At 48.8% G+C, this 115,343-nt stretch carries 104 protein-coding genes, 1 pseudogene and 1 riboswitch (2 of these 106 cut by a window edge); of the genes and pseudogenes, 31 read left to right on the plus strand and 74 right to left on the minus strand.

The window, feature by feature from the left end:
• The 3 genes from AB1L17_RS09535 to AB1L17_RS09545 form a co-directional block, all read left to right on the plus strand.
• Positions 1-510 carry the final stretch of a cell division protein FtsA gene (locus tag AB1L17_RS09535; protein ID WP_412844689.1) on the plus strand. Its footprint begins 1,650 nt before the window's first position, so 510 of the gene's 2,160 nt are visible here — the last part of the coding sequence; the start codon falls outside the window, past its left edge; its stop codon occupies positions 508-510.
• 160 nt (positions 511-670) lie between these two features.
• On the plus strand, positions 671-1,060 hold the full coding sequence (locus tag AB1L17_RS09540; RefSeq protein ID WP_412844688.1) for a MerR family transcriptional regulator: 390 nt from the start codon (positions 671-673) through the stop codon (positions 1,058-1,060).
• Positions 1,057-2,229 carry an MFS transporter gene (locus AB1L17_RS09545; protein WP_412844687.1) on the plus strand — a complete coding sequence of 391 codons (1,173 nt, stop codon included), beginning with the start codon at positions 1,057-1,059 and terminating at the stop codon, positions 2,227-2,229. The genes AB1L17_RS09540 and AB1L17_RS09545 overlap by 4 nt, the downstream gene beginning before the upstream one ends.
• Positions 2,230-2,316: 87 nt before the next feature.
• On the opposite strand, the gene ytxJ is transcribed toward AB1L17_RS09545, so the two are convergent.
• The 3 genes from ytxJ to AB1L17_RS09560 all read right to left on the minus strand — a co-directional run bounded on the left by ytxJ (position 2,317) and on the right by AB1L17_RS09560 (position 3,802).
• On the minus strand, positions 2,317-2,643 hold the full coding sequence (gene ytxJ / locus AB1L17_RS09550) for a bacillithiol system redox-active protein YtxJ (protein ID WP_412844686.1): 327 nt from the start codon (positions 2,641-2,643) through the stop codon (positions 2,317-2,319).
• Positions 2,644-2,765: 122 nt separating this feature from the next.
• The gene (locus AB1L17_RS09555) at positions 2,766-3,164 is read right to left on the minus strand and encodes a hypothetical protein (protein ID WP_412844685.1); all 399 of its coding nucleotides are present in this window, start codon (positions 3,162-3,164) and stop codon (positions 2,766-2,768) included.
• A 404-nt stretch (positions 3,165-3,568) separates the two neighbouring features.
• Positions 3,569-3,802 (minus strand): hypothetical protein, encoded by a 234-nt coding sequence (locus tag AB1L17_RS09560; protein WP_412844684.1) that lies wholly within the window; start codon positions 3,800-3,802, stop codon positions 3,569-3,571.
• Positions 3,803-4,029: 227 nt separating this feature from the next.
• Here AB1L17_RS09560 and AB1L17_RS09565 point away from each other — a divergent pair, with 227 nt between their 5' ends.
• Complete coding sequence (locus AB1L17_RS09565; protein ID WP_412844683.1) at positions 4,030-4,122, plus strand: YjcZ family sporulation protein; 93 nt, start codon at positions 4,030-4,032, stop codon at positions 4,120-4,122.
• 173 nt (positions 4,123-4,295) lie between these two features.
• Positions 4,296-5,408 carry an aminopeptidase gene (locus AB1L17_RS09570; RefSeq protein ID WP_412844682.1) on the plus strand — a complete coding sequence of 371 codons (1,113 nt, stop codon included), beginning with the start codon at positions 4,296-4,298 and terminating at the stop codon, positions 5,406-5,408.
• 77 nt (positions 5,409-5,485) lie between these two features.
• Here the strand turns inward: AB1L17_RS09570 and AB1L17_RS09575 are convergent, their stop codons facing one another.
• Positions 5,486-6,019, minus strand: a complete 534-nt coding sequence (locus AB1L17_RS09575; RefSeq protein ID WP_412844681.1) for a PadR family transcriptional regulator — start codon at positions 6,017-6,019, stop codon at positions 5,486-5,488.
• A 245-nt stretch (positions 6,020-6,264) separates the two neighbouring features.
• Here AB1L17_RS09575 and AB1L17_RS09580 point away from each other — a divergent pair, with 245 nt between their 5' ends.
• Positions 6,265-6,768, plus strand: a complete 504-nt coding sequence (locus AB1L17_RS09580) for a S1C family serine protease (RefSeq protein WP_412844680.1) — start codon at positions 6,265-6,267, stop codon at positions 6,766-6,768.
• On the opposite strand, the gene AB1L17_RS09585 is transcribed toward AB1L17_RS09580, so the two are convergent.
• Complete coding sequence (locus tag AB1L17_RS09585; RefSeq protein ID WP_412844679.1) at positions 6,737-7,831, minus strand: YheC/YheD family endospore coat-associated protein; 1,095 nt, start codon at positions 7,829-7,831, stop codon at positions 6,737-6,739. The two genes, AB1L17_RS09580 and AB1L17_RS09585, sit on opposite strands and share 32 nt — an antisense overlap.
• A 199-nt stretch (positions 7,832-8,030) precedes the next feature.
• Between AB1L17_RS09585 and AB1L17_RS09590 the strand changes: the two genes are divergently transcribed.
• From AB1L17_RS09590 to AB1L17_RS09600, 3 genes are all read left to right on the plus strand, one after another.
• Positions 8,031-8,351: a winged helix-turn-helix transcriptional regulator gene (locus AB1L17_RS09590; RefSeq protein ID WP_106838200.1), complete on the plus strand. Its 321-nt coding sequence runs from the start codon at positions 8,031-8,033 to the stop codon at positions 8,349-8,351.
• Positions 8,352-8,464: 113 nt separating this feature from the next.
• Positions 8,465-9,916: a recombinase family protein gene (locus tag AB1L17_RS09595; protein WP_412844678.1), complete on the plus strand. Its 1,452-nt coding sequence runs from the start codon at positions 8,465-8,467 to the stop codon at positions 9,914-9,916.
• A 15-nt stretch (positions 9,917-9,931) separates the two neighbouring features.
• Positions 9,932-10,210, plus strand: a complete 279-nt coding sequence (locus AB1L17_RS09600) for a S1C family serine protease (protein ID WP_048034008.1) — start codon at positions 9,932-9,934, stop codon at positions 10,208-10,210.
• Positions 10,211-10,241: 31 nt separating this feature from the next.
• On the opposite strand, the gene AB1L17_RS09605 is transcribed toward AB1L17_RS09600, so the two are convergent.
• The gene (locus AB1L17_RS09605; protein WP_412844677.1) at positions 10,242-10,388 is read right to left on the minus strand and encodes a hypothetical protein; all 147 of its coding nucleotides are present in this window, start codon (positions 10,386-10,388) and stop codon (positions 10,242-10,244) included.
• 63 nt (positions 10,389-10,451) lie between these two features.
• Complete coding sequence (locus AB1L17_RS09610; protein ID WP_016742090.1) at positions 10,452-10,733, minus strand: DUF2325 domain-containing protein; 282 nt, start codon at positions 10,731-10,733, stop codon at positions 10,452-10,454.
• 328 nt (positions 10,734-11,061) lie between these two features.
• Here AB1L17_RS09610 and AB1L17_RS09615 point away from each other — a divergent pair, with 328 nt between their 5' ends.
• The 3 genes from AB1L17_RS09615 to AB1L17_RS09625 all read left to right on the plus strand — a co-directional run bounded on the left by AB1L17_RS09615 (position 11,062) and on the right by AB1L17_RS09625 (position 13,477).
• Positions 11,062-11,661 (plus strand): IMEF encapsulin system ferritin-like cargo protein, encoded by a 600-nt coding sequence (locus AB1L17_RS09615; RefSeq protein ID WP_412844676.1) that lies wholly within the window; start codon positions 11,062-11,064, stop codon positions 11,659-11,661.
• 37 nt (positions 11,662-11,698) lie between these two features.
• Positions 11,699-12,547 carry a family 1 encapsulin nanocompartment shell protein gene (locus AB1L17_RS09620; RefSeq protein WP_412844675.1) on the plus strand — a complete coding sequence of 283 codons (849 nt, stop codon included), beginning with the start codon at positions 11,699-11,701 and terminating at the stop codon, positions 12,545-12,547.
• A gap of 114 nt (positions 12,548-12,661) precedes the next feature.
• Entirely contained in the window at positions 12,662-13,477 is an 816-nt protein-coding gene (locus AB1L17_RS09625; protein WP_412844674.1) for an alpha/beta fold hydrolase, read from the plus strand.
• Positions 13,478-13,529: 52 nt separating this feature from the next.
• On the opposite strand, the gene AB1L17_RS09630 is transcribed toward AB1L17_RS09625, so the two are convergent.
• The 5 genes from AB1L17_RS09630 to moaC all read right to left on the minus strand — a co-directional run bounded on the left by AB1L17_RS09630 (position 13,530) and on the right by moaC (position 19,059).
• Positions 13,530-14,738, minus strand: coding sequence for an aminotransferase-like domain-containing protein (locus AB1L17_RS09630; protein ID WP_412844673.1), 1,209 nt, complete (start codon positions 14,736-14,738; stop codon positions 13,530-13,532).
• A gap of 194 nt (positions 14,739-14,932) precedes the next feature.
• Positions 14,933-15,403 carry a hypothetical protein gene (locus AB1L17_RS09635; RefSeq protein WP_412844672.1) on the minus strand — a complete coding sequence of 157 codons (471 nt, stop codon included), beginning with the start codon at positions 15,401-15,403 and terminating at the stop codon, positions 14,933-14,935.
• A 468-nt stretch (positions 15,404-15,871) separates the two neighbouring features.
• On the minus strand, positions 15,872-17,056 hold the full coding sequence (locus AB1L17_RS09640; RefSeq protein WP_412844748.1) for a pyridoxal phosphate-dependent aminotransferase: 1,185 nt from the start codon (positions 17,054-17,056) through the stop codon (positions 15,872-15,874).
• Positions 17,057-17,141: 85 nt separating this feature from the next.
• A riboswitch (SAM riboswitch) is annotated at positions 17,142-17,256 on the minus strand.
• Between the two features lie 60 nt (positions 17,257-17,316).
• Positions 17,317-18,573: an MFS transporter gene (locus AB1L17_RS09645; RefSeq protein WP_412844671.1), complete on the minus strand. Its 1,257-nt coding sequence runs from the start codon at positions 18,571-18,573 to the stop codon at positions 17,317-17,319.
• A gap of 3 nt (positions 18,574-18,576) precedes the next feature.
• Positions 18,577-19,059 carry a cyclic pyranopterin monophosphate synthase MoaC gene (gene moaC, locus AB1L17_RS09650; RefSeq protein ID WP_412844670.1) on the minus strand — a complete coding sequence of 161 codons (483 nt, stop codon included), beginning with the start codon at positions 19,057-19,059 and terminating at the stop codon, positions 18,577-18,579.
• Positions 19,060-19,236: 177 nt separating this feature from the next.
• Here moaC and AB1L17_RS09655 point away from each other — a divergent pair, with 177 nt between their 5' ends.
• The 5 genes from AB1L17_RS09655 (at position 19,237) to AB1L17_RS09675 (ending at position 23,156) form a co-directional block, all read left to right on the plus strand.
• On the plus strand, positions 19,237-19,779 hold the full coding sequence (locus AB1L17_RS09655) for a methylated-DNA--[protein]-cysteine S-methyltransferase (protein WP_412844669.1): 543 nt from the start codon (positions 19,237-19,239) through the stop codon (positions 19,777-19,779).
• Complete coding sequence (locus AB1L17_RS09660) at positions 19,772-20,485, plus strand: 2OG-Fe(II) oxygenase (protein WP_412844668.1); 714 nt, start codon at positions 19,772-19,774, stop codon at positions 20,483-20,485. The genes AB1L17_RS09655 and AB1L17_RS09660 overlap by 8 nt, the downstream gene beginning before the upstream one ends.
• 11 nt (positions 20,486-20,496) lie before the next feature.
• Entirely contained in the window at positions 20,497-21,315 is an 819-nt protein-coding gene (locus AB1L17_RS09665; protein WP_412844667.1) for an SPL family radical SAM protein, read from the plus strand.
• 103 nt (positions 21,316-21,418) lie between these two features.
• Positions 21,419-22,126 (plus strand): molybdenum cofactor biosynthesis protein, encoded by a 708-nt coding sequence (locus AB1L17_RS09670; protein WP_412844666.1) that lies wholly within the window; start codon positions 21,419-21,421, stop codon positions 22,124-22,126.
• Positions 22,127-22,130: 4 nt separating this feature from the next.
• Positions 22,131-23,156 (plus strand): ThiF family adenylyltransferase, encoded by a 1,026-nt coding sequence (locus AB1L17_RS09675; protein ID WP_412844665.1) that lies wholly within the window; start codon positions 22,131-22,133, stop codon positions 23,154-23,156.
• Positions 23,157-23,668: 512 nt separating this feature from the next.
• Here the strand turns inward: AB1L17_RS09675 and AB1L17_RS09680 are convergent.
• From AB1L17_RS09680 to AB1L17_RS09690, 3 genes and pseudogenes are all read right to left on the minus strand, one after another.
• Positions 23,669-24,019, minus strand: coding sequence for a hypothetical protein (locus AB1L17_RS09680; protein WP_412844664.1), 351 nt, complete (start codon positions 24,017-24,019; stop codon positions 23,669-23,671).
• A 41-nt stretch (positions 24,020-24,060) separates the two neighbouring features.
• Positions 24,061-24,486, minus strand: a pseudogene (locus tag AB1L17_RS09685) (response regulator transcription factor); the annotation flags it as partial.
• A gap of 4 nt (positions 24,487-24,490) precedes the next feature.
• On the minus strand, positions 24,491-26,248 hold the full coding sequence (locus tag AB1L17_RS09690) for an ABC transporter ATP-binding protein (RefSeq protein WP_412844663.1): 1,758 nt from the start codon (positions 26,246-26,248) through the stop codon (positions 24,491-24,493).
• Positions 26,249-26,720: 472 nt separating this feature from the next.
• On the opposite strand from AB1L17_RS09690, the gene acnA reads away from it, so the two are divergent.
• The 5 genes from acnA (at position 26,721) to AB1L17_RS09715 (ending at position 33,853) form a co-directional block, all read left to right on the plus strand.
• A complete protein-coding gene (gene acnA, locus AB1L17_RS09695; protein WP_412844662.1) occupies positions 26,721-29,450 on the plus strand; it encodes an aconitate hydratase AcnA in 2,730 nt (909 codons plus the stop codon).
• Between the two features lie 234 nt (positions 29,451-29,684).
• Positions 29,685-30,869 (plus strand): alanine racemase, encoded by a 1,185-nt coding sequence (gene alr / locus AB1L17_RS09700; RefSeq protein ID WP_412844661.1) that lies wholly within the window; start codon positions 29,685-29,687, stop codon positions 30,867-30,869.
• 79 nt (positions 30,870-30,948) lie between these two features.
• Positions 30,949-32,541 (plus strand): alkaline phosphatase family protein, encoded by a 1,593-nt coding sequence (locus AB1L17_RS09705; RefSeq protein ID WP_412844660.1) that lies wholly within the window; start codon positions 30,949-30,951, stop codon positions 32,539-32,541.
• Between the two features lie 111 nt (positions 32,542-32,652).
• Positions 32,653-33,459: a DUF2785 domain-containing protein gene (locus AB1L17_RS09710; protein ID WP_412844659.1), complete on the plus strand. Its 807-nt coding sequence runs from the start codon at positions 32,653-32,655 to the stop codon at positions 33,457-33,459.
• 70 nt (positions 33,460-33,529) lie between these two features.
• A complete protein-coding gene (locus tag AB1L17_RS09715; RefSeq protein WP_412844658.1) occupies positions 33,530-33,853 on the plus strand; it encodes a DUF3892 domain-containing protein in 324 nt (107 codons plus the stop codon).
• Between the two features lie 98 nt (positions 33,854-33,951).
• Here AB1L17_RS09715 and AB1L17_RS09720 read toward each other — a convergent pair whose 3' ends face one another.
• Complete coding sequence (locus AB1L17_RS09720) at positions 33,952-34,455, minus strand: DUF4188 domain-containing protein (protein WP_412844657.1); 504 nt, start codon at positions 34,453-34,455, stop codon at positions 33,952-33,954.
• 9 nt (positions 34,456-34,464) lie between these two features.
• Positions 34,465-35,097: a TetR/AcrR family transcriptional regulator gene (locus tag AB1L17_RS09725; protein ID WP_412844656.1), complete on the minus strand. Its 633-nt coding sequence runs from the start codon at positions 35,095-35,097 to the stop codon at positions 34,465-34,467.
• A gap of 183 nt (positions 35,098-35,280) precedes the next feature.
• Here AB1L17_RS09725 and AB1L17_RS09730 point away from each other — a divergent pair, with 183 nt between their 5' ends.
• The gene (locus tag AB1L17_RS09730) at positions 35,281-36,252 is read left to right on the plus strand and encodes an NAD(P)-dependent alcohol dehydrogenase (RefSeq protein ID WP_412844655.1); all 972 of its coding nucleotides are present in this window, start codon (positions 35,281-35,283) and stop codon (positions 36,250-36,252) included.
• A gap of 77 nt (positions 36,253-36,329) precedes the next feature.
• On the opposite strand, the gene AB1L17_RS09735 is transcribed toward AB1L17_RS09730, so the two are convergent.
• Both AB1L17_RS09735 and AB1L17_RS09740 read right to left on the minus strand, forming a co-directional pair.
• Positions 36,330-37,607, minus strand: coding sequence for an erythromycin esterase family protein (locus tag AB1L17_RS09735; RefSeq protein ID WP_412844654.1), 1,278 nt, complete (start codon positions 37,605-37,607; stop codon positions 36,330-36,332).
• Between the two features lie 154 nt (positions 37,608-37,761).
• The gene (locus AB1L17_RS09740) at positions 37,762-38,508 is read right to left on the minus strand and encodes an IclR family transcriptional regulator (protein ID WP_412844653.1); all 747 of its coding nucleotides are present in this window, start codon (positions 38,506-38,508) and stop codon (positions 37,762-37,764) included.
• Between the two features lie 200 nt (positions 38,509-38,708).
• On the opposite strand from AB1L17_RS09740, the gene AB1L17_RS09745 reads away from it, so the two are divergent.
• Positions 38,709-39,458: a YheC/YheD family protein gene (locus AB1L17_RS09745; RefSeq protein WP_412844652.1), complete on the plus strand. Its 750-nt coding sequence runs from the start codon at positions 38,709-38,711 to the stop codon at positions 39,456-39,458.
• 44 nt (positions 39,459-39,502) lie between these two features.
• On the opposite strand, the gene AB1L17_RS09750 is transcribed toward AB1L17_RS09745, so the two are convergent.
• From AB1L17_RS09750 to AB1L17_RS09840, 19 genes are all read right to left on the minus strand, one after another.
• Positions 39,503-40,327 carry an aldo/keto reductase gene (locus AB1L17_RS09750; protein WP_412844651.1) on the minus strand — a complete coding sequence of 275 codons (825 nt, stop codon included), beginning with the start codon at positions 40,325-40,327 and terminating at the stop codon, positions 39,503-39,505.
• Positions 40,328-40,423: 96 nt separating this feature from the next.
• Positions 40,424-42,043, minus strand: a complete 1,620-nt coding sequence (locus AB1L17_RS09755) for a hypothetical protein (RefSeq protein WP_412844650.1) — start codon at positions 42,041-42,043, stop codon at positions 40,424-40,426.
• 36 nt (positions 42,044-42,079) lie between these two features.
• Entirely contained in the window at positions 42,080-44,179 is a 2,100-nt protein-coding gene (locus AB1L17_RS09760) for a phage tail protein (RefSeq protein WP_412844747.1), read from the minus strand.
• A gap of 33 nt (positions 44,180-44,212) precedes the next feature.
• The gene (locus tag AB1L17_RS09765) at positions 44,213-46,456 is read right to left on the minus strand and encodes a putative baseplate assembly protein (RefSeq protein WP_412844649.1); all 2,244 of its coding nucleotides are present in this window, start codon (positions 46,454-46,456) and stop codon (positions 44,213-44,215) included.
• A 46-nt stretch (positions 46,457-46,502) separates the two neighbouring features.
• Positions 46,503-49,541, minus strand: a complete 3,039-nt coding sequence (locus tag AB1L17_RS09770; protein WP_412844648.1) for a putative baseplate assembly protein — start codon at positions 49,539-49,541, stop codon at positions 46,503-46,505.
• Positions 49,542-49,578: 37 nt separating this feature from the next.
• The gene (locus AB1L17_RS09775; protein ID WP_412844647.1) at positions 49,579-49,980 is read right to left on the minus strand and encodes a gp25 family contractile injection system sheath assembly initiator; all 402 of its coding nucleotides are present in this window, start codon (positions 49,978-49,980) and stop codon (positions 49,579-49,581) included.
• A 16-nt stretch (positions 49,981-49,996) separates the two neighbouring features.
• Positions 49,997-50,722, minus strand: coding sequence for a phage baseplate assembly protein V (locus tag AB1L17_RS09780; protein WP_412844646.1), 726 nt, complete (start codon positions 50,720-50,722; stop codon positions 49,997-49,999).
• On the minus strand, positions 50,719-51,834 hold the full coding sequence (locus AB1L17_RS09785; RefSeq protein ID WP_412844645.1) for a phage late control D family protein: 1,116 nt from the start codon (positions 51,832-51,834) through the stop codon (positions 50,719-50,721). The genes AB1L17_RS09780 and AB1L17_RS09785 overlap by 4 nt, the downstream gene beginning before the upstream one ends.
• A 7-nt stretch (positions 51,835-51,841) precedes the next feature.
• Positions 51,842-52,477: a CIS tube protein gene (locus tag AB1L17_RS09790; protein WP_412844644.1), complete on the minus strand. Its 636-nt coding sequence runs from the start codon at positions 52,475-52,477 to the stop codon at positions 51,842-51,844.
• Positions 52,478-52,525: 48 nt separating this feature from the next.
• The gene (locus tag AB1L17_RS09795) at positions 52,526-56,356 is read right to left on the minus strand and encodes a hypothetical protein (protein ID WP_412844643.1); all 3,831 of its coding nucleotides are present in this window, start codon (positions 56,354-56,356) and stop codon (positions 52,526-52,528) included.
• A gap of 31 nt (positions 56,357-56,387) precedes the next feature.
• The gene (locus AB1L17_RS09800; RefSeq protein ID WP_412844642.1) at positions 56,388-56,852 is read right to left on the minus strand and encodes a phage tail protein; all 465 of its coding nucleotides are present in this window, start codon (positions 56,850-56,852) and stop codon (positions 56,388-56,390) included.
• 5 nt (positions 56,853-56,857) lie between these two features.
• A complete protein-coding gene (locus AB1L17_RS09805; protein WP_007721336.1) occupies positions 56,858-57,049 on the minus strand; it encodes a DUF6760 family protein in 192 nt (63 codons plus the stop codon).
• Entirely contained in the window at positions 57,046-57,423 is a 378-nt protein-coding gene (locus AB1L17_RS09810) for a phage tail assembly protein (protein WP_412844641.1), read from the minus strand. Before AB1L17_RS09810 ends, AB1L17_RS09805 begins: the two co-directional genes overlap by 4 nt.
• Before the next feature lie 87 nt (positions 57,424-57,510).
• The gene (locus AB1L17_RS09815; protein ID WP_144613460.1) at positions 57,511-57,942 is read right to left on the minus strand and encodes a phage tail protein; all 432 of its coding nucleotides are present in this window, start codon (positions 57,940-57,942) and stop codon (positions 57,511-57,513) included.
• 37 nt (positions 57,943-57,979) lie between these two features.
• The gene (locus tag AB1L17_RS09820; protein WP_412844746.1) at positions 57,980-59,740 is read right to left on the minus strand and encodes a phage tail sheath subtilisin-like domain-containing protein; all 1,761 of its coding nucleotides are present in this window, start codon (positions 59,738-59,740) and stop codon (positions 57,980-57,982) included.
• Between the two features lie 183 nt (positions 59,741-59,923).
• The gene (locus AB1L17_RS09825) at positions 59,924-60,730 is read right to left on the minus strand and encodes a hypothetical protein (protein WP_412844640.1); all 807 of its coding nucleotides are present in this window, start codon (positions 60,728-60,730) and stop codon (positions 59,924-59,926) included.
• On the minus strand, positions 60,730-61,305 hold the full coding sequence (locus tag AB1L17_RS09830) for a Pvc16 family protein (RefSeq protein ID WP_412848867.1): 576 nt from the start codon (positions 61,303-61,305) through the stop codon (positions 60,730-60,732). Before AB1L17_RS09830 ends, AB1L17_RS09825 begins: the two co-directional genes overlap by 1 nt.
• Positions 61,306-61,418: 113 nt before the next feature.
• Positions 61,419-63,575 (minus strand): AAA family ATPase, encoded by a 2,157-nt coding sequence (locus AB1L17_RS09835; protein WP_412844744.1) that lies wholly within the window; start codon positions 63,573-63,575, stop codon positions 61,419-61,421.
• A gap of 18 nt (positions 63,576-63,593) precedes the next feature.
• The gene (locus AB1L17_RS09840) at positions 63,594-66,350 is read right to left on the minus strand and encodes an adenylate/guanylate cyclase domain-containing protein (RefSeq protein WP_412844639.1); all 2,757 of its coding nucleotides are present in this window, start codon (positions 66,348-66,350) and stop codon (positions 63,594-63,596) included.
• 169 nt (positions 66,351-66,519) lie between these two features.
• Here AB1L17_RS09840 and AB1L17_RS09845 point away from each other — a divergent pair, with 169 nt between their 5' ends.
• The 3 genes from AB1L17_RS09845 to AB1L17_RS09855 are packed head-to-tail and all read left to right on the plus strand — an operon-like array spanning position 66,520 to position 69,169.
• Positions 66,520-66,906 (plus strand): DUF4280 domain-containing protein, encoded by a 387-nt coding sequence (locus AB1L17_RS09845; RefSeq protein ID WP_412844638.1) that lies wholly within the window; start codon positions 66,520-66,522, stop codon positions 66,904-66,906.
• Positions 66,907-66,925: 19 nt separating this feature from the next.
• Positions 66,926-68,599: an MORN repeat-containing protein gene (locus AB1L17_RS09850; protein ID WP_412844637.1), complete on the plus strand. Its 1,674-nt coding sequence runs from the start codon at positions 66,926-66,928 to the stop codon at positions 68,597-68,599.
• A 3-nt stretch (positions 68,600-68,602) separates the two neighbouring features.
• Positions 68,603-69,169: an eCIS core domain-containing protein gene (locus AB1L17_RS09855; protein ID WP_412844636.1), complete on the plus strand. Its 567-nt coding sequence runs from the start codon at positions 68,603-68,605 to the stop codon at positions 69,167-69,169.
• A 67-nt stretch (positions 69,170-69,236) separates the two neighbouring features.
• On the opposite strand, the gene AB1L17_RS09860 is transcribed toward AB1L17_RS09855, so the two are convergent.
• The 10 genes from AB1L17_RS09860 to dpaL all read right to left on the minus strand — a co-directional run bounded on the left by AB1L17_RS09860 (position 69,237) and on the right by dpaL (position 81,305).
• Positions 69,237-69,875 carry a pyridoxamine 5'-phosphate oxidase family protein gene (locus tag AB1L17_RS09860; protein ID WP_412844635.1) on the minus strand — a complete coding sequence of 213 codons (639 nt, stop codon included), beginning with the start codon at positions 69,873-69,875 and terminating at the stop codon, positions 69,237-69,239.
• 74 nt (positions 69,876-69,949) lie between these two features.
• Positions 69,950-71,290: a YjiH family protein gene (locus AB1L17_RS09865; protein WP_412844634.1), complete on the minus strand. Its 1,341-nt coding sequence runs from the start codon at positions 71,288-71,290 to the stop codon at positions 69,950-69,952.
• Positions 71,291-71,361: 71 nt separating this feature from the next.
• A complete protein-coding gene (gene hutI / locus AB1L17_RS09870) occupies positions 71,362-72,636 on the minus strand; it encodes an imidazolonepropionase (protein ID WP_412844633.1) in 1,275 nt (424 codons plus the stop codon).
• A gap of 5 nt (positions 72,637-72,641) precedes the next feature.
• A complete protein-coding gene (gene hutU, locus AB1L17_RS09875; RefSeq protein ID WP_412844743.1) occupies positions 72,642-74,312 on the minus strand; it encodes a urocanate hydratase in 1,671 nt (556 codons plus the stop codon).
• Positions 74,313-74,475: 163 nt separating this feature from the next.
• Entirely contained in the window at positions 74,476-75,972 is a 1,497-nt protein-coding gene (locus tag AB1L17_RS09880) for a helix-turn-helix domain-containing protein (protein WP_412844632.1), read from the minus strand.
• 95 nt (positions 75,973-76,067) lie between these two features.
• Entirely contained in the window at positions 76,068-76,283 is a 216-nt protein-coding gene (locus tag AB1L17_RS09885; RefSeq protein WP_412844631.1) for a hypothetical protein, read from the minus strand.
• Positions 76,284-76,394: 111 nt separating this feature from the next.
• Positions 76,395-76,952: a signal peptidase I gene (gene lepB, locus AB1L17_RS09890; RefSeq protein WP_412844630.1), complete on the minus strand. Its 558-nt coding sequence runs from the start codon at positions 76,950-76,952 to the stop codon at positions 76,395-76,397.
• Between the two features lie 100 nt (positions 76,953-77,052).
• Positions 77,053-78,834 carry a sigma-54-dependent Fis family transcriptional regulator gene (locus tag AB1L17_RS09895; protein WP_412844629.1) on the minus strand — a complete coding sequence of 594 codons (1,782 nt, stop codon included), beginning with the start codon at positions 78,832-78,834 and terminating at the stop codon, positions 77,053-77,055.
• A 75-nt stretch (positions 78,835-78,909) separates the two neighbouring features.
• Positions 78,910-80,070, minus strand: coding sequence for an ArgE/DapE family deacylase (locus AB1L17_RS09900; RefSeq protein ID WP_412844628.1), 1,161 nt, complete (start codon positions 80,068-80,070; stop codon positions 78,910-78,912).
• Positions 80,067-81,305: a diaminopropionate ammonia-lyase gene (gene dpaL, locus AB1L17_RS09905; protein WP_412844626.1), complete on the minus strand. Its 1,239-nt coding sequence runs from the start codon at positions 81,303-81,305 to the stop codon at positions 80,067-80,069. The genes AB1L17_RS09900 and dpaL overlap by 4 nt, the downstream gene beginning before the upstream one ends.
• A gap of 408 nt (positions 81,306-81,713) precedes the next feature.
• Between dpaL and AB1L17_RS09910 the strand changes: the two genes are divergently transcribed.
• The gene (locus AB1L17_RS09910; protein WP_412844625.1) at positions 81,714-82,115 is read left to right on the plus strand and encodes a hypothetical protein; all 402 of its coding nucleotides are present in this window, start codon (positions 81,714-81,716) and stop codon (positions 82,113-82,115) included.
• An 865-nt stretch (positions 82,116-82,980) separates the two neighbouring features.
• Here AB1L17_RS09910 and AB1L17_RS09915 read toward each other — a convergent pair.
• Together AB1L17_RS09915 and AB1L17_RS09920 are read right to left on the minus strand one after the other, a co-directional pair.
• Complete coding sequence (locus AB1L17_RS09915; RefSeq protein WP_412844624.1) at positions 82,981-83,394, minus strand: VOC family protein; 414 nt, start codon at positions 83,392-83,394, stop codon at positions 82,981-82,983.
• A 79-nt stretch (positions 83,395-83,473) separates the two neighbouring features.
• Positions 83,474-84,229, minus strand: a complete 756-nt coding sequence (locus AB1L17_RS09920) for a sigma-70 family RNA polymerase sigma factor (protein ID WP_412844623.1) — start codon at positions 84,227-84,229, stop codon at positions 83,474-83,476.
• Between the two features lie 250 nt (positions 84,230-84,479).
• Here AB1L17_RS09920 and AB1L17_RS09925 point away from each other — a divergent pair, with 250 nt between their 5' ends.
• Positions 84,480-84,968, plus strand: coding sequence for an NUDIX domain-containing protein (locus AB1L17_RS09925; RefSeq protein ID WP_412844622.1), 489 nt, complete (start codon positions 84,480-84,482; stop codon positions 84,966-84,968).
• Positions 84,969-85,016: 48 nt separating this feature from the next.
• Here the strand turns inward: AB1L17_RS09925 and AB1L17_RS09930 are convergent, their stop codons facing one another.
• From AB1L17_RS09930 to AB1L17_RS10025, 20 genes are all read right to left on the minus strand, one after another.
• Positions 85,017-85,385, minus strand: coding sequence for a class I SAM-dependent methyltransferase (locus tag AB1L17_RS09930; protein WP_412844621.1), 369 nt, complete (start codon positions 85,383-85,385; stop codon positions 85,017-85,019).
• Positions 85,375-85,728 (minus strand): putative RNA methyltransferase, encoded by a 354-nt coding sequence (locus AB1L17_RS09935; RefSeq protein ID WP_412844742.1) that lies wholly within the window; start codon positions 85,726-85,728, stop codon positions 85,375-85,377. Before AB1L17_RS09935 ends, AB1L17_RS09930 begins: the two co-directional genes overlap by 11 nt.
• 187 nt (positions 85,729-85,915) lie before the next feature.
• The gene (locus tag AB1L17_RS09940; protein WP_412844620.1) at positions 85,916-87,388 is read right to left on the minus strand and encodes a right-handed parallel beta-helix repeat-containing protein; all 1,473 of its coding nucleotides are present in this window, start codon (positions 87,386-87,388) and stop codon (positions 85,916-85,918) included.
• A 116-nt stretch (positions 87,389-87,504) separates the two neighbouring features.
• The gene (locus AB1L17_RS09945; protein ID WP_412844619.1) at positions 87,505-88,611 is read right to left on the minus strand and encodes an acyltransferase family protein; all 1,107 of its coding nucleotides are present in this window, start codon (positions 88,609-88,611) and stop codon (positions 87,505-87,507) included.
• Positions 88,612-88,653: 42 nt separating this feature from the next.
• The gene (locus AB1L17_RS09950; RefSeq protein WP_412844618.1) at positions 88,654-90,528 is read right to left on the minus strand and encodes a polysaccharide biosynthesis protein; all 1,875 of its coding nucleotides are present in this window, start codon (positions 90,526-90,528) and stop codon (positions 88,654-88,656) included.
• Complete coding sequence (locus AB1L17_RS09955; RefSeq protein ID WP_412844617.1) at positions 90,519-91,496, minus strand: ATP-grasp domain-containing protein; 978 nt, start codon at positions 91,494-91,496, stop codon at positions 90,519-90,521. The genes AB1L17_RS09950 and AB1L17_RS09955 overlap by 10 nt, the downstream gene beginning before the upstream one ends.
• Positions 91,497-91,538: 42 nt before the next feature.
• Positions 91,539-92,690 carry a DegT/DnrJ/EryC1/StrS family aminotransferase gene (locus tag AB1L17_RS09960; RefSeq protein ID WP_412844616.1) on the minus strand — a complete coding sequence of 384 codons (1,152 nt, stop codon included), beginning with the start codon at positions 92,688-92,690 and terminating at the stop codon, positions 91,539-91,541.
• 18 nt (positions 92,691-92,708) lie between these two features.
• Positions 92,709-93,329, minus strand: coding sequence for a sugar transferase (locus AB1L17_RS09965; protein WP_412844615.1), 621 nt, complete (start codon positions 93,327-93,329; stop codon positions 92,709-92,711).
• A complete protein-coding gene (gene galU, locus AB1L17_RS09970) occupies positions 93,326-94,225 on the minus strand; it encodes a UTP--glucose-1-phosphate uridylyltransferase GalU (protein WP_412844614.1) in 900 nt (299 codons plus the stop codon). The genes AB1L17_RS09965 and galU overlap by 4 nt, the downstream gene beginning before the upstream one ends.
• Entirely contained in the window at positions 94,215-95,492 is a 1,278-nt protein-coding gene (locus AB1L17_RS09975; RefSeq protein ID WP_412844613.1) for a glycosyltransferase family 4 protein, read from the minus strand. Before AB1L17_RS09975 ends, galU begins: the two co-directional genes overlap by 11 nt.
• Positions 95,493-95,587: 95 nt before the next feature.
• Positions 95,588-96,745 (minus strand): glycosyltransferase family 4 protein, encoded by a 1,158-nt coding sequence (locus AB1L17_RS09980; protein WP_412844612.1) that lies wholly within the window; start codon positions 96,743-96,745, stop codon positions 95,588-95,590.
• A 16-nt stretch (positions 96,746-96,761) separates the two neighbouring features.
• The gene (locus AB1L17_RS09985; RefSeq protein WP_412844611.1) at positions 96,762-97,868 is read right to left on the minus strand and encodes a glycosyltransferase; all 1,107 of its coding nucleotides are present in this window, start codon (positions 97,866-97,868) and stop codon (positions 96,762-96,764) included.
• 2 nt (positions 97,869-97,870) lie between these two features.
• The gene (locus AB1L17_RS09990) at positions 97,871-99,067 is read right to left on the minus strand and encodes an O-antigen ligase family protein (RefSeq protein ID WP_412844610.1); all 1,197 of its coding nucleotides are present in this window, start codon (positions 99,065-99,067) and stop codon (positions 97,871-97,873) included.
• A 15-nt stretch (positions 99,068-99,082) separates the two neighbouring features.
• Positions 99,083-100,438, minus strand: coding sequence for a phenylacetate--CoA ligase family protein (locus AB1L17_RS09995; protein ID WP_412844609.1), 1,356 nt, complete (start codon positions 100,436-100,438; stop codon positions 99,083-99,085).
• A gap of 10 nt (positions 100,439-100,448) precedes the next feature.
• Positions 100,449-101,816 (minus strand): phenylacetate--CoA ligase family protein, encoded by a 1,368-nt coding sequence (locus AB1L17_RS10000; protein WP_412844608.1) that lies wholly within the window; start codon positions 101,814-101,816, stop codon positions 100,449-100,451.
• Between the two features lie 32 nt (positions 101,817-101,848).
• Complete coding sequence (locus AB1L17_RS10005) at positions 101,849-103,159, minus strand: lipopolysaccharide biosynthesis protein (protein WP_412844607.1); 1,311 nt, start codon at positions 103,157-103,159, stop codon at positions 101,849-101,851.
• A complete protein-coding gene (locus AB1L17_RS10010; protein ID WP_412844606.1) occupies positions 103,156-105,483 on the minus strand; it encodes a nucleotide sugar dehydrogenase in 2,328 nt (775 codons plus the stop codon). Before AB1L17_RS10010 ends, AB1L17_RS10005 begins: the two co-directional genes overlap by 4 nt.
• Positions 105,484-105,505: 22 nt before the next feature.
• The gene (locus AB1L17_RS10015; RefSeq protein ID WP_412844605.1) at positions 105,506-106,246 is read right to left on the minus strand and encodes a tyrosine-protein phosphatase; all 741 of its coding nucleotides are present in this window, start codon (positions 106,244-106,246) and stop codon (positions 105,506-105,508) included.
• Positions 106,247-106,248: 2 nt separating this feature from the next.
• Positions 106,249-106,944 carry a CpsD/CapB family tyrosine-protein kinase gene (locus AB1L17_RS10020; RefSeq protein ID WP_412844604.1) on the minus strand — a complete coding sequence of 232 codons (696 nt, stop codon included), beginning with the start codon at positions 106,942-106,944 and terminating at the stop codon, positions 106,249-106,251.
• Positions 106,922-107,668 (minus strand): YveK family protein, encoded by a 747-nt coding sequence (locus AB1L17_RS10025; protein ID WP_412844603.1) that lies wholly within the window; start codon positions 107,666-107,668, stop codon positions 106,922-106,924. Before AB1L17_RS10025 ends, AB1L17_RS10020 begins: the two co-directional genes overlap by 23 nt.
• A gap of 216 nt (positions 107,669-107,884) precedes the next feature.
• Between AB1L17_RS10025 and AB1L17_RS10030 the strand changes: the two genes are divergently transcribed.
• Positions 107,885-108,865, plus strand: a complete 981-nt coding sequence (locus AB1L17_RS10030) for an LCP family glycopolymer transferase (RefSeq protein WP_412844602.1) — start codon at positions 107,885-107,887, stop codon at positions 108,863-108,865.
• 6 nt (positions 108,866-108,871) lie between these two features.
• Here AB1L17_RS10030 and AB1L17_RS10035 read toward each other — a convergent pair whose 3' ends face one another.
• Both AB1L17_RS10035 and AB1L17_RS10040 read right to left on the minus strand, forming a co-directional pair.
• On the minus strand, positions 108,872-109,273 hold the full coding sequence (locus AB1L17_RS10035) for a hypothetical protein (protein WP_412844601.1): 402 nt from the start codon (positions 109,271-109,273) through the stop codon (positions 108,872-108,874).
• 113 nt (positions 109,274-109,386) lie between these two features.
• Positions 109,387-112,233, minus strand: coding sequence for a DNA translocase FtsK (locus AB1L17_RS10040; RefSeq protein ID WP_412844600.1), 2,847 nt, complete (start codon positions 112,231-112,233; stop codon positions 109,387-109,389).
• A gap of 168 nt (positions 112,234-112,401) precedes the next feature.
• Here AB1L17_RS10040 and AB1L17_RS10045 point away from each other — a divergent pair, with 168 nt between their 5' ends.
• Positions 112,402-113,676, plus strand: a complete 1,275-nt coding sequence (locus AB1L17_RS10045) for a hypothetical protein (protein WP_412844599.1) — start codon at positions 112,402-112,404, stop codon at positions 113,674-113,676.
• 65 nt (positions 113,677-113,741) lie between these two features.
• Here AB1L17_RS10045 and cysC read toward each other — a convergent pair whose 3' ends face one another.
• Positions 113,742-114,347, minus strand: a complete 606-nt coding sequence (cysC, locus tag AB1L17_RS10050; RefSeq protein WP_412844598.1) for an adenylyl-sulfate kinase — start codon at positions 114,345-114,347, stop codon at positions 113,742-113,744.
• A gap of 64 nt (positions 114,348-114,411) precedes the next feature.
• On the minus strand, positions 114,412-115,343 hold the 3' portion of the coding sequence (sat, locus tag AB1L17_RS10055) for a sulfate adenylyltransferase (protein ID WP_412844597.1). Its footprint extends 208 nt past the window's final position; only the last 932 of its 1,140 coding nucleotides appear in the window; its start codon lies beyond the right edge, outside the window — the gene reads right to left on this strand; the stop codon is at positions 114,412-114,414.

Consider the following 115,343-nt stretch of genomic DNA (forward strand, 5'->3'; position numbering starts at 1 on the left):
AAAGCGCCAAACGACGAAGTAGGCCTGCATTTTACGGTGAATGGACAAGACTATACGCTGCCGTCCCACATCGAGGTGATCGAACTGAATGGCAAGCCGGTAGCCTTGACAGATGTCGTTCGACAAGGCGATGTCCTCGTCTATAGGCTCGATGAAGTCCCCGCCCCTTCCATTCAGGATGTCATCCCCTTGGAAGACTGGGTCCAGGAGACAATGATTGTCCACTTCAATGGCGAACGGGTTGTATTGCCGGTCGCACAGGTAACGATTACCGTTAACGGGAAGGCAGCAAATGCCTCAGACCCTGTGAACGAAGGTGCCGACATCATGGTAAAATCCTCGCCTGCATCTACACCTGTTTTTAGCGACGTCTTCCGATTTGTCGAGGTTTCTTTGGAAAAGCCCGACCGTGAGAGCATCTCTGGATTCGTCATGCTCGTAAACGGCGAACAAGCCAACTTCCAGACAGAACTGAAAAGTGGAGACAAGCTGGAGCTATTTTGGGAGTAGGCTCTAGCTCCTCCCCTGCTTTCCTATAGAAAAGGCCGGTTTCACCTTGCTTGAGGTGTACCGGCTTTTTTACATTTTTTTGCTTTTCTCCTGTTGACCCTCACACCATGTCATACTTTAAGATGGGTTTAACTTACTTTTTTAAGGAGAGGCAAAATACATGCAAATAGGTGAACTTTCACTAAAAACTGGGGTCAGTATCCGATCCATTCGATATTATGAGGAAAAAAAGTTGATTACGCCAAGACGTTTAGAAAATGGGTACCGCGTCTATAGCGAAGAGGATATGGAGCGCGTGAAGGCGGTACAATTATTCCTCGATCTAGGCTTGAAAATCGAGGAGATCTATCCTGTTTTATCTTGTGGATCTCTTCATCCGGTCGATCATGCCTCTGACTGCGCCGCTTCTGCCATTGATCTCTATACGGAAAAACTCGAGACAACACGCGAGCAAATAAAGAGCTTGCAAGCAGTGGAAGCGGAGCTTGCGGCTCTCGTAGCATTCTGGACGAAGGTCAAACAACAGCGGGAAGGGAGCGATCGTCCATGAATTCCCGACTGTTCCTATTCGTCATAGGCACTTTTATCATTGGTACCGATGATTTTGTCATTGCTGGTATCTTGCCAAATATCGCTCGCGACCTGGAAGTGTCCATCGTAGCAGCGGGCCAATTAGTCACAGCCTTTGCGTTCGCTTACGCAATCAGTGCGCCCGTGTTAGGAGCATTGACTTTTCAATACCCACTCAAAAAGCTGCTTGTAATCTCCATGCTGCTCTTCACCTTGTCAAACGGACTATCAGCGATTGTCCCGTCCTTTGAATGGCTATTGGTTACTCGCATCGTTGCAGCAATGTCTGCCGCTCTCTTCACCCCATTGGCGATGGCCGCATCAGCCAGCTTGGTTCCTGAAACGCAACGAGGCAGGGCATTATCCTTTATTACTGCTGGGATTACGGTAGGGTTAATCGCAGGTGCTCCTATCGGCACGTGGATCGGTCATGCTCTTGGTTGGCGCTTTTCCTTCCTTTTTGTAGCAAGTATCGGTCTGTTTACTACGCTTGGAATGATGGCGCTGCTCCCGAAAATGGATCGAGAAGGAACCCTTTCATTGAAAGAGCGATTGACGAGTTTACGACCTCAAGTCTTGTTGACCTTACTCGTTAGCATTATTGGGACCATTGGTGGTTTTGCGACTTATACGTATATTGCACCGATTTTGTCTACCATAACGAGCTTGGACAATATCAGTTGGTTACTCCTGCTAATTGGGTTGGGTAGCTTGTTCGGCAATTTGATTGGGGGATACAGTACGGATCGAATCGGGGCTGCCAAAACGCTACAATTATCACTTGGGGGATTCAGTTTGGTCCTTGTATTCTTTTCATTACTAATGTGGCTTACACCTGGTTATACAACAATCGTACTGGCGTCGATTGTTGCTCTGCTTTGGGGAATTCCTGGCTTCGCTCTTAACCCTGCACTCAATTCCTACCTGATTTCCTTAAATCCGAAGCAGGCTTCCATGATTCTCTCGTTTGGTGCTTCGGCTTTGTACATCGGAATCGGATTAGGCGCTGTCGTAGGCGGAGCCGTCATCCATATCAGTTCCATACACATGGTAGGGATCGCAAGCGCTATTCTGGTGTGCGTCGCACTTGCGGTATTCCGTATTGTACAACAAAAATATGATACTGCGCCAAAACACCACCACCGTTGATACGTTTGTGAGAATCGATACGTTCTAAAGACATGAAAAGAGCTGTCGACTTTTTACGTCCTACAGCTCTTTTTCCTATATCGATGATTACGTGTTGAGCGCCTGGCCAATCGCGTCCTTCGTAATTTTCCAGTGAGAGGTGTGCCATTTTACTTCGCCGTTCTCCAGCAAAAAGATTTGCGGAGATTCGTGCTTGACGGAGAAACGATCCGCTACTGCATTGGATACAGGGCGATCCTCTCGCACCAAAATGACTGCGGATTCCACCTGATTATCTAGCAAATACGCTTGAAACTCCTCGTATGCGGACGTACTGATCGGGCAAATAGTGCTATGTTTGAACAGGAGCTTCTTTCCATTTTTCGCTACGAACTCATCCAGTTCTTCTATTGAGTGAAGTTGCTTTTGTGACATGATCCATCTCTCCTTATCTCATGTGGATATCAGTATACATAAGTCCGACCTGCTACGTCTATATTTGCGGTGCAGGGAGAAATGAAAAAAGAGATACCTAGCTTTCAGGCATCTCTTTATCCTTACACCATTATTTTCGTTAGACGTTCGCGTAACTCCAGCATCCATTTCTCATCACCTAGGGACTGCGCCAACAAAAACAGATCCAATAGCTCGTTGACTTTCTCACCAAGTAATTCTCTTACGGACGAGTTCACCTTCTCATTAGCAATCAATACCAATAAGTTGGATAACTCTGACATTTCTTCGAATTCGATTGCCTGGCGCTGCGGATGTTGGCCCAGTTCCTCCATGAGTGACTTCAAATCATCCTTAATTACATCTACCACTTGGGAATGGTCACAGTTATCGTCCACACAGACGTGTACAGGTACATTCATGATTTTAACCCGTTTCCGGTACACGACGTTGCGCAGCTCGATCTCCATCTCGTTCCCGCAGCGGCTGCATCTCTTTTGCACGGTGTTCACCCCTACCTATCTACATATGTATCTCTCATACTATTCGAGAAGCCTCCTTTCACTCCTGCTAAACGACAGGTGGTACTTGGTGGATACAGTGACAGATATAGACTAAAAAGGCCACTTGAGAGTCAACATGGTGGAGGAGAAGAAAAAGCACAGTTCTCTTCGACTCTGACACGCCGGCGTGGGGGATTCACTGGCCGTCTCCACTTTAAAAAGGGGACCGTCGAGCCAAAGCCACCCTGGGCAGGCGTTGTCAAGGTCTACGAGCCCTGTGCTTTTTCTTCTCACTAGCTTTGTGCGTTCATCGGTATCTTTTAAAACTTGCAACAACTTAAAAATACGAAAAAAGACGATGCTTCTTGCAAGCATCGTCTTTACTTTGCCATCAAGCTTCAACCTTACGCGTAGATGGCGTTTACTTTTTCGCAATGCGGACAAACTGCGACTTTTCCCGCTTTGCCTGCTTCATCTTCCACACGGTAGCCGGTAATTTGCTCGGAAAAACAAAACAGGCATTCTGTATTGAAGTCCATGTCGTACTGAGCTTTCCATACAATGGATTTAAAATCTTCCCCAACATTAATCGTTATTTGGACCAGATCATGCTTCAGACTCGATAATGATCTTTGCATCACGTTAACATCCTTTCATACTTGCAAAGTCTTTTGGTATCCTCTAGCTTTTCCTGCTTTTCAGAATAATAAACATGGTGAATCTGCAAGAGTGTGAAAAACGAGAGATTCTCCAAACTATTTTCTCAAAAATGGGCGGATGCCCGGTTCGGTCCTATACGATCACCCATATGTTGTAGGTGTAAGCACAAGAGGCTTAACACATATATGAGGAGGATGTTTATTCCATGAGCGGCATCTTTAATGGAGAATTCGACGGCTTTACTATTGTTTTGATTCTTTTCATCCTGCTGGTTATTATCGGGTGCAGCTGCGACTGATCTTCCCTCCCCAAGATATAGCCATATTCAGCAAGTCGTTGCATATACATGAAGTACCGAATCCTTAAAAGCGCGTTCCCTCAGCAAGCTACCCTAGCCAGTGGGTAGCTTTTTTCTATTTCGGTTGTGTACAATGGATAAGAATGATATGGAAAGCGAGGGATCCCCTTCCTATGAAAGATCCACGAATTGAACAACTGGCTGACGTCCTTGTCAATTATTCGGTTACTGTCAAGCCGGGTGAAAACGTTTTAATTTACTCCATTGGTGACGTTACCGATCTGACGAAAGCCGTTATTTCCAAGGTATACGAAGCTGGGGGCAATCCTTTTGTCCAACTGATCGACCAATCAGTTCAACGCGAGCTGTTGATGGGTGTCAACGAAACACAATTAAGTATCATGCGTGAAGCAGATGTAGCCTTTATGAAGCAGATGGATTGCTACATTGGCATCCGCGGTGGCGACAACATCAGTGAACTCTCTGACGTCCCTGGGGACAAAATGCAGCTGCATTCCAAACTGCTGGCCCGTCCAGTGATGGATATTCGCGTTCCACACACCAAATGGGTTGTGCTTCGCTATCCAAATGCGTCCATGGCACAGTTGGCTAACATGAGCACCGCCGCTTTTGAAGATTTCTATTTCAAAGTGTGCACGCTCGATTACGGCAAAATGGATAAAGCCATGGACAGCCTGGTTGAGCTGATGGAGAAAACCGATAAAGTACGCATCGTAGGACCAGGAACCGACCTGTCCTTCTCCATCAAAGGCATTCCGGCGATCAAATGTGCAGGCGAAGCCAACATCCCGGATGGAGAAGTGTTCACTGCTCCTGTTCGCGATTCCGTCAACGGTACCATCGCGTACAACACGCCATCTCCATACCAAGGCTTTACTTACGACAATATCAAGCTGACCTTCAAAGATGGCAAAATCGTTGAAGCAACCGCCAACGATACCGAGAAAATCAACGAAATCTTTGATACAGATGAAGGTGCCAGATTCGTTGGAGAGTTTGCGATTGGCGTGAACCCGTACATCCAAAACCCAATGAAAGACATTCTATTCGATGAAAAAATCGATGGAAGCTTCCACTTTACACCTGGCCAAGCTTACGACGAAGCGTTTAACGGCAACAAATCCTCCGTCCACTGGGACTTGGTCATGATTCAACGTCCAGAGTGGGGTGGCGGAGAAATTTGGTTTGACGATCGCCTGATTCGTAAAGACGGACGTTTCGTTGTACCTGAGCTCGAATGCCTCAATCCAGAGAATCTAAAATAAACATTAGATCTACAAAATAAGCGAAGGGCTCAATGTTTTCAGACATGAGCCCTTCGCTTTATGTGGTCCATCAAGACCTAAGCAGAGTAAGCTGGTTGTTTCACCAAGGAAGTCATTTTTTGTTCCATAAAGGAAATCGTTGACTCCAAATGATGAATGGTATACTCCCAGCAAAAACGTTGATATTCGTCGAAATTCACTTCCAGCTTTTTAAAAGAGGCCTTGCTTTGCTGAAGCAGCTGACGTTGCGTATCCAAACAGCCCTCTAACAAATCCTTTTGCTCGTCGATCGTGCGGCTCTTGCCGAAGAAAATTTTAACCAGCATATCGGAACGCAATACTGGCGGCAAGATTGGCGTCTGGATTTCTTGACGGAACGATTGTTTGCCAGCCTCCGTAATCCGATACAAAATTTTGTTCGGTTTGCCAGACTGAATGATTTCTTGCTTCGTTACGAAGCCTTCCTCCTCCAGTTTGCGCAATGCGGGATAAATAGCACCAAAGCTAGCGTCGTAGAAAAAGCCAATGCTGTTTGTAAACGCTTGCTTAATATCGTATCCACTCATTTCACCGTAGCTCAAGAAACCCAGTATGATCGTTTTAACATCCATCTCTTCGCATCCTCCATTACCGTTCTTTTTCTCTCTCTAGCGGCTAGGACTTAGCCTTTATGTTCAAAATATTCTTTAACTACATGTTATTATAAATGGATTCTAATAATTATACCAATGCTATTTCTTTATTATATCAATCAAAATTAATGATATATCATACACGTGACTAGAAATTGGGCGTCCCTTCCCTCTCCACTCCCCATAAGATGATACATACCTATCTGCTGTAGGGGGAGTGATCGGTGAAAAGTAAAAAATGGTCCCAATATACGCGGGTAAAGTACCCTGTGAGCAGCAGCAGTCTGCATCCATTCAATTTCTTCGTTCCCATTGTCGAACGTGTTCAAGAGGGAGTCGTCTCCATCGTTACAGAGGATGCTCCCCATTCCAAAGACGTGGATTCATTAATTCGGAGTCTTATTGATCATGAAGATAATTCTCCACCCACGGAACGAAGCTTTGGCTCAGGATTTCTATTTCATCCCAAAGGGTATATCTTGACGAGCGAGCATGTCATCGGCAAATCCAAAAACATTTTCGTGAAGCTATATAACGGTAGAGTATTTGAAGCCAAACGCATCATAGCTGATCGAATTCGGGATTACGCCGTCATTAAAATTGATGCAGACTGCAAGCTATACCCGCTGCCACTGGGCAACTCCTCTCATACAAAAGTAGGAGAGTGGGTCATCAGCGTCGGTTCCCCACCTGTGATCAAAGAGACAAAAAACGAGCCTGATTCTTAGCTAAATACAACGCAAATTGAACAGGACGAGCTATCGCCATTTTGTATAGCTGCATGTCGCCCATCTGCCGAAAAACCTCTCTCCCCGGCTTGGGATTCACTTCAATTAACCACGCGCGTCCTTGTACATCCACCCCAATGTCCAACCCGAATTCCATCATGCGACCAAAATAATCCTCGAGCGTTTTCGCTACTTCATAAGCTAGCTGGTAGCATTCACTTTTGATGGACTCGGCCTGTTCCACTCCAAATCGATTGGAGAGAAACCATTCAAATGGAATCGCCCTGCCCCCGCCATGCAAATTAGAGGTAGCACTACCGTTTTCCCCGATACGGACACCACAGCCTGTCACTGACCACTCTCCACACTCATCCTTTTGAATCAGCAATCGCACATCGACTACATGCTTGCGAAGCAAGCCGAGCTCCAATCCTTGTTGCACCAGGAAATTACCATCTCGAATCTGCTGCTCCTCCACCCATCGTTTGACCCATTTCTCTACGCCTACTGCGGTATCCAAGCGAGCCGTATGGTGGGCATGCTTTTTGTCACGTCCAGAGAGACAGTACTCCTTGCCCCTTTTCTCCACTCTGAGAATGCTTCTTCCTCCTGTGCCATTTCCAGGCTTCACATAGACAAGAGCATGGCGCGCGAGCATACTTCGGACCATGCCTTGGGCATAAACATGCGTCTCTGGTATCCATCGTCTGACCCGTTCGTCGGAAGCAAGCAGCTTCGTCACTCTCCACTTTTTACTGAACGGGCTGTTTGCAAAGAAAAACAGATCGCTATTTCGCAGCCGGATATACTCCCTTACTCTGCGTCTGTACCGATCGATCACGACTTCTGGCCAAGGAAACCATTTGCTCACCCAGCGCCCATTCGGTTTGGGCAGGAACCCCTTGATCTTTTTATCCTGAACATGGACATCCTGATGCGAAAACAGGTAGACTACTGCCCCTAGCTCTTGCCCTGTTTGAACCAGTTTCCGCAAATAGTCTGGTTCTTCAAAGCGTTCCCCCTCTCGCCAGGTCAAAATGCCGATTACCCGTTTAGGAAGCATCCTAACACCCTCTTCTCCTCTTTTATTTCGCGATTAGTGTATGTGTGTACACCTTATTGGGAAACATTTGTCCATGAAAACGGGCTTGACCTTCTACAGTTGGCAAAGTGCCATTCCAGTTTTCGTTACTTACTTTTTTCAAGCTAATCTGTTACAATAAAGTGCAACAATAACGATAGTAGATAGAGGTGACGCCGATATGAGTCAAGATTACTCTGGCGAACACATGTGTCCAAAGTATGAGTGCGCAATGAATGTCCTGGGAAAACGCTGGACCGGCCTAATTATTCATGTGCTGTTACGCGGTACTGTACGGTTTAAGGATATCCGCGAAATGGTTCCTCATATGAGTGATAAAATGCTCTCTGAAAGGCTGAAGGAGCTCGAGGAGCTGGAGATTTTGGAGCGCAAAGTGTATCCAGAGATCCCGGTTCGCATTGAGTACGAATTGACCGAAAAAGGAAAAGATCTGCGTCCTGTCATTGATTCCATTCACGAATGGGGCCAAAAATGGATGTAGCTTGACCCCACTTGTCCAAGACGGATGAGCGGGGTTTTTTATTTGGCGGCCAGGCATAAGCGCCTCCCTTTCGCTGTACACTCTAGCAACCTGAGGTGAAGGGAGGCCTGGTGATGCGAACAGCTGTCTACATTCGAGTCAGCACGGAGGATCAGGCACGCGAAGGATTTTCGATCCCCGCTCAAAGGGAAAAGCTGCTCTCGTACGTTCACTCCCAAGGTTGGGAAGTCCATGCCGTCTACGCAGATGAAGGCGTAAGTGCCAAAGATACGAATCGACCCGCACTCGGTCAGCTCCTCCAAGATATTAGAAGTGGTGAGATCGAGGTCGTCCTGGTGTATCGACTGGATCGGCTTACCCGCTCTGTCCTTGATCTGTATCAGCTCCTGCAGGAATTCGAACGATATGACGTGCATTTTAAAAGCTGCACGGAGGTTTACGATACAACGACAGCAATCGGCCGATTATTTATCACACTGGTAGCTGCCCTCGCACAATGGGAACGGGAAAATTTAGCGGAACGCGTCAAGCTGGGGATGAGCCAAATGGCAAGAGAACGAAAACGACCAGGGGGACCTGCACCGTATGGGTACGATCTGGTGCACGGAGCTCTGGTCGTGAATCAAGAGGAAGCAGATGGCGTACGCCACATGTTCGCACGCTATGACAAAGGGGAATCTCCGCGGCAAATTGCTGAATGGGCGAGCCAGTCTGGATTGCGTGGCAAAAATGGCGCCTCATGGAGTGCCAGTGCTGTGCTTCGCCTGTTGAAAAATCCTGTCTATCAAGGTGCATTACGCTGGAATTACGCCGACGCCGATCAACAACGAAATGCTCCTGAGGAATGGATCATCGAAGAGGCGACTCACCCGGCCATCATCGATGGGCATTGCTTTTCGCGCGTGCAGGAACGAATGAGCGCTCGCAGCACGAGCCATCCTCGAGTACTTAGCTCCACCTACCTCTTCTCTGGTTTGTTGTACTGCTCACGCTGCGGCTTTCCTATGCGCGGAAAGACAACCACCATCTCTGGTAAAGGCAAAAAGCGCTACTCGCACCGTTACTACGTATGTAAAAACAAGCTGGCTGGTACGTGTGAAGCCTCTGCCATTCGTGAGGACCGCTTGGAAAAAACGATCCTGCAAGAGCTGATGCAGTATCCCAATGAATGCATGGCTGCTATCAAGGAAGTTTTTCTGACGTTACGACAAACGCATTCTCGCGCTCCGGCAAAAGAACTGGAGCAGCAGCTGCAAATAAAAAGGCGACGCTGGGAGCAGGCATACGAAGAAGGACTCCTGACTCTCGCAGCCTTTCGCCAAAAAATCAGCGCGTTGGATCTAGCCGCAAAAGAACAGGAAAAGACATCCCCCCTTTTTTCAAAAGCACCCTCCGATGATCAAAGTGAACTCACCAATTGGAGTCTAATCTGGACGCATGCCAATGAAAAAGAACGCCGCTTGCTCGTGTGCGCTCTCATTAAGCGTGTTGACGCGGAAGCAGCAGGGGCTACTTCCGGTCAGAAAAACCGGGATGTCTGCCTTCATCGACTGTCCTATCACTAAATAATTTTTAGCTCTATGACGACAGGTGGCTCCCCACTTGGTTTGGAAAATTCTGTGACAGCCGGAATCATCAGTGCCAAAAACCGGCGTTTGCAGGTTGCGAAGCGTATGTATGAAGAAATATTTCAGACAGATGCCGCCATCAATCCAGGAAATAGTGGAGGGCCACTCATTAATTTGAATGGGGAAGTCGTTGGTCTCAATGCGTTCATTATTCAATCCAGTCAATGCCTGGGCTTCGCAATTGGGATTGACGCTCTAAAAATGCAGCTGGAGCAATACGTATTCAAGTGAGAAGCACGCGCGCCTCAACAAAAAACCCCGTCTAGGAGGACGGGGATTGCTTCTCTAATGCAATGAGATATATATTTGGACCTTCTGCGTTGATTTGTTCTTCTGCCTGCTTTAATTGTTGCAGCTGAGCGGCCGTAAGCTGTGCGATAGGCAGTTCTCCCAAACGATTCTGTTCCATACGTCATTCCTCCGTTGGTTTCAGACTCACAAACATAGTCTGTCCTACCGAGAGAGTATGTATTTACGCGGTGAGATCAAAAGCTTTGGCAATTGCAGAACACGAGCGTTTGCAGAAAACGATTGGCAACTCGCGATCTTTCGCTTGGTTTTTCACAGTTTTGGCCAAGTTGTGGTTGACGAAATCAGTCAGCACCAGAATCATGTGGATGCCTGCAGGAATTTTCACCCCGGTTTGCGAGCTCTTCCGTCCTGTTACGTGATGAATATCCTTGAATCCTTGACCTTGCAGCAATTCGATAATATTCCCCAGGCGATCTCCGCCAATAACTAAAATGGATGACATAACTTGTTACCTCCTTAAATTTAGGTGAATGTAGGATTTATGTTTTCTTCTCAGTTTGCTAATTGATAATGAATATCACTCTTATTGATAAATATTATCATTCCCAATTAACTTTGACAATACTCTCCATGATAACTTTTTTGTAAAAAAACAAAACTAGAAACTAAGCCGTTCACAAAGCTTCTGCCCTCAAGCGTTCTAGCCTCTTTTCCAAATAGCACCACAACGAATTCTTCGTAATAATAGGAAAATGTACATAGGTGTTGCCCGGTTGTTTTTTCCAACTGTATAATGAGAAAATAGATTGTGAATGAGGAGGTGGCGTAGGGTGCAAGAAATTACACAGCTGCACACCATTTTTGATCGTACCAGAGGTTATATCGACAGCTTCATGGGCGTTATCCAGCCGATTATCGATGCGGCTACGGACGAGCATACCCGGCTTTACTACCATCACATTTTGGAAGAAGAAGAACAGCGCATGGGCCGCCTGCAGGAGTTGGTTCCTTACTTGGAGAAGGTGTCCGCTGAAAAAAGCCTGGATCAGTTGAGTGATCGCGACCTCTCGCAAATGCTGTCCGATGTGAATCTCGAGCGATTTGGACTGCACAATTTCCGCGAGCATCTGGAGCTCTCCCTGTATGAATTCAAGGATGACGAAACACGTCAGCTCCTGGATGGCATGCGTGAAAAGACTCATACAGACTATTTGAAGGTAAAAGAGATCATGGCGAACATGAGCCAACGATTCTCTGATGCGACTCACCCTGATCTCACTGATCACGATGAGGGCCACGATATTCATCAGGTAGACCATTTGAAAGCTTCGGCTTCCGCTCCTCACGGTGTCGCTTCCGTGATCAAGCATTCCGCACCTGAAGTTTCTGGTAAAAAGGGACTGACAGTTGGCAGCTTGAAAGGAATGTAATGAATCGTAAATCCTGAAATGACATGGAGGTTACACAATGGACAAGCTTCGTAAATACCCGGACTCTCCCTTGACGACTGAAGAATGGAACCAGTTGGACGCAACTGTCATTGATATGGCTCGCCGCCAGCTGGTAGGACGCCGTTTTATCGATATTTATGGACCATTGGGTGAAGGTATCCAAACCATTACGAACGATGTATATGAAGAATCTCGTTTTGGTGGTCTCTCCCTTCGCGGAGAATCGTTGGAAATGACACAGCCTAGCCGTCGTGTCAGCATGACAATCCCGATTCTGTATAAGGATTTCATGCTGTACTGGCGCGATGTTGCCCAAGCACGCACACTGGGCATGCCATTGGACATGAGCGCGGCAGCCAATGCTGCTTCTGGCAGTGCACTGATGGAAGACGATCTGATTTTCAACGGTGCTGAGGAGTTTGATCTCCCAGGTCTGATGAACGTAAAAGGCCGCCTCACCCATCTGAAGAGTGATTGGATGGAATCTGGCAACGCATTTGCTGATATCGTGGAAGCGCGCAACAAGCTGTTGAAAATGGGCCATAGCGGTCCATATGCACTGGTCGTTTCTCCTGAGCTCTACTCTCTCTTGCATCGTGTGCACAAAGGCACCAACGTGCTTGAGATCGAGCATGTACGCAATCTCGTAACAGATGGTGTCTTCCAATCCCCTACCATTAAGGGTCGTTCCGGCGTTCTGGTAGCGACTGGCCGCCACAATCTCGACCTGGCTATTGCAGAAGACTTCGACTCTGCATTCCTCGGGGACGAGCAAATGAACAGTCTGTTCCGTGTGTATGAATGCGTTGTACTGCGGATCAAACGTCCTAGCGCCATTTGCACCTTGGAAGAAACAGAAGAATAGAAAGTTATTAAGCACACCCACTGACGATTCTCGTTATGGGTGTGTTTTACAATAAGAACGTACGTTCCGAATCATCGAAACTATCTGACACAAATGATGTTAGGAGGCTTATTTATGCGATGTGAGGTCAATGGCGTCAACCTTTATTATGAGGATATCGGAACTGGCTTCCCTGTTGTGATGATTCACGGATTTTCGCTTGATCACCGTTGCATGACTGGTTGTATGGAACCGATTTTTGAGGAACGCCCTGGATATCGCCGTCTTTACATAGACCTACCGGGAATGGGACAAACGGAAAACTACAAGCATATCAACACTACGGACGATATTTTGGCAGTTGTCCTCGCGTTCATTGATCAGATCATTCCAGGAGAGTCCTTCTTGATTGCTGGGGAATCGTACGGAGGATATCTTGTACGAGCGGTTATCGAGAAGCGCCGGGATCAAGTGAAAGGAGCCCTTTTCATCTGTCCCAATGTTATTCCTGATAAAGAAAAACGCACACTGCCGGATAAACCCGTCCTTGTAGAAGAGTCTTCACTCTGGGAGAAGCTGAGTGAGCAGGAACGAGCGGAGTTTGAATCGATGGCAGTAGTGGCAACCGAATATACGTGGGATCGCTATCAAAAAGAGATTATCGACGGCTATGTGCTGTCTGACCCGTTATTTCTGGCTAAAATCAGACAGGCGTACGGTGTCTCCTTCCCGTTAGATACTGCCCCCTTCCTCCACCCGAGTCTTTTTGTCGTAGGCAAACAAGATCATTCTGTCGGCTATAAAGATATTTGGGATATCATCGAAGGCTATCCCCGCTCTTCATTTGCCGCACTTGATTGTGCTGGCCACAACTTGCAGATTGAGCAGCCGCATCTGTTTACGGAACTCGTGAATGAATGGCTGGATCGTACACAACGGGAGAACAGATGACGCAGAAAAAGACAACCCTCTTCATGAGTGGTTGTCTTTTCACGTCTTGCTTTTATGAATGTGCGACAAGCATTTGGTTGTAGGCGTGGAATGCTTTGCCCAATCTAGAAATCGCCAGTTCTGTGTCTTCCCGGTTCAACAGCGTATAGTTCAAACGCATCGTGTTGACCTGTGGCTCGGCGGCATAAAACGGCTTGCCTGGTACGAATGCAACACCTTCCTGTACGGAACGGGCCAACAGCTTCTCTGCATCCACATGCTCCGGTAGATTCACCCAGAGGAACATCCCGCCTCTTGGTTTTTCCCACTGTACGCCTTCCCAGTTTTGGGCGAGCAAGAGCTCATGCATCCATTCCATCCGCGCCTTGTAGGACTCGCGGATTTTCTCAATATGGTTCTCCAGATCAAAGCAAGACAATAGCTCATACAGGGCGTACTGGTCAATTGTGCTCGATTGCAAATCAACTGCTTGCTTCGCCTTCACCATCATTTGAATCACGCGGGTATCTCCAATGGCCCATCCGGTACGCAAGCCTGGCGCGACAATTTTGGAAAATGTACTGGTGTACACCACACAGGAATCGGTCGGATGCTCATCCAGTGAGAATATGGAGCGGTACGGTGCTTTCCCCTCGAATTGGATTTCGCCATATGGATCGTCTTCCAGGATGAGAATGTCTTGCGCCTTACATTGACGAAGCAAGCCGAGACGGCGTTCCAGACTCCATACCTTTCCTGTCGGATTCGCAAAGGTAGGAATGACATACACCATTTTCGGACGATACTGGGCAATTTTTTTCGCCAGATCTTCCAAATCCATCCCATCAGCATCGCCCTCTACAGGAATGGCCTTAATTCCACGGAATTGGAACAATTGAACCGCAGCCAGATAGGTAGGGTTTTCGACGAGAACGACATCGCCTTCGTCTAAGTATACACGGCACAACAAGTCAACTGCTTGCTGAGATCCTGTTGTGATGATCATATTATCTACGCCAACATTCATATGCTTTTGCTTCATGCGGGAGGCAATCCACTCACGAAGCGGCAAATATCCATCAGTCAAGCCGTACTGAAGGGCTTTTGCCCCTTGATCGAATGCGCGATTAAACGCTTCACGCATTTCTGCGATTGGAAAAGAATCTTCTGCTGGCAGTCCTCCAGCGAGCGAGAGCACTTGATTGCCTTGGGTTAGCTTCAAGATTTCCCGGACAGCCGAGGAGGATAGAGCTTCGACAGATTTTGAGAATGAGTACTCCATGTTCCGTTCCCCCTTGATTTTGCTTATCCTTGTTTTATCACTGTCGATCTGCTATGTCCAATCCTTGCTAGCTATGAGCGGATAGGTTTTGACTATGTCGAGCGGTTGTTCAATCGTTATTCTTGGCGATATGCATGCAAAAAACCCCTCTTCGCCTATGACGAAAAGGGGTCAATATGTATCAGCTATATAACCTAGGCGATGCGGAACACACGCGGTTTTTCTGTGTGTGGCAGGAAAGAGAGATCTACATGAGTAGACGCTTCATCCATTCCGATATCGTTTGCCAAAAGCAATGCTTCTTCCTGGAATGTCGGTGTACAGCTGCCTTCATTCAACTCACAGAGACGCTTCAATCGCTTCAGTCTCTCTGCGGATTTCTCCACTCGCATGCATTCATTCGTCAGCTCACATACATTGACGTGACGTGCATCAGCGATCATGCTGATATCATCCACATGGACAATCAGTCTTTTGCCTTCTTCTGTAACAAAGCCGATCGAGCAAAAATGCGCACCTGACATTTCCAAACGAGTGAGAACAGCATTGGCGAAAACTTCTCCCGTCCGCAAGCGAATCTGGCCTGCTTCAACGGCTCCGCCGATTTTACGCTCGTTGGCGATCACCGTATACATATCCGTGTAACCGTTAATCTGATAGCGCATGGTACCCTCCTGCTCTCGTTGAGACTAATTATCATTAACAATCACATCGTATAATGAAAATCATTATCTGTCAACAATGAGAATGATTTTTATTCTAGAAGAAAAAAGCCACACTCCATTTGTAGGGTAGTGTGGCCAAATTGCCTCGCCTTTAGTTGTTCGATGAAAATATAGAATTAGACTGACGAGTTATTTAGTGAAAAGTTCGTCAATCGCTTGAACAGCTAGTTCTAAAGCTTTCATTCTTCTTTCTAATAGTGTTCTTTGGGGACTACCAGTCTTTGACTTAATAATGCTGGGGGCTTTGATTCCAACTTATCTTGAATGGATACGTTTTCCATGTAAGTAATGCCCTTTCTTCGTTCCTATTCAAAGTAAATTGCCTCCGTAGAAAAAGCGATGGATCGGCTCCATCGCTGCGCCCTTGTAGCTGTTAGCTTAATTCTATTGCGCTTACAATCTAACACTTTATTCGTTTGTTTTCGTAAATAACCCCAACCGCTCAATCCGCTGGACCGCTTCTGCGAGACGATCTTCATTCGACAACAACGCCGCTCGGACGTAGCCCTCCCCTGTCGGCCCGAAGCCATTTCCTGGCGCTACGACGACATGCGCTTTTTCCAAGAGCAAATCAGAGAATTCGATCGACGTGAAGCCGCTTGGTACAGGAAGCCACGCAAAAAAAGAGCCTTGAGACGGCGGTGCCTGCCAGCCAATTCGATGCAGATGGGAGTACAAGGCGTTGCGGCGGCTTTCGTAGACTGCGACGAGATCGCGAACGCACTGCTGAGAATCAGTCATGGCCTTGGCTGCAGCCATTTGTACCGCTCCAAACAGACTGACGAAATAATGATCCTGAATGAGGTTGATCAGACGAACCAGCTCGCGATTCCCTACCATGGCTCCGACCCGCCAGCCTGCCATGTTGTACGTTTTGGACAAGGTGTAAAACTCTACGCCCACCTCTTTTGCTCCCGGAACCTGCATGAAGCTGACTGGTTTTTTCCCATCATAGCTGATCGCACCATAGGCAAAGTCATGGCAGACCACAATTTCATTTTTACGTGCAAAACGAATCGTTTCCTCATAAAACTCGATCGGTGCATTAACCGCTGTCGGATTGTTCGGATAGTTAAGAAACATCAGTTTCGCCCGATCCAAATCAGCTTGAGAGAGCTGGCTGTAGTCTGGCAAGAAATCATTTTCTGCCTTCAGCGGCATCATGACCATGCGTCCGTTTACGACGGCAACCCCTGACCAATAGTCTGGATAGCCTGGATCTGGAACCAGTGCCACATCGCCTGCGTTCATCAGTACTTGACAAATCTCCACGAGCCCGGTTTTGCTGCCAAACAAAATCGCTACTTCTTCCTCGGGGTCGAGGTCCACATCAAATTCTTGTTTATACCAATGAGCCACCGCCTGCTTCAGTTCTACACGTCCCTGAAACGGCGGGTATTTGTGATGGAGTGGTTGCGTTGCTTGCAACTGTAATTCTTCAATAATATGTGGTGGAGTCGGCAAATCGGGATTGCCCTGCCCCAGGTTAATGACGTCATGGCCTTGTGCAATGACCTTGTTTACTTTTGCCACCAAGGTCGCAAAAAACTGGGTAGGAAGTCGATCAATCATGTCGGAGGGTTGGATGCGCATCTGTCTCTTCAGTTCCTTTCTTCGGCCCAATACAGTAAAACCCCCTTTTTCCATACAGAAAAAGGGGGAGATCAGCTGGGTCACGTCCTTATCTGTCAGGAAAATATCCTGCTGGAATTGGCACAGCATCTGTCCATCGTATGGAACAGATCCGCTGCCGGGCTTCATAGGGCCAGTCCCTCCACCTCTCTCAATAAGTCAAACACACGGAATATACTGTTTTTTCATCTATATCATACTACTTGAGCACGTAAACCGTGTCAAGATGCTTGATTCTGTACCGGCGCTTGATGACTTCTTTTTTGAAAAGAAGTGTGGAAGGCAAAGAATGCGACAGACAACAGACACAAGCCTGCCATCACGAACAGCAGTCCCTGCGCATGAAACGACTGGAAGATGAATGCGCCTAGCAATGGTCCGAGCATACGTCCTGCTGATCCAGTCCCTGCAATCAGCCCTTGAATGAAGCCTTCTCGTCCCGCTGGCGTAAACTGTGCAGCTACTGCTGGCACCGCTGGCCAAACGAGCATTTCCCCCAACGTCATGATGAACATGCCAGCCACAAAGCCCGCATAAACCGTTGACTGCGACAGGATCAGCATGGACAAGGCAAAAATGTAAGCGCCCAAGAGCATTTGTGCTTTAAGCGTGCGGGCAAAGCGTCGAATGACCCACGCAATCAACGGCTGACCAAACAGGATCAACCCGCCGTTTAGTGTCCACAACAAACTGTATTGGCGAAGGGAAATCCCCAAGGTTTGCATGTAGGTTGACAGTACTGTCGTCCATTGTACATAGACAATCCAGCTAATCAATAGCCCTCCGCATAATAACAGCAAGGCTCCCCATACTACCTTGGTCTCTTGCTGTGGTTGTTGTAACACATCGCCCGTTGCCTGCTCAGCTGTACTTTGTCCAGTCGTCGCGTTCTGCCGTTGTTGTTCCGCCATTTGTATCTGACGAGGCAAGATGAGCATGAACATGGTCAGGACGATCACTTGTGAGATCGCATTTCCGAAAAACGTCCAAGCAAACGAAACACTTGCCAGGAAACCGCCTAAAGCAGAACCTGCAGCCACACCCACATTGAGGGAGACATAAATCAAATTGATTCCTTTGCGCCCGCCCTCAGGCCATAGGACAACTGCCAATGCATTCATGACAGGAGAAAGTGATCCGTAGAACAGTCCATTCAACAGCAAAAGTACAACATAAGTTGTAAAATCTTGCGTAAGCCCTAAACCGATCGATATTAGAATAACGCCGATGGAACCGACAATGATCGTACGCATTTTGCCCCAGCGGTCAAACATCATCCCGCCGATAATACTACCGATCAGGAATGAGCCTTGGTTTAAAAGCAACAAGAAGCCGGCTACGGTCAGCGGCTTTCCGAGATGATTGTGAATATAAATCGTGACAAGCGGCCAAATACATGCCATTCCGGTAGAAAAAATGACAGCAGCAATCGCCAGTAGACGAATGCTGCTTGGATAAGATTCCCACTTTTGCTTCATAGCCTACTTCTCTCCCCGACGGAAATCGCCGCTTTTTCCGCCTGTTTTCAATTGCAGGCTGGTCGGACCAATAATCATTTCTTTATCCATAGCCTTGCACATGTCATAAACCGTCAATGCAGCTACGCTGACCGCTGTCAACGCCTCCATCTCGACGCCTGTTTTCCCGGTCGTCTTCACGGTTCCCGAAATCATTAGCGTCGTTTCATCCACAAAAGCAAACTGTATATCGATGCCAGTCAATGGCAGCGGATGACACATCGGAATAATCTCCCACGTCTTTTTGGCAGCCATGACACCTGCTACCTGAGCAACTGCGAGCACATCGCCCTTTTCGATTCTTCCTTCTCTAATACGGGCGAGAGTTTCGGGTTTCATGCTAATTTGGCTCTCTGCTACAGCCTCCCGTTTTGTGACGTCCTTCTCAGATACGTCCACCATGCGCGCTCGATTTTGTTCATTAAAATGCGTTAATTGATCAGTCATACTAGCATCGTTCCTCCTCTGTCTTCTCCTACCTTACTCCCGCCGCTGGATAAAAGCAATGGGAATGTAGAGGATAGAGGACATTGTTTCGTTATCTTGCTCATCCACTCCCAAAAACGTACGAAGAAGAGACGCTGGAGGTATACTGTGCGTACATAGTTCGAAGGAGGCGTTTGGGTGAAAAATCAAACCGTGTATTGGGCAAAGCTGACCTATGGTGATTGGGGCATTTATTTGGCGGCAACGGCTGCCGGCCTTTGTTATGTCGGCTCTGTCAATCAGCCATTTGAGGAATTGGAAGCGTGGGTAATGAAGCATCGCCCCCATAGTAGTTTGGGGCATGACGAAGAACGGTTACAGCCTTTTATGAATGAAGTGATCGAGTATTTGCAAGGAACACGTGAGCAGTTTTCTATCGATTGTGATCTGTCTGGAACGCCTTTTCAGCTCGCTGTCTGGGAAGCACTGCGCCAAATCCCGTATGGGCAAACTGCCTCATACACCGATATTGCATCCATCATGAAAAAACCCGCAGCTGTTCGAGCTGTTGGTGCTGCAATCGGTGCCAATCCGGTACTTATTACAGTCCCCTGTCACAGGGTTATCGGTAAAAACGGCTCGCTGACTGGCTATCGGGGAGGATTGCCAATGAAAACAACACTGCTGGACCTGGAGAAAAAGAGTAGTGACGACGCAAAACGGAGTGTGAAGCATGTCTAAGCCACTGACAAAAAGGATTGCTGCACTGGACTGGAATTCGCTTCATCAGGAGCTGGACGAACAAGGGTATGCAGTATTTCCTTCCTTATTAAGCTCGTCCGCCTGCGAGGAAATAATTGAGACATACGGACAGGATCACTTTTTTCGCAATACGATTCAGATGGCGCGGTACCGCTTTGGTGAAGGGGAGTATCGCTATTATCAGGCTCCTCTTCCCTCGGTTTTACAAGAGCTTCGCGAAGGCTTTTATCCGATGCTCGCCCAGACTGCGAATCGTTGGCTCGAGTTGCTTGGACAAGAGCCGATATATCCTGCTACTCTCGCTGCATTTTTGACGCAATGTCACGAACAGGGTCAGCTTCGCTCCACTCCATTGATATTGAAATACGAAGCAGGCGGCTACAATTGTATGCATCAGGATATGTACGGCGAGGTGTTCTTTCCGTTTCAAGTGGTTTTCGCCTTAAATCAGAAGGAAAAGGACTACACAGGCGGAGAATTTCTGCTGATGGAGCAACGCCCGCGGGCACAGAGCCGAGGACATGTGATAACCTTGGAGCAAGGCGCTGGACTTATTTTCCCAACGTCCTATCGTCCTGTAAAAGGAACACGCGGCCACTATAAAAACACGCTTCGGCACGGTGTCAGCACGATTACGTCTGGCACACGCTATAGCTTGGGGATCATTTTTCATGATGCAAAGTGAGGGAACACAGCTTGAATTGTATTCTTTCCTATAAGAACCCGAAAACACTGCTCAATAAAGGAAGCGGATTTCTTGCGGATTACAGCCATTCGCTCAATCCATATACAGGCTGTTCTTTCGCCTGTTCTTATTGCTATGTTCGGCAAATGCCCGTGTCTTTGTTTCGCAACGAGGAATGGGGCACGTGGGTCGACATTAAGCAGCAAGCCGCTGATCTATTGCGGAAGGAATTAGCACGGGCAAAGAAAAAAGGAAAGGTAACCATCTTCATGTCGTCGAGCACAGACCCGTACCAGCCTATCGAACACACAGAAAAGGTAACGCGGTCTATGCTCGAGGTCATGGTAGAGAATCCACCAGATTTTTTGTTGGTCCAGACGAGAAGTCCATTGGTTTGGCGGGATGCTGATCTGCTTCTTCGGCTTGGAGATCGTGTGCGCGTCAGCATGACCATCGAGACCGATCTGGAGGAGATTCGCAAGCAGTTTAGCCCGCAAGCTCCTCCCATCCAAGCCAGGTTAAAAGCACTTCAGCGATTGGCTGAAGCTGGCATCCCTACTCAAGCAACGATTGCCCCTGTTTTGCCAAGCAGTGAATCTTTCCCGGAGATATTGCGTCCATTGGTAACACGTGTCTGTGTGGACGATTTTTATATGGGAGATGGCAGCGGCGGTAAGCGAACAAAAAGAAACGGCATTCCCGCTCTCTATGAACAGCTTGGTCTACAGCAATGGTATGATCCTTCCGCCTATCAGATCGTCTATGAACGGCTGCTACGTGTTTTCCCTCCGGATCAGATCTATGTGAGTCAGGAAGGGTTCGCCCCGTAGTAATGGCAGCAGATTGGAGCGCCCTATTCATTGGCAACTTTTATCGGTTTATGATATCGTCTAGCCTAGAGAATAGTTTATCCATGTGAAATGAGGTATTGTCTTGACTATTACGATCTTGTTATTTGCCGGACTCGCCGAGCGTGCGAATGCCCGGGAAGTACAGTTGACCCTATCCGAAGGCGCGACCGTTAGCGATCTTCTGCAAGCAGTGGAAAAAGAATATCCTGCGCTCTCTGCGCTCTTGGGCAGTTGCTTTGTCTCGATCAATCATGAATATGCGGCGAAAAATCAGGTCATTGCAGCAAGTGATGAAATTGCCCTTTTGCCACCTGTAAGCGGCGGAGAAGAAGACCCGCGCTTTGCCATTACGGAAGAGCCTATTTCTGCAGACAAGCTCGTTCGCTTGGTGAGCAATCCCCACGCAGGAGCTATCCTTACCTTTGTCGGAACCGTTCGGGAATTTACGCATGGGCAGCGCACGGTGTACTTGTCCTATGAAGCATACGCCCCCATGGCTGTTGAAAAAATGAAGCAGGTCGCAGCAGAGATCGAGGAACGCTGGCCCGGTGCTCAAGTTGCGATGCATCATCGTATCGGGAATTTGGCTGTGGAAGAGATTGCTGTTGTTTGTGCCGTTGCCACAGCGCATCGCAATGAATCGTTCGAAGCTGGCCGCTATGCAATCGAGCGACTAAAGCAAATCGTTCCCATCTGGAAAAAAGAAATGTGGGAAGACGGCAGCGAATGGAAAGGACATCAGCAAGGACCTTGGAATCCTCTCGCGATGCCAGAAGGAAAGGTGGAGTAACGCCTTGGATACTCGCTATTCCCGTCAGATATTGTTTCATCCGATCGGGCGCAGTGGACAGGACAAGCTGGGACAAAGCCGTGTCGCTATCGTCGGAATGGGCGCTCTCGGAACGGTGCTCTCCAATCATATGGTCCGTGCCGGCGTAGGCTTTGTCCGCATCATTGACCGTGACTTCGTGGAGCCGAGCAACCTGCAGCGTCAAATGCTCTACGACGAATCCGATGCAGCCGAGCATTTGCCAAAAGCAATCGCTGCTCACGCCAAGCTGTCGAAAATCAACTCGGCCGTCACGATCGAACCGATTGTTGCAGACCTCACTGCTTACAATGCAGAGGAGTTGCTCGCAGACGTAGATCTCGTTCTGGATGCAACTGATAATTTTCAAGTCAGATATCTCGTGAACGATGTTTGCGTCAAGCATGGCGTCCCGTGGGTGTACGGTGGCGCAGTGAGTGCGACCGGGACGTTCACGGCTATTCGACCGGGGATCACGCCTTGCTTGCGCTGTCTTTTCCCTGAAGCGCCAAACCCAGGGGAGATGCCGACATGCGATACGGCTGGCGTCATTGGGCCGATCATTCACATCGTCGCCTCCTATCAGGCAACCGAAGCCTTCAAGCTGTTAGTGGGCGCCACCGACGAGCTCAATCCGAATTTGGAGCACTTTGAGATTTGGCATAACCGCCATCAACAAATCAGGGTAGTGAATGCTCGCCGGGACGACTGTCCAACATGCGGGCAGCAGCAGTTTTCGTTTTTGCAGCCGGATACCCAAGACGGACAAGCGGTTTCGCTTTGCGGTCGGGACACGGTGCAAATCTCGCCTGCTGCTTCACTCTCACTTAATCTGGATGCTTTGGCTGGCAGGCTTTCCCCATTAGGGCAAGTTGAGCAAAATAAATTTTTGCTGCGCTTTCGTGTAGATACGTACACGCTCGTCATTTTCCCTGATGGTCGTGTGCTTGTGCAAGGAACAGATGACATCAGCCTCGCTCGTACGCTACATGCCAAATATATCGGTGCGTGAAATCATTGGTAGTTTTCGTTAGCTACGTAGAATCTGCATGTAGCACCATTCGTGCTTCAAAAGAAACAAAAAACGGAGGCTCCTGACAATAGGGGCCTCCGTTTTTTATTAAAACTATCCTCCGAACTGAAAGTGAATCCTGACACAAAAAGGACGTCAGTCCGTTCTCCTATCACTCTTATGCAAATAACTTCTTGTAATTAAAATATACCAAATCACGATCTCCACGAATGCGCTACCAACAAATAATGCCCAGATTTCTCCTGAAGCAAGTTCTAGCCAAAAGAAATCTAGTTCAGTAACATATCCCCGTAATAAGGAGTTAAAGAAGAAAACAAGAGGAGCAACTATAGCAACGACAAGCGTGACGATACTCATTCGAAGAAGTTTTCTCTTTACCAGACAGAAAATTGCGAGACTGATCGTTACAATCATGAACAGAAAATAAATAGACACTAACCATGAAGGAACGGTTCCCATAGCACTCACTCCTTTGGCTATATGTAGTCATATTATATGTTTTTAACTTTTTTTGAGCACATTACTATTAATTGTTTTATCATGTGATCTAGTTTATCTGGGTTCATACTACTATCAACAAAACTCCTTTGCAAATTATATCCATCCAGTATTGCCACGATAGAACAAGCCATTTCCTTCACATTCGAATCTTTAGGAAGTTCATTCATTTCTACTCCTCTCTGAAGAACGACACTGACCATATCAATCCACCCGTCCTGAGCGCTTAAGGTGTAAAAAATCTGAATACCTTTCGTGATCAAGGTTTCCATAGGTTCAGATGAATGTAACAACGGGGAAAAATGAGTTTTGAAATCTTCCAACTTGGTTTCGATGAAAGTCAAAAAGAACTCCTCTTTGTTATTAAAATGCAAGTAAAAAGTCTGGCGATTTCGAACGTTTTTCTGTCCAATCGCAGCAATCCCGCTTGAACCTGATGAGAAGTAGCTATCCGGTATCGCTTGAGTAGCGCTTTTACCCGGACGACCAGCTCTTGCGGCTCAAAAGGCTTCACCAAATAATCGTCGGTTCCGAGCTCGAAGCCTTTGATTTTTTGTGATGTCTCTCCCTTCGCGGTCAACATGAGCAATGGAAGATCATAATGCTTGCGAAGCTGTCGGCACAGCTCCCAGCCATCCATGTTCGGCATCATGATGTCGAGTATCACTAGCTGCACTTGAACCGACTCCAGTGTATCCATTGCCTCCTGTCCGTCAGCAGCCTCTACGATATCAAAGCCTTCATTTCGCAAAAAGACGCTGACCAGCTCGCGAATATGCGGATCGTCATCCACGATCATAATGGTTGTCAAGTTATTACGCCCTCTCTTTCACGAGCAATTGCTGACTAGCCAACTCCCGGTACAACTCATGGCTATGGAAAAGCTCTTCATGTGTCCCAATACCCGTGATTTTTCCTTTTTCCAGGAAGATAATTTGGTCTGCTTCCACTACTGTCGACAAGCGATGGGCAATGACGAGGGTCGTACGTCCCTTCATTAGATTTTGCAGAGCCTTCTGCACAATCATCTCGGAATTGCTGTCCAGGCTGGAGGTCGCTTCATCGAGCATCAAGATTTGGGGGTCCCGGAGCAGAGCACGAGCGATGCCGATTCGTTGGCGCTGTCCGCCTGATAGCTTCATGCCTCTCTCCCCGACCTCTGTGTCATAGCCATTTGGCAATTCTTCAATGAATTGATCCGCATAGGCCATTTCTGCCGCCTGCTTCAGCTCCTCATCACGAATGGTCCGTGAAATACCGTAGCAAATATTTTCTCGAATGGTCCCGGCGATCAATGGACTTTCCTGAGACACATAGCCGATTTTACTTCTCCATGACTTCAAGGAAAAATCCGCGATAGGATCACTCCCCAGCCTGATTTCTCCACTCAGTGGCTGGTAGTACCTCTCGACCAGCGAAAACAATGTCGTCTTGCCGCTGCCGCTCGGTCCGACGATCGCATTTACTTTTCCGGCCCCAATCGTAAAGCTGACATCCTCAAGAATCATTTCCCCGTTCTCATAGGCGAAGCTCACATTTTCCACATGAATTGGCATGCCTGCGTTTTCGAGCACCCGTCCTGTCAGGAGGTCTTCTTCCTCGGCTTCCAATGTCGCAATGATTCTTTCCGTTGCTCCCATGGCTTTTTGCAAGGAGGTAAAAAACTGCGTGAATTGTCCCATCGGTATCACAATTTGCACCAAATACAAAATAAACGCGACCAGCTCACCTGCTGTCAATGCACCTGTGGACACGCGCATGCCACCGTAGCCGATCACTACCACGAGCAGCACCATCAGGATAAAGGACATCAACGGGCCAATGATGGCCTGCACTCTTCCTTCTTTCAGCCCAAATCGGAACAAGTTCCCGATTGCTCTCGTCCCCATACCCAGTTCGTACGACTCTGCATTGGATGATTTTACGAGCCGCATCTCTTGAAGTACCTGATTCATAATCGTTGTAAAGCTGGCCGTCTCGTCTTGCAATCCTTTTGAAATTTTGTACATTTGACTACCGAGGGGCATGAGAATCGCCATAGACAGCGGAACAGCTATCAGCATCGTCAGGGTCATTTGCCAATCGAGATATAACAACGTCACAACGGAACCAATAATGGTGATCAATCCTGTGAAAAAGCTGGACAATTGATCGCTGATCAGACTCTTCACGACGCCAGTATCGTTGGTCATTCGACTGATCGTCTCACCTGTCCGGTTGTTGTCGTAGTAAGAGACGGGCAGGACGAGCAGCTTTTTCCATAGACGCTCACGAAGCGAAGCGACAACACTCTCACCAACATGATTCAATAAATAGATAGACAGTCCTCCTGCAATGGCTTGTGCGATAAAAGCGATGACCAACAGCACTATTTGTCCACTCGTAATTGTAGATAAGGAGAAGCTGTCGACCAAATCTTTCGTAAACAGCGGAATCACTAGGCTAACCAGCGTTGTAGCAATGCTCATGAACAGTGCGACGCCGATCTTCAGCTTGGAAGGCTTCGTTTCCATGATTAAGCGAAAGAAAGGTCGCCAGTTTCCCAATTTCGATAGATGATTGGTTTGTTCCATTCGTTTATTTCTCCCCTTTTATTCAGCTCGTTTCCTCTTTGCAAGAGAAAAGATACTGCATGAATGTAAACGAAATATAAACGGGATAATACTTGGAGTGCGTGTTCAAAAAGTCGTCTTTTCAGCACCGAGAAAGTGGCGAGAACCTGAAAAAGGAGGAGCGGAGTGTAGGAACCTACATGAGCACCGCACTTCGAAGGTGAACGCCTCTTTCGATGTCGCAGTAACCCTCAGAACTTCTTCGTGATCAAAAGACGACTTTTTGAACAACCTCTTGGAGTCTGTGGATTTTTTCTTATATATGAAAGAAGACGTTTTTGATCCAATTTTCTTTACCTATGATTTTTGTATATAAATGATGAATTTGGGGTAGAAGCCGGGAAACAAATCGTATATAATAGGTTCGTAATGAAGAAACGAAACAACGTTTCACCAGATGAAACTCCAAGTTATTATAGGGAGGTTGTATACATTGGCTAACAAAGATGCTTACAAAGTAAAGTCTTCCCTGCAAGTAGGCGACAAGTCTTTTGCTTACTATCGCTTGCAAGGGTTGGAAGAACAAGGATTGGGCGATGTTTCCAAACTGCCGTTCTCCATTAAAGTTCTGCTCGAGGCTGCTGTACGTCAGTTCGATGGCCGCGCGATCACCAAAGAACACGTACAACAATTGGCGACCTGGACAAAAGGCCGCGACGAAAACCAAGAAGTACCTCTCATGCCAGCTCGTATCGTACTGCAAGACTTCACCGGTGTACCGGCTGTAGTTGACTTGGCAGCGATGCGCATCGCGATGAAGCGCGCTGGTGGAGATCCAAAACGAATCAACCCATTGGTTCCAGTTGATCTCGTTATCGACCACTCCGTCATGGTTGACGATTTCGGTAACGCATCCGCTCTGGACAACAATATGAAATTGGAATTCGAACGCAACCAAGAGCGCTACCGCTTCCTGCGTTGGGCACAAACTGCGTTTGACAACTTCCGTGCGGTTCCTCCAGCTACTGGTATCGTTCACCAAGTAAACTTGGAGTACCTCGCAACTGTAATCGCTACTCGCGAAGTAGATGGCGAACTGGTTGCTTTCCCTGACTCTCTCGTAGGTACTGACTCCCACACCACTATGATCAACGGTCTTGGTGTTCTTGGATGGGGTGTTGGTGGTATCGAGGCAGAAGCAGGAATGCTCGGCCAACCTCTGTATTTCGTAACGCCAGAAGTAGTTGGTTTCAAACTGACTGGCACACTGAATGCTGGTGCAACTGCAACTGACCTCGCTCTTACTGTTACGCAAATGCTGCGTAAAAAAGGCGTTGTAGGTAAATTCGTGGAATTCTACGGACCAGGCCTGTCCAACATCTCGCTGGCTGACCGCGCTACCGTAGCAAACATGGCACCTGAGTACGGCGCTACTATGGGCTTCTTCCCAGTAGATGCTGAGACACTCAACTACATGCGTCAAACGGGTCGTGAAGAAGATCTCATCTCCTTGGTTGAAACTTACACAAAAGCACAAGGTCTCTTCCGTACTGACGAGACTCCAGACCCAGTATTCTCCGAAACATTGGAACTGGATCTGTCCACTGTTGTACCTAGCTTGGCTGGTCCAAAACGTCCTCAAGACCGCGTAGAACTGACTGCTATGAAGGAATCCTTCAATAACAGCTTGCGTACGCCGATCGACAAAGGCGGATTTGGTCTCTCCGAAGAGAAAATCGCAGCTAGCGCACCAGTTGCTTATGCAAACGGTGAAACAGCTACGCTGAAAACAGGTGCAGTTGTTATCGCAGCGATCACTTCCTGTACCAATACATCAAATCCTAGCGTAATGCTGGGTGCAGGTATCCTGGCGAAAAAAGCTGTGGAAAAAGGCCTGAAAAAGCCTGCTTTCGTAAAAAGCTCCCTGGCTCCAGGTTCCCGCGTAGTTACGCAATACCTGACTGACGCTGGTCTGATCGACTCCTTGGATGCTATCGGATTCAACGTAGTAGGTTATGGTTGCACCACTTGCATCGGTAACTCCGGTCCATTGCCAGAGGAAACCAGCAAAGCTATCGCAGACGAAGATCTGACAGTTGCAGCGGTACTCTCCGGTAACCGTAACTTCGAAGGCCGTATCCATGCACAGGTAAAAGCGAACTACCTCGCTTCTCCTCCATTGGTTATCGCCTATGCACTGGCAGGTACTGTAGATATCGACCTGACTACAGAGCCAATCGGCACTGGCAAAGACGGTCAACCTGTATTCTTGAAAGACATCTGGCCTTCTCCACAAGAGATCGCAGCTGCTATGGACAAAGCTATGAATCCTGCTCTGTTCCGCGCTGAGTACGGCCAAGTGTTCACGCAAAACGAAGCTTGGAACAAAATCGACGTTCCAACTGGCGACCTGTACGAGTGGGATGAAAAATCCACGTACATCCAAGAGCCGCCATTCTTCCAAAACTTGGCTGGAGAAATTGCTAAGATCGCAGACATTAAAGCAGCGAACACCATCGCACTCTTCGGTGATTCTGTGACAACGGACCACATCTCCCCAGCTGGTAACATCTCGCCAACTAGCCCAGCAGGTCTGTATCTGCAAGCTAACGGCGTAGAGCGCAAAGACTTCAACTCCTACGGTGCTCGTCGTGGTAGCCACGATGTAATGATGCGCGGTACATTCGCGAACATCCGCATCCGCAACCAAGTAGCTCCTGGAACTGAGGGCGGCGTAACCAAATACTTGCCAACTGACGAAGTAATGTCCATCTATGATGCTTCCATGAAGTATCAAGCTGACGGTACTCCACTCGTTGTATTGGCTGGTAAAGAGTACGGTACTGGTTCTTCCCGTGACTGGGCAGCAAAAGGTACATTCCTCTTGGGCATCAAAGCGGTTATCGCTGAGAGCTTCGAGCGTATCCACCGTGCTAACCTGGTTGGTATGGGCGTTCTGCCTCTGCAATTTGCTGATGACCAAAGCTGGAAGTCCCTCGGCATCGACGGTACTGAGTCCTTCAGCATTGTGGGTCTCTCCGATGATGTTCAACCTGGCCAACGCGTAAAAGTAGAAGCTACCAAGAAAGACGGCAGCACCTTCGAATTCGAAGCAATCGTGCGCCTCGATTCCATGGTAGACGTAGACTACTACCGCAATGGTGGTATCCTGCAAACGGTTCTGCGTCAATTGCTGGATGAAGGCAAACCAGTAACTGCATAAGCAAACGAATAAAAATAAGTTCGTATCAGCACCCACCCAACGAAAAGGGCAGACTCCGAGCAGTTCGGCAGTCTGCTCTTTTTTGCGTTTCCAGCCAGACTTATAGTTGTCGCTTGTAGGCCACCGATGGCCTGCTTTTTGTGATCTCTTCCTGATGGGCCACGCTTAAGAGGAAGGTACGGTGAATACGCATGAAAGAGGGAACTGTTTCCCAGAAAAAGGGAGGGATTCGTGATGAAAAAGCTGTTTCGCGAAACCTGGATTGAGGTAAATCTCGATGCCATAAAGAAAAACATTCGGGCGATACGCCGTCATATTCCTGCACAGACGAAAATCATGGCTGTTGTTAAAGCGAATGCCTATGGCCATGGTTCTGTCGGAGTAGCACGCCATGCCCTCGAGTACGGGGCTACTTCCCTCGCTGTTGCCATCCTGGAAGAAGGCATCGTCTTACGCAAAGCGGGAATTGTAGCACCTATACTCGTGCTGGGATTCACTCCTCTTTCACGTATCAAAGAGGCGGTCGCCTGGAATATAGAGCTGTCCGCGTTTCAGACTGATTGGCTCAAAAAAGCCGATAAAATCGTCAAATCAACGGCTTTCTCCAATCGTCTGAACATCCATATCAACGTAGATACCGGGATGGGGCGATTGGGCGTACGGACAAAATCCGGGTTACTTTCAGTCGTGAAGGCCTTAACGTCAAGCTCTTCCCTTGCATGGACCGGAATCTTCACTCATTTTTCCACTGCAGATGAACCTGATCACACATTGACCAAAGCGCAACACGAGTTATTTATTCAGTATCTTCGTTATCTGAAGGAAAAAGGGTTCGAGCTTCCGACCGTACACATGAACAACACCGCCGCTACTATTGCATTTCCCGAATACAGCGCCGATATGATCCGCCTCGGAATCGGCATGTACGGGCTATATCCTTCCTCCTACATCCGACAACTCAATCGCGTCAAGCTCGTTCCGGCTCTCAGCTTGAAATCGCGTTTCTCCTATGTAAAGACAATGCTGACGCCGCCGTTTACCATCAGTTACGGCGCTACATACATAGCAAAGCGTGGCGAGGTCATCGGGACGATCCCAATCGGTTATGCCGACGGTTATTCGCGAGCACTCTCTAACCGGGGATTTGTTCTGTATCGAGGCAGACGGTTGCCGATCGCAGGTCGAGTGACGATGGATCAGCTGATGGTCAGCTTGGGAGAGGGCGGTAGTGGAAAGCAAGGCGATGAGGTCGTTATTTACGGCAAGCAAGGAAACCGTGAGATCACTGTCGATGAAATTGCTGAAATGCTCGGAACGATCAACTATGAAGTCGTTGCCACCCTCAGTAATCGCATCCCTCGATTGTTTTTGGAAAAAGGAGTGGTTGTAGAGATTTCTCATCTGTTGCCGGAAAATTAAATGAGGTAGCATTGGTGAATAATTTTTCCGTGAAAACAAAAAATAGAGAAAACCAAATTCGCAAAAAAGGAATGGAAACATGAAGTCGCGATTCACATACGCCATCCTTCTCCTGTTGGCGCTGAGTCTGACTGTGATTGGCTGCAAACCAGACTCAGCTTCCCAAATTCGTCAGCAAAGCATCAAGGCTCAGCCCTCAGCCGAGAGAAATGAATCGCAAAAGCCTGTCCTGCTCATTCTCATTGATTCGTTAATGGACAAATCATTGAAAGAAGCGATCCGGCAAGGTCGCGTCCCTGCTTTGGCTTATTTGCTAGCAAACGGACGCTATTACCCACAAGTTGTGAGCTCATTTCCCACCATGTCTGTAACCATCGACAGCACCCTCCTTACCGGGACGTATGCCGATCAGCATCATGTGCCAGGATTATCTTGGTTTAACGACAAAGAAAAACGGATGATTTATTACGGCTACGGTCCTAAAGAGGGTCTGAAGATCGATCAGCCACAAGTGCTTCTGGATATCCTTCATCAATTAAACCTGGTCCAGCTCAATCCGCATACGAAAACCATTCATGAGGAACTGGCGGAAAAAGGAAAGGATACAGCGTCGATCAATGGTATTATTTGGCGAGGCAAAACAGCGCACACCTTGCAGATTCCACGTCTCGTTGAATTCAGTACGCGTTTGCCTGGCGAGGTGAATGTGAACGGTCCAAAACTGCTGTCGTATGCAACATTTGCCCAGCTCGATCCGAATCAAAAAAGCGAAAAGCGCATTTGGCGAAAGTATGGAATGAACGATGAGTTCTCTGCGCAGGAGATCAATTATCTCATCACCAACAAGAAGCTCCCCCCTCTTACCATCGTATACTTGCCGGAAAACGACATGGAGGTGCATATGAAGGGAGCAACTACAATCGAAGGGCTTGAAAAAGCAGATAAGGCGCTGCAAACCGTGCTCGATACTTTTGGTTCGTGGGACAAAGCAATCAAAGAAGCGCGGTGGATTGTTATGGGAGACAGTGCCCAGAGCGCTGTTCTCGATGATCGCCAAGCCGCTACCATTGATTTACGTGACTTGTTGAACCACTATCAAATCGCCAAAATCAGTCAACCAGTCACCCCCAATGACCAAATTGTCATTTCTACCAATGAACGGATGGCCTATATATATGCGCTTGACTCGCGTATCCCGATATCCAATATCGTAAGACTTTTGCAGCGTGAACCGAAGCTGGACATCATTGCGATGAAGGACAACAAAAAGGTTATCGTAACAGCAGGCAAGGTCAACAGACAGTTTGCCTATCAACCAAAAGGTCCCTTTACCGATCCATATGGTCAATCATGGAGCTTCGACGGTGATCCGCGTCTGCTCGATATTACAATCCAGAACAAGCAGATTACATATGGTAAATATCCGGACGTATTGGCGAGACTTTACGGCGCGATGAATTCACATGAAGGAAGATACGTAATCGCTACGGTGCGGCCTGGATATGAGCTCATTACCGAAAGCTCTCCAACTCATATCGGTGGGGCTGCACACGGATCATTGCACGAGTTAGACTCACTCGTTCCCCTGCTAGTAACGGGGACAACCACACGCCCCCGAACCTTGCGCATCGTCGACATCAAAGACTGGCTGATGCGCCTGACAAACGAATGAGTGAAGCAGCTTTTAGAGAAGGGGCAGGCTCCGGCAAATCTGCCCTCTTCTCTTTTTGTTACTTCACCCTGATTATTATTGTAAAATTAGGGAAATAAAGGAGCTGAGAAGATGTCATTAAAAGATACCCTGCTCGCTATCCAGGCTAATAGCTTTTTGGCACCAACAAATGCTTTTGACGTGGCGCTTGAAATGGTTGCACACATCGGTTCGCCCGATCCAGAGCTGCGTGATGAGCTGATTTATTCTACGTTCTCTCATTGGATCGAGGAAGGTGTGCTTTCCCCTGAACAGCTGCAAGAGCTGCTCGCGATTGCACTAGATGACCAGCATTTGTTTTATCGCATAGGTGAAAATGGAACAGACTCCGTGTTTACCCGTTCTTTTTCCGTGCTACTGCTGCCTCTTATCCTGATCCTGCATCGGAACCACCCATTTCTCGCCAAAGAAGCGATTCAATACGTAAAAGACAAACTGTTCACGTACATACGACAAGAAGCAGACTTGCGCGGCTATGTAGAAGAAAAAGGCTGGGCCCATGCTACCGCTCATGCCGCAGACGCACTTGATGACCTGGCCCAATGCCGTGAACTGGATAAGACGGACTTGAAGCAAATTCTCGGAGTCATCCGCGAGACAATTGCCGGGGCCAAATCGGTTTACGCTTACGAAGAAGATGAGCGCTTGGTGACCGCCGTCCTTTCGGTATGGAATCGAGATGAGCTATCCTTGGATGAAATCGATGCGTGGGTTCGGAGTTTTCTTAATCGCCAGGATAATAGCCATGCAATCGAAGCATATACGGGGCGAATCAATGTAAAAAACTTTTTGCGTAGCCTGTACTATCGCGTCCACGACCAGGAAAAGTATAAGCGGATCGCAGCGACCTTACTTCCGCTGAGTGCGCAGCGAGCATAGTTCCCAAATACAAAACGAATGCATGTTCTCCCCTTTTTTAGACACCCTACTTATAGAGGAGGGATCATGTATGGATCAACGAAGCTTTGAACAAATTTATGAACAATATAAAAATGCCGGTGAACAACAGGCGATACAGGCAAATGAGACGAACCCTCAGCTGACGAATTCGGGGAAAGAGCAAATTGTGGCTGTCAGAAAAAACGACGATGGGGACTTGATCGCTTTTAAAACAGACGCAGGTCGAGAGCTCGACTATATCACCGCGCTCAACGATGCAAAAGCCGGTAAACTGGCCCATGTCGACGTTTTTCACAAGTATGGCAGAGACATCCTGCGAAGTGAACCAGACGGGATTAAGGAAAACAATTTGGATCGTTTGCCTGACTTTTGAGAGTGAAAAAGGTCGCCTGGTAGTAGCTGGGCGACCTTTTTATGGAGCTTTTGGGCGTCAATCGAATGAAGTCCTGGAGAAGGCTCATTGTCACCCTCTCATTGTGTAGGTGTAGGAACGGCTGGTTCATTGTCTCCGCCCAATCGTCGTCGCGCTGTCTCCCGCTTTCCTACTGCCGGTAGATGCTCTCCCGCCTTGGCCAATCCCCAGACAGGCATATTTCCGTAAAGGCATTCGTATTTTCCCGCTTCTACCAGATACGTCTCGTGAAAAATCCCGACGGTTCCATCCGTCCCTACCGCCTGATTGAACTTCCTCCACGCGCTTAGATGATTGTGACTTTTTCTCGCGTAATTTTCCAGATGCTCATAGGATCGCCAGTACTGAATTTGTGTGACTTCACGCAGGTTGAAATGCGAAGTGTGACCCAATAGTCCGAGCTCAGGATGTTCATACAATTCCCGCATCATGCCACCCATGGCGTTTGCTACTGGCATCCATTTGTGCACTGCAAGGAGACGATTGATTCGCATCCCGATGATGAACACGACGAAAGGTCCTTCGATTTGTGCTGTAAAACGCCCCGGAATTACTTTTGCCATCTGACTCCCCTACCTTATCAAGGATTTGAGATGCAGCTCATAACAAACCATAAAATCAGACACATGAAACAAATGTGCGGTCAGGTACGCTCCGTAAAACATGGAGAACAGCAAAATAACGGCTTCCTCTTCCGACAGGTGAAGCGCAAGCTGACCGTCTTCAGCAGCTTCTTGTACGCACTTTTGGAAAATTTGATGAAGATCTGTGGCTTTAATGGCTTCTCGCTCCTTATGCTCAAAGAAGCGTAAAAACAGTTCGGCATCAGATAAAAGCGGGATACATGGGTGCATTTTTTGCTCCGCCAAAAAACTGACAAGGCTCAGCATAATCCCTGGATGCTTCTCGCCATCTTGCGTGACCTTGGCAAAAATATGACGAACCGCTTCCCATCCTCTCTTGCCAGTAGTCTCCAGCTCAACGAAGCACTCTGCCTGCCATATGCTCATGTAATAAATCAAGAGCTCTTCCTTTTGCGGGAAAAATTTAAAAAAAGTGACCTTCGACACCTCTGCACGCTCGCAAATGTCTTCTACCAGAACATTTCGGAAGCTGCCGTTTCCAATCAGCTCTAAGGCTGCGTCCAGAAGGGCAAATTTGGTTTTGGCTTTCTTTTTCTCACGTAACGTTATTGATGCTGTCATCTTGTACTCCTTTTCCATATTTCTCCTTAGATTGATAATAGTATATAAATTAACTTAAGTAAAGTTTTTTATTCAAGTAAACAAAACAATTGCTTCCTCCATCCGGAAGGTGCGCTGTATCATGAAACCAACAGAACAGTGAATAAAATGGAAAAATAGCGAAGGATGAGTGGAGGGGAAAGGATGAAAGCGATCGTATATGAGCGGTACGGGCCGCCAAATGTACTACAGCTTCAGGATGTCGCGAAGCCGGTACCGAAGGACAACGAGATATTGATTAAGGTCTATGCTGCAACCGCGTCTGCAGGGGATTGGCGCTTACGCAAGGCAGATCCTTTCCTAGGGCGGCTATTCAACGGTTTGTGGAGACCGAGGCGAATCAAAATTCTCGGATTTGAATTGGCAGGCGTAGTCGAATCAACGGGAAGCGGCGTTACTCAATTTAAGCCGGGAGATACTGTTTATGCCGCCTGTGGAATCGGATTCGGTGCGTATGCTGAATACAAATGCTTACCTGAGAACGGCAGCGTCGCGCTGAAGCCGACGAACATGACGTTCGAGGAGGCGGCTGCGGTTCCGGTCGGCGCCTATACTGCCTTGCAGTTTCTCCGAAAGGGCAATATCCAACCGGGCAGGCGCGTTCTCGTCTATGGCGCCTCCGGCAGCGTCGGGACGTATGCGGTACAGCTCGCCAAGCATTTCGGCGCGGAAGTAACTGGAGTGTGCAGCACAACGAATGTGGAGTTGGTAAGATCGCTAGGCGCTGACCGAGTCATTGATTATACAAAAGAGAACTTCGTGGATGACGGCGTGGCCTACGATATCATTTTCGATACGGTCGGAAAGAGTCCGTTCAAGGATTGCATCCAGCATCTAACGCCGAACGGTTTTTACCTGCGAGCGGTCCATTTTAGTCCTCTGCCGGTCCTCCGGGGGTTATGGATCAACTTGACGAGCGGTAAGAAGGTGATCGGCGGAGCAGCGAAGGAAAACGCGGAGGACTTGCTGTATCTTAAGGAACTGATTGAGGCCGGCAAGCTGCGTTCGATCATTGACCGCATATATCCACTAGAGCAAGCGGCGGAGGCCCACCGCTATGTGGAGCAGGGCCACAAGAAAGGCAACGTGGTGTTAACCGTCCGACAAAGATCGTAGAAATCACCGCATAACAAAAAAACCGGATACATCAGTACCCGGTTCTTTCTGCTGGATCGGCCACGCTGGGGATTCTTTTAATCCGTAATCATGACCGAAGGAGTAGCGGTCCTAACGAAAATGAGCGCATCAAAAGCTTTTGCTGGAATCATCTGCAGCGTATACATCTTCTCCATTTTTCCATACAAGCCGCTGAAAGCGTCACCGATTGCGCTGATGGGCTGGGCTCTATTCAAGTAAGCCGTGAAATTTACATCCTGCCTTGTCTTTGAAAAGTCCAGGAATCCATCCTTCATGTTTGTCTGCGCAAACAAAACAGCTAGCCGATCGCTCCCACTATTTTTTACCGTAAACTCTTTTCGCTCATTCGTCATGGCGTCCTTCGCAAGGAAGGTGCTCTCGTAGAATTCACTTCCGATGGCGTAATATTGATCCCCTAAGGTTTTTGCAAGATGTGCACCCATGCAGGTTGTCATTCCCATGGAGGTAGAGGTTTTTTCAATGTGTCCATTATGTCCTGTTATGAACATGTTTTCGCGGCCGTAATATTTCTTTTCAAAGGATAAGATCCACATCACTTTTTCGGCCATATAGCGATCACGGGTATTGCTATAGTTCGCGTTTGTTCCGCGTAGTGTAGCGTTTTGTTTGATCGCCTCCGCAAAAGCTAGAGCCAACTCATATTCTTTCTCAGAGCTTTTTGCGAGATAAACGGATTTGTTTGCTTTCATCCGTTCCATCAAGTCTTTCATATGGGCGAGCCCCTCCTGTACGAGGGCCTGTTTTTGATCGTACACCGTTTTATCATTCAGATTCACAAGTTCACTTGCATACTTGGAGGCAAGTGCCGGATCAACCTTTTTTAAGTAGGAGAATAACCCGTTTTTGTTATAGTCGTAGCGTTGCATGTCAAAGCCATAAAAATGAATTTTGTCTTTTGCAGCCTGCTTCTCATTATAGGAGCGCATCCAAGAGAGAAGCTCAGCCATTTCTTGCGTATTGTAAATCGCAAATCCGATTGCTTTTGCCGCATCTTGTGCTGTTCCGCTGCCTCCTAAAATATATTCATTGACCTTTTGTCCTCCGCCGAAATCGCCTTCTATGGCAAAAACGCGATATCCTTGCTTTTCCACCAGATGTTTAAAAATGTCCAACCTTAGCGTAGTAAATTGTTTGTTACCATGCGTGGCTTCACCAAATCCGATGATGGTTTTTGCAGGAAGCTCCATATTTGAAACAGGAACTATGTTAGCATTCAATGACTGTTGCAGCGTGCTGGTTGATTTAGAATCGAAGCCCGTCAATACACTCATCATGATGAACACGCTAATGGCGATTAGAATAATTTTTTTCATACCGTTCTCTCTTTCTTGTGCTTTTGTGGTTTATCTTCCCATTTATGATAGTATACTCCTTCCCCATGTCGTTTACCTGCATTGAATTTAATGATTCGATTCAAAAAAACAAAGCCAGTCAAACACTTTGCTTGTGTTTTGACTGGCTACCTTGTTATTTCATCATTTTTCCCATCCGATATGCTGCCTCCATGATGTACGGAGCATATTGGCTCATTTTCTCAGGAGTCAAGCGGTTGGATGGGCCCGACGCGGCAATGGACGCGACCAATTGTCCGTTGCGGTTGAATATCGGGACGGCTACGGCTGCTGTACCCAGCTCCCGCTCCTCCACACTGGTCGCGAAGCCTTGCTTCCTGATTTGATCCAGTTGCTCGATAAAAGACTCCTTGCTCACATAGTCAGGCCAATTCGGATCGCTGATGACCTCCTGCAAAATGTAAGGCTCTGCGTATGCAACAAGCACCTTGCTGGAAGCACCTACCGCAAGTGGCATTCTCGCCCCGATTGGTGCCACCCTGCGAATCGGTTGCTTGCTTTGAACAGCTTGTACGCGTATCCGCTCATTACCATCCCGCACGTACAGACTGATCGTTTCCTCCACCAAATCCCGCAAGCGCTCCATCTCCGGCAACAGCAGTGTAGCTGGATCGTCGTTTTGCGATAAGTTGGCGGACAACTCCCACACCCGAAACCCGAGTCGATACTTCTCTGTCTGAACATCTCGAATGAGAAAGCCCTTGTTCTCCAATGTTGCCAGCAAACGATGCACGGTACTCTTATGCAGGGAAAGTCGACTCGATATCTCACTCAGACCTAGATCCGTAGCCTCCGTAAAACAGAGCAGGATATCCAAAGCCCGGTCGACCGCCCGAACGTTTGCTTTTTGTTCTTCTTCCATATACGTTTGACACCTGCTTCCTACATAGTTCCGATCGTTTCGTCTGATGAAACGAATATGCTACTTTTCAGTATACGAAAAAATAAAACATAGTAAAGAGCGAATCCATGAGGACATTCCCACAAGCGCTGAAACAACATAGGACATACACTGACAGCAGAATCGAATCGTTTCATATCTCGATTGGGGGAATGACCTCATTGGGCAAAAAAAGTGAGACAAAACTGACAAAGTATAGCGTGCTGCGGGCAAGCCCTTCGCTTGTTTCCGCATTACCCAAGACACGTCGGTTTTCCAAACAGTCTCTGTATGCTTTTCTTGATCAATACAAAAAGGTGATTGCCAAACCAGCATCGGGAAGTGGTGGGGCTGGAGTCATATTAGTCACTCGACAAACCAAGGGCAGATATCGCGTTCAACGGGGACCCACACGCCGCACAGTGCGTGGCAAGCAGGAAACGTATCAGTATCTTCGCAAAAAAATGACAACCCCGTATCTGATCCAGCGTTGTATACCGTTAGCCCGCGCCAATGGTTCTTTGTTCGATGTTAGAGTGATGGCACAAAGACGACCAGGCTCTCCCTGGACCGTCACAGGTATCCTCGCAAAAGTAGCTGGCAAAGGCTACATCATCACCAATATCAAAAGAAGCAAAGGGAAGGTACTACCAATCCGTACCGCTATTCAACGCGCGACGATCCGCGGTGCTTCCGACTCTACTATTATTGCCCGCTTGCGAAGAATCGCCATACTCGCTGCGAATCGTCTGGCCCGCTATTATACGCACCAGCAGGTCTTCGGGTTTGATATGGGCATTGATTCAAACGGTCGGGTGTGGATTATCGAAGCCAATCTGCGTCCTGACATTACACTGTTTCTCAAGCTTGCCGACAAATCGATGTACAGCAAAATAAAAGCCTATCAAAGGCACGTACGCAAAAAAGGGTAGCCGATCTCTGTCACGGCTTCCCTTTTTGCTGTATGGTTATTCGTTTAGAAATTGAAATTGTCTGGATCTGGCCCAAATCGCTTGTTCTCATTCAACGCATTTAGTCTTTCTACATCCTCTGCACTGAGTGAGAAGTTAAAAACATCTGCATTTTGGCGAATGCGCTCTGGCGTAATCGATTTCGGAATCGAGACTACCTGGTTTTCCAAATCCCAGCGGATCACAATTTGTGCGGGAGACTTGCCATATTTTTGTCCCAATTCAACCAGTAGAGGATGGTCGAGGTTTCCTTGCATCAGCGGGCTCCATGCCTCCAGTTGAATATGGTGCTCTTTGCAATACGCATGCAATTCTTTTTGGGTCAGCAATGGATGATACTCGACTTGGTTAACAACCGGGACAATCTCGCTATGTTGGCGCAAATCATCGAGGTGGTGACTGTGAAAATTACTGACTCCAATCGCTCGTACATAGCCATCTCGGTACAGCTTCTCCAAGGCTCTCCACGTATCTACATACTTGCCTTGTACCGGCCAGTGAATCAAATACAAATCCAGCGTGTCGATGCCTAATTTTTTCATGCTTTCATCAAAAGCCTTCAGCGTTGACTCGTAGCCTTGATCCGAATTCCATACCTTGGTCGTGATGAACAATTGATCGCGATCAATCCCGGCTTGACGGATTCCTTCGCCTACACCAGCTTCGTTGCCGTAGATAGCTGCTGTGTCAATACTGCGATAGCCTGCCTCAATCGCGGAACGGACGGCCAACGTTTCGTTTCCGTCTTTTGCCTTCCAGACACCCAGACCCAGCCAGGGCATCTTCACCCCGTTGTTCAAAACGGAATGATCTGAAATATGTGTTGCCATTGGATCTCCTCCCGTCTTACGCTGTTATGTACTTACTATATGAAAGTTTAGCATAAATCCAAATGGTAGCAAACCTTGCGACTCGTGCGAATATGATTACGCATCGTCCTCTGTCCCAGCTGCCAATGGCTTGATCGCCCACCATCTGATCCGCGCCCGATCCACTTCCACGGGCCCCTTGACCTGGACACCAATCCGAAAGGTGCCTTTCTGTGGATAGACAATCACCCCGATGGCAAAATGAGCGGCATCTGTCGTATACTCCGAATCGTCAAATACACCTGTTTGCCCATACATCACCTGCTCGTTTTGGGAGAGCAGCTCATCGATCACATCTGTATGGAAATCCTCGATTCCTGCACTTACATACACGTTTCCTTTTCCCAAGGAGTGCTTCAGCTCCTCCGAAAAATAACGATTGTCGCCCTTGACGCCAAACGGCCAATTGGACGAGTAAGGCTCAATCGGTATTTCCACCACACCAGTGGCTACTTGCTCATTTGCTTTTCCTGAGCGAGGCAGTTCAAGCTCAAACTGATACACAGATGCCAAATCATCGTAGCTCACATCAAACCGCGGCTTATCCCCTGCCGCTATTTCTTTTACGCGCGTGGTCACGCGAAAGGAATCCGCAGGAGCCCCCTGCTCAGCCTGCTTCCCCACCTGTGCACGCAACGCAAGCTTTTTCAAAAGCGCTGGGGTATACACATACTCACCAAACGGAACAGGAACAACCTTCTCGATCACATAGGTCGCATTCATTTGCAGCAGGCATACTTTTGCCAAATACAGAAAGGGCTGTTCGTTGGCATGTGTTACCTGATCCAGCTTGCGATTGTAGTAATCCGACACAAGCCTCTCTACCAGATCGTCTGTCGTGATTTCGATTTTTCCTACTGAGACGAGCTCGGTATACACCAAACGATCGCCAAGTTGTACTTCAGCCTTGCCGCCCACCACAGACAGCTCTACTGATCCGCGATCCCTGCCAGCCTTGATCGGAATAGAGATGACGTAATCCGTTTCTTTCGAGTCAACAGGCTCCAAAAAGGAGACCTGGCCTTCACTTCTTTCCAAGACAGTCAGTCCTGGTGCATCCAGCTTGTATTGGAAATGCACGCGCGAGGTTTGAACGGTCTTCTCGATGTGCAGCTGTAGTGAAAATACTTCACCTGGGCTGACGTAACGTGGGGTAGCCTGCCATATCCGCACCTGTGGATCTGCGTACAGCAGCACTCTCTGCTCCACCAATTGCACTCCTTCGATGGAAGCAGGATGTGGAGCCTCCTCTCTGATAAAAAGCCGATATCCTTCAGCGACCCGGTTGTATTCAGCCATTTCCTGCTCGACGGATTCGGAAACAGAGAAGACCTGCTCCTTGCCTTTTTCATCATAAGCCAAGCAGACGTACACGTTTTTCGCGTAATCGTTGTTGCTAAAGCCTTCCATCATGGACAGCTTCAGCTTCACCGGCTCAGGAAGCACGATTTCCCTCCCGAGATAATCGAGAGCGACCCCAGCCTCGACCGAGATCTGCTTTTCGTCCACAGCGACAACCTGTAGCCCGCAGACGACTCCACCTCCGTGAAGCAACCGATTGATGAGTCGACGCTTGTCATTGAAATAACGCTGTTCTGATTCGAAATCTCTGACGGTCAACAGCTTCCCTTTGAAATACACATTTCGCTCATGGGGAAAATAGCGCAGATTCTTCATCCCAAACACCTCACTTTGCATAAAATCTTGGCGTGCCTACTCCAGCTCAGAATCCAGGCCGATCCTCGTGTCATAGTCGATTCGTCTACTGCGATCCCTGCCGCTCAGCACTGTGTTGTATGGCATGGATAAATTTTGATCGAGTGTAAGGAAGGATGGCTCAGTCAAGTAAGAATTAATGCCCACGTAGCTATGGATATCGGCGTAGATGCCTGGCCGCAGAACGATGAGCTTCGCCTCTGTAAAAGCAGGCTTTTGATCCTCCAAAATCTTTTGCAGAACCGATTGCTCCTGCTCTGTTCTCGCGCATTCCTGCGAGACGATCAGGCAAAATTGGTACGGATGATCCATATACAGCGAAGAGATCAGCTCGTGCAGCTCCGGGATCGCTTTCATGTCCCTGATCTGAAAATATTCAACGATCATTGGACGCTCCCCGGTGTACAGCTCCACCATCTTTTCCAAGCCAGCCCGAGTGCCTCGTTCTGCGTACAGCACGGGCGCGCGACGAATCAGCTCTCGGCGCTGTGCCTCTGTCCAATGATCTTCTTTTCCCGCCCCTAACCAGGAAGCCAGCCAGGGAACAAACTCGCCAGGCGTCGTATCTGGATCGAATAAACGAGAGATGGTATCAATCTGTTCCTCCAGCTCCAAGTAAAACGTCCCGAAGAGTGAGAGGAAGCGCTCCAAAAAATCAGCACTCGCAGGTTCACTTTGATAAACAGCCGGAAGATAACGCAAAAACGTATCGCGTGGGGAGTAAATCCGCATTTGCTTGAGCAACGGGGAATGACGATCAGTACAGAGCCATTCGATTTTGAGCCATAAATAGCGTCCTTTCGTAGAAAGAAACAGCGCATCAGTGGCATTGATTATCGGCTCCGACCAGAGATTGGCCGTTCCCTGCAGCTTCGTTTGCCAGTCTACATCGGGCGCCAACAAAAAATCATCCAGATTACGTACGGCTCCATTGATCACATGTTCTTTTCGGTCGGAAGAAAACGTCGAGACGAGTAATTGTGTTTCTTCCGGCATGTCTGCATCCATCGTGTATTTGTGCCAAACCGTTTCATACTCCGTACTGTCCAATGCGCGAGAGAAGTACAAGCCCATCGGTATTCCGGTCGTATCCAGGCTGGACGTGCGCGAAACGAGCTTCAGCATGGTCAGGACATTTTTGGGGGCGTCCCAAACATACAGCCGTTGCTGGCTGTCAAAAACGAGCTTGTCTGCTCTCCCTCGATAGCTGGTCAATGGCGCAAGCGCTTCTCCTGTCGGTTGAAAACGCAAAATGAATCGGGTATTGTCATGAGCCGAATTGATGGAACGACTATCCCCCACGTACAGAATGGGACCTGGACCAACTGCAAATCCAGCAGGCTTGGCTCCTTCCGGTATCGCCAGGGTGCACATACGGGAGTCTTCCGCTGTAAACTGAAACACCTGATTCGACTGCAACATAAATAAATAGGTACTGCCTGCGTCGGCGACTGACAAGCGAAACAGCCTTCTTCGCCTGATCTCACGCAGTCTGGTTGTCTCTGATACTTTCAAGTCTGCATGCACGTATGTAGACTCTACTTTCCCTGCCCGGTTCAACCGAAGAATGACGATTTGGGTTCCCTCCGCTATTTCCTCCTGCAAGCTATCTCGCCCATCGACCACTGGTGTCGCAATATAAAGATGCCCTTCTTCATCCAGCCCTGCATCCAATGGATACAGCCGCTGCTCTCCCCCATCTTCCCAGCTCCACACACACTGGCCGTTGGCTATGGAATAGGCACCGACTTTTCGCTTCGCTTCGGGGTTGATGATGTATAGGTACTCTTCGTTAGCAACGAGAACCGACTCTTTTGAAAACAACCCGTGTCCAGCGCGAAATACGGTCTCCTTGAAGTTGTTCCCATCATCGTATTTCGTGATATGCCCGCCATCATCCAGCCAAAGCAGCGACCCCACGCGTGCAACGGCAAAATCCAAGAGTCGCGAATGATGCGTCGTCCCAGCCTGATTCACATGATCGATCACATATTCGGGCGTCTTTTTCAGCGTGATCCCCTCATGGGCGACCTGAAGGTTATACCAGGCCCCTCGCTGCCAATCGGTCGGATTGTTCAGGGAAAAGAACCGATTCATAGCATCCACTCCCACTCCTCCCTTCGCTCCGGTCTACCTTTCTCTATCCATAACAAGCTCCAGCACATGCTCTCCTGAGTACACCAACGCATGAGGCGGAATTTGAATATCTCCCCCTTCATCCCTGATGATGCCCGTGCCCTCCGCTGCAATCCACAAATCCGTCACATACAGCACACCCTCGATCTGATTCAACACCTCGTAGAGATCACTTTTATAAACAGGGCGTCCGAACTCCCATCCTTTGCCCTGATGAGTCGAAGGATTGTGTACATCCAGCGGTGTCAAATACTGCTTCAGTGCCTGTAGCACGATCTGCTTTTTGTCTGCGAACGCGGGGTCCACGACAATTGTGGCGAATACAGTCACTTTGATATAGGCTGGTGCAACTACATGGACTTCTGTCGTCAGCAGCCTTCGTTGTTCCAATTGGTGGCGAACGGTCCGCAGGAAGCCTTCACTTGGCAGTGGTGTCGGCTGATCGCTGAACGGGACGATGACGACAGTCATTTGAGCTGCAGCATTTTGCTCCGAAGCTCCCAGCTCCCCTACTCTATACAGTGGGATTGCCTTGGCGCGGGCCACACGCAATCCGGGTACCGCAAGCGCGATGGCCTCATAATCTTCAGCTGTAACGGCCCGCTGCGGTTTTTTCCATTCCATTCTCATCCTGCGTTTGGCTTGATCGATCGTTTCGCGATCACTTCCCCCGCTGGCCGGACGGGGATTGGTCACTTCCACAGCGGTTCGCTGTCGATTACGTGGTAGGAAGCGGGTAATTTGATCTCCTTGTACATTTCCCTTCGCACCTTCGCCTGACTGGCAGGAAATAATCCGAATGCCTGCCATGCCTTCCACCCTTTCAGGAATGGCTCCGTGCTCATTGTTGCCAAACACCACTTCAGACCCGTCCGAATCAACCAGCATAAAATGGCGATCCTGTGGACCCGATCGGTCAAAATCAGTGACCAGCGTCCAGTCCTCCCAAAATGGAAACGGACTGTCCTCGACCTGACGAGCCACCTGAATAACCAACGATTCAGGCAAGATCGACTGAGTATTCAGGCGAAATACTTGATTCGGCAAACCGTTGCTCTCCCCAACTAACCGTTGCCCTGCCCAGTCACTTTGATAGGCGATGACCCGAATATTTCTACTGCCCACAGGCATTTCGCTCCCAAAGCGAATGGTTGTCGTTCCATGACCTGGATCACGAAAAACGCGATACGAAAAAACACCCGTATCAGCTTGGTCTGGCTCATCCTCATCCCATCCACTGTACCAGCCACGCCCCTCCTTCCATTGAACCTCTACTGTACCGTCTAACGGCAACGAGCTTGTGAGGACGAGCGACTGCTCCGCTTGACCCGTACCATCAAACTCCCACACTTCACTGAAGGTCTCTTTTTGGACGACGCTCACGGTGTTCAGCTCGATTTTTTCCATGCGAGGAGCCAATTCGAATCGACCTGCACGCATTGTCACACAGAGCCAAAACCTCGGCTGATCATTGGCCGGGTAAAGCATGAGCGGCTTCATTTCCCCTTCCAGCTCTATCAGCACTCGTCCCGAAAAGGAGAAATTCATCGTTTCATCCGAGACTCGGGATATCGGGCTCCATCCCATTTGTTGGGTACGATCGTTCTGTCCGTAATACTCCCAAACCAGACTTGCAGATGGTACGAAAAAAGAAGTAGGCGTTAGTGGAACGATGGGAACTGGGTAGTCCTCAAACAATCGCAAACCGATGGAGACTGCCTTCCCTACTGGCAGCGGCTGATCAAAGCCCAGGTAGATCCGGTTGCCTGTCTTCGGTTCCTGCCCAAACGCATAGTAGGAAACACCGTTATGCGCATTGGATGAACTCACATCCGTCGTTTGGCTCTCTGTATGAACCAGAACACGGTCCAGGCTGGCCGGTACCAGAACAAGCGAATGTTCCGTCTCGAAAGGAAGATTCCCCGCGAACAATCTCGTCTTCTCCGGAAGAATCGCTTCTTCTGACACGCCAAAAAACGTCACATCAGTCGTCGCACATTTCTGGTTCTCTGGGCGTACACCCATCAGCTGCAAAAATTTCCGCTCGTTCTTTTCCGTTATCCTGTTGAGATAGTATTGCTGCATTTCCATCAACCAAGCGAACATCTCCAATAGCGTAATGCCTGGATCGTGATGTCGGTGATCGCCCCACTCTGGTTGCAGCTTGGTGATACCGTTTTTCGCTTGTTCTACGATCTCTTCAAAGTAGCGATCATCCAGATTCTTGGATGGAAGCATAGCGCACACTTCCTTTTTCAATGTTAGTGAGGGACAATAGCTCCATTCAGTGAACGCGTACGCTTATACGATGCGCACCTTCTGTGACGATGCCGTGTATGATTGTTTCGAATTCAGAAGCCAGAACTTCCCTCTTCTGCCCATTCTCCGTCCGAAATACAGCAAGCGTCAGGTGATCCACAAAGCGAACTCCCTTTACAGATTTCAACAAGGCGAAAAGGAGCGAGGGGTGCACACGCTGACCGATTTCCCAGCCTCCACCATGCAAATTTCCCGAGATCGGGTCGAGGAATCGCGCGAGTTTGTCCAAGGTCGCAAGCTCAACCTCCACGATCTCTTCCAAAGACCCCACTACCAGCTCTGCGGTCACAGCTATCTCCAAATAGACAGGCTCCACGACATGTATTCGCTCGAGGGATGCGACTGTCGCGGCTGCATGGGTAAGCAAGTAGTTCGTAACTGAACGCCTAAGCTCCAAAAAGTGCGTACCGAAGCTTCCTGCTGCGGGTAGTACGATCACGGTGACATGCCCTGCTTCTCTTTGCAGGAGGCTGTTCCGATTCGGAAGACACTTCACCTTGGCAATCCCCGGATGCGCTTCACGGACCAGCCATTCGAAATCTTCCTCCGTCACTGCCCGGGAGCGATGCTTGATCGTTTGTGGGCCACGCTGCAAAGCCTCCGCCAGAGACTCCCTGTCACTTCCCCCGATCGCTGCCACCGGGTTGCTGACTGCTTGGACGAAAGGAATGGATTGTTCCAGCCGATTCAACTTCCCTGCTGGCAAATTCCCTGCTTTTCCTCCTCCAACCTTATACGTAACTCTCACGGAACCGAGCCCGGTTTGCGGCAGCTCTCTACCATGTCGCCCATCACCAAACAAGATTTTTCCCGTAGCGCTCTCCAGACAGTAATGGCGATCATCCGGGCCAGAATCGTGCAAATGCCCAACACGCTTCCACAGCACCCAGCATTTGTGTTCATTTCCGTCAGAATCATAGACGATGTCGACCCGATTTTCTGGATTTGACAGCCAGCTCTTCCGTTCACTCGACAAAAAGAAGCCTGTCTCATCTACCCATACCTCTTCCCAAATGACTGGATGACGAATGAGTCTGTACTCGGCTTGTGGGCCCTCGGAGATCCGATCCGCCATTTCATTACGGATGGTCTCCTGTTGAACTGCACGTACCGTATTCGGAGAAAAGCCGTTTAGCACAGGATACAGAGCATCTGTAGCCCGTCCCCCCAGACGATTGTCGACGTTCACTGCGCGAATCCAATATCGCTCGCGATTAAACATGTTGCTTTTTTCCATATCAAAAGGACCAGCAAAACGGACTGTCCCACTTTCCGTATAACCAGCGGTCTGATCAATCGTTTGTAGCTTAGCCCAGCTTATCGTCCCAATGCCTCCGCGCACGTATTCCCATTGCACAACGGGAGCGGACGCTTGACTGGCTTCCATCGGCAGAAAAGAAAAGTAGAAGGAGAGCGGTCCTTGTAATGGCGGCTGTTCAAAGCCGAAGTAAACAGCCGGATGCTGGCATTCGGTCTGCAAAAACGGTTGGAAGCTAGCCTGATTGCCCGTGATGATAGGCTGCTGCCAGTCCAAGTCGTTATGTGTTAGACTCGCTTCCGGTTCATGCATCGGCTCTCGGTACGAGTAGCTGAGTCGAATGTCTTCCAGCCACGGGGCCATGTATACAGGGTTCGGGCCATATAAGCCTTCCACCTGGAGGATTCTCACACGAATCCAATATCCCGGCTGTGATTGGACCGTTGTTGGTTGCAAATCATCTGGACAAGTAAATACGACGACTACCTCCTCCGAATCGGAACCAGCAAAAAGCTTCTCTCGTTCCTCTCCCGACAGGAGAACCATCCATCCACTGCCATTCCAGTATTCCCATACCACCTTGCTGACGGTTACCGGTGTCGTCGCAGGTGGGTCAAAGGCAGACTCCTTCATGATCCATTTCCATTTCGGTTCCGGCTCCACCTGATGGGTAGCTGCATAAGGCACAATCTTCTTTCGAAATCGTAGCTCAACCGTACTTCCAGGCTTCGTCAGTGCCTCCTCACAGGACAAAAAAAACATGCCGTATGGCGCAAGCTGCTCGCCAAACGCAAGGTAGCCACTTCCAGAGACCTGCACATCATTGGAGAATAGCATGTCAGGTGTAAGTCCGGCGGGATCAGCTGAAGGCAAATAATCCGTCTTCACCTGAATTCGGGTCAGGGAAAGGTTCCCGCCTTTATCCATCCATTCATGGATCATGCCTGGCTTCACTCGGCAGCGGAGCCAACGATTTTCTATACCTTGCACCTCGCTATGCTCCCATTTTTTCAGCTGCTTTTTTTCCAAGCGCAGCCGATTTTGATCTGCCTCGATGTTGTCGAACATCATCCATTCTTCCGCTGACCAGTACGCCCACTCGACCAGCTCCGGATTCGCCAGCTTCTCTGTCAAGAGCGATTCCAGGTAGCGCTCCTGATCTGAAACCATCGTGAGCTGAACCGATGCTCTATCTCCCAGGCAAAACAAGTCTTTGTGCCCCAAATACCAGCAATGCTCCTGGTGATTTGGCAAAGCCTCGCAGTCTAGGAGAGGGAGCGGTGCATTTCCACCAAGCCAGCTCGTCACATCTGTCAAAAAGTCTCGACTTCCATTGGAAAACAACAGGTCTGTCGGAAGGGAGGGGGTAGCCAAGATAGGCTGATCTGTTTCGAAAACAACTTCATGGCCTTCGTCAGACTGTCCCGAAACTTTTGTGCCTGCCGGAATCCACACAGGCTTTGGCACGCCCGTACTCAGCTCGAATGTCAAAAAGGTTTCTGCCGGCCTCGCCTGGGCCATTCCGACACCCAGCATATTGAGAAAAGCAATAAAATTACGATGAGGCACCTGATTCAAACGTTCGCGATTATTCATCAGCATGTCCGCAAAAAGAAGAAATAAAGCCGTTCCCGGATCAGGATCGTCAGGAGTGAATCTCCACTCAGGAGTATAGAACGGCACCATTTCACGCAATTTTCGGATCACTGCCTGCTTGTCCCGCGGATCGACCAAAGGCTGTTTCACACAACCCACCTCCTTCCTTTTTCATGTAACACCTGCGCTATCCACCTGAACCGAGGCGTTGGACAGGATACAACAGTTGATAGCCTTTATTGGTCGCTCGTACCGTATAGCTGATCGTCACATTGACCATTTCTGAATGAGCCTTGTCTATCTTAGCTTCCACCTGTACATCTCGCACACGCGGTTCCCAGATCATGATGGCTTCAGCGATGTCCGACTGGAGCAGTGCCAGACTCGTTCCGTCCGTGCCGTCAAACATGAACCCCTGCAATCCACTTCCGAATTGCGGTCGCATCACACGCTCACCCTTTGCCGTGGAGAGGATGATCCGAATCCCTTCTGCGATGTCCTCCTCGTAGTCGGACAAGCGAATACGCCCTGTTGCTTTATCCACCTGAATAGGGAACTTCCATCCTTTTTCACCGAATGGCTGCTGCATGGAATCCCCCCATGAATTAATTCATCTTGATCACCGAACCGTTGATTCCCACCATTCCGTCAGACTTGATATTCAAGGACGCTCCTGCTTTAATCGTCATGGCTCCCTGCGCCTCCAGATTCAGCTGGGTGGACTTGATCGTAATCGATGTGTCTGACTGAATGGTTACTTGCCCTTTGGCATTCAACGTGATCGTACTTGATCCGCTCTTCACCGTAACCTCGTTGGCACTGCCGCCTTTGATGGAGATTTGGTGGTTTCCGCTGCTCTCCTTGAGTACGATGCTCTCATCCTTATCTGACAGCTCCACCTGCTGTCCTTTTTTCGTGGCAATCGTGATCTTCCCGTCATTCGGATCATCGCCAAAAATGACTTCGTGGCCTGCCCTCGTCCTGATTTTTCGAATGTTGTTTTTTTCTGCCATTTCCGGGCCTTTGTTTTCCTGATTCCAGAGCATCCCGATTACAAATGGCTCGCGTACATCCCCCCAGTGAAAAGCGACCAGCACCTCGTCGCCTACCTCTGGAATAAACAGACTTCCGCGATCCTTGCCTGCAAAAAGCGTGGCAATTCGCACCCAATCCGTTTCCCGCTCGTTGTCAACCAAAGGCAGCTTCAGCTTCACTCGCGAGAGCTTTTCCGGGTCTTCATTGTTCGTCACAATGCCGACGATTACGCCATGGATTTTCGCCCGTTCTTCTTCGGTAATTTCATCCTGGTAGAACCAATGATCAAAGCTCATATCGTATTTCCCTTCACATGAAACGTCGTGACGTAGCCGGCTGCTACATCGATAGTGTGTGTGACCGATGTGATGTAATAAGGCTGACTCAGCTTTTTCCCCATACCCTCCAGCGCGATATACCGACCTGCACGAATTTCTGGCAGACCGATGGCCTCGCAGCTGCCGTCAAGCAGGTTCATGGCGAGTTGATTCAGGCGGGCCTTGGCAACCGCTTTTATCTCCTCTGGTGAGTCCAGCTTTTTCGTGGACTCGTATTTATCAAAGTAATCTCCGATGGCACGCAGCAGATCAGCACTCGTCTTCGAATTGGACCCGAGCTTTCCGATATCTGAACTCGTTGCTTTGGCTTCCTGGAGCACCGTCTTCTTTTCATTATCTAGCCAGCGCACGGTATAAGAGGAAGCTTGGGAAGCAATGTTGACATCGACCGAAAAGCTGCGCAAGGAAACTCCCCAGATCAAGGTGAGGACTGGCGCCATGTTGCTAAGCGGCTTACGGAAATACAAGTTCTTCCCGACAATAAAAAAATCGTAATTGCAAATTTTAGCGAGGCGATTTAAAAACTGAAAGTCAGTCTCGGACACGGTTTTTGTAATCGTCTCGATCGTTTGAACTGTGTCGTCCACATGCGTCGACAATCCGTATTTTTGTCCCAGCTCTTTCACGACATCACTGTATTTCTTTTTATTCCACGAGGTAGACTTGTTATCGACCATGAGCAGAAACGATTTGTCCATCCCTTTTACCGTGATGGTAGCTGTCTCCTCGCATGCAAACGTAACGGCCGTAATATGTCCGTAGAAGAGACTGGACAGCTCCGTTCCATACCCCATCTGGATTTCAATTTCGTTGCCTGGAACCAAATAATCATCCACCCAACGAAACTCCCATTTTGCCGTGTCAAAAGCGTTTGTAACCGAAAACGAAAACGTATCCGCTTTTCCCTCCAGACTGGAGTTGATCGTTAGTTTGGTAATAGCGACACCTGCCTGGCTGATCAGCTTTTTCCCTCCAACGAGTATTTCCAATGCTGGTGAATGAAAGTTGTTATACTTTTGGCGTAGCTCTTCAAAGGAATGACGGTCTGTCGTCAATTTCAATTCGCTCATTCCTGTATCACCTCAAAAAAGGAACAGTCAAGGTGGAAGACGGCTTCAATAGTCTGGGATTGTCGATCCGATTGGCATTCGCAATGTTTCGCCACTTTGCAGCATCTCTGTACAAACGATAAGCCATCAGATACAGCTGATCCCCTTGATTGACCGTTTGTTGCATGAGCTTTTCTGCTGCACCAGTGATATTGTCCATGGACTTTTTCACGCTCGTGCCTTTAAATGTGACGCTTAGCGTGGCGCGTACCGGTGTACCTTGGTCAAGAAACATCGTAAACCGCTGCGAAACCTTGTCGATCACGCCTGTAAATTGAAAGCTATCCCAAACGAATTTGCAGATCGGAGGCGTACTGATCTTCTTTTCTACAGCCATGAGACCTAGCACCTGATTGGTGAAACGACGCACATCTACTCCGGCTTCGTATGTATCAAAAAACAAATCAACCGACAATGTCTCAATATCGCCGCTCGTGAACATCCCGACTGGTACCGATTGACCCAAAATTTTTTGCCATGAGTAGTTATTGGCAGCATCCACCTTGTATTCCGAAGGGTTAAAGAGAACAGAGATACTCTCCTTGAAATCTCCTTGCCCGCTGCGATCCACTAAAATTTTTGCTTTTTTCTCCTGACCCATCATTGGTTTCTGCCTCTCTTTTGCGATGAAATGGCCGGTCTACGTTGCGGCTTATAACCCTCGTCGTTGCCGCTCTTGGGTGAGGCGCTTATCCAGCTCCTTCATCATTTTATCCATCAGTCGATCCACCTCTTGTGTGGATAAGGATGTCGGATTGCTTGACCTCTCTTTCACTTGCAGGTCGACTTGTCGTTGAAGTGAATGGGTTGTACTCTGCTGCACTGCGGCTTCTTGAGATGAGTTGCTTTTACGCAGGTACTCCATGAACGGCGGCGACTGAACGGGAGCAGTAGGACGAGCACGGCTGTCCTCTGCGCGTGGAATCCGCCGATGAATATTGGATGCATTTTCGGGTAAGGAAAGCCGCTGAGAAGCTTCGTTCGGTCTCGGGCTCTGTTGCAGAAGTGGCAAGAGTGATAGGAGTGCAGGCTGCATCGCAAGCCTTTGCGAAAGTGCTAGGGATGCCGATTTTTCCGCCTTTTTCGCTGGAATAGATGCTGATGAAAGGCTGCGTCGTTGCCTTACTCTTTGCTGGATTGTGAGCGGAGCATCCCGATTCTCGGCTTCCTCTATTTCATGGCGACCTAGCCGCTTGACCAGTTGCACCTGCTGCACCTGCTGCACCTGCTGCACCTTCTGCATCTGCTGATTGACCGCTTGCATTTCCCTACGACTATGTTTTTGTTGAAAGCGTCTGTGACTGCTAAGCTGGCTGGAATGCGTTCGATCGGTGACAAAATCAAAGGATATTTTTCTCGCGAATTGTACCGCTCTACTAGTGTGTTGGCTGGACAATGTCCGTGTCTCGCGTACTGGAATATCAGTCGTCCATTTCGCTTTTTGGCCTTGTGCAAGGCTTGGGAGTCGTGCACTTTCTTTTTGAACAACGATTTGTGCATCGTGTCGATTGTGAACAGTCGAGAGTGAATGATGGTTATGGAAATGCGTTTCCGTCCGGGAATCTGTCTGGGTTGTCTTCCTGATTTGCTCCAAGGCTTGAAGATATAGCCGAGCACGTAGGGCAACGGATTTTGTCCAGGAGCTGGATACCTGCTGCAATAAGCGGGAGTGACGACTTTCACGGGAATCACCGCTTTCGCCCCAGCCAGACTTTGGCTTATCATTCGTTTGCTTTTCATTGCTCGTGGGAGCTATCCCGCTTGTTGAACCTAGCTTGGCAAACTCGCTCATTGCTGCTGGCTTCGCGCTTTTTTGCAACAGTATCGTGAGTCCTAGTTCCGAGCTCCATCTGGCCGCTATTCGTCGCCATCGGTTCCGATCAGAGACGTCCTCTTCGGGAGAATACGGTAAGGCAGGCGGGCTATCCAATCGCTGACGATCTGTTCTTCCAAGTCCAATCTGCTCTGTTGCACGAAGCATTGCAACACGAAAGCGGCTCAACCTGAGGAAAAGTGCTTCCCGATCATGGTTATGGACGTGCAATAATGCTCGACGTATGCTCCGTTCATTTTTTAGGGAGAGCGTATGCCAAGTTGACCTCTGTTCATGCTCGTGCGCCATCGAGTTTGTCACTTGTCGTTCGTGACGGATGAACTTGTCTTGATCTTTGAAGAAGACGACATCTGCACGCATGTTCTTGCTGCTATGAAACGGCAGTAGCTGACGTGCTATCTCGTATGACATCTGAAAAACATGCCTATCCTGCTGGAGCATCGCCCCTCTGCTAGGCACACTCGTACGTGCGACAGGAAACGAAGATTGATGTCCCAGTTCGTCAGCAAGGTTCCATGGCGCGTGGTTTTTAGCTGCAAGAAGCTCCCTTGCTATGATGTGTTTTGCCACCATCTGTTGGGTCACTGACTTCCTGTTCGTCTCCTTGCTACCGAAACGCTCGTTCTTTTTATAGGTAGAACTGACGATACGATCCCGTAACGACTGCCAGCGTTGAAGATTCACATGAACGATGGGCGCGAAGCGATTCCACACAAGCCGTGCAGTACTCGCTCTACCAGCTGCCTCACGCTCGATTTCAGCAGTAGCTTCCAGATACTCCCTGATCCAGGGCTGATTGAACCATCCTCGTTTTTCAAAGAAAAAAGGATCGTTGGCGTACTGTAAGCTCTGGATCCAATCAGCAGCGATTGACTTCCTGACAACTGACTGCGCTAGAAGCGGAAAGGTTCGGGAGCTATCTGTCACCTGTGTATTTTGCGAATAAAAAGGAAGCCCTTGCTTGAGATGCAAAACGTTCAAGGCTAGATCGGTCCACGACTCATGCTGGAGCAAGTCAATCTGCTGATAAGAAGCAACCGGAATAACCGGGTTCAAGCTCGTTTTGCCAAAAAGCATTTGCTCATGGGCTGATTGCAAGCGAATGGACTGCTCCTGCTCCACACGGAATGCCAGCATGGTTGCTTGTTTCTCTCGATTTATGGCAAGCTGGCGTAACCAATGCGTCAAGGCGCTCTGCTGTTGTTCCCGCCCTCTTCCTACCTGCCTCAACCTCTGTCGAGAAGCATGCCTTTCTTGCCCACCTTCTATATCTGCCTGCGGAAACTGTTGTTGAGCCAAAACAACCAGCTGTTTTAACCGTGCCCATACAGCCTGCTGTTTGGTACTACCGGTATCAACTAGCTGAAGCATGCTTGGCAATACAGACTGAAACATCCTCGAAAGCCTTTTGCTCTCTAGTATCTTCAGTTCCACTGGGATAGAAGGAACTTCAGACACTGTTTCTCGCATCCACCTGCTTTTTGTTGGCAGATGCTGACGGCTGCTCGCGAAAACAATCGGCTGTAAAACACGTAGGCGTGGATGCGCAGTCATTGTCCTTGACGGCCTTGACGGCAATGTTACTCGACTTTGCAGCCAGTCCTGACTCTGGTTTTCCCACCACCGCCACCAAAGTTCGGTCTGCTTGTAAGCTACCAACCAACTTGTACTTTCATGAGCTGTTCTCCTAACTAGATGCCCACCGTCAGCTCGAGCTCGCTCTGTCCCTTCCGAACGATCCAAGGATAGGCTCGCAGTCCGCTCATCTGCTCTTTTCAGCGAATTAAGGAAAGACCACGTCCCACTCCTTGGCTCCATCCCGCTACCAATCAATTGTGAAAAGTAGCGAACCCCAGACTGTCCTAATCGGACTGCTTCCGAACGCGGCGCTCTGGCACGTGCATCCGCGTCCACGCTTGTTGCTGCTTCGAGCCATATCCGTTCAAGTGCATGCTGCATGCTCTTTAAGTCGCCAGGATCACTCCTTCGCGTTGTGTGTATCAAAACTTCCGGCGGAACATAGCGAGCTTCAGGCTTCTGAAATCTATCGCTCACGGTTTTCTTGCTGTCTGAAACAAGCGCCTTCAAAAGAGTCTGGGCAAAACCGTCCTGGTGTATCTGCTCTTGAAACCGCTCCTGAAGCAGTAGATTTTCAAGTGAGCTTCCGCGTTGAACAGAAGACTGTACGTAGCTGGACCAGCGATTTCTCTTACTTCCATCTGAAAGAGCCGTGATCCAAGGCAGGTAGCCCTTCCGAATCATGCCTGACGACTTCTCCCACTTCCGAAAAAGCTCATACAGTAACGTAGCCGCTTGTACTTTTCGTCCTGATCCCGATGCTTGCGTGATCACCACACGCTCTTTTGACCCCTGGTAGCCTGTTTGTTCACTAGGCAAAGTTTCTCGATTCAATCCGAGGTAGGAGTCCACTTTTACTTGCATGCGTACATGAATAAAGGTCTGATGAAAGTGGGTTTCCTGCCCTCCGATACTCGGCGAAAAATCACGATGGATCAATGTGAGGTAGCCAGGATCGCGAGCTTCCCCGTGCCGATACTTTTGCAGGATGCCCTGTGCAAAGCCTTGGCTGGAAGCACTAGACAGCAGAGCTGGACGTCGCGAAGATGGGAGCGCCTTGATCGTTCTCATCGTCTTTTGCTCCTTGCTGGCGTATTGATTGTTAAAAATATGACTTTAAGCCGTGATGCACGATTTCCAATGTCTCGACAGCTACTTCTCCATGTGCCGCCCGAAACTCCGGTCCAACCCATTTAACAGGATAAGCTCCTTCAAAAGCCCAAGCCCCCACATCATTTCCGTTTGAATCCAGAAGAATGATCGCCCCCTGCTTTCGCTTCCGTTTTTCGGGGGGACCAAAGTGGAAGTCCTCATACCATCTCCACAGCTCGTTTGATCTGACAAACCCTCGTTTGAAGACGAGATTAGGGTACTTGCTGCGCTTTGGCATCTTGTGGACAAAGTGATTCATGCCACCCTCTTGGTACTCCTCCAGCTCTGTTTCCACAGCCAGTCCGGACACTTCACTAAATCCGGCGACCCAGATACCATCCATCTCCAACCCAAACCGAAGAAATTCCACACGAAATCGGAGGTTGCTGTAATACGGATTCTCATTTGTGAACAACAGACTCACCTCCGTTTGAACACATCGAAGACATTTTCAGGCTCATCATTTTGCTTGCGGTTGATCGCGGATATCTCCTCGCACCAGCGCCGTCGTTCCTTGTGTTCCATCGACATGATCTCATCATGAGGCCAGTGAAAATAGTAGGCGATGAAGGCGGCTTCCTCATAAATCTTGTCGACGGGATATCCACTCATACTCCCTCCAGCGCCCCTGAAAAAGCCATGTCTACCTGATATTCATGCTCGCATTTCGGGCATGAGGTCGTAAACATCGAGCTGTCCAATTCGTTGATCTGTCTGTACAGGTTTTGCAGGTACGCGAGATCGGCGGTAAACAGTCTTTCCACCACTCTGGTGTCAATTCCCCGTACATCTCCCAGCTTGGTAATGACTCTGGTCAGCAAAATAATCGTCAAGTAGCCGGGATTTTGCTGGACGCGCGGATCACGCATCGGCAAAATTTCGTCGGCAGCCGTCGCCAAGCGCATGATCCCCCGCTTGTGCAAGTTTCCTTCTTCATCCACATAGCCGCGTGGGAGCTCAAATTCGTATTCCGTTTTAAATGCCATGGTGTTATCCTCCTCTTTCCCTAGGCCAGCAAGAGTGACAAAAAAATGCAAATTTCTTGCCACTCTTTGGCGTCGAGACTTCCTCTATTATTTCGTGCGTGTCATTCCTTCGTGCGCGATTTCCAGCTGCTCAATCGCAACCTCTGAGGACGTTCCGTTAAAATCTGGAGCCGTGTATTTCGTCGGCCACGCTTCAATGACTTTCCACGTTGCCACATCTTCCCCAGCTTCATTGATGGCAATGATCGTTACCGTTTTGCGTGCGACCTTGCCCTGGATGGTGTCCTGCATCCAGTTGTACAAATCCATGGAATCAGTCACGCCCCATTTCAGCGTGATATTCCCGTACTTCGCCAAGCCCGGGAGCTTGCGCGGTGTAATCACCTCATTGCCTTCCCGATACTCGACTACGTCCACGGACGCATCAAAACCGGACACCTCACTGAAGCCTGCCTGCTGAATCCCGTCCATCTCTACCCGATACCGAAACTTGCGGTATGGATCCTTGCGATCTGCCATACTGTACCCCTTTCCTCACATCGTTTTCCGTCGTGAATTATTGCTGATCAGATGTTTTTTGCGTAATACGGAAGATGACGAACTCTGCCGGCTTCACAGGAGCTACGCCAATCACGCAGATCAATCTGCCATTGTCGATATCATCCTGCGTCATCGTACTCCGGCCGATTTGAATGTAAAAGGCTTCCTGTGGACTAGAACCCATCAACGCGCCATCTCGCCAAACACGCGTCAGGAAGGAATCAATCGTGCGTTGCACGCGAGCCCATAGCCTCTCGTCATTTGGCTCAAAAACAACCCAGTTGGTCCCGTTTTTGATCGATTCTTCAAGGAAAATGAACAGTCGACGCACGTTTATATACTTCCACAGCCCATTGGATGACATCGTCCGTGCACCCCAAACGCGAATCCCTTGACCTGTAAACGCCCGGATCAGGTTGACTCCCTTCGGATTCAAAATATCCTGTTCGCCCGTGTTGTACTGGCAATCCAGTCCAGTGCAACCGCGTACGACCTCGTTTGCAGGAGCCTTGTGCACGCCGCGGGTATTGTCCGAGCGGGCGTAAATACCGGCCATGGAGCCAGATGGAGGAATGTAAATGTTACGCTTGTCCATCGGATCGAACACTTGCAGCCAAGGATTGTAGAGGGCAGCGTATTGCGTATCGAAAATATTGCGATGCGTCAAAACATCACTTACTTTTTTCTTGTCACGTGGAATATCCAGAATGGCGAAGCGGCTTTTCAGGTTTTCACAATGGGCCACAAGAGCGAGCTGGACATTCGGATCTGTCACCCCAGGAATGGCCATAATGCTCACTTCGTCATTATCGATGAAGGCTTGGATTCCGGTACGTTTTCCAGGTCCATGGTCCTCCCCCATGTATTCGCCCGCAGACAGATTGGCGACTGAGCCGTCGCTGCCTCCTGCCAAAGAGATTTGATACAGACCGAATTCTGTCTTCCCACCCTCGGTTTGAGTTTCTTCAGCCTGACCTGAAATGACAGTAAACGGAGGAATAACTTCTGGACTTGCAGGAGCACCGCCCGCTTCGACCTCTACGATATTGCTCTTGGACAGCAGTTTGCTGACATGGTTGGCAGCAGATACATTGAGCGAGCATTTGTCGAACTCTTCTGCCTCATCGTTATAGAAGACCTGCATCGTGAATTCACACGTCGAAACAATTTTGACAGGAAGCAGATTGTTATCAATGACGTCTCCTGTAAGCGCTGCTGACAGCTCAATGACATTGTCTTGGGAAGCTACCACTTCCCTGTACTGTTTCGTTTCACCATCATAGAAAGAAACGACATCACCTGGTTGAAAGCCTGCATTGTTTTTCACACGATACTTGGGAGCCTCGCCTAGCTGCTCATAAATTTGCGTTTTTGCCTTGCTCGATGGGATCAAATTCACTCTGATCTGATTTCCCCATGCTCCCGGGTTTTTGGCGGTGATCCGAAGGACAGATTCTTCGCTGTTCCCCTCATTGGAAGCCGGCTTCGCATCTGCTGGCGCTACCCGCATCACATAGCAGCGGGAGCCTCCATTCAGAAAGAAGTGATCCACCGCATAGGCGAGATAACGGTACTCCCCAAACGCATTCTCAGACAAATAGGAGCCGAATAACTTGCGGAAATCATTCACGCCTGTAATCAGCTCAGGCAATCCCGCAACGGGTCCTTTTTGGGCCAGCCCGATAAATCCGGCCGTGCTTGTGCTCGCTCCCTCCATGGGAACGGGCCCACTATCAAATTCCTCGACATACACCCCTGGTGATAAGTACTCTGGCATCGTTACCTGATTGGAGAGTTCCGCAATCATCCGCAGCAGAAACCTGCAATCAGTCCCTCCCTCCGATTAATTTCATCAATGGCTTTACTACTTACGGATAAATCCGTTTTGATACTTGTTTCTTGTTCTATAATCAGGCAGCAGGATGTAATAGACCTACGGGCAGACAGCTGCCGGATCACCCTAATCAGATAGCTTCATTTGGATAACACCTACAGATTGTGTCGTACCGGCTTGAATAGAAAGCTCGGCAAAACCAGTGGCTTCTTTCAGCCACACTTCGATTTTCATACGGGCATGAGTTTTTTCCAGAAATAACGGAAGGGCAACTACGAATTCTCCTCTGTCGTCGCAGTACGTTTCGAGTAGAGGGAGCAAGACAGTGCCTCTTGGGTAGGCAATAGAAAGAGGTTCGGTCAAGGGATAAACCCGACCTTTTGGGGGACCTGCAAAACGAATGATCGTCCCTTTGCATGCGGGTGTTTCGAGAAGAAAAGCATCGGTTGGGTCAATCTGACCCTTTTTACTGGCTACGATCAGCTCTGTCGCTTCTTTGCCAGCGTCTTCGGCCAATCTCACTGGGGCATCTCGTTCATAGTAGATAACAGCCTTCACATAAGCACTGCCAGCTGGGGACCCATCCTCGCCACAAGCTCTCCCCCTGATAAGGGAGTCTCCTGCTCGGAACGGATATTGTGGACTCGGATGTAAGCAGATGATTTTTTCAGAGCAAGTCTTGCGCTCAGATGTCACAGTGAAGGAAACGGCGCAGTCCATATACTCCCTGCTGTTAATGATGAGCGTGTAATTCCCATCGGGCAAGTCAGTGAAGACATACCATCCGTCCCCTTTGCGTACGGGAGCCTGCCGATGATTCTCCAAGCGAACGGACAAGCTCGAGCGAAAGGGGTCTCCTCTTGTATACATATCGACCAGACGGAAGGCATACGAGAAGATGGAGCGAATGCGCACCTGAAAATGCTGGTCCATTATCCTTGATCTCCTTCCCCTCGTATTCGGATATCCCGCTCCAGTACACGCTTCGTTGAACGAACTCGGGTTGAATCGATATGAACCGGCCCTACCGAGTAGCCGATGGATAGCTTGTACGGAACATGAGGAAAGAGTTGGATGAGTTTATCAACGGGAGGCTGTTCCACGACGACACGCAGCTCCGTATCCATTCCTGCAAGGGAGCCTTGAAGCTGATCGCCACGCAAAATGGCGTTGTCGTAGAGAACCTGCATGGCACGACCGAGGATGCGGTGCTCATCCAGCATGCGGGTATGCTGTTCTGCTGGGGAATGGGCGGTCAACAGGTAGGATAGATTGACCGTCATAGGGGGATATCGCAACTGATCAGTACCTTCACTGATCATCATGTGCTGCCTCTCCTGACTTTCCCGGATTTCGTATAAAAACAAGGCTAGTGCCAACTCTCCTGGCTGAGCAGGCGAGCTTAAGCCAATTAACTCTGGCTGGCTAATCGGCTCTGGTGTCATCTCTTTGCGCAAAAGAGCCAGTAGAGTCTCTCCTACTTCAGCAATGGCGGTGTACTGGCTGATACCCGTTCACCTCGACATTATTTGACAGAATATACTTATCATAACATTGAAATAAGTGGTTTTGCATGAATTTTTTATATATTTTTGTAAAATTGTTCATTTTTCGACAAGCCTTACAGCTTCGCATACTCCCCCAAATCCTCTTTCAATAACAGCTTGCCCGTCTTTTTCAACTCCTGCTTGGCTGCCATGATCAAATGGCTCATCGAAACAGGCTTACCTTCCGATGCAGCTAAGAAGCAAGCAGCGAGAACCACATTTTTGATCCCGCCTCCCGCAATATGCAGCTTGGACGCCAGAAACTCAAAATCGATGTCAGCAGCCCGCGGCGTATCGATCGGGAACATGCTGCGCCATATTTCTTCTCGATAGGATGGGTCAGGGAAAGGAAACTTCACCACGTAATTGATTCTGCGCATGAAGGCTTCGTCAAAATTTTGCAGGAGATTCGTCGCCAAGATCGAGACCCCCTCGTACTCCTCCATTTTTTGCAGCAAATAGGCCGTTTCCACATTCGCGTATTTGTCATGCGAATCTTTCACTTCTGAGCGCTTGCCAAAGAGAGCATCTGCTTCATCGAAGAAAAGAATGGCGTTGCCGATTCTCGCCTCCGAGAATATCTGATGGAGGTTTTTCTCGGTCTCCCCAATGTACTTGCTGATCACCTGCGACAAGTCAATCTTGTAAATTTCCAGCCCCAGTTCATTGGCAACGACTTCCGCCGACATCGTTTTACCCGTGCCGGGAGGGCCAGCAAACAGCATACTGACACCTTTTCCATAGGAGAGCCTTCGACCGAACCCCCACTCTCCCAAAACGACATTTCGATAGGTCACCTGATTGCAGGCGTTCCGCAGCAAGACCAGCTGCTCATCAGGCAAAACCAGGTCCTGCCAGCTGTATTTTGGCGTCAAGCGAACAGCGTGTTTTTCCAGCGAATGTCTCATTTGCACGAAGCAAGCTTCATGGAGCTGATCGAGGGAAACGATCTTTTCTTTCGTCTGCATCGCCATTTCGTTTGCTCTATGAAGCGCTTGCTTGATCTGCCCGGCATTCAGCCTGAATTTTCCTGCCAATATCCCCAGGTCAATTTCCTCGGAAAGACCCAAGCCTGCGCTACCTGTCTCCCATAATCGCCTCCTTTCAGTGTCGTCCGGACTTGGCACCTCCATTTCCAGCCAAATCCGCTTACTCAAAACGTTCCCTGGCTTCCATTGACTGGTCGCCACAATGGCAACGCAGCCTGAAAAGCTTTCGAGTTCATCGATCAACAGCTGTTTGCGACCAACCGTCTGTATTTCCTCTGTCAGACAAGCTTCGAACTGATGCAAGCAAAGCACCCCGCGCCGCAGCTTCACCTCCCGCATGACCTGCTGTAATTTGCGTGCAAATGCTTCCTCCCGGATCAAGCGCTCCACATCGACCAGCAGTATCGGACGCTCGACTCCATGAAACAAATGCCGGAGCAGATGCCTTTTGCCAACGCCAGTCGGACCATGCAAATGAAGGAGAAGTCGCTCTGAATCTGAACCTGCCGTTTCCCACACCATTTCAAAGCGTTCCTGCAAACGAATCCCGCTCTCTCCTGCCAACGGTTCCAACTCTTGACCTGGCAAGCTCCAGGAAAGCCAAGGCGGAAGACTATCATCACCTCCATCCTGTGTCGTCAAAAAGTGGAGCATTCGCTCATCCAGCTTTAGTGGCCGAGAGAGCCAGGAGCCACTACCGCTCAAGTCAGCCTCGGTAAAAAGCAGCAGACGACCTAGCTTGCTTTTTAGCGTAAAAGCTGTCCATGCTTCGATTCTTTCGCCCGCTGTCCGGCAAAATAGCTGCATCGCCAATTCTGGCGTCGGCGACTTGCACGTAATGTCATCCAAGAGATAGCCAAACAGCTTTTCGTATTTCCGGTCTAGTTCAACTGCCAGGCAAAGAAACAAACATCCCAGCTCAAAACGGTTGAGAGAAAAAGCATCTGCCACTGCCAGAAGCGGTACGCTCCTCTCGTCTCGCATGTGCAGAGCATGAAGTCTTTCTTCGCATGCAGTCACCCGCTCTTCGAAAGCATCCCACAGCTGCGTTGCTTGCGGAGCTGCTTCGAGCAGTCGCACGACTTCTTCCTCTGTGACAATCACCCCCCTCATTTGATCAAGTGGATAATCATCTCCCTGCTGTGCTCGCACCGCCAGCAATCGCAGCAGATGCGTATCCAGCCATCGAAGCATCTCCTCGTAATAGTTCCACTGGCTGTCATTCGATTCGCGACTATTCATCAAGCTTATTCACCGCTCCTATGATATTTTCAATTCTCCAGACCAGTCTCGCTCGGCCCCTTTTTGCGCGTACTCGTCACATAAATAGAAGTACTGTCGCGCAGCCTGATCCCATCGGTTTTGCTTGATGACGGCCAGAAAAGCAGAACGCGCATCGTGAAATCTTCCGTTTTGATACATAGCTATCGCTTGTTCAAACAATTGTTTCGTTTCATCCTTGTGCGCACGAATCTGGGCAGAATCCCCCTCGTATACGTCGTACAAATGCATCGGTTGGGCTTCTCCCTCGATATGAACCCATCCCAAATCACGATAGCGGTATGTCGTACTCTCTCCCATCTCGGCAAACAGCGAATCGGACATCAGAATGCAGGCTCCAAGTGTTTCCGCCAGCTTTTCCATTTTTTCCACCAGTCGAACGTGATCTGAAATAATCGCAGCCTCGAGTCGCGTCGCCTCACCAATAATCCCGAGCATTAAAGGACCGTGATGCAGAGCAACCCGCAGTTCGATCGGATCATATCCTTTTGCTGCTCTTTGTTCGTTATAGACCTCTAACGTGCGGCGCATTTGCACGGCTGCATCCAGTGCACCTGTCGCCTCTTTCGGATAAACCGCGAGAACGCCGGGATCGAGATATTCGGTAATCATTCCTTGATTCTCATTGACGATCGGAGCAAAACGTTTGAGAAACGCATTGATGACACGGAAAGTCGCCTCTGGCTGCAATTGATGGGAGATGGCATGAAACGATTGCAGACTCATGCGCATGATTGCCATTTCCCGTTCAACCTGATCACCAAGCTCCACGTCCAATATGCTTTCCTTCCCGAGGAAATGGATAAACTGCTGCGGCACAAAGCGATTATTCGCCTCGTTCATCCTCGTGATGTTGGAAATGTACTGACGGATGCGCTTCGCCATTTGGTTGAAGCTTTCTGCCAGCTTTTGAATTTCATCCATAGAGCGGACTCTTGCAATCACACTGTAGTCACCTTTCCCCATTTCGGAGACGTTCGTCTGTAGATTGCGGATGTTTTTGTATGTCAGCCACGAGAAAAGGAAGAAAAGACTGGCACAGATCGACCAGACGAGCGCCGCACCTTGGCCAAGCTCACGGGACATTTGATTATGCTGCATCCGAACCCCGTTCATTTCTCTTCCCAGCTCCAAAACACCGGATAACTTGCCGGAAGAATTGTAAATGGGAGCCATGGCATACATCCAATAGCCCGTCCGATCCTGGGCTTTTCCTGAGACGACCTCCCGCTTCATGACGACACTGCGGAACTCGTCATCAATTGGTACATTCTCAAACACATCTGCACTGTCGTTATCATCCATCATGAGAAACAATTCGCCATCTTGGTATTTGTAGATTGTTTTGTAGAGTCCCCGGTTCACATGCGCATCATCTGGGACCTCCAGTTTTTTCAGATCGGAGAGTATCGCTTGATAATCTTCATTCATGTAATCAACCGCCCCGTTAACTCCATCCAGCTTATCTCCTGGGATCAAGGTAGAAATGACATATGCTTGGAGGCGCAGATCCGTCTGATTTTCCTGCTCCATAAAAGCAAAGGTCAGCTTCGTTCCCTCCAGCTGGAGGAATACCGGCACGACAACTAGCGGCGCTATCACGATTGTTTGCTTGATAATCAACGGAATGCGGAAGAGGCGAATCAGAAGGAACTGAATGGCGCAAAAAAGGAGAATTTCTACGCCCAAGCCTGTCCACCAAGTCCACCCCTTCAATTGGTCTGTTCCTGACACAGAAGGGGAAGCAAGCTTGGTCATGACATTTCCCTGTTGATCCAGGAAAGCGAGCTGACTGTCTGTGGCGACGACGATCTCATAGCTGGGGGTTACAGCAAAAGCAGTTAAGGCACTACTATCGCTCGATTTGATCTGCTCGAATGTTTTGGAAGGAACGATCAAGGCAATCTCATTCGGATGTGCGGGATCGAAGCGTTCAATGACGTTTTGATCGGAGTTGTAGAAAAGGAGACGACCTTGTGGACCTACTCTCACATGGTTGGGGATGGTACGATTTTTATCGGATCGTTCGGAATGAATGTAGAGTGGACCATTCACCTGTGCTTCTACGTTGGCAGGGGCAATGGCAACCTGATAAACCTCTCCGCGCTTGGTAGTAAGATAGGTATGCTCCGGGTCTACACCGGCAATTTCATTGACATATACGTCTTTTGGCAATTGGATTTGATAGAGCTCTGTGGGGGTTGAATCAGAGGGTACAAATTGATAGGCAATGACTTCAGGGTGTTGATAAACATAGAAAGTAAGACGATTTTCCGCTACTTGCAGGGAGCGCACCTTGCCAATTCGCTTGTACGAGCTGTCCCTGCCGTATGAATCTTCATACACCACTTGCACCATTTCACCATCCGGCGACATTCGCACGATTTTCTCGGATACTGTACGCAAACCAAAGCTGTCAAGCTTTGTGATCAGTACGTAAGCATATCCTTCTTCGTCGATAGCCACCTCTGTGAAATTCTCCAAGCCTTCTTCCGGATTTTGCTCAAGCACTTGTTGATAGCGAAGCGTCCGATCGGGGTGCAGGCTTGTCAGCTTTTGATGTCCGTCCGTGATGATGACAGCATCTTTTTGGCTATTGACCGCGATGCTGTCTATTCCTTGAAACGGCACGTCCAGCCTCTCACTGCTGTCCAAGTTCAAAACGAGCAACAAACCGATTCCAACGAACAAAACCAGCAGTCCGGTCAGCCAGGAATACTTCTTGTTATTTCCCATCGTTCGGGTTCTCCCATCTTGCAAAAAGTATATGGAAAATGATGACACTATTCAATATTATACTAAAAATTACAATTTTCGCTATACATCTCCTCTCTTAGACATTTATACTACTATACAGATTCCTTATCAAATATTTTTGAGATGACCTAGTAAAGGAGTTGGCTTCATGGGACAACTCGTCTGCGGAGGAGCCATGCTACAATGCAGCTTCGGCGCCGCTCCCAGTTCATTCATGGTGCTCCCGGTAAACCGCGTCACAACCAGTATGCCGATCGCGAACATTATGGACAATAAACCGATGGTAAATATCCTTCCGTTCGGGATGTGCAATACGATGTCAAATCCTCAGGTCGCTGCAGCTACCGCGGCGAAGCTGGGTGTTTTTACTCCTGTCCCCTGCGTTCCTGTTACGGCTGCCCCGTGGATTCCTGGCTCCCCTACTGTTCTCGTCGCCAACATGCCTGCCCTTAACCAAACCTCCAAGCTCATGTGCAGCTGGGGAGGCGTCATTCAGATCACGAATCCCGGTCAGACGACGATTCAGGTTCCCTGACAGGTAGGGAGGAAACGAGATGGATAAACAACTCCAAAAGCTCACGGAACAAACGATTGTCGACCCGCTCACCAATCCGCTCAAAAAATGGGTACAGGATTGGCTAAAAAAAGGAGCTGCCCTCCCCAAGAAAGCCCTCGACTGGATCAAGAACGGCATAGCCGGACTGTTCACAAAAAAAGAAACCTCACTCCACGATTATGTACACATCGGCCGTTTTTACATAGCCAAGCGCTTTCTCATTTTGATGGGACTTTTCCTTCTTGTCCTTGCCTACTTCCTGTTCATCAATCCTCCCGATGCACTCAACCGCTATTTGCAACGCCCTATCGTCATTCATCTAAAAAACCCGAATCAACAGATTTCCGATACGGGTCTTGCGATCATTTACAACCCGGAAGGCACGATGATCTATTCCGGTCAACTCGTGGATGGTTTGTATGACGGAAAAGGCGAGCTCTATGACGAGAATGGGAAGCTGCTCTATAGCGGCGAGTTCAAAACTGGCACACTACAAGGTTTAGGCAAAGGGTACCGGAATGGTGTTCTCGTGTATCATGGCGGGTTCGAAAGTGGCGTATACGCTGGTCAAGGAACTTTGTACAACGAAAACCAGCAAGTCGTTTTGCAGGGGATTTTCAAAAACGGAAAGCTCGATGGAGCCGGTCAGGAAATGCACACAAATGGCGCTATCAAATACGAGGGAGCTTTCCAAAACGGCGTCTACAATGGGTCTGGCAGGCTTTTTACACAGAATGGACAGCTTCTGTATGACGGAATGTTTGACAATGGATTCTACGGCGGTGAAGGCACTGATTACTACGGAAACGGACTCGTTCAGTATAAGGGGCAATTTCTGGACGGCAGGTACAATGGAGCCGGGAGTCTTTTTGATCGGGATGGCAAAACCGTGTATGAGGGCCATTTTCGAAACGGGCACTTCAATGGTGCTGGAACTAAATTCTCCCCGAACGGCAGCATCGTTTATCAAGGTGATTTTTTTCTCGGCGTCTATCACGGGCAGGGCGAGCTGCGTGATGCAAGTGGCGTAACGCTGTATAAAGGCGGCTTTGCTGAAGGGCATTATCACGGAGCGGGAGAGCTGCGTTCTGCCGAAGATGCGCTGTTGTATCAAGGGCAATTTCGGGCAGGTGCGTACGACGGCATCGGGGTTCTCTACGACAAGGAAGGCTTGCCGCTGTACAAAGGGTATTTCCGCGAGGGACGGATTTATTTGCCAGGTTTCATTGGCACCTCCAAAAGCAAGCTGGAAGAGATTATGGGCAAGCCCGACGACGACGCGCCAAAGCAAGCAGAAGGAGCTGTCACTCCTCCTTCCGAACCGCAAGCTCTGGAAGCTCAAAAAGCAGCAGAGACCACTTCATCGCCACAGAAGATTACCTATCGCGAAATGAACATGGCTTTTACGCTCGACCCAGCGCCTGGACACCCGGGCAAACAGCTTGTCACTGCCGTCCATGTCTATCATCCGCAGATCATCTCCATCGTCAAAGAAGATCGGGATGAGCTCGACAGCAAAGCTGCTTTTGTACCCAAGACCTCTACGTCATCTGTTAATCGCACCCAATCTATCACGAGCTATCTGGTCGATCCGTATTTGTATCTTTATTTCTATCAGGCCGAGCAAAATAAACCCGTTCAGTTGGACGTGAAAAAAGCGGAAGGGCTGTGAAGTATGCGCCACTACGATTCTAGCAGACCGTCTAGTGAAGCTGCTCAGGAAAAAACAAGCGAAACCGTTATCAAGCCTAAGCTCCAGCCTAGCATGATCCAAAGAAAGGCAAGCCATTCGGATCACATCCTCTCCCTGCAAAAGACTCTTGGCAATCAGGCAGTTCAACGGATGTTGTCTCGTGCTCCTGTACAAAAATCAGAAGATCTCTCCTCCGGCAGCGGTCGCTCGCTCCCTGATTCCGTGCAAGCAAAGATGGAGCAGGCCTTTCAAACCGATTTTTCAAGTGTTCAGGTTCATCCGGAATCTTCTGTTGCAACGCAAATTGGAGCCGTTGCCTTCGCCCAAGGGAATGACATTCACTTTGCTCCCGGCACGTATCAGCCTGAGACGCAAAGTGGTCAACAGCTGCTGGGCCATGAACTGACACATGTCGTCCAGCAGAGACAAGGACGGGTCAAAGCGAACTCTCCTGATGCCAGCCTACCTATCAATGATGACCCCGCTCTGGAAGCGGAAGCCGATCACTACGGAGCTTTGGCAGCAGCCGAAACCAGTATGGAGAAATAAACTCTCCCCTATAGAAAACGGCAGCCCCGCAATCAGAGCGGATGGCTGCCGTTTTACTTTTCCATGCTTAGTACAAGCGTTTCGTATAGCTGTCTTGCAAGCCCTCCGCCACTTCTTTTGCTGTCACACCCGGAAGCTTCACATGATCTGCCAGCATTTTCGCGACATTAGGGGTCGTCCCTTCTGCCGGCCAGGACTCCGGCTTCCATAATCCAGAGCGCATAAATGCCTTTGCACAGTGGACAAAGCACTCCTCCACCTTTACGCCGATCCCGAGTGTAGGTACCTTCCCGTTTACCGCCATCTTCACCAGGATTTCTTCATCGCGAATAATGCAAGCCTTGCCATTCACGCGGAACGTCTCTTCCAGCGTTGGGATCAAAAAGATAAGCCCAATGTGCGGGTTGACCAAAATGTTCGTGATCGAGTCCATTCGCTTGTTTCCTGGTCGCTCGGGAATCACCAGGTGATGATCGTCGATAACATGCACAAAGCCGGGTGCATCTCCACGTGGTGAAGCATCACATTGGCCATCTTTGTCTGCTGTGGCAATGATGACAAATGGCGCTTGGGCAATAAAATTACGGCTATGGTCATCCAGCTGGGAGATCGCCTTGTTTTGCACGAGACGACTTGGCTCTCCGACCATTTCGCGCAGCTGCTGCTCTGACGTCACAACATCACGGAATATTCCGAATCCTGACATGACTAGCCCCTCTTTCCTCTGCTTGTTCGAACCTGCCACCATCATACCATATTTGTCCATTCTCTTTTCATGATTTATGGCAAAAGCAGGAAAGCAAGCGGGGTCACAAACAACAGAGTGATAATGGTACGCTCCACCCAAATCACCAATAGCTTTGGAATGCTAATGGGAATCTCGGTGGACAAAATGCAAGGTATCGTCGCTGAAAAGAACAGGATGGAAGAAACCGAAACAACTGCAATCACAAACTTGGTTACCAGCGGTGCTTTTACCACAAGAAGCGCGGGCAAAAACATCTCGGCAATTTCTATCGCGGATGCTTTTGCGGCCAGCATTGGTTCTGGAATTTGCAATAGCCACGTAATCGGATAAAACAAGTACCCCAGCCAGTCAAACAAAGGGGTAAATTCGGCCAACACCAACCCAAGCAGACCGACCGACATGATGGACGGAAGGATACTCATGGTCATGATGAAGCCATCCCGCAAATTCTCCCAAATGTTTCGCGTAAGCGGCAGCGCTTTTCCCGCCGCATCCATTGCCTCCGTCCATGCTTGGCTCACACGTTTTTCCTTAATCACTTTCTCTGGATCGCCGTTGTCCTGATAATACGCATCGCTCATTTTGGAAAGCGGCCAAATACGCACCGTCACTGCTGTTACGAGAAACGTCACCACGAGTGAGACCCAGAAGTATAGGTTCCAGTAATTCATCAAATCCAATGTTTTAGCGATGACGATCATAAAAGTCGCTGACACGGTGGAAAAGCCTGTTGCGATAATAGCTGCTTCTTTAATCGTATATTTGCCTTCTTTAAATACCCGGTTCGTGATCAAAAGACCGATCGAATAGCTACCTACAAAAGAAGCCACCGCATCTACCGCAGAGCGGCCAGGGGTTTTCCAAATCGGGCGCATGATTGGCTGCACCAGTACACCGATAAATTCCAAAAGGCCGTAGCCGACCAGTAATGCCAGGAACACGGAGCCGATCGGGACCACCATGCCCACTGGAATCACCAGCTTTTCAAAAAGAAATGGCCCCATACTCTTGTCCAGCAGCCAGGCAGGACCCGCCTGAAAATAGATTAACAGAGCGATAGGTACACCGAGTACTTTTAGCGCAGAGAAGACGAGGTTTACCTTACTCTGCTTCCAAGTGCCCGTAACGAACGGATAAATCGCACCAAGAACAATCACAAGCAAAGCGTATACAGGGATCGCACCCGGCATGATTTGCCGAACCCATGTCACAATATGATCCAGCATAATCGAGCTTGTGTTATGAATGGTAACAGGGATAAAAAAGACGAAAATACCAATGAGGCTAAATACAAAGAACTTCCAAGCATGTGTGGTGGATACGGCTTGCTGACCAGGACGAGGTGCGAGATTGCTGTTCGACATATTGCCCATACATGTCCCCCCATTTTAAAAACAAGCCGGTCTCCTCCACTTCTATCCGTTTTTCATTTGTCTCTATTGTATTACGCCAGTCTGCCCCCACTAACGACAATCGTTCCGCTTTTGATCACGGTGTCTACATGGTTGATTCCGTAGCGATATTGCAAGGTCATGAAATCAGGAACGTCAAAAATCGTGACATCTGCTTTTTTCCCAGCCTCAAGGCTGCCGACTTCATGCGCGCAGCGGATTGCGTGAGCAGCATTGATTGTAGCGGCCGTCAGCACCTCGGCTGGCGTCATCCCCATTTTCAGGCACCCCAGATTCATGATGAGCGGGAGAGAAACCGTTGGAGACGAGCCCGGATTGCAATCGGTCGAAATCGCTACAGCTACGCCACGATCAATCATTTTCCTGCCATTGGCTGACTCTGCCATCAGGAAGAACGCCGTACCTGGCAGCAGAACAGCGATGACACCCGCATCTGCCATCTGTTCAATCCCCTTGTCAGAGGCACGCAGCAAATGATCCGCAGATACCGCCCCAACCGCAGCAGCCAGCTCTGCTCCCTCGTACGGTTCTATTTCATCCGCATGAATCTTCGGCAGCAGACCGTGACGGATTCCGGCTTCGAGAATGCGCCGGGATTGCTCAGGGGTGAACACTCCTCTTTCGCAAAACACATCGTTAAAAACAGCGAGCTTGCGTCGAGCGACCTCCGGGATCATTTCCTCAATGACTAGGTCTACAAACGCATCGGGATTTTCCTTGTATTCACGCGGCACTGCATGTGCACCCATAAAGGTACTGACGATATCAATAGGATGTGCCTCATGCAGCTGTTTGGCGACCTCCAGCTGCTTCAGCTCCGCTTCCAATGTCAGACCGTAGCCGCTTTTCGCCTCAACCGTTGTTACCCCATGCAACAGGAACTGGTCAAGACGTCGCTTGCTCTGGGCAAACAGCTCCTCGTGGGTAGCTGCCCTCGTAGCCGCAGTCGTCGAGTGAATTCCACCGCCATTGTTCATAATCTCCATATACGTAGCGCCATTTAGCCGCATATTAAACTCGTTTTGCCGACTACCCGCGTGCACCAGATGGGTATGCGGATCGATCAGGCCCGGAGTGACCAGCTTGCCCGAAGCATCAATGATATTCGCCTCATGTGCGCGTTCTCGATAGTGAAGCTCCAGCTCTTCATCTGTTCCCACACGCTGGATAACGCCGTCTTCCAGCCATATGCTTCCGTCCTCGATGATCGACAGCTCATTCATTTGCGCTCCTGTTACCGGGGAAGAGGAGCCGCCAGCCAGCGTGGCGAGCTGACTGGCATGGCGAATCCATACAGGTTTTGTCATGGCTCTTACTCCTTCATCATCGGGATGTTGACGCCTTTTTCCTTGGCTGTTTGAATCGCGAGGTCATACCCTGCATCCACATGTCGAACAATGCCCATACCCGGATCTGTTGTGAGGACGCGCTCCAGACGACGTGCTGCTTCTGGCGTGCCATCTGCCACGATGACCATTCCTGCGTGGAGAGAGTACCCCATACCAACGCCGCCACCATGGTGTACAGACACCCAGCTCGCTCCGCCTACCGCATTGATCATGGCATTGAGAATCGGCCAGTCTGCAACCGCATCGCTGCCATCCTTCATTGCTTCTGTCTCGCGGTTTGGCGATGCGACAGAACCGGAGTCCAGATGGTCTCGCCCGATGACGATTGGGGCCGAAAGCTCACCGCGCGCAACCATTTCATTAATGATTTGACCAAAGCGCGCACGCTCACCGTAGCCTAACCAGCAAATACGGGATGGAAGTCCCTGGAACTGGATGCGCTCCTGCGCCATGCGGATCCAGTTGCACAGATGCGTGTTGTAGGAAAACTCGCGGAGGATGACTTCGTCTGTCTTGTAAATATCCTCAGGATCGCCGGATAGTGCTACCCAACGGAATGGACCCTTACCTTCACAAAATTGCGGACGGATGTAGGCTGGAACAAAGCCAGGGAAACGAAATGCATCCTCCACACCTTCGTTTTTTGCCACCTGCCTGATGTTATTGCCATAGTCGAAAGTGACTGCTCCTTTTTCCTGCATCGCGAGCATGGCGCGAACGTGTTCAGCGATGCTTGCTTTTGTGCGAGATTCGTACGCTTTCGGATCGCGTGTCCGCAGTTCGGCTGCTTCCTCCAGTGACATGCCGATGGGAATGTAGCCGTTGAGTGGATCATGCGAGGAGGTCTGGTCCGTCAGCACATCCGGGATAAAGTCACGAGCCAGCATGGCATTCAGCACTTCGGGTGCATTGCCCAACAGACCGATGGAAATGCCTTTTTTGTCGCGTTTCGCTTCTTCCGCCAAACGGATCGCTTCGTCCAGACTCTCTGTCATCACATCCAGGTATTTCGTGTCCAATCTGCGTTGAATACGGGTCGGGTCCACCTCGATATTGATGCTCACACCGCCATTGAGCGATACGGCCAGCGGTTGCGCACCACCCATGCCGCCCAAGCCTGCTGTCACGGTAATCGTTCCGGTCAACGTGCCTTCAAAATGCTGGCGTGCCAGTTCTGCAAACGTCTCGTACGTCCCTTGCACGATGCCCTGGCTGCCAATGTAAATCCAGCTTCCCGCTGTCATTTGTCCGTACATCATCAAACCCTTTTTGTCCAGCTCGTGGAAATGCTCCCAATTCGCCCAGGCAGGCACCAGGTTCGAGTTTGCCAGCAGCACACGCGGCGCATCGGTATGCGATTTGAATACGGCAACCGGCTTCCCAGACTGGATGAGGAGTGTTTCATCGCTCTCTAACGTTTGCAATGTTTTGACAATTACATCGAAGCATTCCCAGTTCCGTGCCGCCTTGCCAATTCCGCCGTATACGACCAGATCCTCTGTACGCTCAGCTACATCAGGATTGAGGTTGTTCAAAAGCATGCGCAGCGCAGCTTCCTGTACCCATCCCTTTGTATGTAATTGGGTACCTGAAAAGGCTTGGATCAATTGCTCAACGGATTGTGTCGTCGTCATCATTTCCACCTGCTTTTCTAAAAGGATGTACTTCTTAGCTCCATTGTAAAAGAGCAAGGGAAAACAAAAAAGGCACCGCGCTTTCGATTTGGTGCCTCTACTTTCGATTCACTTGCAACCGCATTCATGGTTTGACGAAAAAATCTGTCTTTTTTTTCGATTTCTATCTTTTCTTTTGATTTCGTAACAAACGTGGAGTTGTCCCTGTCTTTTCCTTAAAAATTTTACTGAAATAATTGGCGTTTATGAATCCACATCGCTCTGCTACCTCTTGGACAGACAGGGAGGTCTCAAGAAGCAATCGGCGTGCTTCTTTTACCCGCAACGATGTGAGTATTTGGCGAAAAGAGCTTCCTTGCTTTTGCGCGAGCAGCGTACTGAAATAGGAAGGACTGCGGTCGATATACCGTGCAACCTCCTCCAGGCGTAGTGCAGGATCGGTGTAACGCCCTTCTATATAGCGAATCGCCTGTTCCACGACATCTACACGGGACTCGTCGATGGGATGATGTGCCTCATCGAGCAGCTGATTGATAAATAGCAGCAGTTCCACTACGATCCGATACAAGATCGGCGAGTACAGAATCGTTTCGAAAACCCGGTGATACTCCTCTTCCAAAGGGGCGGAGTCAAGACCTCGTGATATCATGTAGCGCCTGACTTGGGCCAAAATACTCGTCAGCCGGATACGCAACAGTCCCGGCTCCGGGTAAGGTTCTTCCTTGTAAAAGAAATGTGTATACAGCCACTGCTTCAGCTCTTCCCGATTGCCCTCATCCAGCATTTCCACCCACGTGCGCTGTTCGGCGGGCGTCAAAAATGGGTCAATCATCGTCCAATTCACACGATGATCCACGACCGTCACTTGCCGATATCCTTTGAAAAAACGAATTTGCAGGGCTTGGCTCGCTTCCGCAAACGTTTCATTCAAGCTCTGCTCATGGTTGCTTGCGTCATACATGACCAAAAAGAGCGGCGCATCACTGTTTGCTTCCCAGTCCATCAGCAAACGCTTGCCCATTTGGTGGAGCGAAGAAGGCAAGCCCGAAGCATCCATTGGAAAAACACCCACAATGGTCTCCCCTAGCGGCAATAGAACCGGTTTGTCGCGAAACGGATATTCCTCAAAAAAGCGCAGCAGCTCCGGATGCCGCTTCGGATCTTCCAATTGAGCCAGCATGAGCGAATAAGACTTGGCTTGTGCATGCCCTGGGAAAAACAGGTCAAGATACGAGACATCCCTGCTATTACCGGATCCCGTTCCCTTCTCTTCGTTCATTGGCTTCCGATCCAAGCGCTCCTGACAGCATCTCGTCAGGATTCTCCTGATGTATTCCGGTGTCTGTGGCTTCAGCCATAGATCGCGTGCAAAAAGTCCGATCCCCTGCATCGCCCGCTCAAACGTCGCCTCTGAGGTAGTCACCACAACGGTCGGACGATACTGATCCACGAGAAGCTTCAGCCGGTCCCACTGCCCACGCCCGATCATGTCCAATTCAATACAGATCACTTCCGGTGTATGCGCTTCCATCATTTCAAATACGTCTTCCATAGTCCCGGCACTATGCACCTTGTCATACGGAATGGCATAGCTGCTGACGAGCCAGCCGATCCCGATTCGTTCGTTCTGGTCCCGATCCGCTATCAAAATGCTGGGCATATGCCGTCCTCCTCGACCATTACCTAATTAACTAGCAAAAGAAATACCAGCCTAAAGAGAATGGGGCTGGTATTAGTTTACCATACTGACCACTATCATTGCGTCTGTAAGAGCTTTACATGACTCTTCCACTCATCAGGATCTGGAAGTGGCATCTTCTTGGCGTCTTGCCAGTCGGTTGGTTTCGCATTCGGGATGAAATGATGGTGGGACCCCGCATTTGAGTTGCTTGAAGAGTGCGCACTTACAGTAGTTGCCCAAGCAAGCATCGCTATCAGTAAAAGCTTGGTGAAAATAAGCTGTTTTTTCAAGGACTACACCTCTTCCTCCTCGTATTCATTACCCTTAAGACGTGGAAGGAAGAGTTTTGTTTCATCGAAAAAAGGTCGTCCGCAATGGACAACCTTTCTGCTTGTCGTTCCTTATTTCTTGAGAGGATTTTCGATCATGGTTCCCATCACATGATCCAGCGGGATAAAACCAATATCGCGGGAATCCGTACTATGATTCCGGTTATCTCCCATGACATAAACATGATCGGCTGGAACGGTGATAGTCCCTTCCGCTGCATAATCCATCGTTTCTTTGATGTACGGCTCGTTCAATGCCTGACCGTTTCGATATACCTTGTTGTCTTTGAACTCCAATACGTCGCCTGGCCTTCCGATGACCCGCTTGACGTACATCGAGTGATCATCGCCCTGGCCCGTGACTAGCGACACCAGGGGGTGCCCCAGGATATCGTCCTTCCATGTACGGTCTCGCTCTACCCGACTGTCGATTACGACGATCTCTCCGTAATCTGGCAAATAAGAAAACGTGTGTGATAGCTTCGAAACATATATGCGCTGTTCGTCTTGTAAGGTAGGGTCCATGGAATGCCCATCAACCTTGAACGGCTGAAATACAAAAATTCCGAGGACAAGGGCGAAAACGACAGCAAAGGTTATCGAGCGAATCCATCCAAAAACTTCTCTCATTTTCTTTTGGCACTCCTTCCTTCGAGCATTCTCTCCTACTGTTTCTCAACCATCATACCACATTCTCCGCGTAAATCCCAAAAACGGGCCAACAGTCAAATTAGGTGAGACCGTACTCGCGCAGCTTCCGAAACAGTGTCGCCCGACTGATGCCTAATAGTGTAGCTGCTTCTTCCTTTCGTCCATTTCTTTCCCGGATTTGCTGCATCGCGGAATCGATTGCTGCTCGTTCCAGTTCTTTTAGCGTAAGCCCGTGCTTCTGCCATTCTGTAGGCGCCAGAGTTTGTTTACCAGGAATGGAAGCAGGATCACGAAGCATTTCCGTTCGAATGGGCAAGCTCGAAGCCTGCACCCAAGAGGTTGTTTCCATATTGATCGCGTACTCGATGACATTTTCAAGCTCTCGGACATTTCCTCTCCAGTCATGATGAAACAGTACGTTTTGCGTCTCTTGGGAAAAGCCGTTCATCTTCTTACCCAGGCGATTCGCATGTGCCAAAAGGATATCATTCGCCAGAGGCAGTATATCTTCTCTACGTTCTCGCAGCGAAGGCAAGTGAATTGGAATGACGTGCAATCGATAGTACAGGTCCAAACGAAACAGCCCCTTGGCTACCCGCTCCTGCAAATCCAGATGTGTCGCAGCAACGATTCGTGCTGCTATCGGTATCGGCTTGCCATCTCCCCCGATTCGGTATAGTTCCTTTTCTTGCAGCACGCGCAACAGCTTACTTTGCAAATGCATAGGCAAATCGCCGATTTCATCGAGAAACAGCGTGCCTTTTCCTGCCACCTCGAACAAGCCCGGCTTTCCACCTTTTCGCGCTCCTGTAAATGAGCCTTCTTCGTAACCGAACAATTCACTTTCCATCAAATGCTCAGGGATCGCTGCGCAATTGATCGAGATGAATGGCTGATCATGGCGCGGGCTGGCCTGATGGATGGCCCTGGCAAAAAGCTCCTTTCCTGTTCCACTTTCACCTTGAAGCAGCACAGTCGAATCAGTGGCTGCCACACGTCTTGCTACTTCTTTTGCCTGTACAATCGCCGTGCTGTTGCCGCCGATCATCCAAAAAGGATCGAGCTGGGAGTATCCACTCACCTGTCTTGCGATTTGCACGACCTCCTGCACATCATCAAGCGTAATGACCCATTCTCTGATCGTACCCGCCAGCAGAATCGGCTTGATCCCGAACAAAAATGTCTTGTCTTCCCGCCCGATGGACAAAACGACCTGCTTTGGCGCAGTCTGCGAGGCATCTGCTCGGCGAATCGCAGCGATCCACTCAGCCGTTTGGCTGTCATCGTGATCGAGCTGCAAGTATTGTCGGGCCCGTTGGTTCGCCTGAATAATCCGATTGTCTTGATCGACGAGAAGCATGGCTTTGTCCATTTCATCCATGATGACACGCAGCTTTTCTACTGTAAGCTGCTGCTCGACGTACAAGTAATGCTCTTTTAGCTTGATCGCTACCAGCTCTGCCATCTTTTGCAAATAAGTTAGAATTGCATCCACATCTGCAAACAGCCGCTCCCGCTGCTCCTCATCGAAAGCAAGCAGTCCGATCACACCAACATTTTCATTGTCTAATTGAATCGGGCAACAAATCTCTCCCGTCTCCGCGCAATTTCCATAATGCATACAGGGACGACACCGTTCATCCTGCCCTGGATGCATGATCACGACAGGCTGCCCAGCTAAGAGCGACTCCCGGTATATATGGTCCTCTCCTGCCATCGTCCGCAAAACACCCGCCTCGGTTTTCCCCGTCCCTGCGATTCGCAAAAACTGATTGTCCGCGATTTCTACCTCGACGTGCAAAACGGATGCAACAGCAGAAGCAATCTGTTGTACGCTTTCCTGAATCTCTCGCAAGGGCATCTGACTTCCCCCTTCCCCGTCTATCTCTTGCCTACATTATAGCGCATCCAGGAGAAGCCAAGCCTTATGGAGCTTTTACCTACAAAAATCGCAGATCGTTTCCACCAAGATGGTACTCATGTCTACCAAGCTCTCGACCTCTACATATTCCACTGCTGAATGAAGACCCGCTCCTGTTGGCCCGAACAAGACGGTAGGGATTCCTGCCTCCTGCAATAATGCTGCATCCGTCCAGCCCGAGAATCCGCATACTTCCGGTGTTTTTCGCATCACACGCTCACACGCTGTCTGAAGAGCTACATAAACAGGCTCATCAAGTGCGACTTCAAACGGCTCTCGCAAAAATGACAGCTCGGCGCTCGCTTGGAACGTTTCGTCTTCTGCGCGCAGCTTTTGTAGCAACGATTCGATTTCAGCTGCTACGTCTGCCTCTGTCTCACCTGGCAACGTCCTTCTCTCCCAATCGATTCGGCAGTAGTCTGGGTAGGTGGATAGCTCTGTCCCACCCTGAATGAGCGAAGCATGGACAGATGCCGCACCGAGAATCGGATGAACTGCACCCTCCGCCAATCTGTCCGATAGACGTTCCAGCTCCTGCAGAACCCTACCCGCCCGAACGATTGCGTCAATTCCTTCTGCTGGACGACTTCCGTGAGCAGCCTTGCCCAGCACCTCGCATTTTACCCAAGCAAACCCTCTATGAACGACACCAATCGCCAAATCGGAGGGCTCACAGCATATCGCCGCGTCTGCTTTGTACGCTTTTACCAGCTCCTCCGTTCCGATGCTTTTATACTCCTCGTCAGCGACAAAAGTCAAAATGACGTCTCCTGTCAAAGGAGCCTTCGCTTGGGCGATTGCCTCTACAGCCGCAATCATTGCGCCCAGACTGCCTTTCATGTCCTGACTGCCCCGGCCGTAAATTTTATTGTCCGTAAGTGTAGGCTCAAACGGGGGAATCTCCATGCGTTTGGCGCTGACCGTATCCATGTGTCCGTTTAGCATCAAGGATTTGCCGCCGCCTGTTCCCCGCAAAATGCCAACGACGTTGACCGCTTTATTGTTGATGGGCATGACATGAACCTCCAGTCCTGCCGCCTCCAAACGCTCTCGGATAAAAGCAGCAATCGCTTTTTCTCCGGGGCCGTCCTCATCGAGATATGGATTCACTGAGTCAATTCGGATCAAATCCTGCACCAACGAAATTAGTTCATTTCGATTGATCGTCACGTTCATTTTGTCATTTCCCCCTCTTCTCGGCATGCGCCTTCCCAGACAATACGTCTGTAGCTGTCTTGGTCCGTGTCACCTTCTGTACTGAAGCAAAGAACAATCGATTTTTCATTCAAGCCCAGCTGCTCTCGCTGTTGATGATACGCTGGCTTCTTCATCAGGGAAGCGAGAAGCCCTACCCCGACCGCACCGCTTTCACCGCTGACAATGGAAGGATCATCTCCTGTTGGAGCCGCGAGTATGCGCATGCCGTTTGCTGCCACGTAATCTGCACAGCTAACGAAGAAATCTGCATGCTCCTGCATGAGTTCCCATGCCATTGGATTCGGCTCTCCACATGCCAAGCCCGCCATGATGGTACGCAGCTCTCCCGTGGCTGCATGCGGTTGTCCGTCGCTCTTCTCTGCCGAGAGGACCATGCAATTGGCGCTATGCGGCTCGACAATGATGGTCGTAAAGTCTTTGTTTGCTGACTCTGCAACGAAATGTCCCAAGACAGCCGCCGCCATGGAACCGACACCTGCCTGCAAAAATAGATGCGTCGGCTGTTTGGAATCGATGAGGGCTGAGAGCTGCTCCATGGCCTCTGCTGCCATCGTCGTGTAGCCTTGCATGATCCACGTCGGGATGGTCGTGTAGCCTTCCCACGCTGTATCCTGAATGACCTGCCATCCGCGTTCCTTCGCCATTTGTTCAGAGAGACGCACGGCTTCGTCGTAGTTTCCATTGATGACGTGGGCTTGTGCACCTGCCTCGCGTATGGCATCGATCCGTTGCTGGGCTGAGCCTTTTGGCAAATAAACGACTGCATGCTGTCCGAGTGCCTTAGCTGCCCAGGCAACCGCACGACCGTGATTGCCATCTGTTGCGGTGACGAAGGTGACCTCTCCGATCTGCTCTCTCATCTCATGGGAGCACAGTGCTTCAAAGCTCAGCTCCTCCATCGATTGCCCCAGCTTCTCACACAAGAAACGAGCCATCGCGTAGGATGCTCCTAGTACCTTGAAGGCATTGAGGCCAAATCGCTTGGACTCATCCTTAACAAGCAACTGCCCGACACCTAATTCGCGGGCTAATGCTGGTAAGGAAACGAGCGGAGTCGGCTCATAGTTTGCAAGAGATTGGTGAAAAGCTTTTGCATAACGGGTTTCTTTTGCCGACAAATAGGTGGGTATGGTAGAAGTTTCGCTATTTTTTCTCTTGTTTTTCACGACGTAGATTGGTGGGCGGTTCTCCATCAATGAGTTCCTCCTTGTGGTGGTTTCTTCTCATTTGATAAAGCAAGGATCGTGCCAAGGATGTAAGGCATTAATTAAGTGTCAGCCGTCTCATATTGAGATTATTTCGTATCAAATTGATATTCAGAGTCTTATTTTGAGATTCTTTGTTCCAGCTGCTGTGGTGGGAGGAAACAGGAGAAAACGCTCCAGCTTCTTGGGTCACCAGCTAGGGGGCTTAGACTGCACGGCTCCATGGAAAAAGCGAAACCGCGTCCAAAGTAGAGGTTCAGGGATGCTTTTCAGAGGTGGACGCTTAAAGGCGTGTTTCGCTTTTTCCATTGCGCCTCGGTCGGTGCCCCAAAGATCTTTCGCTTATTTCTCCTGTTTCCTTACTAGCTGTTGGTGTTTCATTGAGTCTTTTAAAGAGTGATAGTACTTACAAGACCCACGCCAGAGAAGAATATTTCCAGTCCTAGCGACTTTCGAAGTCCAACCCAGCTTCGCGGCGATTCGCGGGTAAAAGAAACGCAACGTGCCTACGCGACGAAGCGGCTACCGCTTTTGCGTTTCCCCGCGAATCGCTGCGGAGCGGACAGTCCACACTTCCTCGCAGGACGTAGCCCGGAGCGTAGACTGGAAATATTCTTCGCTCCACTGCGGCCACTTGGTAAAATCCGCTTTCCAGCTGCTGTGGCGGGAGGAAACAGGAGAAAACGCTCCAGCTTCTTGAGTCACCAGCTAGGGGGATTGACTGCACGGCTCCATGGAAAAAGCGAAACCGCGTCCAAAGTAGAGGTTCAGGATGCCATCTCAGAGGTGGACGCTTAAAGGCGTGTTTCGCTTTTTCCATTGCGCCTCGGTCGGTGCCCCAAAGATCTTTCGCTTATTTCTCCTGTTTCCTTACTAGCTGTTGGATTTATCGGAGCTTTTAAAGAATCGAAGTGCTTGCTACGGAGAATTTACATCAGCCACGCCAGAGAAGAATATTTCCAGTCCTAGCGACTTTCGAAGTCCAACCCAGCTTCGCGGCGATTCGCGGATAAAAGAAACGCAACGTGCCTATGCGACGTAGCGGCTACCGCTTTTGCGTTTCCCCGCGAATCGCTGCGGAGCGGACAGTCCACACTTCCTCGCAGGACGTAGCCCGGAGCGTAGACTGGAATCCGCTTTCCAGCTGCTGTGGCGGGAGGAAACAGGAGAAAACGCTCCAGCTTCTTGGGTCACCAGCTGGGGGGATTGACTGCACGGCTCCATGGAAAAAGCGAAACCGCGTCCAAAGTAGAGGTTCAGGGAGGCCAACTCAGGGGTGGACGCTTAAAGGCGTGTTTCGCTTTTTCCATTGCGCCTCGGTCGGTGCCCCAAAGATCTTTCGCTTATTTCTCCTGTTTCCTTACTAGCTGTTGGATTTATCGGAGCTTTTAAAGAATCGAAGTGCTTGCTACGGAGAATTTACATCAGCCACGCCAGAGAAGAATATTTCCAGTCCTAGCGACTTTCGAAGTCCAGCCCAGCTTCGCGGCGATTCGCGGGTAAAAGAAACGCAACGTGCCTATGCGACGTAGCGGCTACCGCTTTTGCGTTTCCCCGCGAATCGCTGCGGAGCGGACAGTCCACACTTCCTCGCAGGACGTAGCCCGGAGCGTAGACTGGAAATATTCTTCGCTCCACTGCGGCCACTTGTGAAAAATTAACTCTAAGCGTTTCTCTCTTCATCCTCGGCAGATGGCCATCCACCCCACAAGTGGTTCAAATGCCCGTCAGGATCACGGAATGTAAAGCTGTAGCCTCCGCTTCGCTTGTACGTCATTTCTCCTACTTCGATTCCTTTGCTTTTGAGTTCTTCGTAAACCTCATGGATTTGATCTACTTGCAAGGAGATGATCGGTTGGGCTTGTCCAGTCATATCCGTAAAGTCCAATCGCGGGACTTCAGGGCAACGAATTAGCCCTAGACCCACCCCGCCTACGTTTAACCAAGCTTCATTGTCCTCCGGTGAATATTCAAAGGAAAAAGGAATGCCGAGCACATCTCGATACCACTTTACAGATACCTCCAAATCTTTGACAGGTAGCTGCACGACCGCAAAATTACGCACTTGGATACTCATTTGTGTTTCGCTCCTTTCTTTCAAATAGGTACGTTCACCTTCATTAACGAGGAGTAAGAACAAAAAGAAATGGGGTCCTCTACCATTTCTGAAAAAAATGCAGCAAATGTCCATCCGGGTCTCGAACGGAAAAGAAAAGCCGTTCTCCTGCTACTGAAACCTTCTCCACACTCACGCCCTGTTTGGCGAGACGCAGGTACGTTTCACAAATGGCATACGCATCTCCTGCACGAAAGGCCGCCAAAAATTGCTCGAACCCTTCTTTTGATACAAATCCAGACGAATCACGGTGACCAGTTTTGTCGGTTTTCTTTGTGATGGACCGGCTTTCATCCAGCTTAGATTGCTCAGCCAAGGTTAACAACCGCAGGCGAGCTCTCTTCACACCTTCCTTCACAGCGCCTACCGTCGTATGCAACAATGTGGCCGTTTCTTGGGCAGTAAATGAAAAAATGTCCATTAGTAGGATCAGCACCATCTGTCTGGCATTCAAGCGATCAGCCAGCTGCTCGAACACCTCTCGCTGCACAAATGCATCAGCTACAGTGGATGGATGCAGATACTCCGCTATATCGAATAGGGCTGTCTGCTGCATCGTCGCCTTTACTTTCCGACAATGATCGATCCAGGCATTGGTTGCAATTTGCTTCAAATACGCCTTGGTCAGTTCTCTCTCTGGGGCCTTCTGCAAGGAACGATACACCTTCGTCAATGTTTCTTGCAGGAGGTCCTGCGCATCCCATTCGTTTTTCGTGAGGGACATGCAGTGCTTTTTGATATCATCCAAAAAAGGCCTTACACGTAAAAAGGAAGCCTCATCCTGATCCAAGCCCATACTACCCCTCCGAAAATTCCCGACTATTCACACTTATTTTCAAAAAAAATATGGACGGTGTCAAACAGGAACCATGTAAAATATACCCAGGATGATTTAGGAAGGGAGTTGTTTCGGTTGCCGATTATTTTCTTTTGTATTACTGATCGAGTGTCTTCCATTCATCAGCCTGTCAGCCATACGTATTCACTCACTTTGTTTGAGAGCAGCATGGATTGGTTAATGACTACTGAGCCTTGAGGTGAGAAAAATGAGCATTCGTTATGAAGACTCTTATGTAGGGCAATTACGAAATGTAGTAGGACACGCCCCGCTCATCGTTCCATCCGTTCGCGCCATCATTTCGAATGCGGAAGGACAGGTGTTATTTCTCAAACATAATGAAAGATGGACAATGCCAGCAGGGTCGATTGAACTCGGTGAATCCATCTATGACACCTTGAAAAGAGAGGTGCTGGAAGAAACGGGGCTCGAAGTCGTGCAAGCGACATTAATCGCGATCTATACGGGGAAATCCGTCGTGGCCAATTCGTTCTCTGACGAATACCAGTTGTTTGAGTTTTTGTTTACCGTAGACCAATGGGTTGGCGATCTCGTCAAGCAAACCGACGAAACAACAGACGCGAAGTTTTTTGAGATAAAGGAACGCCCTGTAGCCAGAGATGGTTTTTGGGGCGCACACTACACGGAAGTATTCGAGGATTACAAACAATACGGCGGAACAGTAATCTTGAAATAAAAAAACGACCGCCCTAACCGGATTTACCCGCTCAGGACAGTCGCTGCTTTATTTCCTCCCGATCAACACAGTCAAATCAATGGTAATGTCTACTCCAGCCAAGTCTGACACCCGCTCCAACTGCTCTGGTGCCGCCGCCCATGCCAACGGAGTCATTTGAAGAAGGGAAGGAAGACTCCCCTCTTCCAGTCGGAACTGGTACTGGACCCGTTCCTTGCCGACTAGCTGGAAGCTGGCTTCGAAGTGATCGATCATGCGATGGTTCGCATATTGTTTTTTCGGTGTCTCTTGATACAAAACTTCCCGTAGCTCTCGCAAATAATTGGCTTCTGGAATAATCTTGATCATCAATCCGTCATCAGCCAGCAGTCTATGAAATTCATCTGTATTGGAAGGGGATAACAAATCACCCTGCATCCAGGATATACAGCTGGCTTCGCTCGGGATCTATTGTCTTCAGAATGACTTCGCTCAATACGCCATTCAGCGGATCAAAAAAGCCTTGCTCGCAAATTGCTCTTCTCGCTGCGAACATTTGCTTGTCATATTTTGATGGATAGGTACGCGCAGCCAAGTGAACGTAGCCGTACTTGGAAATGTCAAAGCAATGGGCATTGTTGCATACCAAGCTAGTCGCAGGTACATTGTGCATGGAAGCCTGGCAGACAGGACAACGAAAAATCTCCTCATGCCGGGAGATAGCAGTAGAAATCAAAATGAGCACCCCATTCATTCGTATTCGGTGAATGAAAAAAGGCACAGTCAAATAAACCCCCGGCATTTCCAGAAAAATGAAGGGATTACAGTGAACTGTACCTCAAATTACCGATAACGAATCCATTGGATGATCATGGTAAATGACACTCCTGCTGCTTAATCAAGTGGGCATGCTACGCCCCACTATTATCATAACGTATGGATTCCAGAATGTCTTACGATTCCATTATTTAGATCGGGAGCCATTGACGTGGTGTCACTGATCGGCAATACATCATTCTACCAACTGTCGTGTCAAAATATACTTGGCCTAGGTAAGGGTATGGAGGACGCTTGGAGGTGGGGCCGGCATAGGGGTAATTCCATGAATTGTCATGTTCAATGTGGGGAGTAGACGTACTGTTGACAAGAGGAGCACCGCTTACTTCAGATTTGTTTCCGCTGACCACGACCTCAGCGATTGCGCTTAGGGTCGTGATTCGGACAGCTTCTGGTCCATTGATAAAGCGATTGTTTTTAATATTGACCGATCCCTTGTTGATCTGGACTTGAATAGCACGGCCTGTCATTCCATCAAACAGGTTTCCTTCTACATCGATCATTCGATTTGCGGTGGAGTCACTTTTTCCGATGGCAACAAGAGCAGGAGGTGTATTGTTGCGGAATCTGTTTCCTTGAATCAGGCAATACAAATTCATTCCTTCGCCAACCTGTTCAAGTGACAATATCCCTGTTCTGGTCTTGTTATCCAGAAAATCATTGTCAATAAACCGGATATCCTCTGCGCTTTCACTAACCAGGATCATGTGAGAGTATTGCGTTCCCGTCGTTGAATCGATACCGTTATTTTTGAAAATATTTCCTTGCACCAAAATACTTTTTCCATTCGCAAGTCCGAGACCAAGTGCGTTATTCTCCACTCGATTGTTGATAAACCAAGCTTTATACGCACTCGCTGTGTTGACCCCCTCTCCCGACAGCTTCAGATTGGCTGGATAGCTACGAATGTCGTGAAAGTAGTTGTCATTAATGTGTAAATAGCGACCAGAACCGTACATATCAACACCGTCATCGACCATATGACAAATTTCATTGTGCATAATGTACAAGTTCTCGCAGTCGCCACCGTTGAACTTAATACCGTCACCCGTCCCTTTTTCGAAATAACATTGCTCGATGACCACATGGTTCGCTTTTTGGATCATCACGATGTTATCGACAAGAAAGCCACCGGAAGCTGAACAACGTTCCAGCCGAATATGCTCATTCCAAAAGGTCTTGTCATTGTAGTCAATGGGGGTTCCATCATAGGAAGATAGAAAATACGCTAAAGCGCCGTTAATCATGTGACAGTCACTCAATGTCACATACGACGTTTTAATGCCGCGATAAAAGCGAGCTACCCCCGTTGTTGCAGGTGTATCAAATGTTAGGTTGCTCACCTGAAAATGAGAGGTATCCCGTACGCGGAACAAATCGTTCCTGTTTCCCTTGATGACTGATCCTTGTCCCTCGACGTATATGTGACTGCCACCTGTGACCGTGATTGCAGCTGTGATCCGGTAGGTTCCTGCCGGGAAAATCAGAACATTTCCAACGCCGCTTACACAATCATTCATGGCCGCTTGAATGGCTGTTGTATCATTAGCCACCCCATTCCCTATTGCTCCATAGTCCATCACATTAATTTGTTTATAAACCACACTTGTCTCCTCCTCAACTGCTTGAACAACGATTATAATTAAATCTATTTCGAATTCGTAAGAGAAGTGACGAGACAAGCGTGGAATTTGAAGCACAATCTATGATTCATCCGGGGCTAGGAAATGTTTTTCGCACGAGGTGGTATAGATGCGTGTGCCGACTTTGTTTGCCTGCCTTCTTTACCGATACCGATCCGACCGATGACATACGCCCCAAAAGGCATCCGATTGACCAAATAAACTGTCAGCATGGACAACGGCAGCCCCATTGCAAATAACACGATGACGCCAACCGGATTTTCCAATAGCCAAGGGACACGCTTGAGAAATACGTAGAGAACCAGAAACACGAGCTGGTGCACCAAATAAATTCCAAAAGAGTATTGGCTTATTTTGATGAAAATGGACGGAATGCTTTTCAAACGAGAAGCAACATACAGCAGCCACAGAACTGCTACAGAGGTGAACAAGACCATGTCCACACGCTTAGACGATATGGCTTCGATGACGTTGAAGTAGTTATTGACTGCGAGCAATCCTGCTGATGCGAGGAGTGCACCAGTCAATCCCCAGCGATACTTTCGCAGCATCCCGTACAACTTCTCCAATCGGGTACCACAGTAGTACGCCAGCACGAAATAGAAGATCCATCCTAAAAACGGCAGTCGGTAAAAACGATCCCAGATGTATTCGCCAACAGCTGTAGGCACCGGATCGGTAAAGTTGAAAAAAGCAAGGTAGATCGTATTGATGAGAAAGGCTGCCATCAATACCAAGAATGGTTTGAACCTCGGAAATACGTATTTTTGGAAGAACAGATGGAGCAAGTAGAATTGGAAAATAACCAAGATGAAATATCCGGGCACTTCACCTAAAAGCAAGTAAAAGGCGGCTGTTTCAACAAAGGCGAGCCAATCTCCGCTCATCACGGGTTTAACAGAATCAATGGCTGCCTCCAGCAGTCCAAAGCACAAATAGGGGATCAGAATAAATTGCATACGTTTTAGCAAAAAGCCTTGCGGTGTCGTGCGTGGATAAGCGTAGGCGAGTAACAGCTCGGATATAAACACAAAAGAAGGTGTTCCGTAAGCCAGAAACAATTTCCAGTAGCTGATCACACCACTCTCATCTGTGTACATTCTGGTGATACTGTGCAAGAGTACAATACATAGGCAAGCAATACTGCGTAACAAAAACACTTCATTTAAGACCTTTTTACCCACGACCTCCCCCCTCACAATACGACTTAAGACAACTTCCGTCCGTTACGTCTGAAGAGCCTCTTGCGGTTCTGGCACTGGAGATTGGTAAGTAGGAACCATTTGATGCAGGTAGTTCAGCAATTCATTTTTCGTCGAGGATGAATATTTCTTCTGCACAGTCTGCTCCAATTTGCGGAGGAAAAATGTGAAGTCCTCGTAGGAAAACTCACTTGGATTCCCGATAAAAATTCGATTGTGCTTGGAAGCAGTCGCGCTTTCCTCACTGGTAAAAATTTCTTCGTATAGCTTTTCCCCGGGACGCATGCCAGTATAAACGATCTTGATGTCTACGTTAGGTTCCAAACCTGAGAGTCGGATCAAATCGTTGGCCAGGTCTGAGATGCGAACTGGCTTACCCATATCCAAAATGAATACTTCTCCTCCTGTTGTTAATGCTCCGGCTTGTATCACCAGTTGAACCGCTTCGGAGATCGTCATGAAAAATCGCAGCATTTCGGGGTGAGTGATGGTAACTGGGCCACCTTCGTTGATTTGCTGCTTAAACAAGGGAATGACGCTTCCCCGACTGCCTAAGACATTCCCAAAGCGAACAGCTGCAAATTTGGTCGTACTTATCTCTCCCAAGCTCTGAACCATCATCTCGGCAATACGCTTCGTAACCCCCATGACACTCGTGGGATTGACTGCTTTATCCGTCGAGATGCATACAAATCGTTCTGCCCCGTATTTATGGGCGCACTCCGCTAAATTTTTGGTTCCAAAAATATTGTTTTTAATCGCTTCTTCTATGTTGTTTTCCATAAGAGGGACGTGTTTGTGAGCGGCTGCGTGGAAGACGATCGCAGGAGAATACTTTTGAAAGATCGCGTCAATTCTCACGCGGTCCTGTATATCTGCAATGATCGAGCAATAGTGTACGTGCGGGTATTTTCGCCGCAATTCGTTTTCGATGGAATAAATACTGTTCTCGCCATGCCCCAATAGAAGGAGCATCCCTGGTTCGAACGCTGAGATTTGGCGGCACAGCTCCGACCCGATTGACCCGCCCGCACCTGTAACGAGAACGGTTTTACCTCTCAGGTACAGCGAGATTTCCTCCAAATTCACATCGACAGAATCTCTCCCTAGCAAGTCTTCCAAATTCACATCACGAATCGAATTCACGGTTACTTTCCCATTAATGACGTCTCTCACAAGAGGCAGGATCTTAATATTGACCCGTGTCTCCTTGCAAATGGAAATGATTTTGGCAACCTCTTCTTTTGCTATGGAAGGCATTGCAATGATAATCGTATCGATCTCTTCCTGCTGTACGATTGTCTGTATGTCATTTCGGGTTCCCACGATCGTAATACCCAGTACTGCCATACGCTGCTTTTTCGGATCATCGTCAATAAAGGCAACGGGATACAAGTCGGTATCCTTGCATTGCAGCAATTCTTCCACCACAAGCTTACCTGCCGAGCCTGCCCCCACTACCAGTGCCTTTTTATGATGGGGCTGCATTTTTACCGTATTTCGCCCAAACACAGCGAGAATCAATCGGGAACCACTGATCCCAACAGTTGCCGTCATCCACGTGAGAATCAATACAGAAGTAGGTATCAAGGCAGGAACATTCAATATTCGCAGTACATAGCTGACCCCCAAGGAAGTGAGGAGTGCAAGGGTAGTCCCTTTGAAAACGAGCATCAGCTCCCGAATGCCTGCATGTCTCCATGAGCAGAGGTACACTTTTTGCAAATAGAAGTAAAAATAGGTGAAGCCCCCCAGCAAAAGAAGAGAAAGAGGCAAGCTCTCCCAAAAAGTTTCGTGCACATGACCGTCGAAGCGAATCAAGTGACTCATGAGAACTGCGATCAACAAGAGCAGTGCGTCCAATCCGACATACTTGTACAGTCTGCTTCTTACGACCATCTCGAATCAATCCCCACCATCATGACGTCATCGTACTTTATCATCATGCTTCCTTCCCGATACAAACCGAGGCGAGGGCGATTCGCTTTTCCGCCCAGATTATGCTGGAGATAGGACATGAAATTTTCCCCGCACTCATAGGCATGAGGGAATCCTCCTCCAAAACGGGGGTTGATTTCAGAGATGACATACGCATCTCCCATTTGAAAGCAATCTATATCAATGGGACCCGACAGAGGCAAGACCGAGAGAAGATCCATAGCTAACGAGGACAGCTTTGTCTCTTTGACAGCCAATGACTTATCCGTTTCTCCTGCTCTCATGCGTAGTTTTTGTCGGGTAAAAACAGAGACAGGCCGCCCTGTGACCAGATCAACATAAGCATCCACACCGTACTCTTTGCCCGTGAGAAAAGGCTGCACGACGACCTCCTCGCCCTGGAAAAAGGCTAGGTGAAGCTCTTCCCTATTCTCTACTTTTCTGATCCCCAGACTTGCACTTCCCTTTCTTGGTTTGACCATCAGGGGAAAAGCCAGCTGTCCAGATTCAAGAGCGTCTATGATGAATTCCCATTCCGTATAGGTCGGAATACAAGGGATGTGCTTACTCGTGAGAAAATCATACGTCGCTTTTTTATCCATGCACAGCTTCACCGTCTCAGCAGGAGAAACGATCACCTGGACATGATTTTTCTGAAACAAATCATTATACTCTGCCAATAGTGAGAGCTCTGTATCGATAAGCGAAAGGACAGCTTGCACATCAAAACGGCTACATAGCGCAAGCAAGGTAGGAATGTATTGCGGATCATCGATTCGAGGAACTTGTTCGTAAGCATCTGCTGCATACAGTGCCGGGGCTGTCAGATCACAATCCACTGCTATGACCCTGCCTACGCCTTCCCATTCCCGCTTAAAATAATCGACGACTTTTACCCGTCTCCCCACACTCGTCAGCAAAAGGTTCATACCACGCTTCCTCCATTCTTTCCGCCATCAACGTAAATCCGTTCATTTCCACAGACGTTTTTTGATACTGTCGATTACTCGATCTATATCTTCATCGGTCATACTCGAACCGGAGGGCAGACAGATTCCTTGCGAGAATAGCTGGTCAGAGACGCTCACACTCCGTTCATGCGAATAGTAAGGCTGTCCGGCATACAGGGGCTGAAGATGCATCGGCTTCCACGTCCGACGCGCCTCGATATTTTCCTCTTCCAGCGACTCGACCATCTCTCGTGCAGAGACTCCACATACATCCTCATCCATCGTCATGACAGTCAGCCATCGTGTAGATCGTCCCTCTGGAATCTCTGGCATAAACGCAATACCCGCGTATTCTTTCAATGCCTGTTGATAGTGAGCAAAAATTTGTCTGCGTCTTGCTACTCGCTCATCCAGTATTTGTAGCTGTCCCCTGCCTATTGCGGCCAAAAGGTTACTCAACCGGTAGTTATAACCGATTTCGCTATGCTGATAATGCCGGGCTTGATCACGAGCCTGCGTCGCTAGAAAGCGTGCTTTTTCCAGTCCTTCGAGGTTGTCTGAGACGAGCATCCCCCCGCCTGATGTCGTAATGATCTTGTTGCCGTTAAAGGAAAATACCCCGTACTCACCAAATGAACCGCTTGCTTTCCCTTGATAAGTGGCTCCCAGTGATTCTGCTGCGTCCTCTATCACGGGCACTTCGTATTGGGTGCACAACCGCAGGATAGCTTCCATATCAGAACTTTGGCCGTATAAGTTGACGACGATCACTGCTTTTGGCAGCTTGTTTTGAATCGCTGCATCCTGCAACGCTCGCTGTAATGCTTGTGCAGACATGTTCCACGATCCCGGATCTGAATCGATGAACACCGGAGCTGCTCCTGTGTAAAGAATCGGGTTTGCACTGGCAACGAAAGTAAAGGTGGAACAAAATACAGTCTCGTTCGGTTTCACTCCCAGCAAGCACAGTGCGAGATGAATAGCCGCTGTTCCAGAAGAGACAGCGACAGCCCCTCTGGAACCGACATACTGCGCTACTTCCCGTTCAAATTCATCAACATGTTCTCCTAAAGGCGCGATCCAATTGGACTCGAATGCCTCTCTCAGGTAAACCTGCTCCCACTCCCCCATATGAGGCGGGGAGAGATAGATCCGCTTTTTTGTTGGGCTCATTGGCTATCCCTTCTCCACTTAGACCATGGTCATTTTATCTGTAGATGAAGCTTGTGATCCCATAAAATCTTCCATGAACACATTTTCTTGTTGGTTTGCTGCCCCGTGATGAAATACTTTTCGTACCGTCATCAGTATGATCTTCATATCTAGCCAAAAAGACCGATTGTCTACATACCAAACGTCAAGCTCAAACTTCTCTTCCCACGTAATCGCATTTCGTCCGTTTACTTGCGCCCATCCAGTTATGCCGGGCTTGACATCATGGCGCCTTGCTTGTTCGTTATTGTAACGAGGCAAGTACTCCATACGGAGCGGGCGCGGACCGACCAAGCTGAGCTCACCGCGTAGCACATTTACGAGTTGAGGGAGTTCGTCCAAGCTATACTTTCGCAGGAAGCTCCCAAATCTCGTCACTCTCGCTTCATTTGGTAGCAGGTGTCCATGTTCGTCCTTCTGGTCCGTCATCGTCCGAAATTTGAGGATATGAAATGGTTTTCCCTCTAACCCTGGCCGTTCTTGGGTAAAAAAGACGGGAGCTCCCAGCTTCAGACGAATCAAAATCATCAGGACAATGAAAACAGGAGAGAGTACGATCAGCAAAGCGAGCGAGAAAATCCAGTCAAAGATAAATTTCATCTGCTCACCTGTTCCACCGTTTCATACTTGGCAAGACGATCTGCTAAAATTTCGATCATGTCTTCGCGTAAATCATTTCGTTTTAGCGCAAAGTCAATGGTCGCTTCGATGAACCCGAGCTTGCTTCCGACGTCATAACGCTTGCCAAGGAATTCGTGTGCCATAACTGCCTGCGTCTTTGAAAGGGTGCGTAATGCATCAGTTAGCTGGATTTCCCCTCCTGCTCCAGCGTGCTGATGCTCCAATACGTCGAATATTTCAGGCCTCAAAATATATCTACCCATGATGGCCAGCTGAGACGGCGCTTGATGGATAGGGGGTTTTTCTATCAGATCCCGAACGTGGTATACACGGTTCGATCCTACCAGCAGGTCTGCTAGAATGATCCCGTATCTCTCAACCTCTTCTTTTCGAACTTTCTGAACACCAATGACCGTCGAATGAAACCGCTCATACAGCTCCATTAATTCCTTCAAGCACGGCTTTTCCGAGACGACGATGTCATCACCCAACAACACGGCAAACGGCTCATCACCGATAAACTTGCGTGCACACCAGACTGCGTGTCCCAAGCCTAACGCTTCTTTTTGCCGTATATAATGAATGTCTACCAGATTGGTGATTCGCTCTATTTCCTCTAACTCCGCGTGCTTTTGCTTGGCAGATAGCGTCGCTTCCAGCTCGTAAGATTTGTCAAAATGGTCCTCGATCGCACGCTTCCCCCGGCCAGTGACGATGATGATATCTTGAATGCCGGCAGCGATGGCCTCTTCGATGATGTATTGAATCGTGGGCTTATCCACGATCGGGAGCATTTCTTTTGGCTGAGCCTTTGTCGCGGGTAAAAAGCGCGTCCCCAGACCAGCTGCCGGAATAATCGCTTTTTTAACCTTCATTACTCGATACCCTCCTCTTGGACTCTACGAATTGGGATGAGTGCGCTGCTTGGACAAGTACGGCTTCCATCTGAGCTGCCAGCTTGATTCGTTCGTATTTATCCTCCGCCAATTTCCGGGCACGCTCTCCCATTTCTACCAGATCATGCGATTGGTTTTTGAGCTCAACCAGTAAGTTAGCCAATTGCTCTGGATGATCAGGATCAACGTAGAAACCAATGTTATGTTTTTCGACGATATCTTTTGTCCATCCGGCAGAGTTTACAATGACCGGTTTGGCAGCAGCGAGTGAATCAAAAAACTTGTTCGGGGAGTTGGTGGCTAGAATCGGAATGTTTTTAAAAGAGGTCATCGTAATGTCAGAGAGGGCGAGCAAGATTGGCACTTCTTTACGAGGAACAGAGCCCGTGATGATAACGTTTTTCAAGTTATTTTCCATGCAGAACTTTTCCAGCTGCGGTCTGGTCTTACCCTCACCAGCAAGTACGAGCAAGATATCGTGTTCCGCTCGGTCATGCAGGATTTTGGCAGCATCCGTCATATACTCAAGTCCATTCGCCACCCCCATCGCTCCGCCGTGAATCACGATCAGCTTGTCAGTAGCTAGCCCGTATTTCCTTCGGCAAGCTTCCAAGTCTTCGGGATCCATGTTATCTGCACAGAACATATCGAGATCAGAGCAATTGGGGATCAATGTAACATTGGGCCTTCCCACACCTTCCTCCATACCTGGTGAGAGAGCAACGATGTGAGCTGCTTCCTTATACGTCTTCCGTTCCAGAGATCGCAGCATGGAAATCAAAAAGGGTGAGCGAATCGCGCCCAACTGAATGGGAGCTTCCGGCCATAAGTCACGAACTTCAAAAACAAACGGCGTTCTGCGCAGCTTCTTGATGAAAAGTGCCGGGATCGCAACTGTCAGAGGCGTCGACGTAGCGAGTACGACATCATGTCTTTTCACAAAAAGCCCAATGAGGATCGAGAGGAAGACAAAGCTGAAAAAAGCGAATGCCCTGCGAAAAAAGCCCATGTAGTTGGAGTACCTATTTCTCACCGCAATCACTTGAATGCCGTCGATGGCAAAGCGGTGATAAAAGCCCTTGATTTGATCTCGATGGACTTTAGGAAGAGAGGAGTCCCCAGTCAGAAGAGTAACCTCATGCCCTTGTTTAACCAAATACTTTGCGAATTCATAGGACCTCGTCCCCGTTGCACCATCTCGCGTGGTAAAGTACTGGTGAATGTACAGGATCTTGATCTTTGACACCTCCTGCCTAGCAGAAAACTCGGCTACGCCAAGCATCCTGATGTGGCCTTCATTATTGGTGATAGGACTATGGAAATGGACTAGGAATCACGTTACTAATGATCTATTCTTTTTGTCCCAAGATTAGAACTCCATGCAGGCTGATTTGCTTTGCTGATAAACGGCTGCAGACGTGGCAATAAAATATCTCCGATCACTCGTTCTTCTGTGTATTGAAATGCTGTTTGACGAGAATTGGCACGCATTCGCTCGTACTGCACACGATCCTTGCGAATCATCCCGATGCTCTCCACAATTTGTTCCGGCGTATTTATCTCTACGAGAAATCCATTTTCCTGGTGGTGCACCAGCTCAGGAATCATACGCCATCTGCTGGCGATTACGGGAATCGACGAGAAGAAGGCCTCCATGATTACTGCTGGATACCCTTCCCCTGGATGAAACGAGGGCAGAATGAGGACTTCGTAGGAGGACATCACCTCTTGGACCTGCTGCGCCTGAAGTACTCCTCCATATTGGGCATTGGGCAAATGTTCGACCTCGCGAAAGAAGGCTTCTCCATCCCGATCAAAAACAGTCCCGTAAAAGGTACACGTCATCTCCGGGTCCCGCCGCAGCGCCTCGAGAATATCAAAAACCCCTTTCCCCTTGCGAATCTGACCAACAAACACCGCTTTTACTTGTTCGGTGTATGTTTTATGCGTCAGGTCTACAGGATGGGCTGGCATGAAGTTAGGAAAATGAACCACTTTTTCAGCCGTCATCTCGAATTCTTGCTCAAAAAACAGGCACATCCCCTTCGTCTGCGGCAAAATCGTATCAGCCTTATTGAAAATCCGCTTGATGATGCCTTGATACCAGCGCGGCAAATGGCGATATTCCGATTCAAACGCTGCTCCAAACAGCTTCAGAATCACCTGCTTGCCGGCCCATTTGTACAACAAGATTAATAGCAGCCCGAGCGTATAGGAAAAGCGGGTATTGGCCCAGATCAGCATACCATCGACGTTCTTTCTTTTCCCCCACGCTTGAAAGAACAAGGTGACCGCTCGCCCAAGATCCTTTCCATCCAGCTTCCGCCCGAATTTGCTTTCCTTTTCTTTGCGAGAGGTATCCAAAATCTCCAGTTCGACCTGTGCTTCTTTTAGCACCCGACTATTCACCAACCGGGAAAATGAGATCGTATCTCCCCCAATTGGTGGAGGTAGTGGCCCTATCGCTACGTATCTGTAGCAACCTGAATGATTGCCCACCCCCATCCTCCTCCTTTTATGACAGTGTCATAAACACTTTTTCGTACTCTTCTGTAATCACTTTCGCTTCAAACATCCGTGCGCGTTCTTCCCCAGACATAAATCGATGCTCCCCGTTCAGTACTGCAATGATCCCATCTGCCAGTCTTTCTACATCTCCATCTGGAATGAGTAACCCGTACTTATTTTTTGCAAGAATCTCTTGCGGACCACTCGGACACTCCATCGCTACAACTGGTCTGCCACACGCAAGAGCTTCCAGCAAAATATTCGGGAAACCCTCCCATCTGGATGACAAAATGAACAAATCAGCATGCTTCATGTACGGATAGGGATTCGTTTGAAATCCTCTAAATGTTACCCGCTCCCCGACTCCCAGCGAGATAGCCAAATTCGCTAAGTCTTCACGCAACGGGCCCTCACCCATAATTTGCAATTGAACATCTTCACATGCCTTCACCACTTTTTGAAAGGCATGTAGCAAAAGGTCAAATCCCTTCTGATAGGTGAGTCTACCCGCCGCTATGATTTGCCTGCTCGTTTCCTTTTGGAACGGATTGTGCGTATTCGCATCTTGAATCACCTTATCCACGTCCAGTGGATTGTAGATTCTGACGACCTTATGGGGTGATAGCTGCGGAAGAAAGGAAAGCAGATCGTTGCGCATGCCATCTGACTGGGTGATGATGGCATCGGCTTGTGGGTACTGCCATTGATACAAACGGGTAAAAATTTTCTTTTTGAGAGGGGAATGAAATTGCATTGCTTTGGTAGGTGTATTTGCCTCGCGGACGATTAATTTGGGGTTGCTTTTCAAAAATGGTTTCACTGACAACAGCGCCATATTCATATAGTTCAGCGTAGACATGACCACATCTGGCTTCAGTCGATTGATCTCGCTCACCATCTTGGGAAGCGCATATCTCACGCGGCTGACCTGTAAATCAATCACGGGAATATCGGGAGGAAGTGCTGTCACATAAGGCCCCTTCAACTCCGTAACCATCAGGATCGGTTCGATATGTTGCCGATTGAAATGTCGAAGCAGGGTGACAACGACACGCTCCGCTCCTCCCCCAGACAGATTGGGAACAACGAATAGCACGCGGATTTTCCGGGGCATCGTCATTCTCCCTCCTTCATAGGACCAGCCTCTTGTTTTTGTTGTTTCACCTGCCAAATCAAGTAAAAGGAGAAAGCCATGAGTAGCCAGCTGCTTTTTTCGTAGTAGCTGACCAGAGCGAAATCCCACACCAGTGTCGTAATGGAAATGAGTAGCACCAAATGGTATTGCCGATGGGGAGAAAACAAGTTTGCCAAGCCAATCCAGAGAAACATACCGAGTATCAAATAATACAAGGTCGCACCGATCAAGCCGAAGTCAGCAAGCATTTCCGCATAATTGTTGTGTGAATACGTACCGTGTGAGCCAAGCACTCTCACTTGATCGATCCCATTCCCAAACAGCGGGCTTCTCTCCCACAAATCAAGCGCTTCATGAAACATTTCCATACGAGAGTTCCCACTGTTGTTCTCGCCAGAGAGAAGCAAGACAAATCGCTTGGTCACCGTCAAATGTTCGAAATTTTCCACCAACACATTACCAACATAAAGCGGAATGGCGATAACCATGAGCGCAATCACATAGAGCATGGATTGATGCAAATACGATTTCGTCGACCATTTGAACAGCCGTGACGTGACGAAGCATAGAAAAATAGCCCAGAACAACAGCATCTTGATGCTTCCTGAAACAATCGTGGCAAAGACGATAAAGCCGATCCCTGTTAAGGTGAACAATAGCTTTCGCTTGGTCGCTGTAAACAAGACAAGCGCGGTAACCGTTAAATTGATGGCAAGGCCGTTCGGATTACCCAGAATGCCACTGAGTCTCGTATTCGTTTCTAACGTTGCCAGCTCTGGTACGGTTGTGAGGACAAGTGTCAGGCCACTGAAAAAGCATGCATAGACGACAGCATTCCATGATGCTCCTGATAGAAGAGCGATCAAAAGGAAAAGGCCACCGCCAGCTGCTGAAAGGAGAATGAAAGCAGAGAGGAGAGCCCCAGCAGGATCAGCAGCCCACCATACAGAAGTGACAGCATAGAGCAGGAATAGGAGCGGGAGCAAAATCCATTTTGGAATCAAAATGTCGCCTGAATGGATGTATTGAAGCAAGAGACAGATGCCCATTGTCATAGCCAGTAACAGACTCGTCCTCGAAATGACGGGCACAGCAGTCAGCACGAGCGAACTGAAAATATATAAAAACACGAGCAGATTGAGAGTACGTGAGCTTCTGCGTTCACAGCTCGTATTCATCAGAATCTTCCTCTCTCACCTATTCACATGTGATAGCAAATAACGATATTTTCCGGATGGACTTGGCGGGATGTCCTCACAGTATTCGAAGCGCACATGACACTCCATGATTTTTTGAATGTCATGGGTGATGCTATCGATTTTCGGTTCGAGAGACTTAACGGCATCTACATGATTTTGCATGGGAACGATCAATACCCTGATCAGGTCCTTTTGCTCTTGAATCACCTGAAACTTTCGAATGAACGGATGACGAAAGAGAAGCTGGGCGATCCCTCTTCCATCAATCCATTTCCCTCTTTTGTCGATAAATACGTCGGTTACTCGTCCCGTCACCTCTCGCAGGAGTGGCAGCCCACGCCCGCAATCGCAGGGATTTTCACTCCACACCCCCATATCTCCAATTCGATATCGAATAAATGGCATGGCGTAGTTAACCAGCAAGGTAGCGACTATTTCACCAACCTCCCCAGGCTTTGCAGGAGTTCCATCCGGCTTGAGTACTTCAATGTAATGGGTTAATGCAGATACATGCAAACCGTGATGGCGCTCACATTCACAAGCAATATCACCTAGCTCTCTTGATCCATAACGGTTAAACACCTTCGTCTGGAAAACACGCTCAATCGTATCTCTCATTTCCAGAGAAAGTGTTCCTGCTGAGGTCATAATGGCTTTTGGTATATGCACCTTCAGCTTTTCTTGTTCGCAAAACCTGGCTAACTCATAAATGCTCTCCACGTAGGCGAGAATTTGGACGGGTTGAAAAAAATTGATTTGATCCACGTACTGCCGCATTCGCTCCGGAGTCATTTTCATCGAATTTAGCCATCGTTCATTGCGCAACCAGCGTCCCAATAAAACGCGCTTCGTCTCTTTCCCAACCATTAAATCTCGTTCTGAGCCCCATAGTCGCACCTGTCTGTCAACGAGACCTCTACTCGACCATTCGTCATCCAGTGCCTTGATGGCCTGATTCCATGCGAAATACTCCTTATCCTGAATAAATGTGACCGGCACGCCAGTTGAACCGCCAGAGGACTTTTCGTACCATTTTCTTTGATGAAGATCATCTGATTTCAATTCCTCAAAATGTGTCTGCAAACGCTCCCTGGGTAGCAAAGGCAGCTGGTGGAATCGATCCATGTGTATCGTCCCATCCTCTTCGGCCACTCCACTCTCCAGCATCATGTTCCGATAATAGGGGATATGCTGATAGGCATGTGACAGCAAGGCGAGTATTCTTTGCTGTTGCAGCTTCTGTATCTCCCGCTCATCCAGCCACTGCCATTTTCGCAGGAGGTCCAAGTATTGCAGAGTCTTGCCTTGTATGGATATTCTCTTTTCCCAAACGAATCGTTTCCACCCCATAATTGCTCCTTTATGATCGTTTGACGTTACAGATCGTAAAACGAAACTTGCCAGAAGCAGTAGTCGGTATCTCCTCTACGAAATGAATATGAACGTCGACCGAGTCTCCCATGAGGAACTTCGTTTTATCGATGATTGTTGTTACCTGCTCCTGATAGGTGGCATGCGGATTCATACCGGGTTGATGCGGGATTATCGAAATGTGGATCTGATCCACTTCATTTTGAACCACCTGATATTTTTTAACGAACGGATTGGTCGCAAGCAAAATGACGAACAGACGGCCATCTACCAAATCACCATTTTGTTTCACAAAGCTGTCGTTTACTCTTCCTGAGATTTCTTTTAATAGGGGCCACGTTCTGCCACAGGTGCACATTCGATCGGACCACTGTGCCATATCCCCAATTCGGTAACGAATCATCGGCATCGCATAGTTGTTCAGAGTAGTGATTACCAGCTCCCCCCGCTCACCTGGCTGAACGGGAAGGCCAGTCGGTGAGATGATTTCCACATAATGCGTTAAGGCTGAGACATGCAGACCGCCGTGATGATCACACTCACTCGCGATCGCTCCAATTTCCCGCGAGCCGTAGCGGTTAAATACCGGGGACTGGAAAACCTCCTCTATCGTTTGGCGCATATGCGGATGCAACACACTCGCTGTTGTCATGATCGATTTCGGTGAATAGACAGGTAAGCTGCTTCTCTGGGCAAATCTCGCCAATTCATAAATACTTTCCACGTAGCCGAGTATTTGTGAAGGACGAAACTGTTGCAATTCTTCTAAATAGGTCCGCATACTTTTCTCCGACATCAAGCGGGTATTAAACCATCGTTCGTTTCGTATCCAGCGCCCCATACGTGTCTTCCATGTTTCCCGCCCGACCATCAAGTCGCGTTCAGATGCCCACAGCACGACTTGCTTGTCTACCAGCTCACGCCCACACCATTGATAAAACAGGATTTTCACAGCCTGATTCCAGTCAAAATAATTTCTTTCCTGAAGCAGCCTGACTGGTTCACCCGTCGATCCTCCTGACCAATTCTCATACCAGTTTCGGATGGCGATGTCATCTGACTTTAACGCTTCGTAATTTGTTTGTAATGCTTCTCGTCCCAGTAAAGGGATCTGCGAGAAATTGTTCAGCTGCACAGTCCCATTGGCGGAAACCACATCTACTTCACGAAGAATGGAGCGATAATAGGGCACATGTTTAAAGGCATGCAGCAAAAGTCCACGCAGCTTCTCCTGTTGCAATTGCAAGATCTTATCGGACGATAGCCATTGCCATTGCTGGAGACGGTCTAAATAGTACAACGTATTGCCATTCAGAGAAAACTGCTTTTTCCAAGCGATTTCCTTAAAGTTGATCATGTCCCTCTCCCCTTGCTGTACGCTGCGTAAGGTTACATCGATTGCGCATCTTTTTGTAATTGGCGCCTGACAAATGTCAAAACGGATAAAACCAACGCGAGATTAAAACACGCCCCAATGATGCTGTACAACGCAATGCTACTCACGGCATCCAAATAGGCAACCCCAACGTACAATGCACTGGTGCGTGTGAGGAATAACAGCACTTCGTAACCCAGAAGGAATCGTTGCATGGCGTATACCTGTGCAGTCGCTACAGCTGGTGAATTAAGAAAGCCGAAGAACAACCACACGACGATCCATCTGGCATACACCCCTGCCTCCCTCCACTCCTCGCCCAATACCAAGGCAAAGATAGCTGGTCCCAGAACGATAATGGTTGCGGCAGGAAACAAACCCATCACAGCTAGAATGAGCGTCGTTTTCCGCAGATGAACGTACAGATTCACACCTTGATGATAAGCTTGCGAGATTCTTTGAAAATAAACTTGAGAGAGAGACTTTCCCATGAGGCTAAGCGGCATTTCGATCAGTCTGACAGCTAGTGCATACCAGCCTACAACCGCAGCCCCGTATGCTTTCATGAGAAGGATGGCAGGAATATTTTGCGAGATCGCGTTCAGCAAATTTTGCGGTGTGTTATAGAGAGGAAAACGGACGTAGCTTTTGGCTAATTGCTTGATACGAGCCCAATTGCAAGAAGTCTTGAAAAGGTTTTTGTCTTCCTTCCATACTTGGGCACCCATATACGTTGAGATCAACACTTGACCCAAGATTTGTCCGCCAATTAAGCCAGAGGCACCAGCATTCAGCACGCCTCCCGTAATTTGTGTCGCTGTTACGCCTGTTGAGCGAAGTACTTGCGAGGTGGATATTCGCATAAACGCCTGTCGTCTCGTGCACCAGTACGATAAGGTTTGGTAGACGCCCATGGCGAGTACGCTCAGCGGAATCCACCACAGCCATTGAGTCATATCGGTTGTGGAAAGCGGTAGAAGCTCAGTGACACTGATTCCCCACAGGATCAGAAATACTGCACCTGACATCCCCAACACGATGAGCAGGGACAAAATAAACAGGCTGCCTGCCTCTTCATTCGTTTTCGGCAAAACAATCGCCAGCTCATAACGCAATGTCATGATTCCCGCCAATACACTTACGATCGAGGTATACAAAGCGAAGAGACCAAAAGACGAAGGCTCATACAAACGACTCAATAGAGGAGCAGCCACAACGGTGAGGATTTGGGCAATCCCTGTTCCCGCCATGATGATTGCCACCTGCTTCAGGAAACGGTTGCCGGTAAATCTGGATGCAAATGACAGCCTCGACTCTCTGCTCATTTTTGTTCCCTGTACCAGCCCACATACTTTTTCAAACCAGCTTCCAACGGTGTTACTGGATTGTAGCCAAGCAATCCTCTACTCTTCGCCAGATCAGCCTGTGTCGTCGGCACATCCCCTGTTTGCATAGGCAGCCATTCGATCTCTGCTTTTCTTTCCAGTACACCCTCTAGCATACGAACCAGTTCCAACAAGCTCGTCGGACGATCATTGCCCAGATTAAACACCTCAAATCGATCAGACTGATACTCCATCGCTTTCCTGATACCAGATACGATATCGTCTATATAGGTATAATCTCTGCTTGTCGTCCCATCACCAAACAGTTGGATCGGCTCTTGATTCATCATTTTTCGCGTAAAAGTTTGAATTGCCAAGTCTGGCCGCTGTCTTGGCCCATACACCGTAAAGAAGCGCAGCGCAATCGTTGGTAGTCCGTAGCAATTTTGATAGCTTTGGCAAAGCGCTTCCCCTGTAATCTTCGTCGCAGCGTATGGGGACGCCGGACTTATGAGGGGGTCTGTTTCTGCAAACGGGACTTTGTCATTTTTGCCGTATACAGAGCTGGATGAGCCAAAAATGAACTTCTTGACACCATAAGCGACACTCAAATCCAGCAAAGTGGTTGTACCCACTACATTTGTTTGTACGTAGGCAGACGGATTTTCAACAGATGGCCGCACACCCGCTTTAGCAGCGAGGTGAATGACCATATCAGGTTTATGCTCCGCAAAGATACGCTGCATCGCTTGTGAATCGCCTATATCCGTCTTGTAAAATTGGTAGCGGCTGTAGCTCTTATGCTCGCGAATATGGCTCTCTTTGATCCCCGAATCATAGTAAGGATCTAAATTATCCACCACCACCACGGAGTAATCGTCTTCCAGCAAATTCGTAACCAATTGACTACCAATAAAACCTGCTCCGCCCGTTACCAACACCTTGGTGGGAGTCGGCCCACTCTTCTTTCCTATCCCTGTGTATTGAAAACCAAGCTCCTGCAACGTATCCCCGTCCAAAAAATTGCGTCCGTCAATCAACAGCCTGTTTTTCATTTTTTCTGCCAAGCGTTCATAGGGCAAATCACGAAACTCTTCCCAATCCGTTACCAGAATGACAGCGTCAGCTTCATAAAACAGCTCATTAGCCGTCTGCGTATATTCGATCAACAGTTCTGGAAACTGCTTTTTGCAATTGTCCATCGCCACCGGATCAAACGCTTTGACATGTGCGCCTTTGGCCAGCAAGCCGCGAATGATATCGATCGCTGGTGCATCCCGCAGGTCATCTGTATTTGGCTTGAAGGACAGCCCCAATATTCCTACGGTACTTCCTTCGATTCGCTTTACGCAGGATGTCAGCTTTTGCAAGACCACATCACGTTGCTGCTGATTCACCCGGATCGTAGCCTGTACCAGCTGCATATCACACTCGTATTTTTTCCCCATCTGGATAACAGCTTGTGTATCTTTTCCGAAGCAGCTGCCACCCCATCCAATTCCAGCACGTAAAAAGGCCGGACCAATCCGTTTGTCCAATCCGATTCCTCTTGCCACCTCGGCGATGTCTGCCCCTGTCTTTTCCGCAAGGGCCGCGAATTCATTAATAAAGGAAATCTTCATTGCCAAAAAGCTGTTTGATGCATACTTGATCATTTCGGCACTTGGTACATTTGTTAGCACGAGAGCTGGTTGAGGGGGAAGCTCGGGGCAAGGAAGATTTGCAGGAGGCAGGAAGTCTTGCTGCAGGATGGGGCGAAACAGCTCCTCCACCAGGGGGCGTTCCTCTGCCGAATCAAGGCCCACTACAATACGGTCCGGGTAAAAGGTATCGTACAAAGCCTCTCCTTCGCGCAGAAATTCAGGAATGGAGACAATCGGAATTCTTCCTCTTATTCCATTTCGTTCACGCTCCTCTTCCATCCATTGTTTTACCCGATTGGAAGTACCGACGGGAACCGTTGATTTCATGATGATCATCGGGCAATGCTCTTCAGGCAGGTTTTGGGCAATGCGTCTGACTGCTGTCTCCACATAAGAGAGGTCCGCATCTCCATTCGGCAAGGAAGGGGTACCTACTGCGATCATGATTGCATCCTCGGACTGGGGAGACAGCCGAGACCAATCGGAAGTAAAATGGATTCTGTCTCCTGCTGCAGACAACAATTCCTGTAACCCTTTTTCATAGAAGGGCACTCTGCCTGAACGCAAGCCTTCGATTTTGTTCGAATCAATATCGAATATTTTCACGTGATGTCCCAAATACGCGAGAGCGCATCCCGTCGTCAACCCTACATATCCACAACCGAAAATCAAAACATTCATCGCGCTACCTCCATTTTCACTTTTAGAAAAAAGAGAACTTCCTCGTATCACATGCTTGGCCTTCCAATATGGCTTGCGCGTTTGCGCGATACACGTCCACTTCCGATGCAAGCATCAGCTTACCGAGCTCCTCGTAAGCCTGCGATAGCTCGATTTTTCGCGTGTTGCAGTTATGTCCGTCCGATGCAAGTAGATGAACCAATCGTTGCCCTACTAACGCGCGTGCATTTTTTTGCGCAGTGTTTCCGAGCCATCCAAGCAAACTTCCTGCTGTTATCTGACAAACAACTCCCCACTCGATCCATTGAGCGAGCATGCCCGTATGATTCATCAACACAGCGTTCCGTTCCGGATGAGCAATCACTGGTGTGATTCCTTGTAAAAGCAACTGTTGAACCACCTCTTCGGTAAACAGCGGCAAATGCAGGGAAGGCAGTTCAAGAAGCACATGCTTCATATGATTGCCCAGACTGAGAAGGTGAGCATCTCGTAAATGGTCGATCAGTTCCCAATGAATGTGAACTTCCATTCCTGGATGGATTCGCAACGGAATTCCTTCTAGCTCCAGGATCGTTTGGAAGCTTTCCACGGCTTCCAAGACACGCTCTGCCTCCTGGACATAAAAATCATCATGTGTATGCGGAGTTGCAATGATGTCCGTGATACCATCCGCCCATGCGATTCGCGCCATTTCTACCGCCTGCCCCAATGTTTGTGGTCCGTCGTCTATACCCGGCAGGATATGGCAATGAATATCAATCATGGCTACTCGTCCACTCCTTTACCAACCGCTGCGTACTCATAATAGGCCGAGGTGGACTTGCTCATTTTCATGTCGTTCAGCACGGCACCTATGATTCGGGCGCCTACATGATCAAGGAGCATCTTAGCCTTTTTGGCATTCTCTACTTTCACTTTCCCGCTGCGCAGCACCAATAGGACTCCATCCACCAAGGAAGAGAGTACTTGACTATCGGCGACAGGCAAGAGAGGAGGAGAATCAATTAAAATGAGTTCATAACGAAACTTTACATCGTACATAAACTTGCGCATCCGCTCAGAGCTAAGCAATTCCGTTGGTGCCTCCGGAATCGGTCCGGCTGTGATCACATCCATTCGATTGACATTAATCGGCTGGATCACTTCGTTTAACTCTGCCTGTCCATTTAACAGACTCGACAATCCCAGCTCATTTTGTAATCGGAACACATGGTGTAGAGTCGGTTTTCTCATGTCACCGTCTATCAGCAGCACATTAACACCCGCTTGGGCAAAAGCAATCGCCAAATTTGAAATCGTGGTCGTCTTCCCTTCACCTGGCTGGGCACTGGTGATAATCATCGTCCTTAGATCGGGGGTAGAAAACCGGATATTCGTTCGGAGCGTCCGATACGCTTCTGCAATGGGCGATTTCGGATTGCTGTAGCAGACTAGCTTGCTAAACGGTTTCTTGTTCTTCAATTGGCCTCCCCCTTTCTAATTTCTCAAGCTTGTCGTTACTCTTTTGCTTTCTGTGGTCAATGACAGAGATAACCCCTAACACCGGAACGGCCAAAAGGCTCTTTACCTGCTCTTCCGTCCGTATGGTTTTGTCAAATATCTCTATAAAGAACATCAACCCTACACTGGTCAAGAACGACACAACGAAGGTGATGCCCATGTTGATGACCGGATTCGGCCTGATGGGCGTCATGTTTTCTCCTACGATTGCTTGATCAAGGATCTTCACGTTGTCTACCTTCATAATCGAGCTCAAGTTAGTTTGAAAGGCGCGCGCGAAGCTATTGGCGATTTCCACCGCTCTCGCTGGGTCTTGATCCACGACGTTAATCGAAGTGACGAGTGACTCGCTCGTATCTTGGACACGAACTTTTTTCAACAGCTGATCAGTCGTCATCGTAAGCTGCAAGTCCGAAATAACTTCTTGTGCGATTTTGCGACTTTTAATAATGACAGCATAGGTCTTAATCAGTTCCTGGTTTGCTCTAACATCGTTGTACAGTGTCTCCAGACTGTCACCACTATGACCTTGGACCACGATAGTGGATGTGGCCTGATACTCCGGAACCAAGACATAGTAACTGACATAATAACTGGCTGATACCGCCAACAGCACGATGAGTATGATCAACCAAATACGTTTCCTGATCACTCGTACCAAGCTGTAAATATCCAAATTTTCCATATCGTCTGCCCCCCTCCCCCTTATCCGTGGTATTGTGTGAACGCGACAGCTTCACCAGGAAATCACTTAAAATACTATATGGGTACCTCTCATCCTTTATGACTAGTCCATGAGGTCCTCTATGATCCTCTCGTACAACCAATAGGTATTCATCCTGCGGCTTCCTCATACTTCTAGTTACAAGCAGATGATTATGACCATTAGGAGCGTAGGACGATGAAACGATGGGGAAAATGGGTGCTAATCATTTTACTGGCAGTAGGTCTATGTCTGGGGATTTATGCCTGGTATCTCTACTATTCCGTGAAAACAGTGATAGAAAAAACGTATGAACCCATCCGAATCAATCATTTGGAAAAATCGGAAAGACGTGAGGAAAAAGTATCGATTCAAAAAAAAGATCCGATCTCGATCCTTATGCTGGGGATCGACGAGGAGAAGATAAGCAATGGCCGCTCTGACACGATTATTGTCGTAACGATCAATCCTGATAAAAAATCCGTCCTATTATTCAACATCCCGCGAGATACCAGGACAGAAATCATAGGGAAAGGGACCACGGATAAAATCAACCATGCCTATGCGTTTGGCGGGGTAGAGATGGCCGTCCATACAGTAGAGGAGTTTTTGCAGATTCCGATTGATTATTACATCAAGGTCAACATGAAGGAATTTGTGAAGGTCATTGATCAGCTGGGGGGTGTTACCGTGGAAAATAAGACTCCCTTTTCTTATGAGGACCACTCCTTCAAAAAAGGAACCCTCCACTTGAATGGTGATGCAGCACTCGCCTATACGAGAATGCGATATGATGATCCACGTGGAGACATGGGCCGCAATAAACGTCAGCGAGAAGTCATTCGCTCCCTCATCCGAAAAGTGGAAAGCCCTGAGATGCTACCACAAATGGAGACGCTTTTTGAAAAAGTCGCTTCCAGCGTGAAAACAAATCTGACTTTTGATGACGTGAAGGAAATTACGTTTGATTACAGAGCAGCAGTTACCAAGTTTCAGGATCTGGAATTGAAAGGAACAGGTAAAAAATTGAACGGAATTTATTACTACGTGGTTTCGCAAGAGGAGAGACAGCGAGTATCGCAGAAGCTTAACGAGGAATTATCGAAATCGCCAACAGGCTCGACAGAGGAAATAAAAACCCCTTCTTCTCTCGCAAGAAAAAGGGGCATTCCGTACTAGACCATGCTATGCAATTCGCTCCAAATCTGGATTGTACCGTTTTACATAGGCATAAATTTCTTCTCCGAGCAATTGCGTTCTCACAAGCTCATCTGCTTGATCAGCCAAATGCTGGGTGAGTTGATTGGTTCCATTTTCGATTCGTCTTTTCGCAGCCTCAGGAAGTGTCAGCACATGCGGCACGAGCAGCTGCAGGTACCAAACGCCTTTATCCTCCTCGGACACATCGATCTCCAGCTCCATGTCCGGGCTGTCGAAATCGTACAGCTGGTTAAAGAGCGACTCCCTGTTTGCCAGAGTCATTGCGGCAATGTCGATTTTTTCCACGCTCAAATAATACTCTTCATTGAACAAGACAATTTTGTCGTCAATTTCCTGATACTTTTTCGCCAGCGGATTCATCGTCATCGGTCCTTTCCCTCTCACATCTATCTTATAGCATACTACCTAACTGAATATTTAGGCAACTCATCTAATTGAAAAGGGCCTTGCATCGATGGCAAGACCCTCGTTTACTTTTATTACAGAAGTGTAGATCCTTCCACTACAGCTTGTGCGTCCTCTTTGGAAATAAGGACAGCTCGCGCCTTGCCGCCGCTTTGGCCAGCGACGTACCCGTCTGCCTCCATCATTTCGATGAGACGCGCAGCACGGTTATATCCGACACGGAAACGGCGTTGCAATCCGGATGCAGAGGCTTGTCCCTGATCGGCCACGAACACAAGCGCTTCCAGATACAACGGGTCATCGCCACTGTCAAACGATGCAACCTGCTGCTCCAAATCTTCCTTGCTGAAAATATACGCAGGCTTTCTTTGCTTTTTAATAACATGTGTGATGCGCTCGATCTCGTCATCCGAGACGAAGTTGCCCTGCAGACGGACCGGAGTCGTCCCACTTTCAAGGAACAGCATGTCCCCTCTTCCCAACAGTCTTTCTGCTCCAGACTGATCAAGAATCGTGCGGGAGTCAACTTGGGAGAACACGGCAAAAGCAAGACGAGTCGGTACGTTTGCTTTGATGTTTCCGGTAATGACATCCACAGATGGACGCTGTGTCGCCAGGAGCAAATGAATGCCACAAGCGCGCGCCTTCTGAGCGATCCTGATAATGCAGTCCTCCACATCCTGCGGAGAGACCATCATCAGGTCAGCCAACTCATCAATGACGATCACGATATAAGGCAGCTGATCATCTGTCGTCTGATTGTAGCGATCAATATCGCGAACACCCGCATCTACGAACAGCGCATAGCGCTTCTCCATTTCTTCTACAGCCCATTTGAGAGAGGCCGTTGCCTGCTTAGCCTCTGTCACGACTGGCGTGACGAGATGCGGCAAATGGTTGTAAGGAGCGAGCTCGACCATTTTCGGATCGATCAAGAGCAATCTGACTTGCTCGGGAGTCGCTTTGTAAAGCAGACTGACGATGATGGAGTTGATACAGACACTTTTTCCTGAGCCTGTCGAGCCGGCAATCAGTCCGTGCGGCATCTTTTTAATATCTGCAATGATCGGCTCTCCGCCAATATCCATACCGAGTGCGACTGCCAGCGGGGACGAATGCTGCTGGAATTTTTCCGAGCCAATGATCTTCTCGATTAACACAGGCTGACTGGACATATTCGGGACTTCGATACCGATGGCATTACGTCCAGGAATCGGCGCTTCAATACGAATATCTTTGGCAGCCAAATTGAGCTTGATATCGTCGATCAATCCCGTAATCTTGTTCACTTTTACACCAGGGGCCGGTTGCAGCTCAAACCGCGTCACCGATGGGCCTTTGACGATCCCTACCACCTGGGCGCTAACATTGAAATTCGCGAGCGTTTCTTCCAATAACAGCTTTTGAATTTGGGTGTGCTCATCGTCGTCATCGCTGACTGGCGGACTTGGATTCAACAGCCCCAATTCCGGTAAGCAGTACGGCGGCTCCGCAGACTCTGCTCCGCGGTCAGCTTCATTGGACAAGTCTTTTGCTGGAAGCGGCGCAGGCTGCACGGTAATGGAAGCCTGTGACATATTGACGGAGTGTGCTGCGGATGTAGCCGTGACTGGCGCTACGACTGGCACTGATTCCCTAACCGATTCTACAGCTGGCTCAACGATTGGTTGCGCAATGGATTCTGGCTCTGTTGGCTCTTCGGATACCGAACACTCTTCTGCTGAACTGACTTCCTGTGGTGAATCTAATTCTGCTCGCTCTAGCAATCGGCTGATTGCAGATGCATAGGCTGGCTCTTCGATGTCATCCACATTTGGCTCCTTATCGTCTGCATGACTCTCATACTCAGCAGAGACTTCCTCTTGAGCGAGCTGCTCTTCCTTCACCTCAGACTCTTCTGTAGGTTCAGCGTCCTCAACAGACTCCTCTTTCTCGGTATGTACGATCGCCACTGGTGCCGCAGTATCGCTCTCTTCTGTTGGGAACTCTTCTTCTTCATTCACTGTAGCTACGACCTCTTCAGCTTCTGGCTCAATAGCTGGTGAATCGATAGCTGGCGAATCATTTGCTTCCATTTGTACTGTAGCAGCAACTTCTTGCTCAGCATCACGCGTTTCTTCCAGAACGAGGTCTGGAGCCGTTTCTTCCCCTACGTTGTTATGTACAGCTTCATTCGCAACAACAACGTGCTGCGGTTTAATATGTTCAGGAGAAGCCGACTCTTCCTCTGGAAAATATCGATCGCTAATCTCTTGCTCCCACTGTTTCATCTGCTGCAAATGCTCTTCCTGCTCTAAACGCGGATAAACGATTCCCGCAGTCGTATGGATCCGATGCTCTACCTCTCTCGTCGCAGGAGTAATCTTCCCGTATACAGGAGAGACGATTTCAGAAGGCTGGTAGGATCGCTTCTCTTCTGGCGAAAAAGCAGGTCTCGGTACTTTTTCTGCTTCTCTTTGCGGTGTGCGGTTTTGTCGCAGCGGGATTTCGTTGGTGTTCTTGACCAGCTCAGGCTTCTTTTTCTCGAAAACTGGCTCTGTCTTTGTTTCCTGAACACGATCATTTGCTGGCCGCACTGGTTCACGCTTGGGCTCAAAGCGCTCACGCGGTGCCTGCTGGCGACTGCGTTCATTCGATTCCGGAGGATTCATGCTATTTTTACGCTTCTTCTCTAAATAGTCATCGGGTACAACGGGAAAACGAAACTGACGCTCTCTTCCTTGACGCACATTGTCTTCTATATCTCGATTGTTTACCCGCTCTTTTGGGTAAATACTTTTTGTTTTCGCCTGAGGTTGAGGCTGACGGGGAGCGGGGTTATCTGTAGAATTACCAGTACCTACCAGACGACCTTCCTCCTCTATTTCTTCCTCTCTTTCTCCCTGAAAAAAGTTCATCAGCTTTTGAAGCCACGACCACATGTTGCAACGCCCTTTCTTCACTTACCATCTTTTCCCCTTCATCTTACCACGAAAAAAGGGCCAGAATTAGATGGGTTGTGATTTTTTTCCGTTTTTGCGAAACCTTTTCTCTATTTGTGCGTAGAAGAAAGGGGAATAAAAATAAGATACATAGGGGAGGAACACATCATGTGGAAAAAAGGAAGTGCGCTTCTAGTAGCAGGTACGGTACTGCTGACTGGTTGTGCTGGCGAGGCATCCCTAGTGCGTGATTCTATCGTAGCGTCAATTGAAAAGCCAAACTATGATTTTGAAGGCTCCTTGAAGCTGACAGGCGACGTTGAGAAATTGCCTGAAGCATTCGGAGAAACGGTTGACAAAGAAGAACAGGCGTTGTTGTCCGCTTTGAAGGCAGGCGTAACGGTAAAAGGCTCCCAGCTGGATTTGGACACTGTGAAGTTTGAAGTAGAAGTAAAAGACGACAAGCCGTTGCGTGACAACAAGCTCTGGACAGGCGACAAAAAAGCATCCGTGGAAACGATCGTTGACGAAGATAAACTGTATGTGAAGTCTCCACTGGACAGCAAATACTTGGTAATCGATTCGAGCGCATCCAATCCTTTCATGGCTGGGGCTGGCGGCTCCGATGCTGCTAACGCTGCGAAGCTGAAAGAATACCAAGACAAAATGAATGACCTTACTTTCAACTTTATTAAAAAGTATGTAAGTAAATACGGCTACACACTGGCAGACGCGAAAAACCATGGCAAGCAATCCGTTACATTGCCGAACGGTGAAAAAGTAGAAGCGACTCGCGTAACTGTCAAAATCGACGCAAAAGAACTGGTGAAAATGTTCTACTTCACAGCTAACGATGCAGTAGCTAGCAAAGAAGTAAAAGATTTTGCGATCGATATGATGGTACTGACTTCTTCCATGACAGAAGATCTGTATCCAGAAGCTGGCAAGAAAACCACAGAAGCTGAGAAGCGCGCAAATGCAGAAGCAATGATCAACGAAGGTATCGCAGAAGCGAAAAAATGGCTGGATGAAACAGGGAAAGTATACACACCTGAAAAAATCGTAGAAGAAATGAAAAAAGAAGGCTTCCACAGCCTCGCGTGGAACCTCGACTTCTACATCGACAGCAACAAAATGCCTGTGAAACAAACAAGCGATCTGAGCGTAACTTTCCAAGCTCCTGAAATGAAGCAAGCTGTGACAATCGGTCTGGCTGCTGATCAATATGCGTACAACTTTGGTAAAGCAACCAAATTCGATGCGCCAGCGAAAGATGCTGGTCTGACTGCAGAACAATTGTTGAAGGATGAAAAAGCAATCAACAGCTTCAGCGACAAAGGCTTTATTCGCCCATTCGCAGAGAGCTTAGTTGAGCAACAAAAATGGATGGAAGAAATGGCAGAGGAACTGGAAGCTGAAGAAGCAGCAACCACTAAGAAGTAATATTTTCTCCCACGAAAAAAGCACGGCGCAACTCGCGTCGTGCTTTTTCACTTCCTACATAGAGCCTAGAGAACCTTCTGCTCTTCTAGGTATGTAAGGACAGTGCGGACAGCATCCTCGATCGTCTGCTTATCACTCTCAATGACGATTTCCGCTTGCTCAGGCTCTTCGTAAGGTGCGGATATCCCCGTAAACTGACCAATCTCCCCGCTTCTCGCTTTGTGGTACAGTCCCTTCACATCCCGCCGCTCACATTCTTCCAGCGGACATTTTACATATACCTCGATGAATTCTCCTGCCTCCACCAGATTGCGTGCGAGCTCCCTGTCTTCCCGATACGGAGAGATAAATGCCGTCAAGGTAATCACACCAGCGTCTATGAACAGCTTCGCGACCTCGCCGATCCGACGGATGTTTTCCCTTCTATCCTCTGCACCGAACCCTAATCCGCGATTGAGACCGTGACGAATATTGTCTCCGTCCAGTACGTAACTGGCTAGCCCTCGTTGATGGAGCTCATGCTCGACTGCATTCGCCAACGTCGATTTACCTGCACCAGACAGCCCCGTAAACCATAAAACACAGCTTTTATGACCCGCGCGCTTCTGACGGTCTTGTTTGGTTACCGTTGTTGGATGCCATACGATATTCGCGGTGCCCTCTCTACTCATTTGTCTCTCCCCTCTCTTCGTGCGCGTTTGAAAAGCCGACTTTATGAAATGACCTATTAGCGGTTTATACGGACAGTGGTTTTAGCCCCTCTATTAATACCCGTGCGACTTCAGGACGACTAAATTCAGGTGGCGGTGCTTCCCCGCGCGCAAGCATTTCCCTCACCTTTGTCCCAGACAACGCGACATGATGCTCGCTATCATGCGGGCACGTTTTGGTAGAGGCCATGTTACCGCAGCTCTTGCAATAAAAGCTGTTCTCGAAAAACAATGGCGTAATCCCCAGCTCCTCTGGTGAAAACTGGCGGAAAATATGCTGGGCATCGTACGTCCCGTAGTAGTTGCCAACGCCAGCGTGGTCGCGACCCACAATAAAATGGGTGCAGCCGTAATTCTTCCTCACCAGCGCATGAAAAATGGCTTCCCGCGGTCCTGCGTAGCGCATGGCGGCAGGGAACACAGCCAGCTCTACCCGAGTAGCAGGGTAGTACTTTTCCAGCAAGACCTGATAGCTGTTCATTCGCACATCAGCGGGAATATCATCTGCCTTCGTTTCTCCCACGAGTGGATTCAAAAAGAGACCATCGACAATTTCGAGAGCCGACTTCTGGATGTATTCATGTGCACGATGAACTGGGTTTCGCGTCTGAAAGCCGACGATCGTTTTCCAGCCCTTCTCGGCAAATCTTTCTCTCGTTTGTGCCGGATCGAAGAGATAGCGGGCAAACTGATCTTTCTCCGTTCGCTTTACCAATGTAATAGGCCCACCCAAGTACACTTCAGGACGCTCCAGCAGCTTCTTCACCCCTGGATGATTCACGTCGTCGGTTCCATATACGAGTCTGGCCTCTCGCTCCTTATCAGGAGAATAAATATCTGTGATCTCAAGAATGCCATAGACCGATCCTTGATGGCTCAAGCGTACCTTGTCCCCTAGCTGCAATGCTCCCGCTACAGTGGTCGAGACCGGTAGCGTAATCGGAATGCTCCAGACAG

It is taken from the genome of Brevibacillus jepli, assembly GCF_047229145.1.
In the GTDB taxonomy this organism is placed as follows: domain Bacteria; phylum Bacillota; class Bacilli; order Brevibacillales; family Brevibacillaceae; genus Brevibacillus.

Excerpts from the sequence above, each read along its gene's own strand:
- AB1L17_RS09540 (WP_412844688.1), top strand. The coding sequence starts at position 671 with ATGCAAATAGGTGAACTTTCACTAAAAACTGGGGTCAGTATCCGATCC.
- AB1L17_RS09810 (WP_412844641.1), bottom strand. The coding sequence starts at position 57,423 with ATGGCATTTAAAACGGAATACGAATTTGAGCTCCCACGCGGCTATGTG.
- AB1L17_RS09900 (WP_412844628.1), bottom strand. The coding sequence starts at position 80,070 with ATGAACGTGACGATCAATCGAAATGAACTAATTTCGTTGGTGCAGGAT.
- AB1L17_RS09565 (WP_412844683.1), top strand. The coding sequence starts at position 4,030 with ATGAGCGGCATCTTTAATGGAGAATTCGACGGCTTTACTATTGTTTTG.
- AB1L17_RS09690 (WP_412844663.1), bottom strand. The coding sequence starts at position 26,248 with ATGGAACAAACCAATCATCTATCGAAATTGGGAAACTGGCGACCTTTC.
- AB1L17_RS09720 (WP_412844657.1), bottom strand. The coding sequence starts at position 34,455 with ATGGCAAAAGTAATTCCGGGGCGTTTTACAGCACAAATCGAAGGACCT.
- hutU (WP_412844743.1), bottom strand. The coding sequence starts at position 74,312 with ATGACGACGACACAATCCGTTGAGCAATTGATCCAAGCCTTTTCAGGT.
- AB1L17_RS09995 (WP_412844609.1), bottom strand. The coding sequence starts at position 100,438 with ATGGGGTGGAAACGATTCGTTTGGGAAAAGAGAATATCCATACAAGGC.
- AB1L17_RS09605 (WP_412844677.1), bottom strand. The coding sequence starts at position 10,388 with ATGGAACAGAATCGTTTGGGAGAACTGCCTATCGCACAGCTTACGGCC.
- AB1L17_RS09840 (WP_412844639.1), bottom strand. The coding sequence starts at position 66,350 with ATGGGAAATAACAAGAAGTATTCCTGGCTGACCGGACTGCTGGTTTTG.
- AB1L17_RS09775 (WP_412844647.1), bottom strand. The coding sequence starts at position 49,980 with ATGCAGCAGCCATTCGGTGAAAAAGGATGGAAGTTCCCTATTCAGGTG.
- AB1L17_RS09820 (WP_412844746.1), bottom strand. The coding sequence starts at position 59,740 with ATGCCAGAGTACTTATCACCAGGGGTGTATGTCGAGGAATTTGATAGT.
- AB1L17_RS09610 (WP_016742090.1), bottom strand. The coding sequence starts at position 10,733 with ATGTCATCCATTTTAGTTATTGGCGGAGATCGCCTGGGGAATATTATC.
- AB1L17_RS09920 (WP_412844623.1), bottom strand. The coding sequence starts at position 84,229 with ATGGGCTTGGATCAGGATGAGGCTTCCTTTTTACGTGTAAGGCCTTTT.
- AB1L17_RS09985 (WP_412844611.1), bottom strand. The coding sequence starts at position 97,868 with ATGCCCCGGAAAATCCGCGTGCTATTCGTTGTTCCCAATCTGTCTGGG.
- AB1L17_RS09630 (WP_412844673.1), bottom strand. The coding sequence starts at position 14,738 with ATGGAGTACTCATTCTCAAAATCTGTCGAAGCTCTATCCTCCTCGGCT.
- AB1L17_RS09790 (WP_412844644.1), bottom strand. The coding sequence starts at position 52,477 with ATGATGGGTCAGGAGAAAAAAGCAAAAATTTTAGTGGATCGCAGCGGG.
- AB1L17_RS10015 (WP_412844605.1), bottom strand. The coding sequence starts at position 106,246 with ATGATTGATATTCATTGCCATATCCTGCCGGGTATAGACGACGGACCA.
- AB1L17_RS09950 (WP_412844618.1), bottom strand. The coding sequence starts at position 90,528 with ATGGTCGTAAGAAGCAGACTGTACAAGTATGTCGGATTGGACGCACTG.
- AB1L17_RS10010 (WP_412844606.1), bottom strand. The coding sequence starts at position 105,483 with ATGAATGTTTTGATTTTCGGTTGTGGATATGTAGGGTTGACGACGGGA.
- cysC (WP_412844598.1), bottom strand. The coding sequence starts at position 114,347 with ATGAGTAGAGAGGGCACCGCGAATATCGTATGGCATCCAACAACGGTA.
- AB1L17_RS09960 (WP_412844616.1), bottom strand. The coding sequence starts at position 92,690 with ATGAGCCCAACAAAAAAGCGGATCTATCTCTCCCCGCCTCATATGGGG.
- AB1L17_RS09645 (WP_412844671.1), bottom strand. The coding sequence starts at position 18,573 with ATGAAGCAAAAGTGGGAATCTTATCCAAGCAGCATTCGTCTACTGGCG.
- AB1L17_RS09570 (WP_412844682.1), top strand. The coding sequence starts at position 4,296 with ATGAAAGATCCACGAATTGAACAACTGGCTGACGTCCTTGTCAATTAT.
- lepB (WP_412844630.1), bottom strand. The coding sequence starts at position 76,952 with ATGAGAGAAGTTTTTGGATGGATTCGCTCGATAACCTTTGCTGTCGTT.
- AB1L17_RS09760 (WP_412844747.1), bottom strand. The coding sequence starts at position 44,179 with ATGAATCGGTTCTTTTCCCTGAACAATCCGACCGATTGGCAGCGAGGG.
- alr (WP_412844661.1), top strand. The coding sequence starts at position 29,685 with ATGAAAAAGCTGTTTCGCGAAACCTGGATTGAGGTAAATCTCGATGCC.
- AB1L17_RS09750 (WP_412844651.1), bottom strand. The coding sequence starts at position 40,327 with ATGGCAACACATATTTCAGATCATTCCGTTTTGAACAACGGGGTGAAG.
- AB1L17_RS09635 (WP_412844672.1), bottom strand. The coding sequence starts at position 15,403 with ATGCGCTATCAGATTAACGGTTACACGGATATGTATACGGTGATCGCC.
- AB1L17_RS09845 (WP_412844638.1), top strand. The coding sequence starts at position 66,520 with ATGGGACAACTCGTCTGCGGAGGAGCCATGCTACAATGCAGCTTCGGC.
- AB1L17_RS10035 (WP_412844601.1), bottom strand. The coding sequence starts at position 109,273 with ATGACGATGAATCCGCTGGCGAAAAAGTATCAGGAAATTGACGACAAA.
- AB1L17_RS09660 (WP_412844668.1), top strand. The coding sequence starts at position 19,772 with ATGTCTAAGCCACTGACAAAAAGGATTGCTGCACTGGACTGGAATTCG.
- AB1L17_RS10000 (WP_412844608.1), bottom strand. The coding sequence starts at position 101,816 with ATGATCAACTTTAAGGAAATCGCTTGGAAAAAGCAGTTTTCTCTGAAT.
- AB1L17_RS09780 (WP_412844646.1), bottom strand. The coding sequence starts at position 50,722 with ATGAGCTTTGATCATTGGTTCTACCAGGATGAAATTACCGAAGAAGAA.
- AB1L17_RS09590 (WP_106838200.1), top strand. The coding sequence starts at position 8,031 with ATGAGTCAAGATTACTCTGGCGAACACATGTGTCCAAAGTATGAGTGC.
- AB1L17_RS10025 (WP_412844603.1), bottom strand. The coding sequence starts at position 107,668 with ATGGAAAATTTGGATATTTACAGCTTGGTACGAGTGATCAGGAAACGT.
- AB1L17_RS09560 (WP_412844684.1), bottom strand. The coding sequence starts at position 3,802 with ATGCAAAGATCATTATCGAGTCTGAAGCATGATCTGGTCCAAATAACG.
- AB1L17_RS10005 (WP_412844607.1), bottom strand. The coding sequence starts at position 103,159 with ATGAGCAGAGAGTCGAGGCTGTCATTTGCATCCAGATTTACCGGCAAC.
- AB1L17_RS09730 (WP_412844655.1), top strand. The coding sequence starts at position 35,281 with ATGAAAGCGATCGTATATGAGCGGTACGGGCCGCCAAATGTACTACAG.
- AB1L17_RS10040 (WP_412844600.1), bottom strand. The coding sequence starts at position 112,233 with ATGTGGTCGTGGCTTCAAAAGCTGATGAACTTTTTTCAGGGAGAAAGA.
- AB1L17_RS09705 (WP_412844660.1), top strand. The coding sequence starts at position 30,949 with ATGAAGTCGCGATTCACATACGCCATCCTTCTCCTGTTGGCGCTGAGT.
- AB1L17_RS09965 (WP_412844615.1), bottom strand. The coding sequence starts at position 93,329 with ATGAAATTTATCTTTGACTGGATTTTCTCGCTCGCTTTGCTGATCGTA.
- AB1L17_RS09715 (WP_412844658.1), top strand. The coding sequence starts at position 33,530 with ATGGATCAACGAAGCTTTGAACAAATTTATGAACAATATAAAAATGCC.
- hutI (WP_412844633.1), bottom strand. The coding sequence starts at position 72,636 with ATGACAAAACCTGTATGGATTCGCCATGCCAGTCAGCTCGCCACGCTG.
- AB1L17_RS09880 (WP_412844632.1), bottom strand. The coding sequence starts at position 75,972 with ATGCCCAGCATTTTGATAGCGGATCGGGACCAGAACGAACGAATCGGG.
- AB1L17_RS09855 (WP_412844636.1), top strand. The coding sequence starts at position 68,603 with ATGCGCCACTACGATTCTAGCAGACCGTCTAGTGAAGCTGCTCAGGAA.
- dpaL (WP_412844626.1), bottom strand. The coding sequence starts at position 81,305 with ATGGAGAACCGCCCACCAATCTACGTCGTGAAAAACAAGAGAAAAAAT.
- moaC (WP_412844670.1), bottom strand. The coding sequence starts at position 19,059 with ATGACTGATCAATTAACGCATTTTAATGAACAAAATCGAGCGCGCATG.
- AB1L17_RS09865 (WP_412844634.1), bottom strand. The coding sequence starts at position 71,290 with ATGGGCAATATGTCGAACAGCAATCTCGCACCTCGTCCTGGTCAGCAA.
- AB1L17_RS09735 (WP_412844654.1), bottom strand. The coding sequence starts at position 37,607 with ATGAAAAAAATTATTCTAATCGCCATTAGCGTGTTCATCATGATGAGT.
- AB1L17_RS10030 (WP_412844602.1), top strand. The coding sequence starts at position 107,885 with ATGAAACGATGGGGAAAATGGGTGCTAATCATTTTACTGGCAGTAGGT.
- AB1L17_RS09925 (WP_412844622.1), top strand. The coding sequence starts at position 84,480 with ATGAGCATTCGTTATGAAGACTCTTATGTAGGGCAATTACGAAATGTA.
- AB1L17_RS09915 (WP_412844624.1), bottom strand. The coding sequence starts at position 83,394 with ATGAGTATCCAAGTGCGTAATTTTGCGGTCGTGCAGCTACCTGTCAAA.
- AB1L17_RS09575 (WP_412844681.1), bottom strand. The coding sequence starts at position 6,019 with ATGGATGTTAAAACGATCATACTGGGTTTCTTGAGCTACGGTGAAATG.
- AB1L17_RS09860 (WP_412844635.1), bottom strand. The coding sequence starts at position 69,875 with ATGTCAGGATTCGGAATATTCCGTGATGTTGTGACGTCAGAGCAGCAG.
- AB1L17_RS09785 (WP_412844645.1), bottom strand. The coding sequence starts at position 51,834 with ATGAGCGAATTGAAATTGACGACAGACCGTCATTCCTTTGAAGAGCTA.
- AB1L17_RS09755 (WP_412844650.1), bottom strand. The coding sequence starts at position 42,043 with ATGAAGAATCTGCGCTATTTTCCCCATGAGCGAAATGTGTATTTCAAA.
- AB1L17_RS09625 (WP_412844674.1), top strand. The coding sequence starts at position 12,662 with ATGCGATGTGAGGTCAATGGCGTCAACCTTTATTATGAGGATATCGGA.
- AB1L17_RS09805 (WP_007721336.1), bottom strand. The coding sequence starts at position 57,049 with ATGAGTGGATATCCCGTCGACAAGATTTATGAGGAAGCCGCCTTCATC.
- AB1L17_RS10045 (WP_412844599.1), top strand. The coding sequence starts at position 112,402 with ATGTGGAAAAAAGGAAGTGCGCTTCTAGTAGCAGGTACGGTACTGCTG.
- AB1L17_RS09815 (WP_144613460.1), bottom strand. The coding sequence starts at position 57,942 with ATGGCAGATCGCAAGGATCCATACCGCAAGTTTCGGTATCGGGTAGAG.
- AB1L17_RS09725 (WP_412844656.1), bottom strand. The coding sequence starts at position 35,097 with ATGACAGCATCAATAACGTTACGTGAGAAAAAGAAAGCCAAAACCAAA.
- galU (WP_412844614.1), bottom strand. The coding sequence starts at position 94,225 with ATGAAGGTTAAAAAAGCGATTATTCCGGCAGCTGGTCTGGGGACGCGC.
- AB1L17_RS09765 (WP_412844649.1), bottom strand. The coding sequence starts at position 46,456 with ATGCTTCCATCCAAGAATCTGGATGATCGCTACTTTGAAGAGATCGTA.
- AB1L17_RS09620 (WP_412844675.1), top strand. The coding sequence starts at position 11,699 with ATGGACAAGCTTCGTAAATACCCGGACTCTCCCTTGACGACTGAAGAA.
- AB1L17_RS09795 (WP_412844643.1), bottom strand. The coding sequence starts at position 56,356 with ATGAGAACGATCAAGGCGCTCCCATCTTCGCGACGTCCAGCTCTGCTG.
- ytxJ (WP_412844686.1), bottom strand. The coding sequence starts at position 2,643 with ATGTCACAAAAGCAACTTCACTCAATAGAAGAACTGGATGAGTTCGTA.
- AB1L17_RS09600 (WP_048034008.1), top strand. The coding sequence starts at position 9,932 with ATGACGACAGGTGGCTCCCCACTTGGTTTGGAAAATTCTGTGACAGCC.
- AB1L17_RS09850 (WP_412844637.1), top strand. The coding sequence starts at position 66,926 with ATGGATAAACAACTCCAAAAGCTCACGGAACAAACGATTGTCGACCCG.
- AB1L17_RS09895 (WP_412844629.1), bottom strand. The coding sequence starts at position 78,834 with ATGCCCTTGCGAGAGATTCAGGAAAGCGTACAACAGATTGCTTCTGCT.
- AB1L17_RS09990 (WP_412844610.1), bottom strand. The coding sequence starts at position 99,067 with ATGAATACGAGCTGTGAACGCAGAAGCTCACGTACTCTCAATCTGCTC.
- AB1L17_RS09835 (WP_412844744.1), bottom strand. The coding sequence starts at position 63,575 with ATGAATAGTCGCGAATCGAATGACAGCCAGTGGAACTATTACGAGGAG.
- AB1L17_RS09640 (WP_412844748.1), bottom strand. The coding sequence starts at position 17,056 with ATGCGCATCCAACCCTCCGACATGATTGATCGACTTCCTACCCAGTTT.
- AB1L17_RS09585 (WP_412844679.1), bottom strand. The coding sequence starts at position 7,831 with ATGCTTCCTAAACGGGTAATCGGCATTTTGACCTGGCGAGAGGGGGAA.
- AB1L17_RS09595 (WP_412844678.1), top strand. The coding sequence starts at position 8,465 with ATGCGAACAGCTGTCTACATTCGAGTCAGCACGGAGGATCAGGCACGC.
- AB1L17_RS09955 (WP_412844617.1), bottom strand. The coding sequence starts at position 91,496 with ATGAACCTTTTGCTGACGAGTGTGGGGAGACGGGTAAAAGTCGTCGAT.
- AB1L17_RS09545 (WP_412844687.1), top strand. The coding sequence starts at position 1,057 with ATGAATTCCCGACTGTTCCTATTCGTCATAGGCACTTTTATCATTGGT.
- AB1L17_RS09740 (WP_412844653.1), bottom strand. The coding sequence starts at position 38,508 with ATGGAAGAAGAACAAAAAGCAAACGTTCGGGCGGTCGACCGGGCTTTG.
- AB1L17_RS09930 (WP_412844621.1), bottom strand. The coding sequence starts at position 85,385 with ATGCAGGGTGATTTGTTATCCCCTTCCAATACAGATGAATTTCATAGA.
- AB1L17_RS09825 (WP_412844640.1), bottom strand. The coding sequence starts at position 60,730 with ATGGACCAGCATTTTCAGGTGCGCATTCGCTCCATCTTCTCGTATGCC.
- AB1L17_RS09710 (WP_412844659.1), top strand. The coding sequence starts at position 32,653 with ATGTCATTAAAAGATACCCTGCTCGCTATCCAGGCTAATAGCTTTTTG.